General features: G+C 70.4%; 97 protein-coding genes, 4 tRNA genes and 1 pseudogene (2 of these 102 only partly in view). 27 read left to right on the plus strand and 75 right to left on the minus strand.

The features are described from left to right. Together BM127_RS10935 and BM127_RS10940 are read left to right on the plus strand one after the other, a co-directional pair. A protein-coding gene (locus tag BM127_RS10935; RefSeq protein WP_091198526.1) for a TlpA family protein disulfide reductase crosses the window boundary here: on the plus strand, positions 1-410 show its 3' portion. The gene continues 172 nt to the left of window position 1, outside the view; the window shows 410 of its 582 coding nt (coding positions 173-582); its start codon lies beyond the left edge, outside the window; it ends in the stop codon at positions 408-410. A gap of 4 nt (positions 411-414) precedes the next feature. Then, positions 415-1182 (plus strand): cytochrome c biogenesis CcdA family protein, encoded by a 768-nt coding sequence (locus tag BM127_RS10940; protein ID WP_091198528.1) that lies wholly within the window; start codon positions 415-417, stop codon positions 1180-1182. Between the two features lie 154 nt (positions 1183-1336). On the opposite strand, the gene BM127_RS10945 is transcribed toward BM127_RS10940, so the two are convergent. From BM127_RS10945 to BM127_RS11055, 23 genes are all read right to left on the minus strand, one after another. After that, positions 1337-5182 carry a DNA-directed RNA polymerase subunit beta' gene (locus BM127_RS10945; RefSeq protein ID WP_091198529.1) on the minus strand — a complete coding sequence of 1282 codons (3846 nt, stop codon included), beginning with the start codon at positions 5180-5182 and terminating at the stop codon, positions 1337-1339. An 86-nt stretch (positions 5183-5268) separates the two neighbouring features. Continuing rightward, positions 5269-8847: a DNA-directed RNA polymerase subunit beta gene (gene rpoB / locus BM127_RS10950; RefSeq protein ID WP_091198531.1), complete on the minus strand. Its 3579-nt coding sequence runs from the start codon at positions 8845-8847 to the stop codon at positions 5269-5271. Between the two features lie 240 nt (positions 8848-9087). Beyond that, positions 9088-9876, minus strand: a complete 789-nt coding sequence (locus BM127_RS10955; protein ID WP_091198534.1) for a J domain-containing protein — start codon at positions 9874-9876, stop codon at positions 9088-9090. Then, positions 9873-10547, minus strand: coding sequence for a hypothetical protein (locus BM127_RS10960; RefSeq protein WP_091198536.1), 675 nt, complete (start codon positions 10545-10547; stop codon positions 9873-9875). Before BM127_RS10960 ends, BM127_RS10955 begins: the two co-directional genes overlap by 4 nt. A 51-nt stretch (positions 10548-10598) precedes the next feature. Then, a complete protein-coding gene (locus BM127_RS10965; RefSeq protein WP_091198538.1) occupies positions 10599-11912 on the minus strand; it encodes an MCE family protein in 1314 nt (437 codons plus the stop codon). Then, positions 11909-13345 (minus strand): MCE family protein, encoded by a 1437-nt coding sequence (locus BM127_RS10970; RefSeq protein ID WP_091198540.1) that lies wholly within the window; start codon positions 13343-13345, stop codon positions 11909-11911. Before BM127_RS10970 ends, BM127_RS10965 begins: the two co-directional genes overlap by 4 nt. Further along, complete coding sequence (locus tag BM127_RS10975) at positions 13342-14499, minus strand: MCE family protein (RefSeq protein WP_091198542.1); 1158 nt, start codon at positions 14497-14499, stop codon at positions 13342-13344. Before BM127_RS10975 ends, BM127_RS10970 begins: the two co-directional genes overlap by 4 nt. 2 nt (positions 14500-14501) lie before the next feature. Continuing rightward, positions 14502-15464, minus strand: coding sequence for an MCE family protein (locus tag BM127_RS10980; protein WP_091198544.1), 963 nt, complete (start codon positions 15462-15464; stop codon positions 14502-14504). Between the two features lie 64 nt (positions 15465-15528). Next, complete coding sequence (locus BM127_RS10985) at positions 15529-16566, minus strand: MCE family protein (RefSeq protein WP_091198546.1); 1038 nt, start codon at positions 16564-16566, stop codon at positions 15529-15531. Next, positions 16563-17837, minus strand: a complete 1275-nt coding sequence (locus BM127_RS10990) for an MCE family protein (protein WP_091198548.1) — start codon at positions 17835-17837, stop codon at positions 16563-16565. Before BM127_RS10990 ends, BM127_RS10985 begins: the two co-directional genes overlap by 4 nt. 7 nt (positions 17838-17844) lie before the next feature. Continuing rightward, positions 17845-18669, minus strand: a complete 825-nt coding sequence (locus BM127_RS10995; RefSeq protein ID WP_091198749.1) for an MlaE family ABC transporter permease — start codon at positions 18667-18669, stop codon at positions 17845-17847. A gap of 8 nt (positions 18670-18677) precedes the next feature. Continuing rightward, positions 18678-19463 (minus strand): MlaE family ABC transporter permease, encoded by a 786-nt coding sequence (locus BM127_RS11000; RefSeq protein ID WP_175507375.1) that lies wholly within the window; start codon positions 19461-19463, stop codon positions 18678-18680. A 6-nt stretch (positions 19464-19469) separates the two neighbouring features. Continuing rightward, entirely contained in the window at positions 19470-20426 is a 957-nt protein-coding gene (locus tag BM127_RS11005; RefSeq protein WP_091198549.1) for an ABC transporter ATP-binding protein, read from the minus strand. Positions 20427-20575: 149 nt separating this feature from the next. Beyond that, entirely contained in the window at positions 20576-21556 is a 981-nt protein-coding gene (locus BM127_RS11010) for an electron transfer flavoprotein subunit alpha/FixB family protein (protein ID WP_091198552.1), read from the minus strand. Next, on the minus strand, positions 21553-22326 hold the full coding sequence (locus tag BM127_RS11015; protein WP_091198554.1) for an electron transfer flavoprotein subunit beta/FixA family protein: 774 nt from the start codon (positions 22324-22326) through the stop codon (positions 21553-21555). Before BM127_RS11015 ends, BM127_RS11010 begins: the two co-directional genes overlap by 4 nt. Continuing rightward, positions 22323-24863, minus strand: a complete 2541-nt coding sequence (locus tag BM127_RS11020; RefSeq protein ID WP_091198556.1) for a GcvT family protein — start codon at positions 24861-24863, stop codon at positions 22323-22325. The genes BM127_RS11015 and BM127_RS11020 overlap by 4 nt, the downstream gene beginning before the upstream one ends. A 157-nt stretch (positions 24864-25020) precedes the next feature. After that, the gene (locus BM127_RS11025; RefSeq protein ID WP_091198558.1) at positions 25021-26724 is read right to left on the minus strand and encodes a BCCT family transporter; all 1704 of its coding nucleotides are present in this window, start codon (positions 26722-26724) and stop codon (positions 25021-25023) included. 112 nt (positions 26725-26836) lie between these two features. Beyond that, the gene (locus tag BM127_RS11030; RefSeq protein WP_091198560.1) at positions 26837-27826 is read right to left on the minus strand and encodes an ABC transporter substrate-binding protein; all 990 of its coding nucleotides are present in this window, start codon (positions 27824-27826) and stop codon (positions 26837-26839) included. A gap of 39 nt (positions 27827-27865) precedes the next feature. Next, positions 27866-29914, minus strand: coding sequence for an ABC transporter permease (locus BM127_RS11035; RefSeq protein WP_231263189.1), 2049 nt, complete (start codon positions 29912-29914; stop codon positions 27866-27868). Continuing rightward, entirely contained in the window at positions 29911-30936 is a 1026-nt protein-coding gene (locus BM127_RS11040) for a quaternary amine ABC transporter ATP-binding protein (protein ID WP_091198562.1), read from the minus strand. The genes BM127_RS11035 and BM127_RS11040 overlap by 4 nt, the downstream gene beginning before the upstream one ends. Continuing rightward, positions 30933-32684, minus strand: coding sequence for a choline dehydrogenase (gene betA / locus BM127_RS11045; protein ID WP_091198564.1), 1752 nt, complete (start codon positions 32682-32684; stop codon positions 30933-30935). The genes BM127_RS11040 and betA overlap by 4 nt, the downstream gene beginning before the upstream one ends. Before the next feature lie 3 nt (positions 32685-32687). After that, positions 32688-34199, minus strand: a complete 1512-nt coding sequence (locus tag BM127_RS11050) for an aldehyde dehydrogenase family protein (RefSeq protein ID WP_091198566.1) — start codon at positions 34197-34199, stop codon at positions 32688-32690. A 138-nt stretch (positions 34200-34337) separates the two neighbouring features. Next, complete coding sequence (locus BM127_RS11055; RefSeq protein ID WP_091198567.1) at positions 34338-35153, minus strand: IclR family transcriptional regulator; 816 nt, start codon at positions 35151-35153, stop codon at positions 34338-34340. Between the two features lie 95 nt (positions 35154-35248). Here BM127_RS11055 and purU point away from each other — a divergent pair, with 95 nt between their 5' ends. Next, positions 35249-36115, plus strand: coding sequence for a formyltetrahydrofolate deformylase (gene purU, locus BM127_RS11060; RefSeq protein ID WP_091198569.1), 867 nt, complete (start codon positions 35249-35251; stop codon positions 36113-36115). Between the two features lie 77 nt (positions 36116-36192). Then, on the plus strand, positions 36193-37872 hold the full coding sequence (locus tag BM127_RS11065; protein WP_091198571.1) for a formate--tetrahydrofolate ligase: 1680 nt from the start codon (positions 36193-36195) through the stop codon (positions 37870-37872). A gap of 42 nt (positions 37873-37914) precedes the next feature. Here BM127_RS11065 and BM127_RS11070 read toward each other — a convergent pair whose 3' ends face one another. Further along, positions 37915-39486: a trimethylamine methyltransferase family protein gene (locus BM127_RS11070; RefSeq protein WP_332871329.1), complete on the minus strand. Its 1572-nt coding sequence runs from the start codon at positions 39484-39486 to the stop codon at positions 37915-37917. Positions 39487-39521: 35 nt separating this feature from the next. Here BM127_RS11070 and BM127_RS11075 point away from each other — a divergent pair, with 35 nt between their 5' ends. From BM127_RS11075 to BM127_RS11095, 5 genes are read left to right on the plus strand one after another with little or no spacing between them, the layout of a single operon-like run. Next, on the plus strand, positions 39522-40334 hold the full coding sequence (locus BM127_RS11075) for an IclR family transcriptional regulator (protein ID WP_091198573.1): 813 nt from the start codon (positions 39522-39524) through the stop codon (positions 40332-40334). Next, entirely contained in the window at positions 40331-40996 is a 666-nt protein-coding gene (locus tag BM127_RS11080; protein WP_091198575.1) for a corrinoid protein, read from the plus strand. The genes BM127_RS11075 and BM127_RS11080 overlap by 4 nt, the downstream gene beginning before the upstream one ends. After that, a complete protein-coding gene (locus BM127_RS11085) occupies positions 40996-41880 on the plus strand; it encodes a dihydropteroate synthase (RefSeq protein ID WP_091198577.1) in 885 nt (294 codons plus the stop codon). Before BM127_RS11080 ends, BM127_RS11085 begins: the two co-directional genes overlap by 1 nt. Then, a complete protein-coding gene (locus BM127_RS11090; RefSeq protein WP_198554245.1) occupies positions 41877-43883 on the plus strand; it encodes an ASKHA domain-containing protein in 2007 nt (668 codons plus the stop codon). Before BM127_RS11085 ends, BM127_RS11090 begins: the two co-directional genes overlap by 4 nt. Before the next feature lie 7 nt (positions 43884-43890). Beyond that, a complete protein-coding gene (locus BM127_RS11095; protein ID WP_198554246.1) occupies positions 43891-44472 on the plus strand; it encodes a DUF1638 domain-containing protein in 582 nt (193 codons plus the stop codon). Positions 44473-44518: 46 nt separating this feature from the next. On the opposite strand, the gene BM127_RS11100 is transcribed toward BM127_RS11095, so the two are convergent. The 3 genes from BM127_RS11100 to rplJ all read right to left on the minus strand — a co-directional run bounded on the left by BM127_RS11100 (position 44519) and on the right by rplJ (position 46643). After that, positions 44519-45367 (minus strand): methylenetetrahydrofolate reductase, encoded by an 849-nt coding sequence (locus BM127_RS11100; RefSeq protein ID WP_091198581.1) that lies wholly within the window; start codon positions 45365-45367, stop codon positions 44519-44521. A 145-nt stretch (positions 45368-45512) separates the two neighbouring features. Further along, a complete protein-coding gene (gene rplL, locus BM127_RS11105) occupies positions 45513-45899 on the minus strand; it encodes a 50S ribosomal protein L7/L12 (RefSeq protein ID WP_091198583.1) in 387 nt (128 codons plus the stop codon). A gap of 78 nt (positions 45900-45977) precedes the next feature. Beyond that, positions 45978-46643: a 50S ribosomal protein L10 gene (gene rplJ, locus BM127_RS11110; protein ID WP_091198586.1), complete on the minus strand. Its 666-nt coding sequence runs from the start codon at positions 46641-46643 to the stop codon at positions 45978-45980. A gap of 282 nt (positions 46644-46925) precedes the next feature. On the opposite strand from rplJ, the gene BM127_RS11115 reads away from it, so the two are divergent. Next, positions 46926-47915 (plus strand): DnaB-like helicase C-terminal domain-containing protein, encoded by a 990-nt coding sequence (locus tag BM127_RS11115; protein ID WP_157829544.1) that lies wholly within the window; start codon positions 46926-46928, stop codon positions 47913-47915. Positions 47916-47939: 24 nt separating this feature from the next. Here BM127_RS11115 and BM127_RS11120 read toward each other — a convergent pair whose 3' ends face one another. From BM127_RS11120 to BM127_RS11145, 6 genes are all read right to left on the minus strand, one after another. Beyond that, positions 47940-48818 (minus strand): SCO4651 family lipoprotein, encoded by an 879-nt coding sequence (locus BM127_RS11120; RefSeq protein WP_091198590.1) that lies wholly within the window; start codon positions 48816-48818, stop codon positions 47940-47942. Positions 48819-48978: 160 nt separating this feature from the next. Beyond that, positions 48979-49701: a 50S ribosomal protein L1 gene (gene rplA, locus BM127_RS11125; protein WP_091198592.1), complete on the minus strand. Its 723-nt coding sequence runs from the start codon at positions 49699-49701 to the stop codon at positions 48979-48981. A 63-nt stretch (positions 49702-49764) separates the two neighbouring features. Beyond that, complete coding sequence (rplK, locus tag BM127_RS11130; protein ID WP_091198593.1) at positions 49765-50193, minus strand: 50S ribosomal protein L11; 429 nt, start codon at positions 50191-50193, stop codon at positions 49765-49767. Between the two features lie 219 nt (positions 50194-50412). Beyond that, the gene (gene nusG / locus BM127_RS11135; protein WP_372476579.1) at positions 50413-51243 is read right to left on the minus strand and encodes a transcription termination/antitermination protein NusG; all 831 of its coding nucleotides are present in this window, start codon (positions 51241-51243) and stop codon (positions 50413-50415) included. Between the two features lie 99 nt (positions 51244-51342). Further along, positions 51343-51600 (minus strand): preprotein translocase subunit SecE, encoded by a 258-nt coding sequence (gene secE / locus BM127_RS11140; protein WP_091198597.1) that lies wholly within the window; start codon positions 51598-51600, stop codon positions 51343-51345. Between the two features lie 39 nt (positions 51601-51639). Further along, a tRNA-Trp gene (locus BM127_RS11145) sits at positions 51640-51712 on the minus strand. Between the two features lie 163 nt (positions 51713-51875). On the opposite strand from BM127_RS11145, the gene BM127_RS11150 reads away from it, so the two are divergent. After that, on the plus strand, positions 51876-52898 hold the full coding sequence (locus BM127_RS11150; protein ID WP_091198598.1) for an adenosine deaminase: 1023 nt from the start codon (positions 51876-51878) through the stop codon (positions 52896-52898). A 118-nt stretch (positions 52899-53016) separates the two neighbouring features. Here BM127_RS11150 and BM127_RS11155 read toward each other — a convergent pair whose 3' ends face one another. From BM127_RS11155 to BM127_RS11200, 10 genes are all read right to left on the minus strand, one after another. Continuing rightward, positions 53017-54066, minus strand: a complete 1050-nt coding sequence (locus BM127_RS11155; protein WP_091198601.1) for a UDP-N-acetylmuramate dehydrogenase — start codon at positions 54064-54066, stop codon at positions 53017-53019. Beyond that, a complete protein-coding gene (locus tag BM127_RS11160; RefSeq protein WP_091198603.1) occupies positions 54059-54463 on the minus strand; it encodes a MaoC/PaaZ C-terminal domain-containing protein in 405 nt (134 codons plus the stop codon). The genes BM127_RS11155 and BM127_RS11160 overlap by 8 nt, the downstream gene beginning before the upstream one ends. Next, positions 54460-54852: an FAS1-like dehydratase domain-containing protein gene (locus tag BM127_RS11165; RefSeq protein ID WP_091198605.1), complete on the minus strand. Its 393-nt coding sequence runs from the start codon at positions 54850-54852 to the stop codon at positions 54460-54462. The genes BM127_RS11160 and BM127_RS11165 overlap by 4 nt, the downstream gene beginning before the upstream one ends. A 123-nt stretch (positions 54853-54975) precedes the next feature. Continuing rightward, a complete protein-coding gene (rpmG, locus tag BM127_RS11170) occupies positions 54976-55146 on the minus strand; it encodes a 50S ribosomal protein L33 (RefSeq protein ID WP_056602159.1) in 171 nt (56 codons plus the stop codon). A gap of 50 nt (positions 55147-55196) precedes the next feature. Next, a tRNA-Met gene (locus BM127_RS11175) sits at positions 55197-55273 on the minus strand. 40 nt (positions 55274-55313) lie between these two features. Further along, positions 55314-55386, minus strand: a tRNA-Thr gene (locus tag BM127_RS11180). Between the two features lie 82 nt (positions 55387-55468). After that, complete coding sequence (locus BM127_RS11185; protein WP_091198608.1) at positions 55469-56875, minus strand: amidase; 1407 nt, start codon at positions 56873-56875, stop codon at positions 55469-55471. A gap of 111 nt (positions 56876-56986) precedes the next feature. After that, on the minus strand, positions 56987-57568 hold the full coding sequence (locus BM127_RS11190) for a DNA-3-methyladenine glycosylase I (RefSeq protein WP_091198610.1): 582 nt from the start codon (positions 57566-57568) through the stop codon (positions 56987-56989). A 3-nt stretch (positions 57569-57571) separates the two neighbouring features. Continuing rightward, complete coding sequence (locus tag BM127_RS11195; RefSeq protein WP_091198612.1) at positions 57572-58501, minus strand: pirin family protein; 930 nt, start codon at positions 58499-58501, stop codon at positions 57572-57574. Positions 58502-58579: 78 nt separating this feature from the next. Continuing rightward, positions 58580-60991 carry an FdhF/YdeP family oxidoreductase gene (locus BM127_RS11200; RefSeq protein ID WP_308249285.1) on the minus strand — a complete coding sequence of 804 codons (2412 nt, stop codon included), beginning with the start codon at positions 60989-60991 and terminating at the stop codon, positions 58580-58582. A 94-nt stretch (positions 60992-61085) separates the two neighbouring features. Here BM127_RS11200 and nemA point away from each other — a divergent pair, with 94 nt between their 5' ends. Genes nemA through BM127_RS11215 form a run of 3 tightly spaced genes read left to right on the plus strand, consistent with a single transcriptional unit; the run spans position 61086 to position 66029 of the window. Continuing rightward, positions 61086-62174, plus strand: coding sequence for an N-ethylmaleimide reductase (gene nemA / locus BM127_RS11205; protein ID WP_231263186.1), 1089 nt, complete (start codon positions 61086-61088; stop codon positions 62172-62174). 52 nt (positions 62175-62226) lie between these two features. Beyond that, positions 62227-64116 (plus strand): ABC transporter ATP-binding protein, encoded by a 1890-nt coding sequence (locus tag BM127_RS11210; RefSeq protein ID WP_091198618.1) that lies wholly within the window; start codon positions 62227-62229, stop codon positions 64114-64116. Then, positions 64113-66029: an ABC transporter ATP-binding protein gene (locus BM127_RS11215; protein ID WP_091198620.1), complete on the plus strand. Its 1917-nt coding sequence runs from the start codon at positions 64113-64115 to the stop codon at positions 66027-66029. The genes BM127_RS11210 and BM127_RS11215 overlap by 4 nt, the downstream gene beginning before the upstream one ends. 114 nt (positions 66030-66143) lie before the next feature. Here BM127_RS11215 and BM127_RS11220 read toward each other — a convergent pair whose 3' ends face one another. Further along, the gene (locus tag BM127_RS11220; RefSeq protein WP_091198622.1) at positions 66144-67355 is read right to left on the minus strand and encodes a homogentisate 1,2-dioxygenase; all 1212 of its coding nucleotides are present in this window, start codon (positions 67353-67355) and stop codon (positions 66144-66146) included. Between the two features lie 65 nt (positions 67356-67420). On the opposite strand from BM127_RS11220, the gene BM127_RS11225 reads away from it, so the two are divergent. Genes BM127_RS11225 through BM127_RS11235 form a run of 3 tightly spaced genes read left to right on the plus strand, consistent with a single transcriptional unit; the run spans position 67421 to position 70749 of the window. Then, complete coding sequence (locus BM127_RS11225) at positions 67421-68272, plus strand: hypothetical protein (protein WP_091198624.1); 852 nt, start codon at positions 67421-67423, stop codon at positions 68270-68272. Beyond that, positions 68269-69516 (plus strand): fumarylacetoacetase, encoded by a 1248-nt coding sequence (gene fahA, locus BM127_RS11230; RefSeq protein ID WP_091198626.1) that lies wholly within the window; start codon positions 68269-68271, stop codon positions 69514-69516. Before BM127_RS11225 ends, fahA begins: the two co-directional genes overlap by 4 nt. Before the next feature lie 51 nt (positions 69517-69567). Continuing rightward, positions 69568-70749, plus strand: a complete 1182-nt coding sequence (locus BM127_RS11235) for a glycosyltransferase (RefSeq protein WP_091198627.1) — start codon at positions 69568-69570, stop codon at positions 70747-70749. Here BM127_RS11235 and mptB read toward each other — a convergent pair. Then, positions 70734-72095: pseudogene (gene mptB / locus BM127_RS22810) on the minus strand (polyprenol phosphomannose-dependent alpha 1,6 mannosyltransferase MptB); the annotation flags it as partial. The gene BM127_RS11235 and the pseudogene mptB sit on opposite strands and share 16 nt — an antisense overlap. A 100-nt stretch (positions 72096-72195) precedes the next feature. On the opposite strand from mptB, the gene BM127_RS11255 reads away from it, so the two are divergent. Beyond that, complete coding sequence (locus tag BM127_RS11255) at positions 72196-73104, plus strand: phosphodiesterase (protein WP_091198759.1); 909 nt, start codon at positions 72196-72198, stop codon at positions 73102-73104. A gap of 22 nt (positions 73105-73126) precedes the next feature. Beyond that, on the plus strand, positions 73127-73807 hold the full coding sequence (locus tag BM127_RS11260; protein ID WP_091198634.1) for a histidine phosphatase family protein: 681 nt from the start codon (positions 73127-73129) through the stop codon (positions 73805-73807). Here the strand turns inward: BM127_RS11260 and BM127_RS11265 are convergent. From BM127_RS11265 to BM127_RS11285, 5 genes are all read right to left on the minus strand, one after another. Continuing rightward, positions 73804-75057, minus strand: a complete 1254-nt coding sequence (locus BM127_RS11265; protein WP_198554247.1) for an amidohydrolase — start codon at positions 75055-75057, stop codon at positions 73804-73806. The two genes, BM127_RS11260 and BM127_RS11265, sit on opposite strands and share 4 nt — an antisense overlap. Before the next feature lie 16 nt (positions 75058-75073). After that, complete coding sequence (locus BM127_RS11270; RefSeq protein ID WP_091198638.1) at positions 75074-76414, minus strand: MFS transporter; 1341 nt, start codon at positions 76412-76414, stop codon at positions 75074-75076. Further along, positions 76411-77364, minus strand: coding sequence for a carbohydrate kinase family protein (locus tag BM127_RS11275; RefSeq protein WP_091198639.1), 954 nt, complete (start codon positions 77362-77364; stop codon positions 76411-76413). Before BM127_RS11275 ends, BM127_RS11270 begins: the two co-directional genes overlap by 4 nt. A 20-nt stretch (positions 77365-77384) precedes the next feature. Next, positions 77385-78620, minus strand: coding sequence for an AGE family epimerase/isomerase (locus BM127_RS11280; protein WP_091198642.1), 1236 nt, complete (start codon positions 78618-78620; stop codon positions 77385-77387). A gap of 110 nt (positions 78621-78730) precedes the next feature. After that, positions 78731-78812 (minus strand) — tRNA-Tyr (locus BM127_RS11285). An 83-nt stretch (positions 78813-78895) separates the two neighbouring features. Here BM127_RS11285 and BM127_RS11290 point away from each other — a divergent pair. Continuing rightward, positions 78896-79387, plus strand: a complete 492-nt coding sequence (locus BM127_RS11290) for a YajQ family cyclic di-GMP-binding protein (protein WP_091198645.1) — start codon at positions 78896-78898, stop codon at positions 79385-79387. On the opposite strand, the gene BM127_RS11295 is transcribed toward BM127_RS11290, so the two are convergent. From BM127_RS11295 to BM127_RS11315, 5 genes are read right to left on the minus strand one after another with little or no spacing between them, the layout of a single operon-like run. Next, entirely contained in the window at positions 79371-80021 is a 651-nt protein-coding gene (locus tag BM127_RS11295) for a cobalamin B12-binding domain-containing protein (RefSeq protein ID WP_175507377.1), read from the minus strand. The genes BM127_RS11290 and BM127_RS11295 overlap by 17 nt on opposite strands. 58 nt (positions 80022-80079) lie before the next feature. Next, positions 80080-81057 carry a sulfate/molybdate ABC transporter ATP-binding protein gene (locus tag BM127_RS11300; protein ID WP_091198649.1) on the minus strand — a complete coding sequence of 326 codons (978 nt, stop codon included), beginning with the start codon at positions 81055-81057 and terminating at the stop codon, positions 80080-80082. Positions 81058-81070: 13 nt separating this feature from the next. Next, positions 81071-81943: a sulfate ABC transporter permease gene (locus BM127_RS11305; RefSeq protein ID WP_231263185.1), complete on the minus strand. Its 873-nt coding sequence runs from the start codon at positions 81941-81943 to the stop codon at positions 81071-81073. Next, positions 81936-82787, minus strand: a complete 852-nt coding sequence (cysT, locus tag BM127_RS11310) for a sulfate ABC transporter permease subunit CysT (RefSeq protein WP_091198651.1) — start codon at positions 82785-82787, stop codon at positions 81936-81938. Before cysT ends, BM127_RS11305 begins: the two co-directional genes overlap by 8 nt. Before the next feature lie 16 nt (positions 82788-82803). Further along, positions 82804-83841: a sulfate ABC transporter substrate-binding protein gene (locus BM127_RS11315; protein WP_091198654.1), complete on the minus strand. Its 1038-nt coding sequence runs from the start codon at positions 83839-83841 to the stop codon at positions 82804-82806. A 168-nt stretch (positions 83842-84009) separates the two neighbouring features. Between BM127_RS11315 and BM127_RS11320 the strand changes: the two genes are divergently transcribed. Both BM127_RS11320 and BM127_RS11325 read left to right on the plus strand, forming a co-directional pair. Next, positions 84010-85974 carry a 2-oxoacid:acceptor oxidoreductase subunit alpha gene (locus BM127_RS11320; protein ID WP_091198656.1) on the plus strand — a complete coding sequence of 655 codons (1965 nt, stop codon included), beginning with the start codon at positions 84010-84012 and terminating at the stop codon, positions 85972-85974. Next, positions 85967-87061, plus strand: a complete 1095-nt coding sequence (locus BM127_RS11325) for a 2-oxoacid:ferredoxin oxidoreductase subunit beta (protein ID WP_091198658.1) — start codon at positions 85967-85969, stop codon at positions 87059-87061. The genes BM127_RS11320 and BM127_RS11325 overlap by 8 nt, the downstream gene beginning before the upstream one ends. 21 nt (positions 87062-87082) lie before the next feature. Here the strand turns inward: BM127_RS11325 and BM127_RS11330 are convergent, their stop codons facing one another. After that, entirely contained in the window at positions 87083-87493 is a 411-nt protein-coding gene (locus tag BM127_RS11330) for a hypothetical protein (protein ID WP_091198660.1), read from the minus strand. 99 nt (positions 87494-87592) lie between these two features. On the opposite strand from BM127_RS11330, the gene rarD reads away from it, so the two are divergent. Further along, a complete protein-coding gene (rarD, locus tag BM127_RS11335) occupies positions 87593-88501 on the plus strand; it encodes an EamA family transporter RarD (RefSeq protein ID WP_091198662.1) in 909 nt (302 codons plus the stop codon). Between the two features lie 450 nt (positions 88502-88951). Further along, the gene (locus BM127_RS11340; protein WP_091198664.1) at positions 88952-90382 is read left to right on the plus strand and encodes an HNH endonuclease signature motif containing protein; all 1431 of its coding nucleotides are present in this window, start codon (positions 88952-88954) and stop codon (positions 90380-90382) included. A gap of 565 nt (positions 90383-90947) precedes the next feature. Here the strand turns inward: BM127_RS11340 and BM127_RS11350 are convergent. From BM127_RS11350 to BM127_RS11425, 16 genes are all read right to left on the minus strand, one after another. Beyond that, positions 90948-91946 carry a polyprenyl synthetase family protein gene (locus BM127_RS11350; protein ID WP_091198667.1) on the minus strand — a complete coding sequence of 333 codons (999 nt, stop codon included), beginning with the start codon at positions 91944-91946 and terminating at the stop codon, positions 90948-90950. After that, the gene (gene nuoN, locus BM127_RS11355; protein WP_091198669.1) at positions 91943-93535 is read right to left on the minus strand and encodes an NADH-quinone oxidoreductase subunit NuoN; all 1593 of its coding nucleotides are present in this window, start codon (positions 93533-93535) and stop codon (positions 91943-91945) included. Before nuoN ends, BM127_RS11350 begins: the two co-directional genes overlap by 4 nt. After that, positions 93532-95019 carry an NADH-quinone oxidoreductase subunit M gene (locus tag BM127_RS11360; protein WP_091198671.1) on the minus strand — a complete coding sequence of 496 codons (1488 nt, stop codon included), beginning with the start codon at positions 95017-95019 and terminating at the stop codon, positions 93532-93534. Before BM127_RS11360 ends, nuoN begins: the two co-directional genes overlap by 4 nt. Continuing rightward, entirely contained in the window at positions 95016-96911 is a 1896-nt protein-coding gene (nuoL, locus tag BM127_RS11365) for an NADH-quinone oxidoreductase subunit L (RefSeq protein ID WP_175507383.1), read from the minus strand. Before nuoL ends, BM127_RS11360 begins: the two co-directional genes overlap by 4 nt. Before the next feature lie 94 nt (positions 96912-97005). Beyond that, on the minus strand, positions 97006-97299 hold the full coding sequence (gene nuoK / locus BM127_RS11370) for an NADH-quinone oxidoreductase subunit NuoK (protein WP_091198673.1): 294 nt from the start codon (positions 97297-97299) through the stop codon (positions 97006-97008). Next, positions 97296-98129: an NADH-quinone oxidoreductase subunit J gene (locus BM127_RS11375; protein ID WP_091198674.1), complete on the minus strand. Its 834-nt coding sequence runs from the start codon at positions 98127-98129 to the stop codon at positions 97296-97298. The genes nuoK and BM127_RS11375 overlap by 4 nt, the downstream gene beginning before the upstream one ends. Positions 98130-98199: 70 nt before the next feature. After that, positions 98200-98760: an NADH-quinone oxidoreductase subunit NuoI gene (gene nuoI, locus BM127_RS11380; RefSeq protein ID WP_091198676.1), complete on the minus strand. Its 561-nt coding sequence runs from the start codon at positions 98758-98760 to the stop codon at positions 98200-98202. Then, the gene (gene nuoH, locus BM127_RS11385; protein WP_372476593.1) at positions 98753-100096 is read right to left on the minus strand and encodes an NADH-quinone oxidoreductase subunit NuoH; all 1344 of its coding nucleotides are present in this window, start codon (positions 100094-100096) and stop codon (positions 98753-98755) included. Before nuoH ends, nuoI begins: the two co-directional genes overlap by 8 nt. An 11-nt stretch (positions 100097-100107) precedes the next feature. Then, complete coding sequence (locus tag BM127_RS11390; RefSeq protein WP_091198680.1) at positions 100108-102546, minus strand: NADH-quinone oxidoreductase subunit G; 2439 nt, start codon at positions 102544-102546, stop codon at positions 100108-100110. Beyond that, complete coding sequence (gene nuoF / locus BM127_RS11395; protein WP_091198682.1) at positions 102543-103853, minus strand: NADH-quinone oxidoreductase subunit NuoF; 1311 nt, start codon at positions 103851-103853, stop codon at positions 102543-102545. The genes BM127_RS11390 and nuoF overlap by 4 nt, the downstream gene beginning before the upstream one ends. Then, positions 103850-104527 carry an NADH-quinone oxidoreductase subunit NuoE gene (gene nuoE / locus BM127_RS11400; protein ID WP_091198684.1) on the minus strand — a complete coding sequence of 226 codons (678 nt, stop codon included), beginning with the start codon at positions 104525-104527 and terminating at the stop codon, positions 103850-103852. Before nuoE ends, nuoF begins: the two co-directional genes overlap by 4 nt. Further along, the gene (locus BM127_RS11405; protein ID WP_091198686.1) at positions 104524-105876 is read right to left on the minus strand and encodes an NADH-quinone oxidoreductase subunit D; all 1353 of its coding nucleotides are present in this window, start codon (positions 105874-105876) and stop codon (positions 104524-104526) included. The genes nuoE and BM127_RS11405 overlap by 4 nt, the downstream gene beginning before the upstream one ends. A 70-nt stretch (positions 105877-105946) precedes the next feature. Next, on the minus strand, positions 105947-106765 hold the full coding sequence (locus BM127_RS11410; protein ID WP_091198689.1) for an NADH-quinone oxidoreductase subunit C: 819 nt from the start codon (positions 106763-106765) through the stop codon (positions 105947-105949). Then, positions 106762-107316 (minus strand): NuoB/complex I 20 kDa subunit family protein, encoded by a 555-nt coding sequence (locus tag BM127_RS11415; RefSeq protein ID WP_091198690.1) that lies wholly within the window; start codon positions 107314-107316, stop codon positions 106762-106764. Before BM127_RS11415 ends, BM127_RS11410 begins: the two co-directional genes overlap by 4 nt. Positions 107317-107326: 10 nt before the next feature. Next, positions 107327-107686 carry an NADH-quinone oxidoreductase subunit A gene (locus BM127_RS11420; RefSeq protein WP_091198692.1) on the minus strand — a complete coding sequence of 120 codons (360 nt, stop codon included), beginning with the start codon at positions 107684-107686 and terminating at the stop codon, positions 107327-107329. 188 nt (positions 107687-107874) lie between these two features. Continuing rightward, positions 107875-108564, minus strand: coding sequence for a demethylmenaquinone methyltransferase (locus BM127_RS11425; RefSeq protein ID WP_091198693.1), 690 nt, complete (start codon positions 108562-108564; stop codon positions 107875-107877). 103 nt (positions 108565-108667) lie between these two features. Here BM127_RS11425 and BM127_RS11430 point away from each other — a divergent pair, with 103 nt between their 5' ends. Further along, positions 108668-109675 carry a L,D-transpeptidase family protein gene (locus BM127_RS11430; RefSeq protein ID WP_231263183.1) on the plus strand — a complete coding sequence of 336 codons (1008 nt, stop codon included), beginning with the start codon at positions 108668-108670 and terminating at the stop codon, positions 109673-109675. An 11-nt stretch (positions 109676-109686) separates the two neighbouring features. Here BM127_RS11430 and BM127_RS11435 read toward each other — a convergent pair whose 3' ends face one another. After that, positions 109687-110868, minus strand: a complete 1182-nt coding sequence (locus BM127_RS11435) for an AMP-binding protein (RefSeq protein ID WP_091198698.1) — start codon at positions 110866-110868, stop codon at positions 109687-109689. A 119-nt stretch (positions 110869-110987) separates the two neighbouring features. On the opposite strand from BM127_RS11435, the gene BM127_RS11440 reads away from it, so the two are divergent. Continuing rightward, on the plus strand, positions 110988-112241 hold the full coding sequence (locus BM127_RS11440) for an isochorismate synthase (RefSeq protein WP_091198701.1): 1254 nt from the start codon (positions 110988-110990) through the stop codon (positions 112239-112241). Between the two features lies 1 nt (position 112242). Here the strand turns inward: BM127_RS11440 and BM127_RS11445 are convergent, their stop codons facing one another. After that, positions 112243-112878: an MBL fold metallo-hydrolase gene (locus BM127_RS11445; RefSeq protein ID WP_091198703.1), complete on the minus strand. Its 636-nt coding sequence runs from the start codon at positions 112876-112878 to the stop codon at positions 112243-112245. Positions 112879-113013: 135 nt separating this feature from the next. On the opposite strand from BM127_RS11445, the gene BM127_RS11450 reads away from it, so the two are divergent. Beyond that, positions 113014-114213, plus strand: a complete 1200-nt coding sequence (locus BM127_RS11450; protein ID WP_091198705.1) for a glycoside hydrolase family 16 protein — start codon at positions 113014-113016, stop codon at positions 114211-114213. A 43-nt stretch (positions 114214-114256) separates the two neighbouring features. Here the strand turns inward: BM127_RS11450 and menD are convergent, their stop codons facing one another. Further along, positions 114257-115343 carry the 3' portion of a 2-succinyl-5-enolpyruvyl-6-hydroxy-3-cyclohexene-1-carboxylic-acid synthase gene (gene menD / locus BM127_RS11455; RefSeq protein ID WP_091198707.1) on the minus strand. The gene runs 527 nt beyond the window's last position, so the window shows 1087 of its 1614 coding nt (coding positions 528-1614); the start codon falls outside the window, past its right edge; its stop codon occupies positions 114257-114259.

The raw sequence follows: 115343 nt of genomic DNA on the forward strand, positions 1-115343 counted from the left end.
CGGCGACGACGCCTGAGCTGCTCGACTTCACCGCCACCACCGTCACTGGTGACGCCTTCGACGGCGCCAGCCTCGCCGGACGTCCCACCGTCCTGTGGTTCTGGGCCCCGTGGTGTCCGACCTGTCGCGGCCAGATCCCGCAGGTCGAGGCGCTCGCCTCCGATCGCGGCGGCGACGTCAACGTGATCGGCGTGGGTTCTCTCGACAGTGCCGAGGCGATCGCCGGGTTCGCCGACGACGTCCCCGGTCTCACCCACCTCGAGGACGTCGACGGAGAGCTCTGGCGGAGGTTCGAGGTCACCGAGCAGTCGTCCTTCGTCGTGCTCGACGCCGACGGCACCGTGACCTTCGAGGCCGGCTACGGCGGCTCGGACGACCTCGACGCCGAGGTCGAGAGCCTGCTCGGCTGAGGCGATGGGCGACACCCTCGCACTGGCGGTCGGCGCCGGGATGCTGGCAGCCGTCAACCCGTGCGGCTTCGCGCTCCTCCCGGCCTACCTCTCCGTCCTGGTGCTGGGCGACGACTCCCCCGGCCCGGCCCGCGCCGTGGCACGGGCACTCGTCCTCACCGCCTGGATGACCGTGGGCTTCGTGGCCGTCTTCGGGGTGTTCGGGCTGGTGATCTCCCCGGTCGCCTCGGAGGTCCAGCAGTACCTCCCCTGGTTCACCACCGTCCTCGGCGCGCTCCTGGTCCTCGCGGGAGCCTGGCTGCTCGCCGGACGCGACCTCCCCCGGCTCCAGCTCACCCGCGGCGGCGGGAAGCCACTCACCCGTACGGCCCCGGCGATGGTGGGCTTCGGGATGTCCTACGCCGCCGCGAGCCTGACCTGCTCGATCGCGCCGTTCCTGGCGCTCGTGGTCGCCAGCTTCCGCAGCGGCTCGACCGGCGACGGGGTGGCCCTGTTCGTCGCCTACAGCGCCGGGATGGGCCTGCTGGTCGGCGTCGCCGCCGTGTCGGTCGCCCTCGCCCGCCGCGGCGTCGTCGCCGGGCTGAGGCGTACGGGCCGGTGGGTGCCCCGGCTCTCCGGGATCCTGCTCATGGTCGTGGGTGCCTACGTCGCCTGGTACGGCGCGTGGGAGCTGCGCGTCCTGGACGGGGGCGATCCGTCGGACCCGGTGATCGAGGCCGCCGCCCGGCTCCAGCGCACCCTCGCCGACTGGGTGGGTCGGATCACCCCGTAGACGCACCGAGCCCCGGCCTCCCTTGCGGGGGGCCGGGGCTCGGGTTTGCCAGGACCTCGAATCGGTTTCGAGACGCCTCACTCGTCCGGACTGCGTCCGACCGAGTCGCGGCTCCTCAACCTGGCTCGTCACACCAGAGCTGATCGCTGAGCGATCAGTTCTGGTACGAGCCAAAGTCGAAGTCGTCGAGCGCGACGGCCTGCGACGACGGACCGAAGTCGTAGTCGTAGGAGTCGTAGCCGGTGACCGAGTAGGCCGCGGCGCGGGCTTCCTCGGTGGGCTCCACCCGGATGTTGCGGTAGCGCTCCAGGCCGGTGCCGGCCGGGATGAGCTTGCCGATGATCACGTTCTCCTTCAGGCCACGGAGGCTGTCGGAGCGGCCGTTGATCGCGGCGTCGGTGAGGACTCGGGTGGTCTCCTGGAAGGAGGCCGCCGAGAGCCACGACTCGGTCGCGAGCGAGGCCTTGGTGATGCCCATGAGGACCGGGCGACCCGAGGCCGGCTTGCCGCCCTCGGAGACCACGCGACGGTTCTCCTCCTCGAACCGCACCCGGTCGACCAGGTCGGACGGGAGCAGGTTGGTGTCACCGGACTCGATGACCGTCACCCGACGCAGCATCTGGCGGATGATGATCTCGATGTGCTTGTCGTGGATCGACACACCCTGTGAGCGGTAGACCTCCTGGACCTGGTCCACGAGGTGCTCCTGGGCCTTGCGGACACCGAGGATGCGCAGCACGTCCTGCGGGTCGGGCGTACCGGAGGTGATGTGGTGACCCACCTCGATGTGGTCGCCGTCCTCGACGTTGAGGCGCGAGCGCTTCGAGACCGGGATCTCCTGCGGCTCGGCACCGTCGTCGGGGGTGACCACGACGACGCGAGCCTTGTCGCTCTCCTCGATCTTCACGCGACCGGCCGACTCCGAGATCGGCGTACGGCCCTTGGGCGAGCGGGCCTCGAAGAGCTCGACCACGCGGGGCAGACCCTGCGTGATGTCGTCCGCGGAGGCCGAACCACCCGTGTGGAACGTACGCATGGTCAGCTGCGTGCCGGGCTCACCGATGGACTGGGCGGCGATGATGCCGACCGCCTCACCGATGTCGACCAGCTGGCCGGTGGCCAGCGAGCGGCCGTAGCACTTGGCGCACGTGCCGGTGCGGGCGTCGCAGGTCAGGACCGAGCGGACCTTGACCTCGGTGACACCCGCGGCGACGAGCTCGCCGATCTTGACGTCGCCGAGGTCCTCCCCAGCACCGGCGAGGACCTCGCCGGTCTCCGGGTGGGTGATCTCGACGGCGGAGGCCCGGGCGTAGGCCGAGGTCTCCACGTGCTCGTCGTCGATGCGCTTGGGCAGGCCACGCTCGGTGCCACAGTCGTCCTCACGGATGATGACGTCCTGCGACACGTCCACCAGACGACGGGTGAGGTAACCCGAGTCGGCGGTGCGGAGCGCGGTGTCGGCCAGACCCTTGCGGGCACCGTGGGTCGAGATGAAGTACTCGAGCACCGAGAGGCCCTCGCGGAAGTTGGCCTTGATCGGGCGCGGGATGATCTCGCCCTTCGGGTTGGCCACCAGACCACGCATGGCCGCAACCTGACGGATCTGGTTCATGTTTCCGGAGGCACCCGAGTCGACCATCATGTAGATCGGGTTGGTGCGGTCGAAGTTGGCCTCCATCGCGCGGCCGACCTCGGCCGCAGCCTGGGTCCACAGCTCGATGAGCTCCTGACGACGCTCGTCGTCGGTCATCACACCGCGCTCGTAGTTCTTCTGGACCTTCTCGGCCTGGGCCTCGTAGCGTCCGAGGATCTCGACCTTGTTGGCCGGCGTGGTGACGTCGTCGATCGAGACCGTGACGCCGGAGAACGTGGCCCACTGGAAGCCGGCGTCCTTGAGGGCGTCGAGCGAGGCAGCGACCTGGACCTTGGTGTAGCGCTCGGCGAGGTCGTTGACGATCGCACCGAGGCGCTTCTTGCCGACCTCCTCGTTGACGAAGGGGTAGTCGGCGGGAAGCGTGTCGTTGAAGTGCACGCGGCCGAGCGTCGTCTCGAGCAGGATCGCGGTCCGCTCCTCCCAGTCGGCACCCAGCTCGAGGTCGAGCGGGGGGACGATGTCGGTGAGGCGGATCTTGATCTTGCTCTGCAGCCCGATCTCGCCACGGTCGTAGGCCATGATCGCCTCGGACGGGGTGGAGAAGATGCGGCCCTCGCCGACCTCGCCCTCACGGTCACCGGTCAGCCAGAACAGGCCGATGATCATGTCCTGCGACGGCATCGTCACCGGACGGCCGTCGGACGGCTTGAGGATGTTGTTGGTCGAGAGCATCAGGATGCGGGCCTCGGCCTGCGCCTCCGCGGACAGCGGGAGGTGGACAGCCATCTGGTCACCGTCGAAGTCGGCGTTGAACGCGCCGCAGACGAGCGGGTGGATCTGGATGGCCTTGCCCTCGATCAGCTGGGGCTCGAACGCCTGGATGCCGAGTCGGTGCAGGGTGGGCGCGCGGTTGAGCAGCACGGGGTGCTCGGTGATGACCTCTTCGAGGACGTCCCACACGACCGGGCGCGCACGCTCGACCATCCGCTTGGCGGACTTGATGTTCTGCGCGTGCGACAGGTCGACGAGGCGCTTCATCACGAACGGCTTGAACAGCTCGAGCGCCATCTGCTTGGGCAGACCGCACTGGTGCAGCTTGAGCTGCGGGCCCGACACGATGACCGAGCGACCCGAGTAGTCGACGCGCTTGCCGAGCAGGTTCTGGCGGAAACGCCCCTGCTTGCCCTTGAGCATGTCGGACAGCGACTTGAGCGGCCGGTTGCCCGGGCCCGTCACGGGGCGACCACGGCGACCGTTGTCGAAGAGGCTGTCGACGGCCTCCTGCAGCATCCGCTTCTCGTTGTTGACGATGATCTCGGGGGCGCCGAGGTCGAGCAGGCGCTTGAGGCGGTTGTTGCGGTTGATGACGCGACGGTAGAGGTCGTTCAGGTCGGAGGTGGCGAAACGGCCACCGTCGAGCTGGACCATCGGACGCAGGTCCGGCGGGATCACCGGGACGGCGTCGAGCACCATGCCGATCGGCTGGTTGCCGGTCTTGCGGAAGGCGTCGACGACCTTGAGGCGCTTGAGGGCGCGGACCTTGCGCTGGCCCTTGCCGTTCTCGATCGTGTCGCGCAGCGACTCGACCTCGGCCTCGGTGTCGAAGTCCTGGAGGCGCTTCTGGATCGCCGTGGCGCCCATGAAGCCCTCGAAGTACTTGCCGAACCAGTTCTTCATCTCGCGGTAGAGGAGCTCGTCGCCGAGCAGGTCCTGCACCTTGAGGTTCTTGAACGTGTCCCAGACCTCCTCCAGCCGCGCGATCTCGCGGTTGGCGCGGTCACGGAGCTGGTTCATCTCGCGGTCGGCACCGTCGCGCACCTTGCGCTTGGCGTCGGCCTTGGCCCCCTCGGCCTCGAGGGTGGCGAGGTCCTCCTCGAGCTTCTTGGCGCGGTCCTCCACGGAGGTGTCGCGACGCTTCTCGAGGCGCTCGCGCTCCAGGCCGACCTTGTTCTCGAGGGACTCGGAGTCGCGGTGACGCGCGTCCTCGTCGACCGAGGTGATCATGTAGGCGGCGAAGTAGATGACCTTCTCGAGGTCCTTCGGCGCCAGGTCGAGCAGGTAGCCCAGGCGCGACGGGACGCCCTTGAAGTACCAGATGTGGGTCACGGGGGCGGCGAGCTCGATGTGGCCCATCCGCTCGCGACGCACCTTGGAGCGGGTGACCTCGACGCCACAGCGCTCACAGATGATGCCCTTGAAGCGCACGCGCTTGTACTTGCCGCAGTAGCACTCCCAGTCCCGGGTGGGACCGAAGATCTTCTCGCAGAAGAGGCCGTCACGCTCGGGCTTCAGCGTGCGGTAGTTGATGGTCTCCGGCTTCTTGACCTCGCCGTGGCTCCATCCGCGGATCTCGTCCGCGGTGGCCAGGCCGATCTGAATCTGCTCGAAGAAGTTCACGTCCAGCAAGATGTGTTCCTTTGGTTGCTGTTCTAAGTCTGGTGGCTGTGGGACCGAGGGGCCCGGGCGGCGCGTGGCGCCGCCCGGGACTCACCTCAGACTTCTTCGACGCTGCTGGGCTCGCGCCGGGACAGGTCGATGCCGAGCTCCTCAGCCGCGCGGAAGACGTCTTCCTCGGCGTCCTTCAACGCGATCGCACTGCCGTCCTGCGACAGCACCTCGACGTTGAGGCAGAGGGACTGCATCTCCTTGACGAGCACCTTGAACGACTCGGGGATGCCCGAGTCGGGGATGTTCTCGCCCTTCACGATGGCCTCGTAGACCTTCACGCGGCCGGGCACGTCGTCGGACTTGATCGTGAGCAGCTCCTGGAGCGCGTAGGCAGCGCCGTACGCCTCCATCGCCCAGACCTCCATCTCGCCGAACCGCTGGCCACCGAACTGGGCCTTGCCGCCCAGGGGCTGCTGCGTGATCATCGAGTAGGGGCCGGTCGAGCGAGCGTGGATCTTGTCGTCGACGAGGTGGTGCAGCTTGAGGATGTACATGTAGCCCACGGCCACCGGCGCCGGGAACGGCTCACCGGAGCGACCGTCGAAGAGGGCGGCCTTGCCGTCCTCCTTGACCATCCGCTCACCGTCACGGTTGGGCAGGGTGGCACCCAGCAGACCCGTGATCTCGTCCTCGCGCGCACCGTCGAACACCGGGGTCGCGACCTTGGTGCCGGGCTCGCTCTTCTCGGCGTGGATGGAGATGAGGCGGTCCTTCCACTCCGACGAGCCCTTGTCGGCGTGCAGGTCGATGTCCCAGCCCTGCTTGGCGAGCCAACCCAGGTGGAGCTCGAGGATCTGGCCAATGTTCATCCGTCGCGGCACACCCAGCGGGTTGAGCACGACGTCGACGGGGGTGCCGTCCTCCATGAACGGCATGTCCTCGACGGGCAGGATCTTGGCGATGACGCCCTTGTTGCCGTGGCGTCCGGCGAGCTTGTCGCCGACCGAGATCTTGCGCTTCTGGGCGACGTAGACGCGGACCAGCTGGTTCACGCCGGGGGGAAGGTCGTCGCCGTCCTCGCGGTCGAAGACGCGCACGCCGATGACCGTGCCGGACTCACCGTGGGGCACCTTCATCGAGGTGTCGCGCACCTCGCGCGCCTTCTCACCGAAGATCGCGCGGAGCAGTCGCTCCTCCGGGGTGAGCTCGGTCTCGCCCTTGGGCGTCACCTTGCCGACGAGGATGTCACCGGTGGTGACCTCGGCGCCGATGCGGATGATGCCGCGCTCGTCGAGGTCGGCCAGGCCCTCCTCGGAGACGTTGGGGATGTCCCGCGTGATCTCCTCGGGGCCGAGCTTGGTGTCGCGGGCGTCGACCTCGTGCTCCTCGATGTGGATCGAGGTGAGGACGTCCTCCTGCACCAGGCGCTGGCTGAGGATGATCGCGTCCTCGTAGTTGTGACCCTGCCACGGCATGAAGGCGACGAGCAGGTTGGTGCCCAGCGCCATCTCCGCGTTGTCGGTGCACGGACCGTCGGCGATCGGCGTACCGACCTCGAGGCGGTCCCCGGCCTTCACCAGCGGGCGCTGGTTGATGCAGGTGCCCTGGTTGGAGCGCTTGAACTTGGCCAGCTTGTAGGTCTGGTAGGTGCCGTCGTCGTTCATCGTCTCGATGGCGTCGGCGGACACCTCCTTCACCACACCGGCGTTGTCGGCCACGACCACGTCGCCGGCGTCGACGGCGGCGCGGTACTCCATGCCGGTGCCGACGAGCGGGCTGTCGCTGACGACCAACGGCACGGCCTGGCGCTGCATGTTGGCGCCCATGAGCGCACGGTTGGCGTCGTCGTGCTCGAGGAACGGGATCAGGGCCGTCGCGACCGACACCATCTGGCGCGGCGAGACGTCCATGTAGTCGACCTCCTCGGCCAGGATCGCGTCGACCTCACCCTTCTGCTGGCGGACCAGGACGCGCTCCTCGACGAACTTCATCTTCGAGTCGAGCGGCGCGTTGGCCTGCGCGATGACGTAGCGGTCCTCGTCGTCGGCCGTCAGGTAGTCGATCTCGTCGGTGACGACACCCTTGACCACGCGACGGTAGGGGGTCTCGACGAAGCCGAACGGGTTGATCCGACCGTAGGAGGCGAGCGAGCCGATCAGGCCGATGTTGGGGCCTTCCGGGGTCTCGATCGGGCACATGCGGCCGTAGTGCGACGGGTGGACGTCACGGACCTCCATGCCGGCGCGGTCACGGGACAGACCACCGGGACCGAGCGCGGACAGGCGACGCTTGTGCGTCAGGCCCGCGATCGGGTTGGTCTGGTCCATGAACTGCGAGAGCTGCGAGGTGCCGAAGAACTCCTTCAGCGCAGCCACGACGGGACGGATGTTGATCAGGGACTGCGGCGTGATGGCCTCGACGTCCTGGGTCGTCATCCGCTCGCGGACCACGCGCTCCATGCGGGCCAGGCCCGTGCGGAGCTGGTTCTGGATGAGCTCGCCGACCGTGCGCATCCGGCGGTTGCCGAAGTGGTCGATGTCGTCGGACTGGACCTTGACGGGCGAGCCGTCGGGGCCCTCGACCACGTTGCCGGCGGCGTCGAGCAGGTCGGCCTCGGCCTGGACACCCGCCGCGTGCAGCTGCACGACGTAGCGGATGGCGGCGACGACGTCGTCGATCGTCAGCGTCTGCTGGTCGAAGGCCTCGTGCAGGCCGAGCTTCTTGTTGATCTTGTAGCGGCCGACCTTCGCGAGGTCGTAGCGCTTGCTGTTGAAGTAGTAGTTGTTCAGCAGCGTCTGCGCAGCCTCGGCCGTCGGCGGCTCGCCGGGACGGAGCTTGCGGTAGATGTCGAGCAGCGCGAGCCGGGTGACCTCGAGGTTGATCTGCTCGGCGGTCGGGGCCTCGCCCCGCGCCTTCTTCTGCAGCTCCTCGGCGACGACCTCGTAGCGGACGCTGTCCTTCTCGAGCGTCAGCATCATCGACTCGTACTGACCGAACTCCTCGCGGATCTGCTCGGTGGTCCAGCCGAGCGCCTTGAGCAGGACGGTGACGTTCTGCTTGCGCTTGCGGTCCAGACGCACGCCCACCAGGTCGCGCTTGTCGATCTCGAACTCCAGCCACGCGCCACGGCTCGGGATGAGCTTGGCGGTGAAGATGTCCTTGTCCGAGGTCTTGTCGGGAGAGGACTCGAAGTAGACGCCGGGCGAACGGACGAGCTGGGACACGACGACCCGCTCGGTGCCGTTGATGATGAAGGTGCCCTTCTTGGTCATCATGGGGAAGTCACCCATGAAGACCGTCTGGCCCTTGATCTCGCCGGTCTCGTGGTTCATGAACTCGGCCGAGACGTAGAGGGGCCGGGAGTAGGTGAAGTCCTTCTCCTTGCACTCCTCCTCGGTGTACTTCTCGTCGAGGAAGACGGGGTTGTCGAACGAGAGCATCATCGTCTCGGAGAAGTCCTCGATCGGGGAGATCTCCTCGAAGATCTCCTGCAGACCGGTCTTCTCGGAGACGTCTTCACCGTTGGCCCTGCGGGCAGCGACGGTGGCCTCCCACCGCTCGTTGCCGACCAGCCAGTCGAAGCTGTCGGTCTGGAGCGAGATGAGGGGGGGAACCTCGAGAGGTTCGGTGATCTTTGCGAAAGAGGTACGACGGTGGTTACCAGCGGAGCTGCGCGCGGCCAAGAGGTGTCCTCACGAATGAGCGAGTGATCGGCGCCAACCGACCACCACGACAGCCGTCCGGAGGGCGTCGGGCATCTGAGGGCAGGCGCGAGGAGACACGATAGCGCACTTCAGCACACGCCTCAAACGCGGGGTCAATTCCCGGAAGGGGAGTGCGCCACGCGTTGCGGATGATGATGAACGCCGAAGCGCTCCGGGTCAAGCAGGGCGCGCCGCGGGCACCCCTCGGGAGGGTCAGGGTCAGCCCTGGACGGGAGACGTGAGGAGGTCGTCGACCAGCCACTCGCCGTCGACGAGCTGCATCGAGAGGGTCACCTGGTCCTTGTAGACCACAGGCTCGGCGCTCAGCTTGTTGGTCGTGGGGCGGTCCACGAAGACCAGCACCTGCACCCGCTCATCGCTGGCGCGCACGATGCCGGAGGCGATGACGGAGGCGGTCACCCTGGTCCGGGTCTGCGGCGCGTTGTCCTGCAGCACCGTGAAGAGCTTGTCGTACTCCTCGCGGTAGCTGCCGGTCATCAGCGCCTGCGCGGCCCGCTGGTCCTCGTCGAGGTGCTCGTAGTCGTAGGACAGCACCGGTACGGCGGCGCGCTCGGCCGCCACCTGTGCGGCGCGGGCGGCGGAGTCGTTGCCGGCGTCGCCCCGGTCGGCGGCCGGCCACGTCCACAGGGTCGCCGCGACCAGGCCGGCAGCGACGATCGCCAGGCCGGCCAGCAACCACGACGGCGCCCCGGCTCGTTCGCCGGCCCCGGCCTCGCGACTGGCCTCGCTACGGGTCTCAGGACGGGCCTGACGGCCCTCCTCGACCAGCGGCGGCGGCGCGTCCTCGTCGACCTCCGGGTGCTCTGCGTCGTACGCCGTCCGCGCGGCGGGGTCGAGCAGCACCTTGGCGGCCCGGTTGAGCGCGTCGAAGCGGCGGTCGCCGGGCTCGAGGTCGGCGATCTGGCTCTTCCAGGCGTCGCGGACCTCCTCGGCCGAGGCGTCGCGCGAGACGGCGAGGAGGTCGTACCAGGTCGGGGTGTCGCTCACGGCGTGCTCCCCTCGGTGTCGCTGCCGGTGCCGGCCTCGTCGTCGGGGTTGCTCACGGGCGAGAAGTCATCGACGAGCCACTCGCCGTCGATCGTCACCAGGTCGACGGTGAAGCGGAACGGCAGCGGCTCCTGGTCGATCGTGCGAGCCCGGTCGCCCTTGCCCTGCTCGTAGCTGTCGGTGAAGGCGCCGGCCACGAGCACGCGGGCCGAGTCGTCGTCGATCGAGGACACCGCGGTCGCGAAGACGTCGGCGGTGCGGGTGATCGCACCCTGCGCGACGAGCTGCTCGGCGGTGGCGACCTCCTGGTCGAAGTCGGCGGCGAACTTGGGGGTGATCACCTCACGGACCTGCTCGCGGTAGGCCGGCATCTGCCCGGAGTCGTCGAGCATGTCCGGGCTGTAGGTGCCGAGCCGCTTCACGAACTGGTCGGTCAGGCTCATCACCTGCTCCCGCTCCTCGGGCAGCTCGAGGCCGCCGTCGGCGGTCGCCGGACCGGTCACGGACGTCCACACCAGCGCCGCGAGGCCGGCCAGCACGACCACGACCAGAGCTGCGGCCACCGTCGTACGCCGACGTGCGCGACGGTCGGGTGCGGGTGCGGGTGCGGGTGCGGCGTCACGGGCGGTCGGGGGTGCGTCGCGACGGACGGTGTCAGTGGGGGCGGACATGTGTTCCCTCCCTCGAGAACGGGTGCGGCCCCCTCCCGGGGCCTGTCTGGATCAACGAGGTGACGTCGGCGAGGTCACGCCGTCGGAGAGCAGCGGCTGGAGGTAGAGCCACTTCCACGTGTCGTCACCGAGGCTGCGCGGGGCCACCCTGCCGGTGCCCTCGAGGCGCCGGATCTCGGCGGGATCGGACGTGACCGTGCCGGTCTCCGGGTCGTAGGCGAAGTCGGCCGGCCCCCAGCCGGTCGCGGGTCGCGGCGCCTGGATGTTCTGGGCGCCGCGGGCGTTGGTCTCGGACGCCGGGGCCGTGCACGCAGCCTCCTCGTTCATCGGCCGGTTGCTGCCGTCGAGCGGCGAGCGGCGGTCGGTGCCCTCGTAGCCCTGGTGGCACACGGGCGGGTCCTGGGTGAGCACCATCCCGAAGTGGGCGTCGTACAGGCCCGTGCCGGGCGACGGTGACACGACCGTGAAGCCGCCCTCGACGACGTAGGGGTAGATCACCAGGAGCTGCTCGACACCGTCGAGGTGCTTGACCACGACCTCGCCGGTGGTGACGAGGTTGTTGATGAGCTCGCCCAGCTCGACCTCGTTGTCCTCCAGGAACACCCGCAGCTCGTTGGCCCCGAGCGACCCGTCCTCGATGAGGGTGCGCAGGTCCTGGTCGCGGTTGGCGACGGTCGTGGTGAACGAGGACAGGTCGCGGGCGAAGCGCCGGAAGGCGCGCTCGGAGTCGATCTGCCCGTTGAGCACGGTGTTGCTGTCGCGGATCAGGTCGACGGTGACCCCGAAGTTCTCGTCCGCCGCGGCGATGAAGGCGCTGCTGCTGTCGAGGATGGTCTGCAGGTCCTCGCCGGCGCCGCCGAAGGCCAGGCCGAACTCCGAGGTGACGGTGCGCAGGTCGTCCTGGTCGACGCTGCGGACGGTCTCGTCGAGGTGCGTCAGCAGGGTGTCGGTCTGGATCGGGGTCGTCGTACGGTCCCGCGCGATCTGCGACTCGTCCTCCAGGAACGGACCCTTGTCGCTCTGCGGCTGCAGCTCGACGTACTGCTCCCCCACCGCCGAGCGGTTGCCCACCAGGGCCAGGGCGTCGGACGGGATGTCGTCGAACTCGTTGTCGATGTCGAGGTGGATGTCCACGCCGTCCTGGGTCAGGACGAGCTCCTTTACCTGCCCCACGCGGACGCCGCGGTAGGACACCTCCGCGCCGGCGAAGGCACCGCCGGAGTCGGCGAAGTGCGCCACGACCGTGTAGCTCTGGTCGACGAACACCCGGTCCAGCCGGGCGTAGCGTGCGCCGACGAAGCTGACGCCGATCAGGGTGATGAGGGCGAAGACCAGCAGCTGCACCTTGGTCCGACGGGTGATCATCGCTCCACCATCCCGGGGACCAGGAGGCTCACGAGCGCCGGGTCGTAGAGGTCGGTGAGCTGCTGGACGGTGGGGCCCCGCGTCGGATCGGGGGGGGACCAGCCGGGAGCTGTCCGGAGCAGGCCGGGGATGGTGATGGTCGGCAGGGAGGGGATCGGGAGGGTCGGGAGGGTCGGGTCCGGCAGCGGCAGCGTGGGAGTCCCCGAGCCGCCGCAGAGGCCCGGCACCGGGAACTGCTTGCACACCACGCTGAGGACCGAGCCGGGCAGCCCGACGCAGTCGGTCGCGTCCCCGCGCCGGAGGCCCTCGAGACAGTCGTTGATCGCGTCGAGCGCGTCCTGGCACAGGCGGCTGGTGTCGGGCAACGGCCCGTCCTGGGGCAGCGCGCTGAGTGGGATGCAGGCCTCCGTCGGCAGTGTCGTCGGGATCGTCGTGGGGATGCCGGTGAGGTCGACGTCCAGCGTGATGGAGAGGTTGGTGTAGTCGCCCATGTGCAGGTTGCGCGCCACCTGCGGGTCGCGGCCGACCACCTCGTCCACGAACGGGTAGGTCAAGAAGACGTGGAAGGCGTTGGTGAAGTCGTCGCCGGAGGCGGCGAGCTGCGTGAGGACCGGGTCGAGCCGCTCGAGCGAGAGGATCGTGGCGTCCTTGGACCGGGCGATCACGTCGACCGCCACCGACGACAGCTGGTCCAGGGCCGCGAGCATCTCGACGAGGTCGTCGCGCTGGCGGTTGACCGAGTCGAGTGCGCTGGGCAGCTCCTCGAGGGCCTTGTCGATGGTGGGGAGCTGCTTCTCCGCCGCGATCGCGAGCCGGTTGAGGGACTCGATCGCGTCGACGATGTCCTCCTTGTTCTCGTCGAGCTGCCCGGTGAAGACCCGGAGCTGGCGCAGCACGGACCTTGCGGAGTCCTCACGGCCCTCCAGCGCCAGGTTGAGCTCCTGGGTGATGGTCTTGAGCTGCGCGACGCCACCGCCGTTGAGCAGCAGGCTCAGCGCACCGAGGACCTCCTCGACCTCGGGGTTGCGTCCGGCGCGCTCGATCGGGATCGTCTCGCCGTCCTCGAGCGGGTCGGCGATCGCGCCCTGCTCCGGGGCGCTCAGCTCGACGAACTTCTCACCGAGGAGGCTGGTCTGGCGCAGCTCGGCGACGGCGTTGCCGGGCAGCTCCACGTCGCGGCGCACCTCGAGGGTGACCAGGGCCTGGTAGCCCTCGAGGTCGATGGCGGTCACCTTGCCGACGCTGACGTCGTTGACCTTGACCGTGGACTGGGGGACGAGGTCGAGGACGTCGGCGAACTCCACCTTGATGGTCATCGGGTTCTCGCCGACGTCGGGACCGCCGGGCAGCGGGAGGGAGTAGACGCTCGCATCGCAGCCCGACAGCACCACCGCCACCACCGCCCCGAGCACGAGGGTCCTGATCCGCTTCATCGCTCCTCCTCCGCGTCTGGTTCGACGAGGCCACCGAGGGTGGGGTCGAACACGTCCTGGGCCGGCAGCACGGCCGCCCCGTCGAGCGCTCCGGCTCGCGGGCGGGCAAGGAGGTCGGTGATCGTGTTGCAGACCTGGCCCGACCGCTCGACCTGGCTGACGAAGCCGCACAGCAGGGCGGCGGGGTCGTACTGGATCTGGTTGACGGCCTCGCCCAGGTTGGCCCGGGTGTCGAGCGTCCCGGCCTGCGGGTTGTAGGTCAGCGCGAGGTTGTTGAGGGCGGCCGGCGCGGTGTGCAGGATCTCGTCGAGCGCGTCGCGCTGGCGGACGAGGACCTGGGAGACCCGGTTGAGGCCGGAGATGTTGCGGCTCAGCGAGTCCTTGTTGTCCTCCACGAAGCCCTTCACCTCGGTGAGCGCGACGGAGAGGTTCCTGGTGGCGGCGACCAGCTCCTGGCGCTCGCCGTCGAGCATCGTCGAGACGTCGGCCAGCGACTGGTTGAACTGGCGGACCGTCTGGTCGTTCTCGGCCAGCGTCTGCATGAAGCCCTCCAGGGCCCTGACGGAGCCGAACAGCTCCTCCTTGTTGTTGGACAAGGTGGCGCTGAGGCGGGAGAAGTCCTTGATGGTCTGGCGGAAGGTCGTGCCCTGGCCGCCGAAGTTGTCAGCAGTGACCGACAGCAGGTCGGACAGGGCGCCGGTCTTGTTGGCACCCCGTGGGCCGAGCGCGACGTTGAGCCGGTCGAGGCTGTCGTAGATCTGGTCCAGCTCGAGGGGCTCGGACGTCTCGTCGACGCCCAGCTCGGCGACGTCGCCCAGCACCTCGCCCTCCCCGGAGTAGGCCGGGGTCAGCTGGACGTAGCGGTCACCGACCAGTGACGGCGCGATGATCACGGCCTTGGCGCCGGCCGGCAGCCTGACCGTGTCGTCGTACGCCATGGTGACCGTGACGTCGGTGCCCGTGGGTTCGACGCGGGTCACGGTGCCGACCGCGACGCCGAGCACGCGTACGTCGCTGCCCTCGTAGACCGAGATGGCCCGCGGGAAGTGCGCGACGACCGTACGGGTGCTGTCCCCGCCGAAGACGCTGACGGCGGCCGCGACGACGAAGCCCAGCACGATGAGCGGGACGAGGAGACGCCTGATGAGGTCCATGGTCAGCCCACCTGCGGAACGGGGGGGAAGTTGGCGATCCACGTGTCGAACCACGGTCCGGTGCCCAGCGTGTTGGCGAAGACGCGGTAGAACGGCGCCATCAGCCGCAGGCTGCTGTCGAGGTTGTCCTCGTTCTTGTTGAGCACGGCGACGACGTTCTCCAGGTGGGCCAGGGCGGGCGCGAGGTCGTCGCGCGACTGACGGACCAGCGCGGTGAGCTCCCGGGACAGGGTGGTGGTCGAGACGAGCAGCTCGTGGACCGCCTCGCGCCGGGCGACCAGCGCCCGGAAGAGCACGTCGGCGTCCTCCATCAGCGCGATGATGTCCTCGTCGCGGGCGTCGAGGACCCGGGAGACGCGCTCGAGGTTGACCAGCAGGGAGTTGAGCTGCTCGTCCTTGGCCGCGACGTTGGCCGAGAGCCGGCTGAGGCCGCTGAGGGCGCCGCGGAACTCGTCGGGGGTGTTGCGGGTCAGGTCGGCCAGCGTGGTCAGCGACTCGGCGAGCTGGTCGGTGTCGATCTGGTCCGAGGTGGAGGCCAGGCCCTCGAACGCCTCGACCACGTCGAAGGGCGAGGAGGTCCGCTCGGCCGGGATGGTGGCGCCCTCGTCGAGCTGGCCGCCGCCGGCCGGCTCGAGCGCGAGGAACATGGAGCCGAGGATGGTCTTGACCTTGATCGCGGCGCGCGTGCCACCGCCGAAGTCGGCGGCGTCGTCGACCTTGAAGGTCACCCGCACCTGGTCGTCGTCGAGCTCGACCTCGTTGACCTTGCCGACGCGGACACCGGCGATGCGGACCTCGTCGTTGACCTTCAGCCCACCGGCCTCGGTGAACATGGCGTGGTAGGTGTCTCCCCCGCCGATGACCGGCAGGTCGTCGGCACGCAGTGCCGCGACCATCACGACGGCGAGGACGACGAGGCTGATGGCGCCGACCGTCACCGGGTTGCGTTCCCTGAACGGTTTCATGTCGGGGTCCCCTCGGCGTTGTTCGGAGGAGCGGAGCGGAGGAGAAGAACGGCGTGGGGTGACTTCATCCGAGATCACACCTGTCCGAGCCGGTGTCGTACGTGACCGGCAGCGACACTCCCCCGGGCAGGTTGACCCGGCCCTGGAACTCGCAGAGGTAGAAGTTGAAGAACGAGCCGTAGATCGCGGTGCGACCGATCTTGTCGAGCTTGATCGGCAGCACCTGCAGGGCCCGGTCGAGCTCGGCCTTGTTCTTGTCGATGTTGCCCGCGACCGTGCGCAGCTCCTTGATGTCCTTGACGAACGGCTCGCGGATGCCGTCGACGAGGGAGGCGGTCTCGACCGAGAGGGCGGAGACGTCCTCGAGGGAGCCGAGGATCGCGTTGCGGTCCTTCTTCAGGCCGCCGACGAGGGTGCGGAAGGACTGGATGAGCCGGGTGAGCTGCTCGTCGCGGTCGGCCACGTGGTCGAGCACGAGCGACAGGTTGTCGATCAGGTCGCCGATGACCTCGTCGCGGTCCGCCAGGGTCGAGGTGACCGACGCGGTGTGCGCGAGCAGGCCCTCGAGCGTGCCGCCCTCACCCTGGAACACCTGGATCAGCTCGTACGACAGCTGGTTGACGTCCTCCGGCGAGAGCGCCTGGAAGAGCGGCTTGAAGCCGTTGAAGAGCACCGTCAGGTCCAGCGCCGGCGTGGTCCGCGAGACCGGGATGGTGGCACCGGCGGGCAACCGCTGGGTGTCGCCGACCTCCTGGGTCAGGGAGATGTAGCGCTGCCCGACCAGGTTGCGGTAGCGGATCGCAGCGTTGGTGCCGCCGTTGACCGACGTCCCCTCGTCCACGGAGAAGGTGATCAGTGCGCGGTTGCGGTCGATGATCTCGACGTCCCCCACCGTGCCGACGCGGACCCCGGCCACGCGGATGTCGTCACCCTTGTTGACGCCCGTGGCGTCGGTGAACTCGGCCTGGTAGTCGCGCGACTCACCGAAGCCGATGTTGCCGATGGTCACCACGAGCACCGCGGTGGCCATCGCGGTCACCACGACGAAGACCAGGAGCTTGACCAGGTCGACCGACGTCTTCTTGTCCAGGATCGGGCTCATCGCAGCGACACCTCCGCCCCGCGGGCCATCGGTCCGACGAGCAGCACGCCGAGATCGGGTACGTCGTCCGCGCTGACGCCGAGCCCGGGAGCGAGGAGCGACTTGAGCAGCGCCGACTCCTCACGACCGCCGACGTAGCCGGCCGCGTCGCCGGACCATCCGGGCCCGACCCGGCTGGTGCCCTTGCCCGTGGGCTCGTCGACGCCGTCGACGAGGTCGGGCTGCTGGGTGAACGGATTGGCCTGCGACCACGGCGGGTCGGGCAGCTGGCCGCAGTAGGGGCCGCGCTTGTCGCCGTAGACCGGGGCGTCCGCCGCGGTGTAGCCGCGCGGCTGGTTGGGCAGCGTCTCCAGCACGATGTGCAGCGTGAAGCCGCGGAAGGCCTGGGCCTGGAGGTCGCCGGCACCCACGATGCCGCCGAGCAGGCACGGGTAGCCCGGTGCGTAGCGCGCGAAGACCTCGAGCTGCTCGGCAGCCAGGTCGCCGAGGCGCACCAGGTTGTCGCCGTTGTTGGTCGTGAACCGTTCGGCGACCGAGGCGAGCTTCGACACGTCGTTGAAGAGCGCCTTCAGCTTCTCCTCGCGGTCCTCCAGGGTCGTCGTCGTCGTGATCGTGTTGCGCAGGATCACCGCGACCTCGGGCAGCACGTCGGCGTAGGTGTCGGACACCTCCGCGGTCAGCCGCAGGTCCTCGATGAGGGCGGGGAGCTCCGGGTTGAACCGGGTGAGGTAGTCGTCCATCGTCTCGAGGGTCTCGCCGAGCTGCTCGCCGCGTCCCTCGAGCGCAGTGGCGACCGCGTTGAGCGTGGAGTTGAGGTCGGCGGGCCGGACGGCACGCAGCAGCGGGTAGAGGTCGCTGAGGACCTGCTCGACCTCGATCGAGAGGTTGGTCCGGGCGATCTCGTCGCCGTCCGCGATCGGCTGGGCCGACGAGCCGCCCTCGGGCACGATCAGCGACACGAACTTCTCGCCGAACAGGGTCTTGGGCAGGATCGACGCGGTGACGTCGCGCGGGACCTGGGTGGTCCGGTCCTGGTAGAGGCCGAGGGTGATGTCGGCGCCCTCCGCGGTGGGCTCGTAGTCGAGCACCTCGCCGACGATCACGCCCTTGATCTTGACGTCGGCCCGCATCGGGAGCTGGAGCCCGATCCTGGATGCGTGGACGACGACCTCGTCGTAGTCGGTGAACTTCTTGGTGAACACGCCGTAGGTGGCCCACACCGAGGCCATCATCAGTGCCAGGAAGAGCACGCCCAGGGTCTTGGTCCTCATCGCCGGCTCACCCCGCCAACCGCACGGTCGTGGAGGCGCCCCAGATGGCCATGGACAGGAGCAGGTCGAGCACGTTGATGGCGACGATGCTGGTGCGCACCGCGCGACCCACGGCGACACCCACGCCGGCAGGACCGCCGGACGCGTTGTAGCCGTGGTAGCAGTGGATGAGGATGACGGTGACGGCGAACACGAGGACCTTGCCGAACGACCACAGCACGTCGCCCGGCGGCAGGAACGCGTTGAAGTAGTGGTCGTAGGTGCCCGGCGACTGGCCGTAGATCTGCGTCACCACGAGCCGGCTGGCGAAGTACGACGACAGCAGCCCCACGACGTAGAGCGGGATGATCGCGATCAGGCCGCCGACGACCCGCGTGGCCACGAGGAACGGCATCGACGGGATGGCCATCACCTCGAGGGCGTCGACCTCCTCGGAGATCCGCATCGCGCCGAGCTGGGCGGTGAAGCCGCAGCCGACCGTGGCGGCCAGGGCGATGCCGGCGACGAGGGGGGCGATCTCGCGGGTGTTGAAGTAGGCCGAGACGAAGCCGGCGAACGCGGCCGTGCCGAGCTGGTTGAGGGCGGCGTAGCCGGACAGGCCCACCTGGGCACCGGTGAAGAACGTCATGCCGATGATGACGCCGACCGTGCCGCCGATGACGGCCAGCGCGCCGGTGCCGAGGGTGACCTCGGCCAGGATCCGCATGATCTCGCGGGGATAGCGGGTGACGGAGCGCGGGATCGCCCTGAGCACGCCGAGGTGGAAGGCGAGCTGCCCACCCAGGTCGTCGAGCGACGCGAGCGGCTTGGCGTAGATGTCCTTGAGGGCCATGTCCTCGCTCACCCGCCCTTCGGGGGGACGATCTGGAGGTAGACCAGGCTGAGCACGAAGTTGGCCACGAAGAGCAGCAGGAACGTGATGACGACCGACTCGTTGACGGCGTCACCGACGCCCTTGGGTCCACCGTTGGCGTTCATCCCCTTGTAGGACGCGACGATCGCGGCGATCAGGCCGAAGACCAGCGCCTTGAACAGGCCGATCCACAGGTCGGGCAGCTGCGCGAGCGCGGTGAAGCTGGCGAGGTAGGCGCCGGGGGTGCCGTCCTGGAGGATCACGTTGAAGACGTAGCCGCCGGTCACGCCGACGACGCTGACCATCCCGTTGAGGAAGAACGCGACGAGCATGCAGGCCAGCACGCGCGGCACCACGAGACGCTGGATCGGGTCGATGCCGAGCACCATCATCGCGTCGAGCTCTTCACGGATCTTGCGGGCGCCGAGGTCGGCCGCGATGGCCGAGCCGCCGGCACCGGCGATCAGCAGGGCGGTGCCGATGGGCGCTGCCTGCTGGATGACGGCGAGGACCGAGGCCGAGCCGGTGAAGGACTGCGCGCCGAACTGCTTGATCAGGCCGCCGACCTGCAGCGCGATGACGGCGCCGAACGGGATGGCGACCAGCGCGGTCGGCACGATGGTGACCGAGGCGATGAACCACGCCTGCTGGATGAACTCCCGCAGCTGGAAGGGCCGGCGGAAGAGCGCGCGGAGGACGTCGAGGGCGAAGGCGAACAGGTTGCCGGCGATCGCGACGGGCGCGAGGGCGCGCGAGGACATGGTGGAGGCCATGGGGCGTCAGGCTCCCGGCGCCAGGCCGGCGTTGCTGGTCTCGAACGATCCCGGGGGCGGCGTGACGCCGTGCTCGCGGCACCACTCGCCGGGCGGACGCTGGCTGCGGCGCGGGATGCCGTTGGAGGGCTCCTGCTGGAGCGGGATCGGCGGCAGCGGCGGCAGGTCCTGGTCGGCCTCCGCAGCGAGCTCGTCGGCGTCCTTCTCCTCCGACATGCCGATCGGCCCCACCCGCTGGGCGTTGAGGAACTGGCGCACGACCGGCTCCTCGGAGCTGAGCAGCATCTCGCGGGGACCGAACATGGCGAGGTGGCGGTGGTAGAGCAGGCCGATGTTGTCGGGGACGGTGCGCGCGGTGTTGACGTCGTGGGTGACGATCAGGAAGGTGGCGTCGATCTGCGCGTTGAGGTCGATGATGAGCTGGTTCAGGAAGGCCGTACGCACCGGGTCGAGGCCGGAGTCCGGCTCGTCGAAGAGCACGATCTCGGGGTCGAGCACCAGCGCCCGGGCCAGGCCCGCGCGCTTGCGCATGCCACCGGAGATCTCACCGGGCAGCTTGTCCTCGGCGCCGAGGAGGCCGACCAGGTCCATCTTCTCCATCACGATGGCGCGGACCTCGGACTCGGACTTCTTGGTGTGCTCGCGCAGCGGGAAGGCGACGTTGTCGTAGAGGTTCATCGAGCCGAACATCGCGCCGTCCTGGAACAGGACGCCGAAGAGCTTGCGGATCTCGTAGAGGTCGCGCTCGGAGCAGCTCGCGATGTCGGTGCCCTCGATGATGATCGAGCCCTTGTCGGGCTTGAGCAGGCCGATCAGGGTCTTGAGGAAGACCGACTTGCCGGTCCCGGAGGGCCCGAGCATCACGCAGATCTCGCCCGCCGGGATCGTCAGCGTGACGTCGCCCCAGATGAGCTGCTTGCCGAACGACTTCGAGAGGTCGTTGACCTTGATCTCGACACCCATCTACCCGGACCCCTCCCACCTCGGCGCTACTCCTGAGTAGACCAACGCGGGACTGCGCGGGAGGTTACGGCCCGAGGAGACGCTCGTCACCGAGGTCGGGGAGGTGCGGCATCGCGCCGCGGACGAGGGCCGTGGGGGCGGCTCGGGGCTCAGCCCCGGCGCCGACGGATCTCGGCATTGATCGCCGGCACGATCTCGTGCAGGTCGCCGATCACGGCGTGCGTCGCCTTGGTCACCATCGGGGCGTCGGGGTCGCTGTTGATGGCGAGGATCGTCTTGGCGGTGCTGCAGCCGGCCCAGTGCTGGATCGCCCCGCTGATGCCGCACGGGATGTAGAGGTCCGGCGAGATCCGGCTGCCGGTCTGGCCGACCTGCTCGTGGTGCGGTCGCCAGCCCAGCGACGTCACGACACGGGAGACCCCGAGGGGGGCGTCGAGGAGGTCCGCGAGCTCCAGGAGGTCGCCGAACCCGTCGGCCGAGCCGGCGCCACGACCCGCGCCGACGACGACCCTCGCGGACTTCAGGGTGCCGGACAGGTCGGGCTCGGGCTCCTCGCTCGAGACCACGCGCGCGACCAGGTCGGCGTCCGCGACGTCGGGGGTCTCCAGCACCACCTCGCCCGCGCCGGGGACGTCGGCCGGGGCTGCCTGCACCGCGTGCCCGGCGATCGTGAACAGGGCAGGTCGCTCGGACAGCCGCATCTCCTCGAGCGCCGCGCCGCTCACCACCTGGCGGGTCACGGTGAACGGGGACAGGCCTGCGAAGGAGATGGCGTTGGCCGCCATCGGCAGGCCGGTGCGCGCGGCGACGTGCGCGAGCACCTCGTTGCCGCGAGGTGTCCCGGCGGCGGTCACGACGACCGATCCGGCACGCTCGCGGACCTCGATCAGGCCGGCGGCCCAGGCGGCACCGGAGAAGGAGTCGTACGCCGCGCCCGTGAGCGCGTGCACGCGCCGGACACCGTACGACGCCAGCACGCCGACGAGTGCCTCACCGGGCGCACCGACGACGACCGCGTCGACCGGCACCCCTCCGCCTGCGGCCGAGAGGTCGCGGGCGAACGTGACTGCCTCGCGCGAGGTCTCGACGGCCTCGCCCTCGGGCGAGACCTCCACCAGGACCAGGATCATCGCGAGAGCACCCCCAGCCGCTCGAAGAGGTCGACCACCGCAGGTGCGGCTGCCGCCCCCTGGCCGAGGACCTCGACGTTGGAGCTCGACGGCGGCGGGAGGACCAGGCGCACCCGGGACGGGCCGACCGGCGAGCCGGTGGTCTGCCGCTCCTCGATCGGCACCTTCTTGGCCTTCATCCGACCCGGCACCGTCGGGTAGCGCGGCGCGACGCCCCCCTCGAGGATGGTCACGACGGCGGGCAGCGGCAGCCGGAAGGTCTCGTGGCCGTCCGGGCCGGAGCCGCTGGCCGTGACCTCGCCGTCCGACACCGACACCGAGCTGACCCCGTTGACGACCGGCCAGCCGAGCTCGTAGGCGAGGCGGATGCCGACCTGGAAGTCGCCGCTGTCGGCGGCGTCGTTGCCGAGCAGGACCAGCTCGTGGGGCGTGCCGGCGGCCTCGTGGTCGCGTACGACGGCCGCGAGCTCGCGCGCGACGTCGGCCGGGCCGAAGGTCGCGGACTCGGCGACGACATGGGTCGCGGCGGCGCAGCCGACGGCGAGGGCCGCGCGGAGCTGCTCGACCGCGTCGGCGTCGCCGAGCGTCACGACGGTGGCCGAGCCGCCGTCGGCTGCGGCGACCTGGACGGCCAGCTCGACGGCGCACTCCTCGTGGGCGCTCATGGTGAATCCGGCGAACCGGCCGTCGACGCCCTGGCCGTCCTCGGTGAGCACGACCTCGCTCGAGGAGTCGACCACGCGCTTCACGCAGACCAGGGGGTTGGTCATCGGATTCTTTCGTTCATGGGGTCGAGGAGCGGGGTGGCGTCGACCGAGCCGACTGTCACCGGGTAGAGCTCCTCCATGTAGGACACCGCGAGCTCGTTGCCGATGGTGGCCTGGTCGGGCGGCAGGTAGGCGAGCAGCACGTGCGTGCCCAGGGACGGCGCGGACCCCGCGCTCGTGACGTAGGGGTGGTGACCGTGGCCGTCGGTGAGCGTGCCGCCGTCGCGGGTCAGGATCGGTTCGCCCCCGAGCATGTAGCGCTTGGTCCCGGACGCCGACGTGTGGTCGTCGACCGTCAGGGTGCAGAGCACCGCCTGCGGAGCAGCATCACGCTGGGCGAGGTAGGCCTCCTTGCCCACGAAGTCAGCAGCCTTCACCTTCGGGCGCTGCATGCCGGCCTCGACGATGCTGCGCTCGCCGTCGAGCTCGGCGCCGTAGGCGCGGTAGCCCTTCTCGAGGCGACCCGTCGTCCCGTAGACGCCGATGCCGGCGGGCACCGCGCCGTGCGGGGCACCGGCGTCGAGCAGCGCCTCCCAGAGGTCGGCGGCCTGCGACATCGGGACGTAGAGCTCCCAGCCCAGCTCACCGACGTAGGAGATGCGCGACGCGAGCACGGTCAGCTCGCCGCCCGTGCTCGACGCCACGGTGATCTCGCGGCAGCTCAGGAACCCGAAGCCGGCGTCGGAGACGTCGTCCGCGGTCAGCGAGGACAGGATGTCGCGGGCGCGCGGGCCCCAGATGCCGATGGTCGAGGTGTCATCGGTGCGGTCGGTGAGGGTCGTCGACCCGCTCTCGGGGAGGTGGCCTGCGAACCAGGCGCGGTCGGCCATGCCGTGCGCGCCGCCGGTCACGACACGGAAGTGGTCGTCACCGAGCCGCATGACGGTCAGGTCCGAGCGGAAGCCGCCCTTGGCATCGAGGACCGGCGTGTAGATCACCTTGCCGACCGCTACGTCGCACTGCGCGACGCAGGTCCCCTGGACGACGTCGAGCGCCTCCGGGCCCTCGATGTCGAAGATGCAGAAGGCCGACAGGTCGATGACCGCTGCTGCCTCCCGCATCCTCAGGTGCTCGGCGTTGATGATCGGGCTCCACCACCGCGCGTCCCACTCGTGCTCGCGCGGCATCACGGCATCGCCGTAGTGCTCGAGCAGGGAGGCGTTGGACTCGTACCAGAACGGGCGCTCCCAGCCGGCGGTCTCGAAGAACACGGCGCCGAGCTTCTGCTGCGAGCCGTGCATCGGCGACAGCCGCTGGTCGCGGTCGGACTCGTACTGCTCACTGGGGTGGATGATCCCGTAGGTCTTGATGAACGACTCGGTCGTGCGCAGGCGCGTGTGCTCGCGGCGCTTCTGGTGGGTGTGGAAGCGCGCGATGTCGCTGTGGTGCACGTCGATCTCGGAGTGGCCGTGGGTCATCCACTCGGCGACCGCGCGACCGACGCCGGGGCCCTCCTTGATCCACACGGCCGAGGCCGTCCAGAGCCCGGCGACCTCGCTCTCGCCGAGGATCGGGTTGCCGTCGCAGGTCAGGGAGAGCAGTCCGTTGATGGCGTAGCGCATCTCCGCGCCCTCGGCGCCGAGCAGCTCGGGCATCAGCTCGTAGGCCTGCTCGAGCTGCGGGTCGAAGTCGTCCTCGGTGAAGGGCATCTCGGTCGGCGAGAGCTTGGCCTGGTCGATCGAGGGGATGTCCTCGGGCTCGTGGAGGATCGCGCGGTGGGCGTAGGACCCGACCTCCATGTCGGCACCGTGCTGGCGCTCGTAGCAGAAGGTGTCCATGTCGCGCACGATCGGGAAGGAGATCTCGCCGTCCGTCTCCGCCAGCTGCGGGCAGGGGCCGACGCTGATCATCTGGTGCACCGCGGGAGTCAGCGGGATGCCGATGCCGGCCATGTCGCCGAGCTTGGGGCTCCACACCCCGGCGGCGATCACGACCGTGCCCGCCTCGATGTCGCCGCCGGTCGTGCGCACCCGGGTGATGCGGCGGGTGCCGTGGGGGCCGTCCTCGGTGTCGAGGCCGGTGACCTCGACTGTCGGGACCACGGTCAGCTCGCCGGTCGCGAGCGCGCGCTCACGCATGATCGTGCCCGCGCGCAGCGAGTCGACGACGCCCACGCCCGGGGTCCAGAAGGCACCGATGAACTGGTCCTCCTCGATGAAGGGGACCTTCTCCTTGACGAAGGAGGGGCTGACCAGCTCGGCCTCGATCCCCCACGCACGGGCGCTGGACATCCGGCGTCGCAGCTCCTCCATCCGTTCTTCGGTCCGGGCGATCTCGAAGCCTCCGGACTGCGTAAAGACCCCCATCTCCTGGTACTGCGCGACCGAGTCCAGGGTGAGGTCGGTGATCTCGCGCGAGTGGTCGACGGTGAAGATGAAGTTGGACGCGTGCCCGGTGGACCCGCCCGGGTTGGGCAGGGCTCCCTTGTCGATCTGCACCACGTTCTTCCACCCGAGCCGGGTCAGGTGGTGCACCAGGCTGTTGCCGACGATGCCGGCTCCGATCACGACGACGTCGGCGGTCGCGGGGACCTCTGCCATGGCTAGCCTCCTGGGCCGGGCGGTGAGAACGGTGTGTTGCGTATCGCGCAACGCGTTGCGTCATGTGCGACGCGTCAAAATGTACGCCGCACCCCCCGACCGGTGTCAAGGCACACGGGGGTACGCCTGGGGGCGCCGCAAGGTCGACGGCCGGGGGTCAGGCCTGCTGCTCCCCGTCGGTGCTGCCGTTGACGTCCTCCGGCTCGGCACCGAGCGCCGCGAGCGCCACGGAGTGCTGCTCCACCGAGTCGTACTGCTGGGCGTGGAGCACGGCCCGGCGCACGCGCGGCGGAAGGGTCGACTCGTAGGGCTCGGCGCGCAGCGACTTCATCAGCGAGACGCACATCGCGCAGATCACGAGCATGAAGGGTCCGGCCACGATGATCACCAGGGTCTGGAGTGCTCCCAGACCGCCGGAGAACAGCAGCACCCCGGCGACGGCACCCTGGGCGACGCCCCAGAAGACGACGAGCCAGCGCATCGGCTCCTCCTTTCCGTGCTGGCTGAGCATGCCCATCACGATCGACGCCGAGTCGGCGCCGGTGATGAAGAAGATCGCCACCAGGAAGACCGCCAGGACGACGGTGATGCTCGAGAGCGGGTACTCCCGGAGCATCGCGAAGAGCGCACCCTCACTGCCTGCCGCGACCTCGTCTGTGAAGTCCCGGGCTCCGGAGAGCTGGAGGTCGAACGCCGAGCCGGCCATGATCGAGAACCACACGAACGACACGACGCTCGGCACCAGGATGACGTAGATGACGAACTGGCGGATCGTGCGGCCCTTGGAGATGCGCGCGATGAACATGCCGACGAAGGGCGTCCACGAGATCCACCACGCCCAGTAGAAGATCGTCCAGGTGCTGAGGAACTCGCTGCCACCGAACGCTCCGGTGCGGAACGCCATCGTGGGCAGGTGCGTGAGGTAGCCGCCGAGCGACTCGGTGAACGTGCTCAGGATGAACACCGTCGGCCCGACGACGAAGAGGAAGAACACCAGCAGCAGGGCAGCGACCGCATTGGCGTTGGACAGGATCTGGACGCCCTTCTCCACCCCGGTGACCGCGGACAGCACGAAGCACAGGGTCAGCACGACGATGACCCCCACCGTCAGCCACTTGGACTGGCCGCTGCCGAAGACGTCGTCGAGGCCGCCGGTGATCTGGAGTGCGCCCAGGCCCAGCGAGGTGGCCGAGCCGAACAGGGTGGCGAAGATGGCGATGATGTCGATCGCCTTGCCCGGGCCCTCCTTCGCGCGGCGGCCGAGCAGCGGGCCGAAGGCGCCGGAGACGAGGTTGCCGGCCCCCTTGCGGTAGGCGAAGTAGCCGATGGCCAGGCCGATCACGGCGTACATCGACCACGGGTGGAAGCCCCAGTGGAAGAAGGCGTACTCCATCGCCACCCGCGCACTGTCCGGCGTGGACGGATCGCCGCGACCGGGCGGGATGCTGCTCGGGTCGGTGGCGGTGAGGTAGGTCAGGGGCTCAGCGACTCCCCAGAACATCAGGCCGATGCCCATGCCCGTCGCGAACATCATCGACACCCACGAGAACGTGGAGAACTCGGGCTCGGAGTCGTCCGGGCCGAGCTTGATGTTGCCGTAGCGGGTCACGGCGAGGTAGGCCGAGAACAGCAGGAACATGGCGCTGACGAGGATGAACAGCCACCCGAACGACGTCGTCAGCCAGCCCAGCCACGTGCTGGTCCTCGTGGTCATGCTCTCGGAGTCCACGGCTCCCCAGGCGAGGAACGCCACCGCGAGGCCGGCGGAGACGCCGAAGGTCACCTTGTCGAGCGGGAAGCGACCCTCCCGGTCGTCGGACGGCGGGACGAGAGCCTCGCCCACGGGTTCCTTGATGGCCATGAGAGCTCCCGTCCTGGTGCGCCATGCGCAACCAATTGCGTGCCTTGCAACTCAGCGTGCTACTCCCCCGGATGGGTGTCAACCACATCCGGGGGCTGCACGGCCTACCCGGTCACTGCAGCCAGGCGTCGACCTTGTCCTGGTTCTCCTCGACCCACTTCGCCGCGGCGTCCTCGGGCGACATGCCCTCGTCGGCGATGTAGGCGGCGACGACGTTCTGGTCGTCGTTGGTCCAGGTGAAGTTCTGGACGAGGCCGACCGCTGTCGAGTCCGACGCGGCCCACTCCGTGCCGGCGATCTTCTTGAGCTCGGTCTCCGGGTAGTCGCAGGCGACCGTCTGCGGGTCGTCCTGGCAGCCCTCCTCGTAGGGCGGCAGCGCGACCCGCTGCATCGCCACCTCGGCGTTGAAGTACTGCGGCTCGTACCAGTAGCCGATGACCCACTCCTTGTTCTCCTCGGCCTTGCGGAACGCCTCGATGGAGGCGGCCTCGCTGCCGGAGAAGACGACCTTGAAGTCGAGGTCGAGGTTGCTCACGATGGCCTCGTCGAACTGGACGTACGACGGGTCGGCGCCGAGGAACTGGCCCTGTCCCCCGGACTCGCTGGTCGCGAACTCCGAGGCGTACTTGTTGAGGTTCTCGTACTCGAGGATGTCCGGGTGCTCCTCGGCGAGCCACGGCGGCACGAACCAGCCGATGATGCCCACGTTGCCCTGCGGCCCCATGTCCATCGCGGTGCCGTCGCCCTCACCCTCGAAGAACTTCTTCTCGAGGTCGGGGTGGCCCCAGTCCTCGATGACGACGTCGACCTCGCCGGTGCCGAAGCCCTGCCAGGAGACGTCCTCCTTGAGGTCCTTGTAGTTGACCGTGCAGCCGAGCTGGTCCTGGGCGACGGTGCCCACGACGTAGGCGCTGGCCTGGTAGCCCACCCACGGGTTGACCGCCATGTTCAGCTCACCGCACTCGCCACCGCCCTCGGCGGCCTGCTCCTCGTTGGCCTCGGTCTCGGCCTCGATGGATCCCCCGCCACAGGCGGAGAGCACCACGGTGGCGACGACGGCGAGTGCCCCCAGTCGGGCCCCGCGGTTTCTGGCAATCCTCATGATGCTTCTCCTCGTTCGCTCTGTTGAAAATTTCGACATCTACTTGGGCGGCCCGATGGGCAGCCGCACGTTGAAGGCCCGGCGGGGGCCGGGTCCGTCGTCGCGGCGTACGTCGGCGGCGGCGCGGGTGATCCGGTCGAGCATCACGCCGAGCAGCACGATGGTCAGGCCGGCAGCCGCACCCTTGCCCCACTCCTCGCTGCGCGAGATCCCGAGGACCACGTCGTAGCCGAGGGCACCGGCGCCGACCAGCCCGCCGATGACGACCATGGACAGGACGTAGAGAAGGCCCTGGTTGGTGGCGAGCACCAGCGATCCCTTGGCCATCGGCAGCTGGACCTTGGTGATCTCCTGCCACGTGGTCTGGCCGGTCGAGCGGCCGGCCTCGATCGTGGTCGGGGAGACCCCCTTGACGCCGTCGGCGACCAGCTTGATCGCTGCCGGGGCGGCGTAGACGACGCCGGCCACGATCGCGGTGAAGCGCGACGGGCCGAAGAGCGCGAGGACCGGGATCAGGTAGACGAACGGCGGGATCGTCTGGCCGGCGTCCAGCAGCGGGCGGATGCCCAGGTCGATCCGGCGGTCGCGTGCCATCCAGACACCGAGGACGAGGGCGAGCACCATGACCAGGACGGTGCCCACGAGGACCATGGTGAGGGTGAGCATCGCGTCGTGCCACAGGTCGAGGTACCAGACGCCCGCGAGGCAGATCGTGGTGGTCACGAACGCGCGGAGACCGCCGAAGACAAAGGCGAGCGCCAGGATGCCCAGGCCCGACACCCACCACGGCGACTCGGCCAGCAGGGACTGCATCGGGTTGAGGAAGCCATAGCTGATCGCGTCCTTGAACCCGCCGGCGAAGCCGCCGACGAGGTCGACGAAGCTGCTCATCGCGCTGTCGGCGGCGTCCGACACGGTCGCGCCGATGGTGTACTCGGGGAACTCAGCCAGGCTCAGCTCCAGGCGGGACAGGTAGACCGCGACGAGGGCGACGACGCCCGAGACGGCCAGGACGATGCGGCGCACCCGGAGGTTGCCCCCTCCCCCGCGCGCCACCTTCTCCGAGCGCTCGCTCGCTGCCGTGGTGGTCCGGTCGAGCATGACGGCCATCACGACGATCAGCACGCCGGGGACGAAGCTGCCGCCGAAGTCGTTGGCGACGAGGGCGTTGAGCACAGGCTTCCCCAGCCCGGGGCCGTTGATGTACGACGCGATGGTCGCCATCGACAGCGCGGCGAGCGTGGTCTGGTTGAGCCCGACGATGATCGTCTTGCGGGCCATCGGGATCTGCACCTTGAACAGTCGCTGCCCGTAGGTCTGGCCCGCCGAGTCCGTGGCCTCGATCGTGGTGGCCGGGACCTCGCGGATGCCGAAGCTCGCGATCCGCACCAGCGGCGGCACGGCGTAGATCAGGGTGGCGACGACGGCACCGCCGACCCCGATCCCGAAGAAGAGCACGACCGGCACCAGGTAGACGAAGGTCGGCATCGTCTGCATGAAGTCGAGGACGACGGTGATCACCCGGTTGGCGGTCGTGCTCGTCGCCGACAGCACGGCCAGTGGCATTCCGATGATGATGGTGATGCCGACGGCCATGCCGGTGACGATGAGGAGGTCGATCGACTCCTGCCAGTAGCCGAAGACGCCGAAGGACAGGAACGAGACCAGGATGAGCAGGGCGATGCGCCAGCTCGCGATGGCATAGCCGATCCAGGTGGCGATGGCGACGACGCCGAGCCATCCGATCTCCGGCACCGGTCGCGGCAGGTTGGGCCGCGCGAGCATCCGCTGCAGCCAGTCGAAGACGTCGCGCAGGACGGCGGAGATCGAGTTGGTGACCTGCATGACCGGGTTGGTGTCGCGGCTCGCGAGCAACCGGTTGTTGAAGTCGGTCAGCGTCTGGTGGAGCTCGGTGTGCTCCCGACCGGGCAGGGCGAGGGTGTTCTCACCCTTGGTGAAGGAGTAGACGACGATCCACACGGCGATGACGCCGAGCGCGGGGACCCAGCGGCTCATCCCCGACTCCTCGATCACCGGGGGCGGGGCCCCGGGCTCGACGGGACGCGGCGCGGTCGCGGTCGCACTCACGGCTCCTCCTCGGCCACGACGACGCGCATGATGTCCTCCTCGTCGACGACCCCGACCATGGTGTCGCCGTCCATCACCCGGATCGGGGCGTCGGAGGCGATCGCGGCCCGGGCCGCGTGCCGCACGATGGTGGTCACCGGAAGGGCCGGCCCGTCCATGGACTCCCCCGGCCGCGGCTCGCGCATCACCCACTTCAGCGTGAGCACGTGGGCCTTGGGCACCTCGGACACGAAGTCCTTGACGTAGTCGTCGGCAGGCTGGGCGACGACCTCGTCCGGGGTGCCGATCTGCACGATCGCGCCGTCGCGCAGGATCATGATCCGGTCGCCGAGCTTGAGCGCCTCGGCGAGGTCGTGGGTGATGAAGACCATCGTCTTGCCGAGCTCGCGGTGCAGGCGGATGACCTCGTTCTGCATGTCGCGCCGGATCAGCGGGTCGAGCGCGGAGAACGGCTCGTCGAAGAGCAGCATCTCGGGGTCCCCGGCGAGGGCCCGGGCCAGCCCGACGCGCTGCTGCATGCCTCCGGAGAGCTGGTCGGGGTAGGACATCTCGTAGCCCTGGAGTCCCACCAGGTCGACGATCTCGGCAGCCTTGGCGCGGCGCTCCTTCTTGGGGATGCCGCGCACCTCGAGGCCGTACGCGACGTTGTCGATGACCTGGCGGTGCGGCAGCAGCCCGAAGTGCTGGAAGACCATCGACACCTGCGTGCGACGTACGTCGCGCAGCTGGGCCGCCGAGGCGGAGGTGATGTCCACGCCGTTGAGGCTGATCGTGCCGCTGGTCGGCTCGATGAGCCGGGTCAGGAGCCGGACCAGGGTGGACTTGCCGGAGCCGGACAGGCCCATCACGACGAACACCTCGCCCGGGGCGACCTCGAAGGAGACGTCCTTGACGCCCACGACGTTGCCCGTCTTGGCCTTGAGGTCCGCGCGCGAGAGCGCCGCGTCGGGAGTGCCGATGATCTTGTCCGAGCGCGGACCGAAGATCTTCCAGAGACTGTCGACCGACAGGGCTGCCGTCATGGCTGCTCCTCCGCTTGGTGGTGGATGGGACGTACGACGTCGTTGCGACGGTCACCGGGAGGGTGGAGCGGGGAGTCGTCGCGGTGCCGGTAGTAGGGGACGTCCGCGGGTGCGAGCGGGGTGTGGCCCGCGACCAGGTCGGCAGCCTTCTCGGCCACCATCATCACCGGGGCGTAGATGTTGCCGTTGGTGACGTAGGGGAAGACCGACGCGTCGACCACCCGCAAACCCTCGGTGCCGTGGACGCGCATGCTGGCAGGGTCGACGACCGCCATGTCGTCGGTGCCCATCTTCGCCGTGCACGACGGGTGCAGGGCCGTCTCGGCGTCCTTGCGGACCCAGTCGAGGATCTCGTCGTCGGTCTCCACCGATCCGCCCGGCGACAGCTCGCCGCCGTTGAAGGGGGCGAACGCCGGTTGGTTGAGGATGCTGCGCGCCACCCGGACCGCCTCGACCCACTCGCGCTTGTCGTTGGCGGTGGAGAGGTAGTTGAAGAGCATCTTCGGCTTCTGGCGGGGATCGGTCGAGGCGATCCGCACCCAGCCGCGGGTGTCGGCGTACATGGGGCCGATGTGCACCTGGTAGCCGTGGGCGTACTTGTCCTGCCCCGCAGGGGGCGAGCCGTCGTAGCGCAGCGCGATGGGGAGGAAGTGGAACATCAGGTTGGGCCAGTCGACGTCCTCGTTGGACCGGCAGAAGCCGCCGCCCTCGAAGTGGTTGGACGCCGCGGTGCCCGTGCGCCTGAGCAGCCACTCGAGCCCGACCAGCGGGCGGTTGCGCCACTTCAGGCCCTCGACGATCGAGACCGGCTGCAGCGAGGCGTACTGGACGTAGACCTCGAGGTGGTCCTGCAGGTTCTCCCCCACGCCGGGGAGGTCGTGCACCATCTCCACACCCAGGGGCCGGAGGTGGTCGGGGTTGCCGATGCCCGAGAGCTGCAGCAGCTGCGGCGTGTTGATGGCCCCGCCGCACAGGACGACCTCACCCGCCTCGACGGACTCGTGCCGACGGCCGGCACGGAGGTAGTCGACGCCGACCGCGCGCCTGCCCTCGAAGCGCACCCTGGTCGCGTGGGCGAACGTCTCGACCGTGAGGTTCTTGCGGCCCATCACGGGGTGCAGGTAGGCCCGCGCGGCCGACATCCGTACGCCCCTGACGATGTTGCGGTCGAAGCGTCCGAAGCCCTCCTGGCGATAGCCGTTGACGTCGTCGGACAGCGGGTAGCCGGCCTGCTGGGCGGCCTCGAAGAAGGCGTTGAACAACGGGTTCCTGGCTGGGCTGCGCTCGAGCGTCAGTGGTCCCGCGCCTCCACGCCACTCGTCCGCGCCGATCTGCCCGTCGGGCAGGACCAGCGACTCCATCCGCTTGAAGTAGGGCAGGCAGTGGCGGTAGTCCCAGGTCTCCATGCCGGGGTCGGCAGCCCACCGCTCGTAGTCCATCGGGTTGCCGCGCTGGAAGATCATGCCGTTGATCGACGAGGAGCCACCGAGCACCTTGCCGCGGGCGTGGTAGATCCGGCGTCCCCCCATCGCGGGCTCGGGCTCGGACTCGTACTTCCAGTCGTAGAGCGGGTTCCCGATCGGGAAGGGCAGCGCGGCCGGGGCGTGGATCAGCGGGTCGAAGCGGTCCGTGCGTCCGGCCTCCAGCACGAGGACGGAGGTCGACGGGTCGGCGGACAGGCGGTTCGCGAGCGCGCAACCGGCCGAGCCTCCACCCACGATGACGACGTCGTACCGGTGCGCGGTCATCGTCTACTCCTCGCTGCCCGGTGAGGAGCTGGCCGGTGAGGAGCCGGCCGGTGTGAACCAGTGCTGCACCGCGGGCCGGATGTTGTGCCAGACGTGCTTGGTCTCGCGGTACTCCTCGAGCCCGGCGAGTCCCAGCTCGCGTCCGGTGCCCGACTGCTTGTAGCCGCCCCACTCCGCCTGGGGGACGTAGGGGTGGTAGTCGTTGATCCAGACCGTGCCCATCCGGAGCCGGCCCGCAACGCGCTGCGCCCGCCCGGCGTCCTGCGTCCAGACGGCGCCGGCCAGGCCGTAGATGCTGTCGTTGGCGATCGCGACCGCCTCGTCCTCGCCGCGGAACGTCTCCACCGTCAGGACCGGCCCGAACGACTCGTCCTGGGTGACCGACATCGAGGTGGTGCAGCCGTCGAGCACGGTCGGCAGGTAGTAGAAGCCGTCGGCCAGGGTCGGGTCGTCGGGCCGGGCTCCGCCGCAGCGCAGCACCGCGCCCTCGGCCAGCCCACGGGCGACGTACGCCTCGACCTTGTCGCGGTGGGCCCCGCTGGTCAGTGGTCCCGTCTCGGCATCGTCGTCGAAGGGCCCGCCCAGCCTGATCTGCCGGGCCCGCGCGACGAGCGCGTCGACGAAGTCGTCGTGGATGGTCTCCTCGACGAGGAGACGGGCTCCCGCGGAGCAGACCTGTCCGGAGTGCAGGAAGACGGCGGTGAGTGCGTAGTCGAGGGCGACCTCGAGGTCGGCGTCGGCGAACACGATGTTGGGGTTCTTCCCACCGAGCTCGAGGGCCACCTTCTTCACCGTGGCCGCGGCCGCTGCCGCGATCCGGCGCCCGGTCTCGAGGCCACCGGTGAACGAGACCATGTCGACGCGGGGGTCGGTCGACAGGGGCGCACCGGCGGTGGCTCCCGCGCCGAGGACGAGGTTGCCGACGCCTGCGGGCAGCCCGGCCTCCTCGAGCAGCCGCATCAGGTGGATGGCCGAGTGCGGTGTCAGCTCGCTCGGCTTGAGCACGAAGGTGTTGCCAGCGGCCAGGCAGGGCGCGACCTTCCACGACACCTGGAGCAGCGGGTAGTTCCACGGCGTGATGAGGCCGCAGACCCCGATCGGCTCGTGGACGATGCGGCTGACGATGTCGGCGCTGCCGGTGTCGACGATCCGCCCCGACTCCTCGGCGGCGATCCGGCCGTAGTGCCGGAAGACCGACACCACGTCGGCCACGTCGTACTGCCCCTCGACGAAGCGCTTGCCGGTGTCGAGCGACTCCATCCGGGCGATGGCGTCGGTGTCGCGCTCGAGCAGGTCGGCGAGCCGGAGGAGCAGGTCGCCCCGTTCGCGGCTCGACGTGCGCGGCCACGGACCGTCGTGGAACGCGCCGTACGCCGCGGCGACGGCCGCCTCGGTGTCCGCGGATCCGGCCTCGTCCACCTCGGCGACGAGGGTGCCGTCGGCCGGACAGCGGATCTCCCGGCGCTCACCCGACAGCGCGCTCACCCACGTTCCGTCGACATGGAGATCCGGCATGCGTGACCCACCCTCATGGTTTGGTTGTTGCGCATGTCGCAACCGGATGCTCCGAGCGCAACCAGCCAGACGTTCGAAGGATGCTGCGAGTCCACCTTCTCGTCAAGGCCAAAGGTGGGGTGGTCGAGACAGTGTGACCTAGCGGTGACCCCAGCCGAGGCGGTGCGAGACCTCCCGGGCGGCCCCGACCACGAGTCGCAGCACCTCGTCGAGCCGGTCCTCGGGCAACCGGAAGGACGGCCCGGACACGCTCATCGACGCCACCACGTCACCGTGGGCGTTGCGGATCGGTGCCGCGACGGCCGTGAGCCCGATCTCGAGCTCGTCGACCGCGACGGCATAGCCCTGCTCGCGCACCCGCGCCAGCTCCTCGCGGAACTCCGCACGACCGGTGATCGTGTGCGGCGTGTAGGTCGCGAGCTTGCCGAGCGCCGCGTCGAGCGCGGCCTCGTCCAGACCACTCAGCAGGACCTTGCCGTTGCTGGTCGCGTGCAGCGGGATGTGCTGGCCGACCCAGTTGTGGGGCTGGAGCGCAGAGGTGCCGGCCACCTGGTCGAGGTAGAGCGCCGAGCTCTCCGAGAGGACCGCGATGTTCACCGTCTCGCCGGTGTCGACGGCCAGCTGGCGTGCGATCGGCCGGGCCTCCTGCACGAGGTCGAGGCGAGCCGTGGTGGCTCCGGCGAGCCTTAGGATGCCCATCCCCAGGCGGTAGCGACCGCGGTCCGAGGTCTGCTCGACGAGGCGGTGCGCCTCCAGCGTGGCGACGAGCCGGAAGGCCGTGCTCTTGTGGACGCCGAGCTCGACGGCGAGCTCGGTGACTCCCGACTCGCCGGTGCGGGCCAGCACCTCCAGGATGCCCAGGGCGCGATCGACGGACTGGACGCCGGCCCCCATGACGGCGGAGCTCGGCGCCACCTTCTCGCCCTCGTCCTGCAGGTCGGCCACGTCCGCCATGGCCGGGATACTAGCGCAGGCGCTGTTGCGTATCGCAGACTGCGTTCCGTCGAGCGCAACACGCGGTCGCTGCCACACCACCGCCAAGGAGCACCATGCCCCCGGTCCCCGACGGAGCCGAGTACGTCCTCATCCTCTCGTGCCCCGACCGCCCCGGCATCGTCCACGCCGTGTCCGGGTTCCTCGTCGAGCAGGGCGCCAACATCGTGGAGAGCCAGCAGTTCGGCGACCGGCTCACGGAGCGGTTCTTCATGCGGATCGGCTTCGTCGCCGACGCGCCGGCCGGCGCCGACGGGATGCGCCAGGACTTCCGCGACGTGGCCGAGCGCTTCTCCATGTCGTACGAGCTGTGGGCGGCCGCAGCCCCCTACCGCACGCTCATCATGGTCTCCAAGCACCTCCACTGCCTCAACGACCTGCTGTTCCGGGCCAGCACCGGGGCGCTCCAGATCGAGATCCCTGCCGTCGTGTCCAACCACCCCGACGCCGGCGCCCTCGTCCGGTCGTACGGCCTGGAGTTCCACCACGTCCCCGTCACGCCCGAGACCAAGCCGGACGCCGAGCAGCGACTGCTGGACCTGGTCGAGGAGACCGGGTCCCACCTGGTCGTGCTGGCCCGCTACATGCAGGTGCTCTCGGACGACCTGTGCCGGCAGCTGTCGGGACGCGCGATCAACATCCACCACTCGTTCCTGCCGAGCTTCAAGGGGGCACGGCCCTACCACCAGGCCTTCGACCGCGGCGTCAAGCTCGTGGGCGCGACCGCGCACTACGTGACCGGCGACCTCGACGAGGGGCCGATCATCGAGCAGGACGTCCTGCGCGTCGACCACGGCTACGACCAGGACCAGCTCGTCTCCGCGGGCCGCGACGTGGAGGCGCAGGTGCTCTCGCGCGCCGTGCGCTGGCACGCACAGTCGCGGGTGCTGCTCAACGGCGACCGCACCGTCGTGTTCCGCTGACGTCACCGCCACACCCACACCCACACCCACAGGCACCATAGCCACAGCCACCGCCACAGCCACCCGAGGGAGCCGGAATGCAGTCCGACATCGAGATCGCCAACGCCGCCGTCCTGCGCCCGATCCGGGAGGTCGCCCAGGAGACGCTCGGGATCGCCGAGGAGCACCTGGTCCCCTATGGCCACCACAAGGCTAAGGTCGACATCGGCTACCTGACATCGCTGGCGGACCGACCGCTCGGCAAGCTCGTGCTGGTCACGGCCCTGTCCCCGACCCCGCCCGGCGAGGGCAAGACGACGACCACGGTCGGGCTCACGGACGCCCTGCACGCACTCGGCCACCGCACGGTGGCCTGCCTGCGCGAGCCGTCGATGGGACCGGTCTTCGGCATGAAGGGCGGGGCCGCCGGCGGCGGCTGGAGCCAGGTCGTGCCGATGACGGACATCAACCTGCACTTCACCGGCGACTTCGCCGCGATCGCGGCCGCCAACAACCTGCTCGCCGCCCTCATCGACAACCACGTCCACCACGGCAACGAGCTCGACATCGACGTCCGCAGCGTGACGTGGAAGCGCGTCGTGGACACCAACGACCGCGCCCTGCGCGAGGTCGTGGTGGCCATGGGAGGTCACGCCAACGGCTTCCCCCGCGAGGACGGCTTCGACATCGTCGTGGCCTCCGAGCTGATGGCGATCTTCTGCCTGACCGAGTCGTGGGGCGACCTCAAGAAGCGCATCGGCGACATCGTCATCGGCTACGACCGGTCGACGAAGCCGGTCACCGCGCGCGACCTCGGCGCCGACGGCGCCATGGCCGTCCTGCTCCGCGACGCACTGGCACCCAACCTGGTGCAGACCCTCGAGGGCGCACCGGCGTTCGTGCACGGCGGCCCCTTCGCCAACATCGCCCACGGCTGCAGCTCGGTGATGGCCACCCGCGCCGGACTGAGGTTGGCCGACCTCGTCGTCACCGAGGCCGGCTTCGGTGCCGACCTGGGTGCGGAGAAGTTCGTCGACATCAAGTGCCGCAAGTCCGGGCTCCGACCCGACATCGCCGTCGTGGTCGCCACGGTGCGAGCCCTCAAGTACCACGGGGGCGTCGCCCTTCCCGACCTCGGCACCGAGGACGTCGGCGCGGTCGAGGCGGGCATGGTGAACCTGCGTCGCCACCTCGCCAACGTGCGCGACGTCTACGGCATCCCCTGCGTCGTGGCGGTCAACCGCTTCCCCACCGACACCGACCGCGAGGTCGACCGCGTCGTCGAGCTCGTCGCCGAGGAGGGGGTGCAGGCCTACCCGGCGACGCACTTCGCCGACGGCAGCGCCGGCGCGACGGACCTCGCCGAGGGAGTCCTGGCGACCCTGGCGGAACCCTCCGCACGCGAGTTCTCGTTCACCTACGAGGACGACGTGTCCCTGACCGCGAAGGTCGAGGCGATCGCCACCCGGCTCTACGGCGCGGGGCTGGTGACGTGGGACGCCAAGGCGCGCCGACGCCTCGAGCGCATCGAGAGGGACGGCTACGCGGGGCTCCCGGTCTGCGTGGCCAAGACCCAGTACTCCTTCTCGACGGACCCCACGTCGCTCGGCGCCCCGTCCGGGCACGAGCTGCACGTCCGCGAGGTACGCCTCTCCGCGGGCGCCGGGTTCGTGGTCGTCGTGTGCGGCGACATGATGACCATGCCGGGCCTGCCCCGTGACCCGTCCGCGGCCCGCATCGACCTCGCCGACGACGGCACGATCCTCGGGCTCAGCTGACCCGGGGTCACCGTCGTACGCCGTCCGTCCTCCCGACGGGCCTCAGTCGCCGAGCTCCGTACGGCGCCGGATGACGTAGTCCTCGAGCTCCTCGCGGATCGCGTCGTCGATCGTCGGCTGCTCGTACTCGGCCAGCACCTTCTGGTAGGCCACCGTGGCACGGGCGTTGGCGTCGTTGCCACCGTTGCGCATCCACCGCTCGTAGTTCTCCGAGGAGGACAGCAGGGGACGGTAGAAGCAGGTGCGGAAGCGCTCCATGGTGTGCGCCGCGCCGAGGAAGTGCCCTCCGTGCCCGACCTCCTGGTGTGCGTCGAAGGCCATCGAGGCCTCGTCGATCTCGAGCGGGGTGAACTCGTGGCGCAGCATCTGGAGCAGCTCGATGTCGACGATGAACTTCTCGTAGCCGGCGACCAGGCCGCCCTCGAGCCAGCCGGCCGAGTGCATCACCCAGTTGGCACCGGCCAGGAAGGTGGGCATCAGCGTCATCAGGGCCTCGTAGCCGGCCTGCGCGTCGGCCACCTGCGAGGACGTCAGGCCGCCGCCGGTGCGGAAGGGGAGGCCGAAGTGACGGGCGATCTGTCCCGTGCAGAGCAGGCCCAGGCCCGACTCGGGGGTGCCGAAGGTCGGCGAGCCCGACTGCATGTCGATGTTGGACAGGAAGGACCCGAAGATGACCGGGGTGCCCGGTCGGATCAGCTGGGACAGCGCGATCCCCGACAGCGCCTCCACGATCTGCTGGACCAGGGCCGCGGGGATCGTCACCGGGGACATGGCGCCCATCAGGATGAAGGGCGTGAGCACGACCGGCTGGCCGGCGGCGGAGTACTCGAACTGCGCCTCCAGCATCCGGTCGTCCCAGCGCAGGGGCGAGTTGCAGTTGATCAGCGAGATCGTCGCCGGGGTCTCCTCGATGGCCTCGCGGGAGCCGAACAGGATCGCCGACATCGCGATGGTGTCCGCAGCGTTGACCCCCGAGACCACGTTGCCCATGTAGACCTTGTCGGTCAGGGTCTGGAGCGCGTAGGTCATGTCGAGGTGGCGGCTGTCGAGCGGGGTGTCGTTGGGCTCGCAGATGATGCCGCCCGCCGAGTCGAGCACCGCGAACGACTGCGCCAGCTTGGAGAAGTTGCGGAAGTCGTCCATCGTCGCGTCCCGGCGTACGTCACCCTGCCGCACGAACGGCGGACCGTAGACCGCGCCGAACGCCATCGCGTCGCCGCCGATGTGGATGTTGTGCTCGGGGTTGCGCGCCTGCACGTCGAACTCTCTCGGCGCCTTGGCCACCTGCTCGAGCACGAAGTCGGGGTCGAGGAAGACGGTGTTGCCCTCCACCCGCTGGCCGGCCTTGCGGAACAGCTCGAGGGCGCGCTCGTCCATGAACTCGACGCCGATCTCGGTCATCAGCCGTCGCCAGCCCTTGTCCAGCATGGCCATGGCGTCCTCGGACAGCACCTCGTAGCGCGGCATCGTGTTGCGGAACACGGGTCCTCCTGGGTCGTGACGGGGTCGGGCCGGGTCTGGCTGGGCGGCATCCGCGCGCCGGAGGCCTTGACCTCGGCTCACGACGGCTTCTAGCCTCATGATGTGGAACCACGGTTCCACATGATGGAACATTCGGGAACCCCTCCGGCACAAGCGAAGGAGCCGTCGTGAGCGACGCCGCCACCGGCACGCGTGCGCTGGACCGCGCCACGGACCTGGTCGCCACCGTCGTCCACGCCGACGAGCCGATGTCCTTCGCCGACCTCCAGGACGCGAGCGGCCTCGCCAAGTCCACGACGTCGCGCATGCTCACCGCGCTCGAGCGCTCCGGACTGCTGGAGCGCGACCCCGCCGGGTCCTACGTCGCCGGCCGGCTCTTCTGGCTCTACGCCGCCCGGCACGACCCGTGGCAGGAGCTCGTACGGCTCGCGCGGCCCGTCATGCAGCGCATCGGAGACGAGACCGGCGAGACGGTCCACCTCAGCGTCACCCGGGGTGACCGCGTCGTGCAGGTCGCCCAGGTCGACTCCACCTACCTGCTCGGCACCCGGGACTGGACCGACGTCGACGTGCCCGTGCACTGCTCGGCACTCGGGAAGGTCTTCCTCGCCTGGGACGCGCTCGACCTCCGCGACGTCGAGCTCGAACGCCCCACCACCGCCACCCTCGCCGACCGCTCCGCCCTGCGCCACGACGGCCGGCTGACCCGGGAGCGGGGCTGGGCGCAGACGGCCGACGAGCTCGAGATCGGCCTCAGCGGCGTCGCCGTACCCGTGTTCGGCGCCCGACGCGACGTGGTCGCCGCACTCGGGATCTCCGGGCCCACCGCACGGATGCAGGGCCGCCTCGACGAGCTCGGCCACCACCTGCTCGGCCAGGCCGCCTCCCTGTCCGCGCTGCTGGGGGCACCCGCCCACCGCCACGCTGCCGAAGCCCACCCTGTCCACCGATCCACCCGCACCGAGGAAGTGGTCGCATGACCCCCGAAGAGATCCTGAAAGGCCTCTACGACGAGACCCTGATCGGCAACGCGCCTCGTGTGCTCGAGCTGACCAACCAGGGCCTTGGCATCGACATGGAGCCGCAGACGCTGCTCTTCGATGCCCTCATCCCCTCCCTCGAGGAGGTCGGGGCCCGCTTCGAGCGCGGTGACTTCTTCGTCCCCGAGATGCTCATCGCGGGTCGGGCCATGGCCGGCGCGATGGAACGGCTGCGCCCGCTGCTGGCCGAGACGGGCGTGCAGACGATCGGCAAGTTCCTGATGGGCACCGTCAAGGGCGACGTCCACGACATCGGCAAGAACCTGGTCAACATCATGCTCGAGGGCGCCGGCTTCGAGGTGATCGACCTCGGCGTGCAGGTCGCTCCGGAGAAGTTCATCGAGGCGATCGACCTGCACCAGCCCGACATCGTGGGGTTCTCGGCCTTCCTCACCACGACGATGCCGATGTTCAAGGCCAACATGAACGCCCTCGAGAAGGCCGGCATGCGCAACGACGTGATCGTCATGGTCGGCGGCGCCCCCGTCACCCAGGAGTACGCCGACGCGGTCGGCGCCGACGGCTATGCGGCCGACGCGTCCCAGACCGTCAAGCGCGCCAAGGCGCTGCTCCACGAGAAGCGTTCGAAGGTCCCTGCCTGATGGCGGCCGAGCCCCTCCGGACCGTGCTCCGCTCGGCGACCCGCGAGCACGTCATCGGCCACGAGAACCGCTTCACCCTCATCGGGGAGCGGATCAACCCCACCGGCCGGCGCATCTTCCAGGAGCAGCTGCGCGCGGGCGACTTCTCCGCCATCGAACGCGACGTCAAGGCCCAGGTCGAGGGCGGCGCCGACGTCCTCGACATCAACATGGGCGTCCCCCTGACCGACGAGCCCGAGCTGCTGGCCAAGGCCGTGCAGATGGTCCAGGAGCTGTGCGACCTCCCGATCTGCATCGACTCCTCGGTCGTCGAGGCGCTGGAGGCGGGCCTCTCGGTCTACCAGGGCCGTGCGCTGGTCAACTCGATCACCGCCGAGGACGACCGCATGGCGGCGATCCTCCCGCTGGTCAAGAAGTACGACGCCGCGATCATCGCGCTCCCCAACGACCACGACGAGATCCCGATGGAGGCCGACAAGCGCGTCGACCTCACCGCCAAGATCATCCGCGTCGCGACCGAGGAGTACGGCATCGCCCAGGCCGACATCGTCATCGACCCGTTGGCCATGCCCATCGGCGCCGACGCGGGCACCACCCTGGTGACCTTCGAGGTGATGCGCCGCATCCGCGACGAGTTCGGGGTCAACATGACCTGTGGCGCCTCCAACGTCTCGTTCGGCATGCCCGGACGGCACACGCTCAACGGCACCTGGCTGCCGATGGCCATGACCTCCGGACTGACGAGCGCGATCATGGACGCCCGGACGCCGCAGGTCGTCGAGGCGGTCAAGGCCGCCGACCTGTTCCTGGGCCACGACGACTGGGGCTCGGCCTGGATCGCGGCCCACCGCGCCCGGCAGGCGGCGGCGGCGGCCGAGGCGTGACACCACCGCCCGAGCCGCCTGAAGGGCCCGAGGGGCCCGAGTTCTCGCTCGCGGACGTCGCTCGCGAGGGCCTGATCGAGCGGCCCGGCGCCGACCCCGCGCCGCACGACGGCACCGGCCGCGTCGACCTGACCTTCACGGTCCACAGCCTGGCCCCGGACGGCACCGCGGCCCCACCGACGCAGCGCGGGGTGCGGGTGCCGCCCGGCGTGACCGTCTTCGACGCCGCCTCGTGGAACGGCATCGCGATCGACTCCACCTGCGGCGGCCACGGCACCTGCCACAAGTGCCGGATCCAGGTCACGACCGCGACCGAGGTCGCGGTCACCCGCCACGACGTACGCACCTTCACCTCGGCGCAGCTCGCCGAGGGCTGGCGGCTGGGCTGCCTGGTCCACGCCACCCGCGACCTCGCCGTCGAGGTGCCGCCGCTGACGACCCGGCCGAAGGCCGCGACCGTCGGCATCGGGCGCCAGGTCATCCTGCGCCCCGCGCTGCAGAAGCGCTACGTCGAGCTCGCCGAGGCGACGCTCGCCGACCAGCGCACCGACCTCGTACGCCTCACCGACGCCATCGACGACCTCGAGCTCACCGCCGACCTCCACGTGCTGCGGCGCCTGTCCACGGTGCTGCGCGAGGCCGACTTCAAGGTCACCGCCGTCGTCATCGACGAGGCCCTGATCGACGTGGAGCCCGGCGACACCACGGCCGCGCGCTACGCGATCGCCTTCGACCTCGGCACGACGACCGTGGTCGGGACGCTGCTCGACGTGGGGACGGGCACCCCGATGGCCGTGGCCTCGATGCTCAACGCCCAGCAGCCGTTCGGTGGCGACGTGATCACCCGGATCAGCGCGACGATGATGGACAAGGACGCCCTCGGCCGACTGCAGCAGGCCGCGGCCAGCACCCTCTCGGCCCTGGCCGGCGAGGTGTGCCGCGAGGCGGGGGTCGACCCTACGCAGGTCTACGAGGTGGCGATCGCCGGCAACGCGACGATGACCGCGCTGGCCCTGGGCATCGACCCCGAGCCCCTGGGCGTGGCTCCCTTCGTGATGTCCGCCGCGCAGCCTCCCTCCGTGCTCGCCGCGGAGATCGGGCTGACCCTGCACCCGCGAGCCCGGGCCTTCTTCTTCCCCGCCCTCGGCGCCTATGTCGGCGGCGACATCGTCGCCGGGATGCTGGCCACCGGGATGGACCGCGACAAGCGCACCCGGCTCTTCATCGACGTCGGCACCAACTGCGAGATCGTCCTGAGCGACGGCGAGAAGATCCTGTCCACCGCAGCACCGGCGGGCCCGGCCTTCGAGGGTGGTGCGATCCGCTGCGGCATGCGCGCGGCCGACGGCGCGATCGAGGTGATCAAGGTCGACCCGCACGCGCAGGACGGCGACCCGGCCGTCACCCTCGGCGTCATCGGCGACGTCGAGCCCAAGGGCCTGTGCGGCTCCGGACTCGTCGATGCGGTCGCCGAGCTCGTCCGCGTCGGCCTGCTGGACCCCTCCGGACGCCTGGTCCCCGACGAGGACGCCAAGGACATCGCCCCGGCCCTCGCCGACCGGTTGACCAAGATCGGGGAGGAGCGGGTCTTCGTCCTGCACCGCCCCACGCCGGACGCCGATCCCGCGGAGTGCGTCTACCTCTCCCAGCGCGACGTGCGCGAGCTCCAGTTCGCCAAGGCCGCCATCTCGACCGGCTGGTCCCTGCTGCTCGAGGAGCTCGGGCTCGAGCACGGCGACGTGCAGCAGGTGCTGCTCGCGGGGTCCTTCGGGAGCTACCTCTCCCCCGCATCGGCGGTGCGCATCGGCCTGGTCCCCCAGCTCCCGGTGCTGCGGATCGTCGCGGCCGGCAACGTCGCGGGTGAGGGCGCCAAGATGGCACTGCTCTCCGTGCGCGAGCGGGCCGGTGCGCTGGCCCTGCTGGAGGAGGTGACCTATGTCGAGCTCTCGGACCGCCCCGACTTCAACGACGCCTTCGTCGACCAGCTCTCCTTCCGCCACTGAGGGGCGGGTGGCGCTGGTCGCGTGCGGCGCGATCGCCCAGCCGGCTGCCGCCGTCGTCGCCCGGCGCGGATGGCCCGTCGACGTGCATCCCCTGCCCCCGCTGCTGCACAACCACCCGGACCGGATCGCCGAGGCCGTCCGCACCCTGGCGGTGCGGCTCGCCGGGTCGTACGACCGGGTCGTGGTGGGCTACGCCGACTGCGGCACGTACGGCGCCCTCGACGCGGTGTGCGCCGACCTCGGCATCGACCGGTTGCCCGGCCTGCACTGCTACGACGTCTTCGCCGGACCGTCACGACTCGAGAAGTTCTTCGACGAGCAGCCCGGCACCTACCTGCTCACCGACTTCCTCGTCCGCTCCTTCGCGCGCACGGTCGTGCAGGAGATGGGGCTCGACCGCTACCCGGAGCTGCGTGACACCTACTTCGGCAACTACACGCGCGTGGTGTGGCTGGCCCAGGCGCCGGACGGCGAGCTGCGCTCGCTCGCGGAGGAGGCGGCCGCCCGCATCGGCCTGCCGCTGACCGTCGTCGACACCGGCGACCACGGCCTCGAGGCCGCCCTGGCCGACCTCGTCGTCGCAATCTAGGGACGCGCTCGTAGGCAGGACCGGGCACGGACCCACCAGAAGTGCCCTAGCTACCGCGCAGCCGCTGCAACAGGTCGGTGCGCCAGGCCTCGGTCTCGCTGATCTGGTTGAACGTGAAGACATGGAGCCCCTCGACCAGGGCACCTTCCTCCCCGAGCGCAGGCGCACACTTCTCCAGGAAGCTCTCGCCGGTGAAGCCACCGGGGGCGGCGAGGCGGGCGAAGAGGCCCTTGTTCTTGGCGAGGAACTTGGTGGACTCCCCCACCCCGATCCGCGTGGCCATGCCGAGCAGCTTGGTGCGCTCGACCGGCCCTGGGATGCCCAGCAGGAGCGGCATCGCGACCCCGCGCCTGCGCAGGCGGCCCACCCAGTCGCGCACGCCGGCCGGGTCGAACGTCAGGTTGCTGACGATGTGCGTGGCGTAGCGGCGCTTGTCCCACATCGACTGGACCGTCAGGTCGTCGTGGATCGTCGGATGTGACTCGGGGTAGCCGGTGATGCCCACGTGGGAGAACGGCGACCCCATCGCGGCCAGGTCCTCCAGCAGGGCGAGCGCGTCCGGGTAGTCGCCGGCCGGTTCGGCGTCGCCCCCGGGCACGAAGATGCTCGTGATGCCCTTGCCGACGAGCCGGTCGGTGATCTCACCGAGCTCCGCGCGTCCGGTCACCATCCGCGCCGCGACGTGCGGCACCACGCCGTAGCCGTGCCCGGCCAGCCGCTCGGCCAGGTCGAAGGTGGCCTCGAGCCCCTTGGAGGGCGAGGCGGTGACGGTGATCGTGCGGTCGCGGGGCAGGTGCTCCAGCACCTTGTCCTCGGTCGTCGCCGTCGGGAGCACCTCGTAGCGGGCGTTCTCGAGCAGGCGAACCATGGTCGCGGCGTGTCGTTTGTTGCGCATGAGGCAACTCATTTCGTGATGCGCATCCAGTCGGTCGAGCGTACTGGCTCAGGGCCCTCGGCGACAGCCCTGTGGGCGCCACGAAATAGCACGAGGGGCGGTCACCTCTCGGTGACCGCCCCTCGCAACAGCGACTAGCGGATCGTCACTTGACCGAGACGGTGGCGCCGGCAGCCTCGAGGGCGTCCTTCGCCTTCTCGGCCGCAGCCTTGTCGACCTTCTCGAGGATCGGCTTCGGGGCCGCCTCGACGAGGTCCTTGGCCTCCTTGAGACCGAGGGAGGTCAGGGCGCGGACCTCCTTGATGACGTTGATCTTCTTGTCACCAGCGGCCTCGAGGACGACGTCGAACTCGTCCTGCTCGGCAGCGGCCTCGGCACCGGCGGCCGGGGCGCCCGCGGCGGGGGCAGCGGCAACGGGGGCAGCGGCGGTGACGCCGAAGGTCTCCTCGAACTCCTTCACGAACTCGGAGAGCTCGATGAGGGTCATTTCCTTGAACGCGTCGAGCAGCTCGACGGTGGACAGCTTCGCCATGGTGGCGGTTCCTTCCGTATGTGGCGCGGGTGCGGGTGCGTCCCGCGCCGGGGTTTCAGGTGGTGTACGTCGGCCTGGTCAGGCGTCGGTGGACTCGGCGGCCGTGTCGGCTGCCTCGTCGGTCGCCTCGGGCTCGGCGGTCTCCTCCGAAGGGGAGACCTCCTCGACCGGGGCGTCCTCGGCAGCGGGAGCATCCGGCGTACCGGCACCACCTGCGAGGATCGAGGGGTCCTCCGTCGCCTTCGCCTCCAGGGCGCCGGCGAGCCGGGCGACCTGGGCGAGCGGGGCGTTGAGGAGGTAGACGGCCTGGGACAGCGAGGCGAGCATGCCGCCCGCGAGCTTGCCCAGCAGCACCTCACGCGACTCGAGATCGGCCAGCTTGGCGATCTCGGCAGCGTCCAGGGACTTGCCGTCCAGGACACCGCCCTTGATGACAAGAGCGGGGTTTGCCTTGGCAAAGTCACGCAGACCCTTGGCGGCCTCGACCACGTCTCCATTGATGAAGGCGATGGCAGTGGGGCCGGTCAACAGGTCGTCGAAGCCTTCGATTCCCACCTCGGTGGCAGCAATCTTGGCAAGCGTGTTCTTGACCACGGCGTAGTGGGCGTTCTCGCCGAGGGAGCGCCGCAGGTCCTGCAGCTGCTTCACGGTGAGACCGCGGTACTCGGTCAGCACAGCGCCGGCGGAATCGTTGAAGGAATCAACGATCTCCGCGACGGCGGCAGTCTTTTCTGGCCGCGCCATGGGTCTCCTTCCGGGGTTGACCACCGGCATCCGGGCCCACGAACGACGAACGCCCCGAGCACAGGCTCAGGGCGTATGCGGCACGAGCCGCTGCTCTTCACCTGCGCTGGCCGTTCGCTGCTGCGAACCTTCGATCACGTGCGAGGAGCGCGTGACAACCTGCGGTCTCTGGTTTCGAGGGGAACACTACGGGTCGGCTCGCGGACCAGACAAATCGGCGGCGACCGCCGCCATTCGTCGATTCGGCTCCCGCGGGCGCCCATCACTGGTTCGATGGTGGACGTGGATCAACAGCTCACGACCGTCGGGGCCTCGCTGGCCCGCAGCGACGAACGCATGCTCACAGGCCGCAACGCGGCCGGCCGCGTCTGGAAGACCGGATTCGGGGGTCTCGACCCCCTCATCGGCGGCGGCATGCGCGCCGGCTCGCTGATCCTGCTCGCCGGACCCCAGGGCCTCGGCAAGTCGACCTTCGCGCTCCAGGTCGCGCGCAACAACGCCGCGTCCGGACGACCGGTCCTCTACTTCTCCTACGAGCACGACGCCGAGGACATGACGCAGAAGCTCATCGCCATGGAGGCGGGCGAGCTCGACGACACCGACCAGGTGCGGATGAACAGCATCCGGTCGATCTTCGACGACCTGTGGGTCAGCTCGCTCGACCACCGGCTCGAGTCGGTGCCGTCCGGCGTCGAGGCGCTCGCCAAGGTGGCGCACTACTCCGAGATGCTCTTCGTGCACCGCTCGACCGGCACCCGCACCGACCTCGCCGCGATCCAGGCCGCCATCGAGGCGGTCCGCGAGCTGGCCGGCACCACGCCGCTGGTGATCGTGGACTACCTGCAGAAGGTGAAGTCGACCTACCGCGACGACGACGAGCGCTCGACCGAGGTCGTCGAGGGCCTCAAGGACCTCGCCATCGACATCAGCGCACCGGTGCTGGCCATCGCCGCCGCCGAGAAGGAGGCGCTGCGCACCGGCCGCCGGATGCGCGCCAACGACCTCCGCGGCTCCAGCGCGCTGGCCTACGAGGCCGACGTCGTGATGGTGCTCAACAACAAGTTCGACATCGTCGCGCGCCACCACCTGACGTACGACCTCAACAACGCCGAGCGGTTCCGCGACTTCGCGGTCCTGACCGTGGAGAAGAACCGCTTCGGGCGCGACGGCGTGGTCCTGCAGTTCCGCACCCGCTTCGACCAGGGCCGCTACGAGTCCGAGGGCACCGAGGTCAAGGAGCAGCTGATCGACGAGCGGGTCTTCCGCGAGTGACCTGGCCTGGTCCGCGGACTCCGCTCAGGCGCCGGGGAAGTTCTCGGTGACCTCGTCGGCCGGCGGGGCCTCGATCTCCACGTCGGTGCCGAAGTCGGAGTAGGTGCCCTCGGTCGTCGAGGACGTCGCGGCGCCTCCGCCCATCGCGGGCACCTCGATGGTCTGGGCGAACTTGCGCGGCAGGTTGTCCTCGTCGACCCACATCTCGGTCACCAGCTCCTCGGGCAGCATGTCCGCCATCGCCGCGGGGAACTGCATCGCGTCGAGGTACTGGGCCGGGTCCATGGTAATCCGGTAGTGGTGGGTGCTGACCCCGTCGACGTCCTCGGTGCCGATGAGCTCGAGCTTCTTGGGCGACTCCATCGCCTTGAACATGGCCTCGGGGTCGGTGGCCTTGCCGATCATCCCGAACAGCGAGTTCGGGTCGCTCAGGTCGATCTTGACCCACTTGTCGGCGGTGCCGAGGTCGGGCGACTTCATGTACATCGCCTGGCCGAGCAGGATCAGCTCCATCGCCTGTGCGCCCGAGCTGGACGCCTTCATCTCCATGCCGGCGTCGCTGAACCGCGCCTGGCCGGACGTCGTCTGGGACTGGCCGGCGGAGTCGGACACGGTCTCGAAGTTGAAGGTCCCGGCCTCGCGCATCGCGGCCATCACCGAGGGGTAGAAGTCGTCGACGGAGAGCTCGGCGAGCGAGGCCTCGGCCGTCGCCCCGGACTCGTCCTCGGCGGGTTCGTCCGTGCCCGCGTCGCTGGTCGAGTCGGCACCCTCGTCGCTCGCCGAGCTCGCCGAGCTCGCTGAGTCGCTGGAGGCCGAGTCGTCGCTGCAGGACGAGACACCCGCACCGAAGGCCAGCACGAGTGCGGCAGTGCCGAGGCGGCGAGCGAGGGGCGTGACGCGCATGGAGTCTCCTGGGACGACGAGTGCACGGGCAGGACGCCCGTGTGCTTCCGACCCGAATCGTTCCACACCCGCCCCAACGGCGGCGCCGACGGCCGGGTCCCGACATCAGCTCGGCCCGGCCACCCCACAGGGGTGACCAGGCCGATGCGGCTGCAAGAGCTCAGGCCTGGGCGGCCTCGTCCTCGGACGCGACGTTCTTGACGCGGTTGGGGTCGACCTGGATGCCAGGGCCCATCGTCGTCGAGACGGTGATCTTCTTGATGTAGCGGCCCTTGGAGCTGGCCGGCTTCAGACGCAGCACCTCGTCGAGCGCCGCGGCGTAGTTCTCCGCGAGCTGGACCTCGGAGAACGAGGCCTTGCCGATGATGAAGTGCAGGTTGGAGTGGCGGTCGACACGGAACTCGATCTTGCCGCCCTTGATGTCCGTGACGGCCTTGGCGACGTCGGGGGTCACCGTGCCGGTCTTCGGGTTCGGCATGAGCGAGCGCGGGCCGAGGACGCGACCGAGGCGACCGACCTTGCCCATCATGTCGGGAGTGGCGACGACGGCGTCGAAGTCGAGCCAGCCGCCGGCGACCTTCTCGATCAGCTCGTCGCTGCCGACGAACTCGGCGCCGGCCTCACGGGCGGCGTCGGCCTTGTCACCGGTGGCGAACACCAGGACGCGGGCGGTCTTGCCGGTGCCGTGCGGGAGGTTGACGGTGCCGCGGACCATCTGGTCGGCCTTGCGGGGGTCGACACCCAGGCGCATGACGACGTCGAGGGTCTCGTCGAACTTCTTCTTGGAGCCGCCCTTGGCGATCTTGATGGCGGCCAGCGGGGCGTAGAGCTCGTCCTGGTTGAACGTCTCTGCCGCCGCGCGGTAGGTCTTGCTGCGCTGCATTGTCTTCTCGTTTCTGTGGTGCGAAGGATGTGGTTAGCGAGCCAGCGCGGCTCTCCCACGGATTCAGTCGGTCGTGACGCCCATCGAGCGCGCAGTGCCCTCGACAATCTTCATGGCCGCGTCGATGTCGTTGGCGTTGAGGTCAGGCAGCTTGGTGGTCGCGATCTCGCGGACCTGGTCCTTGGTCAGCTTGCCGACCTTCTCCTTGTGCGGGACGCCGGAGCCCTTCGAGAGGCCGGCGGCCTTCTTGATCAGCTCGGCAGCCGGAGGAGTCTTGGTGATGAACTCGAACGAGCGGTCCTCGTAGATGGTGATCTCGACGGGGATCACGTTGCCGCGCATGGACTCGGTCTGGGCGTTGTAGGCCTTGCAGAAGTCCATGATGTTGACGCCGTGCGGGCCGAGCGCCGTACCCACCGGCGGAGCCGGGGTGGCCGAACCGGCCTGCAGCTGCACCTTGACCAGTGCGGCGATCTTCTTCTTGGGAGGCATAGCCTTCTTCTTTCTCTCTTGTGGTCACGACGAGGGCACTCGCCCTCTGCCACGGGTTGTCGCTAGTTCATTGTCGCCTTGACGCCGATCTCTTGTGAAATCGGGCCCTCACGGTTGTGTTTCGAGACGCGTCACACAGCCCTTCGCTGCGCTCAGGCCTGTGCCGACGCTCCTCAACCTCAAAAAGCCGGCTGACCGATCGGAGCAAGCTCCGCTCGCTCAGACTTTTTGAATCTGGCTGAAGCTGAGCTCGACCGGGGTCTCCCGGCCGAAGATCTCGACGAGCGCCTTGACGCGCTGCGACTCGGCGTTGATCTCGGTGATCGTGGCGTGCAGCGTGGCGAAGGGGCCGTCGACCACCATGACCGAGTCGGAGACGTCGAAGTCGGCGACCTCGACGGGCTTGCGCGGCGTGGTGGAGGCACCCTTCTCACCGGAAGCGGCGGACTCGGCCTCGGCGAGGGCCACGACGGCCGGCGCCAGCATGTCCTCGACCTCGCTCATGCTGAGCGGGACCGGCTGGTGGCTGTGGCCCACGAAGCCGGTGACGGACGGCGTGTGGCGCACGGCCGACCAGGACTCGTCGGTGAGGTCCATGCGGACCAGGACGTAGCCGGGGAGGACGGTGCGGGTGACCATCTTGCGCTGGCCGTTCTTGATCTCCGCGACCTCCTCGGTGGGGACCACGATCTCGTGGATGTAGTCCTCCATGTTGAGGGAGATGATGCGGTTCTCGAGGTTGTGCTTGACCCGCTTCTCCATGCCGGAGTAGGTGTGCACGACGAACCAGTCGCCCGGCTTGGCCCACAGCTCGCGGCGGAAGGCCTCGAGCGGGTCGTTCTCGTCGGGGGTCTCGTCGGCCGACTCCTCGGCGTCCGAGTCCTCGTCGGCCGACTCCTCTGCGTCCTCGTCCGAGTCGGCGACGGTCACGTCGTCGGTGGCGTCCTCGGTCACGTCCTCGACGGGCTCCGCGACGGCGTCCTCCGGGGTCGCCTCGTCGAGGGACTCGACCTGGTCGTCGACCTGGTCCACGTCATTGCTGTCCGACACGTCTCACTCCGTACGTCGTTGCTGGGGTCCGGTCTCGAGGACCGGGGCCGGGTTCACCCGGCGGGGGTCAGTGCGGCGGAGGCACTGCTCCGTCGTCGACTACTGGATGCTGCCGCCGCCGGTGAAGACCTCGAAGACCAGCTTTCCGAAAGCCAGGTCGAGCACCGTGACGATCGCCATCACTGCGATCACGAAGACCAGCACCACGAAGAAGTAGGTGATCAGCTGCTGCTGGGTGGGCCACACCACCTTGCGGAGCTCGGCCACCACCTGACGCAGGAACGTGACGGGGCTGGTGCGCCCACGGTCGTCGCCGCGCGAGTCGCGCCGGTCCTGAACCGCGTTGCCGTCGGCCACGTCATCCCACCTTCTCGTCGTTGCTGTGCAGTGTCCTCGCAGGGCACGAGGGACTTGAACCCCCAACCTTCGGTTTTGGAGACCGATGCTCTACCAGTTGAGCTAGTGCCCTCCGGCGACTCGTCCGCACGCGTCGGCCACGCACCACTGGGGGCATGGCGAAGCATGTGGCGAAACCACCAATCGAGAAGCATACGGGGATGACCCAGCGCCGTCGAACTGAGGCGGCCCACCGGCGGTCGGAGCCCGACGGGTCGGCCCCTACGATGCGTCGCATGGTGGGTGAGCGGCTTCGGGACGTGTCCGTGCTGCCCAAGGCGCACCTGCACCTCCACTTCACCGGCTCGATGCGCCACGGGACGCTGCTCGAGCTGGCCGAGCGGGACGGCATCGCGCTGCCGGACTCGCTGGTCGAGGACTGGCCGCCCCAGCTCAGCGCGGCCGACGAGAAGGGCTGGTTCCGCTTCCAGCGCCTCTACGACGTGGCGCGGTCGGTGCTGCGTACGCCGGACGACGTACGACGCCTGGTGCTGGAGGCGGCCGAGGACGACGTCCGAGACGGCGGTCGCTGGCTGGAGATCCAGGTGGACCCCAGCGGCTACGCGGCCCGTTTCGGCGGCATCACCGAGTTCACCGACCTCGTGCTCGACTGCGTCCGCGACGCCTCCGAACGCACCGGGCTCGGCATGGCGGTGGTGATCGCGGCCAACCGGACCCGCCACCCCCTCGACGCCCGCACGCTTGCCCGTCTCGCGGCCCAGTACGCCGGCCGGGGGGTCGTCGGTTTCGGGCTCTCCAACGACGAGCGGCGCGGTCGCACCGAGGACTTCGCGAGCGCCTTCCGCATCGCCGAGCGGGCCGACCTGCTCCTGGTCCCCCACGGCGGCGAGCTGCGTGGGCCCGACCACGTCCGCGAGTGCCTCGACGACCTCGGCGCGCAACGGCTCGGGCACGGCGTACGCAGCGCCGAGGACCCGGCGCTGCTGGACCGCATCGTCGCCGCGGGCGTGGCGCTCGAGGTCTGCCCGGTCTCCAACGTCTCGCTCGGCGTCTACTCCGACCTCACCTCGGTGCCGCTCCCCCAGCTCCTGGCCGCCGGCGCGACGGTGGCGCTCGGCGCGGACGACCCGCTGCTGTTCGGGTCCCGCCTGGCCGGCCAGTACGCCACGATGCGCGCCGCCCACGACCTCGACGACGCGACGCTGGCCCGGTTGGCGCAGATGTCGTTCGACGCGTCCCGGGCGCCGAGCCACGTGGTCGAGGCCGCGACCCGCGACATCGCCGCCTGGCTGGCCTGAGCCTCGGGTACCTGAGGACGTCCTGGTGGGTCGACAGGCCGTTCCACCCCCCATCTCGTCCCCAGCTATCCCGTGAGGGCGGGACCCCGTGAGGGCGGGACCCCGTGAGGGCGGTCGATCAGAGGGTGCAGCCGACCGTCACGGGCTCGTTGACCAGCCGGACGCCGAACTGATCCTCGACGCCGTCGCGGACCGCGCGGGCGAGGGTGAGGAGCTCCTCGGTGGTGGCGTCACCGCGGTTGGTGAGGGCCAGCGTGTGCTTGGTCGACAGGCTCACGCGGTCGCCGGCGTCGGGGCTGGTCCAGCCCTTGGCGAAGCCGGCGTGCTCGATCAGCCACGCGGCACTCGACTTCCACGTGCCGTCGGCCTGCTCCCAGCGCGGCGCGTCCTCGGGGAGCGCGGCGACCTGGTCGGGCGTGAGGAACGGGTTGGTGAAGAACGACCCGGCGCTCCAGGTGTCGTGGTCGGCGGGGTCGAGGACCATGCCCTTGCCCCGACGCAGGCCGAGGACGGCCGAGCGGACCTCGGCGATCGGCGCCCGCTCGCCCTCGGCCACGCCCAGGCTGCGGGCCAGCTCGGCGTAGCGCACGGGAGCACCGAGGACGCCCTGGCGGAGCTGGAAGGTGACGTCGAGGACGACGTGGCGTCCGGGGTCGGCCTTGAACCGACTGGCCCGGTAGCCGAACTGGCACTCGCTCGCGGCGAAGGTGCGTACGCCGTTGAGGTTGCGGTCCCACACCCGGACCCGGGCGATCGTCTGCGAGACGTCCTGGCCGTAGGCGCCGACGTTCTGGATCGGGGTCGCGCCGACCGACCCCGGGATCCCGGCGAGGGCCTCCACGCCGATCCAGCGGCGCTCGACGGCGTGGGCGACCAGGTCGTCCCACGCCTCCCCCGCAGCCACCGTCACGGTGGCGCCGGAGCACGACGGGTCGCCGGAGTCGTCGACGTCGGCCACGATGCCGCGGGTGGCGACCTCGACGACCCGACCGTCGAAGCCGGCGTCCGCGACGACCAGGTTGGAACCACCGCCGAGCACGAGCACCGGCGTGCCGGAGAGGTCGGCCTCGGACACGGCCGCGACCAGCTCGGCCTCGGTGGTGGCACGCACCCAGTCGCGGCCGGGGCCGCCGAGGCGCAGCGTGGTGTGGTCGCGCAGGTCAGGCACTGACGGTGGCCTCGCGCACGACGGCCCTGGGCATGCCGAGCACCTTCTTGCCGTCGCACGTGACCTCGAGCGCGAGCGTGACGAGGCCGTCGGCGACCGACTTCACGGTGCCGCCGACGACGACCTCCGCACCGCCGTCTGCGGGTACGACGACGGGGCTGGTGAACTTCGCTCCGAGGTCGACGACCTCGGCGGAGCCCGTCCACTCCGCGACGGCGGTGCCGACCAGGGCGAGGGTGTACATGCCGTGGGCGATCACGCCGGGGAGGCCGACGCTGAGGGCGACCTCCTCGTCCTGGTGGATCGGGTTGTGGTCGCCGCTCGCGTGGGCGTAGGCGACGAGGTCGGCGCGGGTGATCGTGAAGACCCGCTGCGCGAGGACGTCTCCGGGATTCATGCCGCACCTCCGTGCACGAGCGTGGCCTTGCCCGTGCAGACGACCGCGCCGGAGGCGTCGGTGATCTCGCTGCTCGTGGCGATGATGTCGGCGCCGCCGATCTGGCGCAGCCCGGTGACGGTCAGCGTGGCGCTGAGCTCGTCACCGACGGCGATCGGTCGGGCGTAGGCGAAGCGCTGCTCCCCGTGGACGATGCGGTGCAGGTCGATCGCCTCGGCGTCGAGGAAGGCCTGCATGGCGTCGAAGGCCAGCACGATCGGGAAGGTCGGTGGGACGTCCTCACCGGGGTGGGCGACGGCGGCCGCGAAGTCGCCGACCCGCTCGGCGGTGACGGTCAGGGGTGCCGGCGCGGGGAACTCGCGCCCCACCAGGGAGGGGTCGACGGGCATGTCACGACCCTAGCCGGGAGCGACGCAGTCGCGCACGGCGTGGGTCGGGAGGTCGAGCAGGCTCCGGGAAGCACAGCGACCCGTCCGAGGACTCGGACGGGTCGGATGCGGTGGAGAAGAGCGTCAGCGGGTCTCGCGGTGCGCGGTGTGAGCGCGGCAGCGCGGGCAGAACTTCTTCAGCTCGATCCGGTCGGGATCGTTGCGACGGTTCTTCTTGGTGATGTAGTTGCGCTCCTTGCACTCCGTGCACGCGAGCGTGATCTTGGGGCGAACGTCAGAGCTCTTGCTGGCCATGGGAATCCTTGGGTTGCGGGGTGGTGCGGTGTGAGGCTGGCTGGTCTTGGTGGTAGCGGGGGCGGGACTCGAACCCGCGACACCACGATTATGAGCCGTGTGCTCTAACCACCTGAGCTACCCCGCCGCGGAGGCCGGTTCGCCCCGGGGGGCGAGATCCGATCCAGAGCCCCTTTACGGAATCGAACCGTAGACCTTCTCCTTACCATGGAGACGCTCTGCCGACTGAGCTAAAGGGGCAACGACGGAGAACGATACACAGCGCCACGATGGATGAGAAATCGGCTCCTGAGGGCCTCCGAGCGGGCCCTCGCAAGGCCCCTCAGACCGCCTGGATCCGGGGCCATCCGACGGCTTCCTCGAGCTCGTAGGCCAGGCCCAGGAGGCGGGCCTCGCGGCCTGCACCGGCGCCCAGCATCATCCCCTGCGGCAGCCCCGAAGCAGTGGTTGCGAGGGGGAGCGAGACGGCCGGCTCACCGGTCGCGTTCTGCAGGGGCGTGAAGGCCACCCACTCCATCAACCGGCCCATGATCTCGTCGTAGTCCTGGTCGGGACACAGGTGCCCGACCAGGGGCGTCTCGGTGGCCAGCGTCGGCGTGAGGGTGACGTCGTACGACGCCCGGTGGCGGGCCGCGAGCCGCTGCGAGCTGCGGAGGACCGCGATCGAGAACGGCTGCTTGTGCAGGTTGCGGGCGGCGTGCCTGGCCAGCCCGAGGGTGAGGTTGTCGAGCTTGGTGGGGTCCCAGGTGTCGCCGAAGTCCTTGTGCCCGCGCCGGGAGATGGCCAGCGCGAGGATCGACCAGAAGCGCACGAAGTGGACGGGGAAGCTCGCCGGGACCGGGTTGTCGATCTCCTCGACCTGGTGGCCCAGCGACTCCAGCAGTGCGGCCGTCCTCAGTGTCAGCTCACGCACCTCCGGCGAGCTGTCGCGGCCGATGCCCTGGGTGACGACGGCGATCCGCAGGCGCGCCTTGCTGGGTCGCGTGACGTCGCCGACCGGAGCGAGCAGCGGGTTGCGCCAGACCTTCTCGGCCTCGCGGTAGAACGCGGCGGTGTCGCGCACGCTGCGGGTCAGCACGCCGTCGGAGACGATGCGCACCGGCATGTCGCGCATCATCTTGTCCTGCGCCAGCCTGCCGCGGGTGGGCTTGAGCCCGACCAGTCCGTTGACCGCGGCCGGGATCCGGATCGAGCCACCGCCGTCGTTGGCGTGGGCGATCGGCACCGCCCCGGCGGCGACCAGTGCCGCCGACCCGGCCGAGGAGGCGCCCGCGTAGTGGTCGGTGCTCCACGGGGACCGGACGGGCCCGAGGCGCAGGTGGTCGGCAGCGCCGGAGAAGCCGAACTCGGAGAGCTGCGTCTTGCCGAGCGGGATCAGGCCGGTGGCGAGGTACATCCGGGCGAAGTCGCCGTCGGCCTGCTGCGGTGCGCCGGTAAAGGCGTCGCTGCCGTGCTGGGTCGGCATGCCGGCCACGTCGACGTTGTCCTTGACGAAGGTCGGGACCCCCGCGAACCAGCCGCCGCGCGGGTGGCGCGCCTCGTCGCGGGCCCGGTCGTACGCGGCGTACGCCACGGCGCCGAGGGCGGCGTCGACCTGCTCGGTGCGGGCGATGGCGGCGTCGACGACCTCCGGGACCGACACCTCGCCGGCCGCGAGGGCCGCCACCAACCCGGTGGCGTCGAGGTCGGTCAGGGCATCGTCGCCGGTGAAGGCGTGCACGCGGGTCATGTCACGACCCTAGTGCGGCGCGAGGCACGAGCGCTGGGCGTGGGACGGGAGGTCGAGCGGCCCCGCGACCGAGCTCGCGAGGTCGCGACGGGTCATGCCGAGACCTGGAGGCTAGCCGGCGCAGCCCCGCCGGTGGCACCCCTCGAGGTGGTCGTCGACGAGGCCGATGGCCTCCATCAGGGCGTACATCGTGGTCGGCCCGACGTGGGCGAACCCGGCCTTCTTGAGGGCCTGGGAGAGCGCGAGCGACTCGGGCGAGGTCGTGGGCACGTCCGCGGTCGTCACCGGGGCCGGAGCGGGCTCGGGACGGAACGACCAGATGAACGCCTCGAGCCCGCCCTCGGCCCGGAGTGCGACGGTGGCCCGCGCGTTGGCGATCGCGGCGTCCACCTTGCGGCGGTTGCGGACGATGCCGGCGTCGGCCATCAGCCGCTCGACGTCGGAGTCGTCGTACGCCGCCACCGTGTCGGCGTCGAAGTCCGCGAACGCCGCGCGGAAGTGCGCGCGCTTGTTGAGGATCGTCAGCCAGGAGAGCCCGGACTGGAACGCCTCGAGGGTGAGCCGCTCGAGGTGGGCGGCCTCACCGGCGACGCGCATCCCCCACTCGGTGTCGTGGTAGGCGCGGTTGACCGGGTCACCTGCTCCCCAGGGACAGCGGGCCACGCCGTCGTCGCCCACCACTGCTGCAGCCACGCGTCAGTGCCTGAGCTTGAGTCGGACGTGGGGCATCTCCGGGGCAGGGATCGAGTCGAGGTCGATGTCCACCACGCCGAAGCGCCCGTCAACCCGGCGCCCGTCGTGCTCCGCTGTGCGCAGCTGCGACTGCCACTCCTCGCGGAAGCCGACGATCTCCTCGTGGGTGCGTCCGATGAAGTTCCACCACATGACGATCGCCTCGCCGAAGGGCGGGCCGCCGAGGACCAGGAGGCGGGACTCCTCGTGCGCCGTGATCGTCAGCGTCCCACGGCCGACCGGGGCGAAGGCGAGGTCGCTGGGCTTGAGCTCGGTGCCGTCGACGTCGATGACACCGACGTCCAGGAGCACCCCGTGCTCGAAGGACTCGTCGACCTCGATCTCCAGGGTGCGTCCGGTGGCGAGCATCAGCTCGACGCCGAGGAGCGGGGTGTGGGTGGCCACCGGCGAGCTCGCCCCGAGCAGGGAGCCGAGGAAGACGCGCGCCTCCCACCCGGGGCCGCGGACCGGCGCCGGCACGAAGTGCTCGAAGCCGGGGCCGGTGTCCCGGCTGTCCTCGGGCAGCGCGATCCAGAGCTGGGCGCCGTGGAGGACGGAGGTGTCGGAGGTGGAGACCTCGGAGTGGCTGATCCCCCGGCCCGCCGTCATCAGGTTGAGCTCGCCGGGGCGTACGACGGCGTGGTTGCCCGCCGAGTCGCGGTGCTCGATCTCGCCCTCGAAGAGCCAGCTGGCCGTCTGCAGCCCGGTGTGCGGGTGCGGCGCCACGACCATCCCGCCGGTCTGCTCGACCTCGTCCGGACCGTAGTGGTCGACGAAGCACCAGGCACCGATCAGGGAGCGGTGACGCTGCGGGAGCGTGCGTCGTACGCGCATGGCCCTGGGGCCACCCAGCGGGACCTCGCGCGAGGTGAGCACGTCGATGTGCGTGGTCATCGCTGCCCACGGTACCGGTCTGCGACCAACGCGTGCGGCCGCTCGCCCCAGAGCCCTACTTTGGTCGGACGGTGGCCCTCAGCTCAGGTGGTGCGGGTGGTCCTCACGGTGCGAGCCGGCCCCCTGGTCCGCGGAGCCGTGCGAGTCCCCCTCGCCCTGGCCCGCCTCCTGCGGACGGTCCAGGCGGACCACGACGGACTTGTAGACCGGCTGGTTGCTCTTCTCGGCGGTGGAGTCCAGCGGGACCAGCGCGTTGGCCTCGGGGTAGTAGGCCGCCACACACCCTCGCGGCTGGTCGTACGGGACGACGCGGAACGACCGGGCCATCCGCTCGACGCCGTCGTGCCACTCGCTGACCAGGTCGATGATGTCGCCCTCGGCGTAGCCGAGGTCGCGGATGTCCTCGGGGTTGACGAAGATCACGCGCCGACCGCCCTTGACGCCGCGGTAGCGGTCGTCGAGGCCGTAGATCGTGGTGTTGAACTGGTCGTGCGAGCGCATCGTCTGCAGCAGGAAGCGCCCGCGTGGCACGTCGAGCACGTCGAGCGGGGTCGAGGTGATGACCGCCTTGCCGCTCGGGGTCTCGAAGATCCGGTTGTCGCGGGGCGGGTGCGGCAGCACGAAGCCGCCGGGCTGGTCGACCTTCTCGTCGTAGGACGCACAGCCGGGGACGACCCGCGCGATGCGGCGGCGGATCTCGGTGTAGTCCTCCCGGAAGGCGGCCCACGGGACGGGCGACTCCTCACCGAGCGTCGCCAGGGCGAGCGAGCAGACGATGTCGACCTCCGAGCGCAGGTGCTCCGACGGCGGGTCGAGCGGGCCGCGCGAGGAGTGCACGGCCGACATCGAGTCCTCGACGGTCACCCGCTGCGCCCGACCGCCGGTGAGGTCCTTCTCGCTGCGGCCCAGCGCCGGCAGGATCAGCGCCTCGCCGCCGTGCACGACGTGCGAGCGGTTGAGCTTGGTGGAGACGTGGACGGTCAGGGCGGCGTTGCGCATCGCCGACTCGGTCGCCACGGTGTCGGGCGCGGCACCGACGAAGTTGCCGCCCATCCCGAAGAAGACCCGGATCTTGCCGTCACGCAGCGCCTGGATGGAGCCGACGGTGTCGAGGCCGTGCTCGCGGGGCGGCTCGAAGCCGAACTCGTCGCGGATGGCGTCGAGGAAGTGGTCGGGGACCCGCTCCCAGATCCCCATCGTCCGGTCGCCCTGGACGTTGGAGTGCCCGCGTACGGGGCACACGCCCGCCCCGGGCTTGCCGATGTTGCCCTGCAGCAGGGCGACGTTGACGATCTCCTTGATGGTGCCCACGGCGTTGTGGTGCTGGGTGATGCCCATCGCCCAGCAGGTGATCGTGGCCGGGGAGTCCGCGACCATCCGGGCCACCTCGGTGACCTGCTCGCGGGTGAGGCCGGTCGACGCCTCGACCTTGCCCCAGTCGAGGTCCGCCACGTGCGCGGCGTACTCGGTGAGCCCGGTCGTGTACTCAGCGAGGAAGTCGTGGTCGAGCGCGTCCCACTCGATGAGCAGCGCGCCGATCGCCTGGAAGAGGGCGAGGTCGCCGTTGAGGCGGATCGGCACGTGCAGGTCGGCCAGTGCGGTCCCGACGGCGAGCCCCTTGGCGTGCTGCGGGTTCTTGAAGCGGACCAGGCCCGCCTCCTGGAGCGGGTTGATCGAGATGATCTTCGCGCCGTTGCTCTTGGCCTCCTCCAGCGCGGAGAGCATCCGCGGGTGGTTGGTGCCGGGGTTCTGCCCGACGACGAGGAGCAGCTTGGCCTGGTGGATGTCCTCGAGGCTGACCGAGCCCTTGCCGATCCCGATCGTCTGGCCCAGCGCCGACCCGGAGGACTCGTGGCACATGTTGGAGCAGTCGGGGAGGTTGTTGGTCCCGAAGGCCCGTACGAAGAGCTGGTAGACGAACGCGGCCTCGTTGGAGGTCTTGCCCGAGGTGTAGAAGGTCGCCTGGTCGGGGTGGTCGAGGCGTTGGAGGTGCCCGGCGATGGTGCTGAAGGCGTCGTCCCACGAGATCGGCGTGTAGTGGGTGGCACCGGGTCGCAGCACCATCGGCTCGGTGATACGACCCTGCTTGCCCAGCCAGAACTCCGACCGCCCGGCGAGGTCCTCCACCGAGTGGCTCGCGAAGAACTCGCGGTCGAGCAGCTGGCGGGTCGCCTCCTCGGCGACGGCCTTGGCGCCGTTCTCGCAGAACTCGGCGGCGTGCCGGTGGCCGGGCGCCGGGTCCGGCCAGGCACAGCCCTGGCAGTCGAAGCCGTCGACCTGGTTGAGCCGGGTCAGCGTCGACGCGGTGCGGCGTACGCCCATCTGGCCGATCGCCCGGCGCATCGCGACGGCGACGGCCGTGGCACCTGCGGCCGCGTGGGACGTCGACTCGATCTCGACCTCGGTCTCGTCGATGTCGCGGGCGGGCACCTGACGGGACTCGTTGCGGAGTCGGGCCGGCATGTCTCGCAGCTGGGAGAGGAGCGTCACCCGGCCCATCCTGCCCCGCGGGTGGTGCGCAGCACACCGCCCCCAGGGGTCCCGTTCGAGGAATAGCCCACCGCTGGCGCCGGTTGGCCCCCTCGTGCCCTCACTCCTCGAACCCCTGGCCCTCGGTGCCGTCCGCACGGACAACCGAGTGCTGATGGCCCCGCTCACCCGGATGCGGGCCACCGTGCCGGGCGACGTGCCCAACGCGCTGATGGCTGAGTACTACGCCCAGCGGGCGAGTGCCGGGCTGATCGTCTCGGAGGGCACCCAGGTCAGCCCCGAGGGCAAGGGCTACATGGACACGCCCGGCATCCACAGCGACGAGCAGGTCGCCGGGTGGCGCACGGTCACGGACGCCGTGCACGAGGCGGGAGGCCTGATCGCCGCCCAGCTGTGGCACGTCGGCCGCGTCTCCCACGAGTCCTTCCATGACGGTGGGCTGCCGGTGTCGGCCAGTGCCCAGCCCTACCGCAACCGCACCACCGTGCGCGGCGAGGACGGCCGCCCGACGCGGGTGAGCTGCCCGACGCCGCGGGCGCTCGGGCTCGACGAGATCCCGCGACTCCTCGAGGACTTCCGCCGGGCCACCGTCAACGCCCGCGAGGCCGGCTTCGACCTCGTCGAGATCCACGGCGCCCACGGCTACCTGCTCCACCAGTTCCTCGCCGCCGACGCCAACCAGCGCACCGACGAGTACGGCGGTGGGCTGGCGGACCGGGCCCGCCTCATGCTCGAGGTGACCGACGCCGTCATCGGCGCCTGGTCGTCCGACCGCGTGGCCATCCGGATCTCCCCGATCGGCTCCTTCAACGGCACCGACGACCCGGAGGGGCGCGACGCCGGTCTCCACCTGGCCGGTGAGCTCGGCCGTCGCAACCTCGCCTTCCTGCACGTCTCCGAGCCCGACTGGGCCGGCGGCCCGGAGCTCGACGACGACTACCGGCTCGCGCTGCGTGCCGCCCACCCCGGCCCGATCGTCGGCGCCGGCAGCTACGACCGGGAGAAGGCTGACCGGCTGCTCGCAGCGGGTCTCATCGACGCCGCGGCGTTCGGTCGAGCGTTCATCGCCAACCCCGACCTGCCGCGCCGCCTGGCCGAGGGACTCCCCCTCAACCCGCAGCGGCCGGACTCGTTCTACGGCGGCGACGCCGAGGGCTACGTCGACTACCCGGCGTACGCCTGAGTCCTTTAATGCGTCGTGCCCGACGGGCACCCGCACCTAGGCTCGAGACGACATGCAGGACTTCCCACCCCGGATCGCGACGTTCTTCTCCGGCTCAGACGACGCACCCACCCCGGACCCCGACACCCGGTCGCCCGCGGCATTCCTGAGGTGGATGCTCCGCCAGCAGTGGCAGGTCATCGCATGGTCGACGCTGGCGTGCCTGCTGTGGTTGATGCCCCTCACCTTCGGTCCCTACATCTTCGGACGCGCCGTCGACGAGGGGATCCTGGCGGGCTCGCGCAGCGCCCTCCTGGGGTGGGCCGGTGTCATGCTCGCCGTGGTCCTGGTCGGCGGCGTCTTCGGCGTCGTCTTCCACACGCTGGTCGTGCGCAGCTGGCTGATCAGCCTCTACGGCACGACCCAGATGGTCACCCGCAAGATCGCGCAGATGGGCCACGTGCTCCCGCGCCGCTCCCCCACCGGCGAGATCCTCAGCGTCTCGTCGAGCGACTCCGACGAGTTCGGGGCCCTGACCGAGATCCTGGCGCGTTCGGTCGCCCAGCTCGTGTCCTACCTGACGGTCGCCGCCATCGTGCTGTCGATGTCGTGGCAGCTCGGCGTGGTCGTGCTCGTCGCCGCGCCGGTGCTCCTCGGGGCGGCGCTGCCCCTCCTGCGGCCGCTGCACCGGCGCCAGCAGGTCGAGCGCAGCCGCAACTCCGAGCTCACGTCCATGGCCACCGACATCGTGGCCGGGCTCCGCATCCTGCGAGGGATCGGCGGCGAGGAGACGTTCGGCCGCAACTACGCCGAGCAGTCCCAGCAGGCCCGCCGCGCAGGTGTCTCCTCGGGGATCTGGCAGGCCGCGGTCGAGGCCGTGGGCGTGCTGTTCTCCGGCGTCTTCCTCGTGACGCTGGTGTGGCTCGGGACGCGGCAGGTCGACGCCGGCGAGCTGAGCGTCGGCCAGCTGGTGAGCTTCCTGGGCTACGGCCTCTTCATGGTCGGCCCGATCCGCACCTTCTTCGAGCTCGCGCAGAAGTCCACCCGGGCGCTGGTGAGCGCCCGCAGGGCGATCGCCATCTTCGAGCAGCGGCCGCCGTGGCGTGAGCCCTCCGACCCGCAGCCGCTCGACGGCCGGCGGGAGATCGTCGACGAGCTCAGCGGCTTCACCGCCCACCCCGGACAGCTGACCGTCATCGTGAGCGCCGTGCCCGAGCAGAGCTCGGCCCTCGCGGACCGGCTGGGCCGCTACCTGCCGCCCGACACCGACCCGGTGGGCGAGGACGACGGCGACGGGCTCAAGGGCCGGGCCGCCCGACAGGCGCGCGCCGACCGCGAGCGCCGCCGCGCGCGCATCGCCGCCCGCGACGAGGCCGTCGCGACGCGGGAGTGGGGCGTACGCCTCGGCGACGTGGACCTGTCCGCGGCCCGCCTCGACGACGTGCGCAGCCAGGTGCTGGTCAGCGACACCGGCAGCAGCCTCTTCGCGGGAACGCTCCAGGACGCGATCGACCCGCACGGCCGGCTGACCCGCGAGCAGGCCGAGGCGGCGCTGCGCGTCGCCAACGCCGAGGACGTCTACGACGCCCTCCCGGAGGGCTGGCAGGGCCAGCTCGACGAGCGCGGCCGGGGCCTCTCCGGCGGCCAGCGCCAGCGGGTGGTGCTGGCGCGCGCGCTCGCCGCCGATGCACCGATCCTGGTGCTGGTCGAGCCGACCTCGGCCGTCGACGCCCACACCGAGGCCCGCATCGCCGAGCGGGTGACCGACCTCCGCCGAGGACGTACGACCGTGGTCTGCACCGTCTCCCCGCTGTGGCTGCACCACGCCGACCGGGTCGTGCTGCTCCGCGACGGCCTCGTCGCCGCCGAGGGCGAGCACGCCGCGCTGCTCGAGCACGACGCGGCCTACCGCGACGTCGTGCTCAGGGCGATGGACGACGTGGACGAGGAGGTCTCGTCGTGACCGACCTGTTGCAGACCTCCCCCGACACCTGGCGCGACCGCACCACCGATCCGCCGGTCGTCCCGCCGGAGCTGGTCCCGCCGACGGACGCCTCGCGCCGCGAGCGCGTGCACGCCTTCTGGCAGCGCCACGACGTACGCCGCCAGCGCGCCGAGGACGTCTACTCCGCCTCGCGCAACCCCGAGCGGGGCTGGCCGGTGGCGGGCAACCGCGAGGTGCTGGCCTTCTTCCGCGACCTGCTGTCGCGGCGACGCAAGGCGTTCGCGGTGCTCGTCGTGCTCAACGCGCTCGCCGCCGTGGCCGGGCTCGTGGTGCCGCGCCTGCTCGGCGAGCTGGTCAACACCACCGTGGACGGCACCGGGCGTCCGCTCGGCCAGCTCGCCCTCGTGATCATCGCGGTCGTGCTGGCGCAGGCCGGCTTCACCTTCCTCGCCCAGCGCACGTCGACGATCTTCGGCCAGGACCTGCTGTCGACCGCGCGCGAGTTCATCGTCCGCACGATCCTCCGCCTGCCCCTCGGTGCCGTCGAGAGCGCGAGCACCGGCGACCTCGTCACCCGCGTCACCCGCGACGTCGGCACGATGAGCCGATCGGTGCAGTACGGCGTGCCGATGGCGATCATCTCGCTGCTGACGGTGGTGCTCTCGATCGTCGCGATGCTGCTCAACTCGGTGGTCCTCGCGGTGCCGGCGCTCCTCACCTTCGCCACGTCGAGCTGGGCGGTGCGCACCTACCTGCGGCGCGCGCCCAAGGCGTACATCACCGAGGGCGCCACCTACTCGCGCATCAACACCACGCTCACCGAGACCGTCGAGGGCGCCCGCACCCTCGAGTCGCTCGGCCTCTCCGGTGTCCGGGTCCGCGCCGGCGACGCCGACATCGAGGTCTCGGCGCAGGCCGAGCGCTACACGATGTCGCTGCGCAACATCCTCTTCGCGGCCCTCAACTTCGCCTTCCAGACACCGCGCGTCATCACCCTGCTGGTCGGGGCGTACGCCTACTCGCAGGGCTGGGTCGACCTGGGCCAGATCACTGCGGCCGTGCTCTACGTCGAGGCGCTGGCCGACCCGCTCGACCGGCTGATCAGCGAGATCGACCGGCTGCAGGTCGGTGCCGCGTCCACGAGCCGGCTGCTCGGGATCGCCGAGGTCAGGCCGGACCGCACCCCCGGGGAGCGGCTGCCCGACGGCATCGAGCTGGTGGGCGAGGACCTCCGCTTCGCCTACCGCGAGGGCCACGACGTGCTGCACGGCGTCGACCTCCGCCTCGGAGCCGGGGAGCGGCTCGCCATCGTCGGCCCCAGCGGGTCGGGCAAGTCGACCCTCGGCCGGCTGCTGTCCGGCATCAACCGACCGCGTACGGGCTCCGCGAGCGTCGGCGGGGTCGAGCTGGTCGACCTGCCGCTGGAGGTGCTGCGCACCGAGGTCGCCCTCGTGACCCAGGAGCACCACGTCTTCATCGGCTCCGTGCGCGACAACATCGTGCTGGCCCGCGAGGGCTCCGACGATGACGCGGTCCGCGAGGCGCTCAGCGCGGTCGGCTCGCTGCTCTGGGTCGAGCGGCTGCCGCAGGGACTGGACACGATGATCGGCTCCGGCCGCTACGCCCTCACGCCCGCACAGGCCCAGCAGGTCGCGCTGGCCCGGCTGATCATCGCCGACCCCCACACCCTGGTCCTCGACGAGGCGACCTCGCTGATCGACCCGCGCACCGCCCGGACGCTCGAGGGGTCGATGAACAACCTCCTCGCAGGGCGCACCGTCGTGGCGATCGCGCACCGCCTCCACACCGCGCACGACGCCGACCGGATCGCCGTCGTCATCGACGGGCGGATCGTCGAGCTCGGCAGCCACCACGAGCTCGTCGAGCTCGACGGGGAGTACGCCGCGCTCTGGCGCGCCTGGACCTCCTGACGCGCGTCGCCCGGCCTACCCGTGCGGGCGGTGGTCCAGCCACATTCGAGACGTGCGGAGTGTGGCCCCGCCACCGCCGTCGGGCGGGTCCCCGCAACACTCCCGGCGACCTGGTCAGCTGTTGCTGAAGACCGCCGGCGAGTCCCCGCCGTCGGGGCCACGGCCGGCCCAGGTCCAGGCGTAGGCCGGGTCCTCCACCGCGAGACCGCCCTCGCCCAGCTCGAGGGGAGCGAAGGTGTCGACCATGACGGCGGACTCGTCGAAGTAGTCGGCACCGAGCGAGGCCTCGATCGCGCTCGGCTGCGGACCGTGGGCGTGGCCGCCCGGGTGCAGGCTGATCGAGCCGAGGTTGATGCCCGATCCCTTGCGCGCCTCGTAGTCGCCGCCGACGTAGAACATGACCTCGTCGGAGTCGACGTTGGAGTGGTAGTAGGGCACCGGGATGGCGAGGTCGTGGTAGTCGACCTTGCGCGGCAGGAAGTTGCAGATCACGAAGTTCCAGCCCTCGAAGACCTGGTGGACCGGCGGCGGCTGGTGGACCTTGCCGGTGATCGGCATGTAGTCCTCGATGTTGAACGTGTAGGGGTAGAGGCAGCCGTCCCAGCCGACCACGTCGAACGGGTGGGTGGCGTACGTCAGCCGGGTGCCGACGATGCCCGCACTGGTGCGGTGCTTGACCAGCACCTCGACGTCAGTGCCCTCGGCCTCGAACGTCGCGGTCGGACCGTGGAGGTCTCGCTCGCAGAACGGCGCGTGCTCGAGGAACTGGCCGAAGCGCGAGAGGTAGCGCTTGGGCGGGTGGATGTGGCTGTTGGCCTCGATCGCGTAGAGCCGCGACGGCTCGGCCGGCACCCAGCGGTGGTCGGTCGCGCGCGGGACCAGGACGTAGTCCCCGGCGCGGTAGGGGATGACGCCGAAGACGGTCTCGACGGTGCCGGTGCCGGACTCGACGTAGACGCACTCGTCACCGATGGCGTTGCGGTAGAGCGGACTCGGGTCGGTGCCGGTCACGACGTAGCCGATGCGGACGTCGTTGTTGCCGAGGACCAGGCGGCGCCCCTCGACCGGGCAGGGGCCGGTCCGGAGGTCGTGCAGCTTGAGGTGGCGCGGCTTGAGCGGGTGGTTGGGGGTGCGCGACTGGTCGGGCAGGTCCCAGACCTGGCTGTCGGTGATCGCGCTCGGCACCCCGCGGTGGTAGAGCAGCGAGGAGTCGGACGAGAACCCCTCCTCGCCCATCAGCTCCTCGCGGAACAGGTGGCCGTCGTCGTCGCGCAGCTGGGTGTGGCGCTGGCGGGGCAGTCGGCCGAGTGCTCGGTAGTGGGCCATCCGTCGCATCCAATCATCCGATTATCGGACGCAGGTGTCCGCTATCTGGTGGTTAGAGTAGCCCCGTGAGCGCTTCTCCTGCACCCGTCGATCTCGCCCCGTGGCCCGACCTGTGGCGCGGCCTCGTCGACGACGCCGCGATCTTCCCGCCCGGCGACGTCCCGGTCCACGACGCCACCGCGGCGTACTCGGCCCGTCGGGCGGAGCCGTACGCCGCACTGGTCGGCAGCTTCGTCCTGCGCGACACCGACCTCCCGCTGGTGCGCGGGTTCGGTGCGCCGCTCTCGGTCGTCGTCACCGGGGGCGCCGGCCAGCTGGCGGGTCCGCTCGGGGCCGCCGCGCGCCTCGGGCTGGAGGTGGCGGGCGTCGAGATCGCGGTGCGTGACCACGACGACCCGGTCGGCAACGTACGTCGCATCGACGCCGCCGCGCGCGCCGCGGACGTCGATGCGCCCGTCTTCATCGAGATCCCCGGCCCGGTCACCGCGGCCTGGTTGGCCGCCGCCGACGAGGTCGCCGCGCGCGGCCACCGGCTCAAGCTGCGCCTGGGCCACGTCGACCACGACCTCATTCCGGACGCGCCCACCGTGGCCGCCTGGATCGACGCGTCGCTCGACCGGGAGACGCCCTTCAAGGCCACCGCGGGGCTGCACCGCGCCGTGCGCCACGAGGCCGAGGGCGGTGGTGCGCACGGCTTCCTCAACGTCCTGGTCGCGACCCAGGTGCTGTGGGACGGCGGGTCGGTCGCGGACGCGACCGACGCCCTCGAGCAGCGCGACGGTGCCTCCCTGGCCGCGACCGACCTCCCGTCGGCGCGCCGGTGGTTCACCTCGTTCGGCTCCTGCTCGGTGACCGAACCCCTCGACGACCTGACGGCCCTCGGACTCCTGTCCGCGGGCGGAGCGGAGCACGCATGACCACGACCCCTCACCCGGCCGCCCCGACCTGGGTGCCCGGCGCCGCCGGCTCCGGCTTCGACGTCGACCACCTTCCCTTCGGTGTCTTCGCCCGCTCCGGCGAGCACCCGCGCGTCGCCGTGCGCATCGGCGACCAGGTGCTCGACCTGAGCATCGTGGCCGCCGCCGACATGGTCGACACGCACGCCCTCTTCGACCAGCCCACGCTCAACCCGTTCATGGCCGCCGGACCGACGGTGTGGGCCTCCACCCGCGCCTGGATCACCGGCCTGCTCACCGACCGGACCGAGCGCGACCTGGTGGAGCCGGCGTTGTCCCACGTCGACTCGGTGCGGATGCTGATGCCGTTCACGGTCGGCGACTACGTCGACTTCTACGCCTCCGAGCACCACGCCTCCAACGTCGGTCGGATGTTCCGCCCCGACTCCGAGCCGCTGCTGCCCAACTGGAAGAACCTCCCCGTCGGCTACCACGGCCGGTCGGGCACCGTCGTCGTCTCCGGGACCGACGTCGTACGGCCGTGCGGCCAGCGGGTTTCGACAGGCTCGACCGACGCCGCGGCACCTCGCCCGACCTACGGCCCGTCGGCCCGCCTCGACATCGAGGCCGAGCTCGGCTTCGTCGTGGGCGTGCCGTCGGCCATGGGCGAGCGTGTGTCCACGGCCGACTTCGCGCGGCACACCTTCGGCGTGGTGGGCCTCAACGACTGGTCGGCGCGCGACATCCAGGCCTGGGAGTACGTCCCCCTCGGCCCGTTCCTCGGCAAGTCCTTCGCCACCTCGATCAGCGCGTGGGTCACGCCGCTGGCCGCGCTCGACGCCGCGTGGACCGACCTGCCGGGCCAGGACGACCCGGAAGTGCTCGACTACCTGCGCGTCGACGGCCCGGCGGGCCTCGACATCGACGTCGAGGTGGTGCTCGAGGGCGAGGTGATCGCGCGACCGCCCTACCGCACCATGTACTGGTCCCCGGCCCAGATGCTGGCCCACACCACCGTCAACGGCGCGAGCGTCCGCACCGGCGACCTGTGGGGCTCCGGCACCGTCTCCGGGCCCGACCACGACCAGCGCGGCTCGCTGCTCGAGCTGAGCTGGGGTGGCAAGGAGCCGTTCACCCTCGCCGGGCGCGAGCGGACCTTCCTCGAGGACGGCGACGAGGTGACGCTGCGTTACTCCGCGCCGGGTGCCGGCGGCGGCCGGATCACCCTCGGCGAGGTCACCGGTCGGATCCTGCCGGCCCGCTGACGGCAACGCCGCGCTCGCCGTCCGTTCACCTGGCTGCGCGAGCCTGCGCGCATGCGCATCGCCCAGCTGGCCAACTTCGTCGGACCCGCCTCGGGCGGGATGCGTACGGCCCTCCGGGCCCTGGGCGAGGGCTACGTCGGCGCCGGCTGCCGGCGGCTGCTCGTCGTGCCCGGACCGGAGGACGCGAGGACCTCGACACCGCTGGGTGACGTCGTGCAGCTGCGTGCCCCCCGGGTCGGCGGCGGCTACCGGCTCATCGTCGAGCCGTGGCGGGTGACCGAGGTGCTCGAGCAGTGGCGGCCGACGTCGATCGAGCTCAGCGACAAGCTGACCCTGCTCCCGGTCGCCCGGTGGGCGCGCCGCAACGGCGTCGGCTCGGTCCTCCTCTCCCACGAGCGGCTCGACGACATGCTCGCCCTCCGCACCGGCCTGGACGCCACGTCCAAGGTCTCCGTCGGCCTGCTCAACCGGCTGCTGGTGCGCAGCGTCGACACCGTCGTGGTGACCTCGTCCTACGCGCAGGGCGAGTTCGCCGAGGTGGCCGCCGCGGCGGGCTGCCCCGTCGTACGCGTGCCCCTCGGGGTCGACCTCGCGACCTTCCGCCCGCACCACCGCGGGCCCGTCGAGGTGCTCCGGCTCGTCCACGCCGGCCGATTGTCCCGCGAGAAGAGCCCTCACCTCGCGGTGGCGACGGCCGTCGAGCTGCACCGTCGCGGCATCCCGCTCCGGCTGGACGTCTACGGCGTCGGCCCGCACCGCGACGAGCTCGTGGAGATCGCCGCCGACGCGCCGGTCCGGTTCCGTGGGTACGTCGACTCCCCCGCGCGCCTCAGTCGCGCGCTCGCACTCGCCGACGTGGCCCTCAGCGTGTGCCCGGGCGAGACCTTCGGCCTCGCCGTGCTGGAGGCGCTGGCGTCGGGGACGCCGGTCGTGACCGCGGACCGGGGCGGGGCGCGGGAGCTGGTGGACGAGACCTCGGGCGCCTGGGCGAACCCCGATCCGGTCTCCCTGGCGGACGCCGTCGTCGAGCTCGCAGGACGACCGGTGCCTGCCCGTCGGGGCGGCGCTCGCGCCCGGGCCGAGCGCTACCCGTGGTCGACGACGGTCGCGTCGATGCTCGAGGTCCACTCGTCGGTGGAGATGCCGGCCAGCCGCTCGCGGGCCCGTCGGGTGATCAGCAGCAGCACGGCGACGGCGGCGACGACCAGGGACCCGATCACGATCGCCAGGTAGGCGCCGTGCAGCGACGAGTCCATCGGCGCGACCAGTCCGCCCACCAGCGACACCGCGACGACGGCTCCCGACGCGCCGCGCCCGAGCCGCTGCACCGCGACGAACGGAACCACCCACAGGAAGTACCAGAGGTGGACCACCGGGCTGAGCGCGACGGCCGCGGCCATCACCAGCGCCAGCCCCCGCACCGCCTGTCCGGGATCGGCGGTCGGCAGCCGGAGCAGGATCCAGCCGGAGGCGGCGACGATGCCGACCTGCGCCACGAGCCGGACCAGGTCGAGGAACGTCCCGTCCGGGGTGCCGAGCCCGACGAGCTGCGCGACGAGGTCGAGCCACCCTCCGAGCAGCGTCGGCAGTGACAGGGGTGTGTTGACCGTGCCCGGCACCGCCAGGGCACCGAGCCACCCGATGCCGAGCCCCCACACCAGGCCCGGCAGCACGAGCGCCGCGACCGCCACGGCCGCCACCCGGGCGGCGTGACGCACCCGTACGGCAGCGCCGGCCGCGGCGGGCGCGGTAACGAGCACGATCGCGACGCAGACGAGGCCACCGGGAAGCTTCACACCGGCAGCCAGGCCGCCGAGGACGGCGCCGGCGACCCAGCCGTGCTCGCGCGCCACGACGAGGGCGGCCGCCATCAGTCCCGCCATCAGGAGGTCGTTGTGGAGACCGGCGACGCCGTTGGCGACCATCAGCGGTGAGGCCAGCACCAGGCAGGAGGCGAGCGCGGGGTTCGCGCCGCACCACCGGGCCAGCCGCGGCACCGCCCACGCCAGCAGGAGCAGGCCGACCAGGGCCATCACCCGGTGGGCGACCACCAGCAGCCAGGGGTCCGCGGTGAGGCCGGCGGCGAGGTCGCCGCCGATGAGCGGGACGGGCCCGTACGGCGCGGGCGTGGCCATCCAGCGCGGGTCGACGCCCTCGACGATCGGACCGGGGATCGAGCGAGGGCCGACCAGGCTCCACGGGCCGTAGTCGTAGGGCGAGATGCCCCGGTGCGCCAGCGTCCCCTGGGCGGCGTACGACCAGCCGTCACGGGAGAAGAGCGGCGGGGCCACCAGCAGGGGCAACGCCCAGGCGACGGTCGCGAGACGGACCCGCGCGAGCACCGCTGCCTGCTCGCGGGCGTCGGCGCGGGCGGCCGTCCGGCACAGGTGGAGCCAGGCCGAGGCCAGCATGCCCAGCCCGACGAGGACGACGACCAGGCCGAGCATCCGCCCCACCGGTGCGCCACGGAGGACCTGGAGCAGGTCGGACTCGGCGACGACCGCACTGGGCGGGATGGTCGCCACGACGAGACCGCCGAGCAGCACGAGCACACTGCCCGCCAGCCCCTTGGTCACCACGGAGCGGACGTTAGGTGGCCTTCCCGACCGCCGTCCGACCTGCCGGTGAACGCGAGGCCAACCCCTCCGTCCCCTCCCGCGAGGGTCCTAGGCTGTGGCCGTGAAGCAGCTCGGTCAGTACGCCGCCGCGCGGCACGCCGTCGCGCACCTGTCCGACCCGCACCTGATCGGTGGCGGCGGACTGCACTACGGCGTCATCGACAACGTCGCCCACCTCCGTCGGGCGATGGACCGGCTGGCCGCCGTACGTCCCGCTCCGCAGGCGCTGGTCTTCACCGGCGACCTCGCCGACCGGGCCGAGCCGGACGCCTACGCCGTGCTGCGCTCGATCGTCGAGCCGGCCGCCGCAGAGATGGGCGCGATCGTGGTCTGGACGATGGGCAACCACGACGAGCGTGGACCGTTCGCGAGAGGCCTCTTCGACTCCGACGACGACGGCTTCCAGGACCGGGTGCACCACATCGACGGGCTGCGGATCGTCGCGCTCGACACGAGCGTGCCCGGCTACCACCACGGCGACCTCCGTCCCGAGCAGCTGGCCTGGCTCGCCGAGGTGCTCAGCACTCCTGCGGAGCACGGCACCCTCCTGGCGATGCACCACCCGCCGCTCCCGCTGCCGATGATCCGGGCGGCCGAGCTCATCGAGCTGCACGACCAGCAGGCCCTCGCCGACGTCATCGCCGGCACGGACGTGCGCGGCATCCTGGCCGGTCACCTGCACCTCACGACCTGGTCGACCTTCGCCGGCGTGCCGGTGTCCGTGGCGTCCGCCAGCTGCTACACCACCGACCCGGCTCCCGTCGACCGGTTCGTCTCCGGAGTCGACGCCGGCCAGGCGTTCACCATGGTCCACGCCTACGACGACCGGCTGGTGCACACCCTCGTCCCGCTCGAGCGGGGCGTCGAGGTGAGCCACGTCGGCTCCGACATCGCCGAGGCCGTCGAGGCCGTGCCGATCGACCAGGCACGCGAGCTGGCCTCCTCCAAGACCTCCCAGTTCAACAACTGACCCCACCTCCAAGGACTCCTTCGTGCGACTGCTGCTGATGCGCCACGGCCAGACCCATGCCAACGTCTCGGGCGAGCTCGACACCGCCCACCCCGGTGTCGACCTGACCGACCTCGGGCGCGCCCAGGCCCTCGCAGCCAGCAAGGTGCTGGCCGACGAGCACCTCGACGCGATCTACGTCTCCAGCCGCGTGCGTACGCACCAGACGGCGGCGCCGACCGCTGAGCACCGGGGCCTCGAGCTGACCCACCTCGACGGGCTCGAGGAGATCTCGGCGGGCGACTTCGAGATGCGCAGCGACCACGACGCCGTCGCCGGCTACGTCGGCTCGGTGGCCACGTGGCTGGAGGGCGACCTGGCCCACCGCATGCCCGGCGCCGAGACCGGCGAGGAGTTCCTGGCCCGCTTCGACGCAGCGGTCCGAGCGATCGTCGACGCGGGCCACGACGCGGCCCTCGTGGTGAGCCACGGGGCCGCCTTGCGCACCTGGGTCTCGACGCGGATGGAGGCGCACCCGGACGCGCCACCCGCGACCCAGCCGCTGCACAACACCGCACTGATCGTGCTCGAGGGGGACTTCGAGGCCGGCTGGCGGATGGTGTCGTGGCAGGAGCACCCGGTCGGCGGGGAGCTCCTGGAGGACCCGAGCGCGGAGGACCCGACCGGCGACCTCGACCCGGACGGCGACGGCGAGATCGGTTAGACGGGACCCAGCCAGACCAGGGCTGCCGACACGAGTGCGCTGACACCGATGCCGAGAGTGGGCTGGATGACCGGTGCGTAGGCCGGCGAGTGGTTGGACGGCAGGGACGCCATCACGCGCTGCATCGCCGGCACGTCCGCGGCGCCGTCGAACGCGGCCGGATCGGCCCCGCCCAGCAGCCAGAAGACGCAGGGCGCGCCCGCGGCAGCGGCCAGCACACCGACGTCCTCGCTCCCGGTCACCGGCCCGGGATCGACCACGGCGGTCACCCCGACGGTTCCGGTCAGGGCTGCCCGCGTCCGTTCGACGGCGTCGGCGTCGTTGACGACCGCCGGCGCCGACTCGTAGGCCACGATCTCCGGTCCCACCGGTGCTCCGGCGGCCGCGGCCTCCGCCTCCACGATGCGTGTGATCGCGGCCAGCACCACGCCGCGGACGTGGGGGTCGTAGGTGCGCACGTTGACCAGCAGCTCGGCCTGCTCCGGGATGATGTTGGCCTTCGTGCCGGCTCGCGAGGCACCCACCGTGACGACCGCGGTGTCGGTGGCGGCGACCTCGCGCGAGACGATCGTCTGGAGTCGCATCACCGTGGACGCGGCCATGACGACGGGGTCGACGGTGGCCTCCGGACGAGAGCCGTGCCCTCCCGCCCCGGTCAGCGTCACCCGCAGGCTGTCCGTCGCCGCGAAGGCCGGTCCCGACGTCAGACCGAGCGCGCCGGCGGGGAGCGGCGCGACGTGCTGGCCCAGCACCACGTCGGGCCGCGGGACGAGGTCGTACAGCCGGTCGTCCACCATCGCCGCTGCTCCCCTCGCCACCTCCTCCGCGGGCTGGAACAGCACCACAAGCGTTCCCGTCCAGCCTGCGTCCGCGGCCAGGGTGGCGGCCGCACCCAGCAGGCAGGTGACGTGCACGTCGTGCCCGCACGCGTGCATGACCGCGACGTCGACGCCGTCGGGGTCGAGCGCCCGGGCCGTGCTGGCGTAGGGCAGGCCCGTCGCCTCCTCCACGGGCAGTCCGTCCATGTCCGCCCTCAGCAGGGCGACCGGTCCCTCGCCGCGCGCCAGGACGCCGACGACACCTGTGATGCCAATGCCTTCGTGGACCTCGAAGCCGCACTCACGCAGCCACGCGGCTGCGAGCCCGGCCGTCCGGCGCTCGGAGAACGACAGCTCCGGATGGGCGTGCAGGTCGCGGTAGACGTCCTCGAGACGGCTCATCAGGTCCGGATCCGCAGGCGGTGTCGTCATGGCTCACAGTAGGCCGTCAGACGCCCTCCGTGCCGATACCCGGATGGACGAAGGGATGGCCGGCCTTCATCTGCTCGACCGAACCCGGGTGGACGCGGGCGAGGTGGGCCAGCCCGCGACGGCGGTAGCGCAGGGTCTGGACGATGCCGAGGGCCCAGAAGACGTACTGCACCGCGAGCGCGAGCTTGAAGTCGTCCAACGTGTAGGCATCCATGCCGCCGGGGTTCGAGAGGTCGAGCACGATCCCGATCAACGCCATGGTGAGCAGCGAGGCGGTGAAGCCGCCGACGTTGATCAGGCCGTTGGCACGTCCGGTCTGGTGCGTCGGGGTGAAGGACCGGGCGAGGTCGAACGCGACCATCGCCGCGGGCCCGCCGCTGGCGGTGGCGAAGGCCATCACCACGACGAGCCAGTCCGGCGCGGCGCCCGGCCACAGCAGCACCGCGGTCCACGGCACCACCATCGCGATGACGACGCCGACCACGATCCACGAGCGGTAGTAGGGCAGCCGCGCCACCAGTCGGGCGAGGGCGAGCCCGCTCACCACGGCCCACGCCGTCATCGCCATCAGCAGCGTGCTCGCGCCGGTCGGGGTCCAGCCGAGCCCCTGGACCAGGAACGGATAGCCCCACAGCAGGGCGAACACCGTGGCGGAGAACTGCGACACGAAGTGGGACCACATGCCCAGCCGTGTGCCGGGGTTGCCCCAGACCGTGCGGACCGACCCCGCGAGCGCGCGGAGCTTGATCGCCACGACCTCGTCGCGGCGGTAGGGCGAGTCCTTGACGACGAGCACCACCGCGACCAGCAGGACCACCCCGAGGCTCGAGGTCAGTGCGAAGGCCTTCGTCCAGCCGAGCGTGTGCAGGAGGTAGGCCAGCGGGCCGGCCGCGGCGATCGCGCCGAGCTGGCCGGACAGGCCCGTCAGCTGGGTGACCATCGGCCCCTGCCGCACGAGGAACCACGCGGTCACGAGGCGGATCACGCTGACGAAGATCATCGCGTCGCCCGCACCCAGCACCGCGCGCGAGAGTACCGCGATGCCGAAGGAACCGGAGAAGGCGAACCCCAGCTGGCCGGCGGTCATCAGCACCAGGCCGCAGAGCAGCATCGCCCGCGAGCCGAAGCGGTCCAGCAGGACGCCGACCGGCACCTGCATGCCGGCGTACACGACGAGCTGGAGCACCGTGAACGCCGCCAGGCTGGTGGCGCTGATGTGGAAGCGGTCGGCGGCGATGATGCCCGCGACGCCGAGCGAGCTGCGGTGGAAGACAGCCAGGACGTAGACCGCGAGCGCCACCAGCCAGATCACCCACGCACGTCGCCTGCCGATGTCGTGGATCTGCTCGGCACTCACTCCGCGGGCGCTCCGGGCCCGCCGAGGGCGGCAGTGAGCTCGGCGCGGTCCGGCGGGTCCGCACCGGGGCGGGAGACGGTGACTGCGGCACCGATGGCAGCCGTGGTGACGACGTCGAGCAGGTCGCGGTCGGAGAGCGCCCGGAGCGCCTCGGCGCCTGCGGCGCCGCGGACGCCGAGGGAGAGGAGCGTGTCGATCAGCACGCCGCTGAACGTGTCGCCCGCGCCCACCGTGTCGGCCACGACGACGGGCACGCCCGGCACCTCCAGGGTCGTGCCGTCGGGGCGTACGGCGATCGCGCCGGCGCCGCCGCGGGTGACCACGACGAGCCCCGGGCCCATCGACGCCCAGCGGGTGGCCGTCGCGACGGGGTGGTGGTCCGGGTGGAGCCACTCGAGGTCCTCGTCGCTGACCTTGACCACGTCGGCGAGGGCCACCAGCGCCTCGACCCGGGCGACGGGGCCGGTGCGGTCCGGGGTGATGGAGGGACGGGCGTTGGGGTCGAGCGAGACGAGGGCGCGGCCACGGCGGGACCGGACGGCGTCGAGGACTGCGTCGGCACCCGGCTCGAGCACGGTGGCGATCGAGCCGACGTGGATCACGTCGCACTCCTCGTCCGGCACGGACGCGAGGTTCCAGTCGAGGTCGAAGACGTAGGACGCCGCCCCGGTCGCGTCCAGCGTGACCGCGGCGGTGGACGTCCGGCCGGAGGCGGTCGGCTGCGCCAGGACGGTGACGTCACTGGCCTCGAGCCAGGAGCGCACCACCGCGCCGCGCTCGTCGTCGCCCAGCAGGGTCACCAGGCGTACGTCGCGCCCGAGCCGGCCGAGCGTGATCGCGACGTTGGCGGGGCTGCCGCCGGGCAGGTCCTGGGGGTGCCCGTCCCGGTCCGGCACGACGTCGACGAGCGCCTCGCCGACGACGAGCACCTTCGGCTGTGCGTCCGTCATGGCCCCCATCATGCCGCTGCTCACGCGTCGGCCGACAGGGCCACCGCACGGGCGAGACCGGGGGCCAGCGGCAGTCGTGGCAGGAGCGTGGCCTGCACGGCGTGGTAGAGGTCGGGCTTGCCCGGCCACACCGACGCCTGCGGCTGGTTGGTGGGGTCGAGCTCGTGGTGCCACGAGCCCCGCTCGACGTCCTGCACGTGGTCGACCACGAAGCCCCACCACTCGGCGTACCTCTCCGCATAGACCTGCTCCCCCGTCCGCCGGTGCAGCGCCGCGGCGGCCGCGATGGCCTCCGCCACCACCCAGTGCATCCGCTCCCGCACCACGGGCGCGCCGTCCCAGTCGGTCGTGTAGACGAAGCCCGGCGCACCGTCGACGTCCCAGCCGTCGGCGACCGCCCGGTCGAAGAGGAGGCGCGAGGTGGCGAGCAGGCCGGCCGGGGCCCGTTCGCCCAGGGTGGCCTCGACGTGGAGCAGCAGGCGCGACCACTCGAGGCCGTGCCCGACGGTCGCGCCGAACGGCTTGAACGGGTCGTCGGGACGATCGCGGTTGAGGTCGAGGTCAGGCGTCCAGTCCGGGCCGAAGTGCTCCGGGAGCCGACCGTCGTAGGTCGCCGCCAGCCGGGTCGCGAGCTCGGCGACCCGGGCCGCCCTGTCGTGCCAGAGGGCCTCGCCGGTCGCATCCCCCACGGCGAGCATCGCCTCGACCGAGTGCATCGCCGCGTTGAGCCCGCGGTAGGGCGCAGCAGTGGTCCAGGAGCGGTCCCACTCGTCGACCACCCGGCTCGAGGAGTCGTCCCAGAAGTGCTGCTCGAACACGTGCATCGCCTCTCCCAGCAGCGCGTCCGCTCCGGGCAGCCGGGCCGTGACCGCGGTGGCGCCGGCCAGCATCACGAAGGCGTGGTCGTAGCACGACTTGGCCGTCCCGACGGGCGCCCCGGTCGCGTCGACGGCACTGAACCATCCCCCGTGGTCGTCGTCGTGCAGCGTGGTCCGCAGTCCGAAGAGGGCGGCCGTGGCGATCGGCGTACATCCCTCGACACCCAGCAGCGCACCGAGGCCGTGGACGTGCACCGTGCGGCTGGTGATCCACGTGTGCACCGGGCGGTCGAGGTCGGGGGCACCCGTCTCGTCGAGCCAGGCCGCGCCGCCGGCGGGGTGGATGATCCGGCGGCCGAACGCCAGGAGCCGGCGCAGCTCGGCGTCCAGCCAGTCGTCGCTGGGGCCGGCGGGCATCGGGGACGGGAGCGCACTCATCCCGGCAGTCACGCAGACCCGCGTCGCCGGGTCAAGGACGACCCACCCGCAACGACAAGACCCCCGCACACTGTGCGGGGGTCTTGCGACTGGACTCGAGATCCGTCCAGTGGCAGGTAGAGGATTCGAACCTCTGTAGGCGTTGCCGGCTGATTTACAGTCAGCTCCCTTTGGCCGCTCGGGCAACCTGCCGGGCCGTGCGGAACAATAGCAAGGCACGGACGTCACTACGAATCCCCGGGGCACCCGCAGGAGGCCCCCCAAGGAGGCACAGAATGGCTGACTCGAGCTTCGACATCGTGAGCAAGCTGGACCGCCAGGAGGTCGACAACGCCCTGAGCCAGGCGGCTCGCGAGATCGCCACCCGTTTCGACTTCAAGGGCACCGGCGCGACGATCGAGTGGAAGGGCGAGAAGGCGATCGAGATCACCGCGTCGGCCGACGACCGGGCCAGCGCCGTCCTCAGCGTCTTCCAGGACAAGCTCATCAAGCGCGACCAGAGCCTGAAGATCCTCGACACCTCCGAGCCGCGGCAGTCCGGCCAGGTCTCCAAGATCGACATCGCGCTCAAGGAGGGCATCACCTCCGAGGACGCCAAGAAGATCTCCAAGCTGATCCGCGACGAGGGCCCCAAGGGCGTCAAGGCGCAGGTGCAGGGCGAGGAGCTGCGCGTCTCGTCGAAGAAGCGCGACGACCTGCAGGCCGTGCAGCAGCTGGTGAAGTCGCAGGACTACGACTTCGCGGTGCAGTTCACCAACTACCGCTGAGCTCCATCAGCGCGCCGACGAGGAACACCACGGCGCGCACCGGGTCGGCGGGCAGCGCCGTCGCGCCGATCTCGGCCACGGTCTGCTCGTCCGCCCCGCGGCCGGCGACGTAGAGGGCGTGGTCCTGCGCCAGTCGGCGCAGCGTGGTGGCGCGGGCGGTGAAGGCCGTCGGCCGCACGGCCGCCAGCACCACGGCGTCCGCCCGGGCCGCACGGGCAGCCGAGGCGACGGCCGGGATCGGGGTGTCCGCGCCCAGGAAGAGCACCCGCACTCCTCGCTCGCGCAGCATCAGGGCCACGCACAGGAGCACCATGTCGTGGCGTTCGCCTGCGGGGCACGCGAGGAGCACGACGGGTGGGCGGGCCGCGGCGTCGTCGAGCACCTGCTGCGGCGGCACCGAGGACAGCGCCGTCAGCTTGCGCCGGAGCATGTCGCTCACGAAGTGCTCGTGCGCGACCGAGAGCGTGCCTGCCTCCCACCGGTCGCCGACCTCCGCCAGGAACGGCAGGACCACACCGGCGACCGCACCCGACAGGGGGATGTCCCACAGGAGCTTGGCGATCGCGAGCTCGGCCGCGTCGGTGTCGAAGGCCTCGACCGCCGCCCAGAGCTCCTCCTTCGTCGTGGTGTCCACGGGCGAACGGTAGTGCGTGGACCGCCCGGCCGGGACCTCTTCGAGGGTGGTCAGCGGCTCAGCCCGCGACAGCCATCCGCGGGACCATGGTCGCCCCGTCCGCAGGGGTGAGCCACACGGTGCTGCCCTCCTCCAGGCGCTGGGACCGGGCGTGCGTCCGGGTGGCCACCACGGACACCTCGTCACCGTCGACGGTGAGGACGGTGAGCCGCACCTCGAAGCCGATGCGGACCATGCGCGCGATGGTGCCCTCGACGGCGCCGGCCATCCGGGGCGCGGTCTCAAGCTCGATGTCGTGCGGACGCAGGGACGCACCGCCGAGGTGCGTGACCTCGCCGAGGAACGACATCACGAAGTCGTTGGCCGGCTCGTCGTAGAGCTGGTCGGGGGTGCCGACCTGCTCCACCCGGCCCTCGTTGACGACCACGATCTCGTCGGCGACCTCGAGGGCCTCCTCCTGGTCGTGGGTCACGAAGACGGTGGTGACGTGCACGTCGTCGTGCAGGCGCCGGAGCCAGTCGCGCAGCTCCTTGCGCACCTTGGCGTCGAGCGCGCCGAAGGGCTCGTCGAGCAGCAGCACCTTCGGCTCGACCGCCAACGCGCGGGCGAGGGCCATGCGCTGGCGCTGCCCGCCCGAGAGCTGGGAGGGCAGCCGGTGCGAGAACTGCGAGAGGTGCACGAGCTTGAGCAGCTCGTTGACCCTGTGCTCGATCTCGTCCTTGGGCCGCTTGCGGATCTCGAGGCCGAAGGCGACGTTCTTGGCGACGGTCATGTGCTTGAAGACCGCGTAGTGCTGGAAGACGAAGCCGACGTTGCGCTTCTGGGCCGGCAGGTTCGTGGCGTCGACGCCCTCGATGTTGACCGTGCCGCTGTCGCCCTTCTCGAGCCCGGCGATGATCCGCAGCAGGGTGGACTTGCCGCCACCGCTGGGACCGAGGAGGGCGGTGAGCTGGCCGGTCGGGATCGTCACGTCGACGTTGTCCAGCGCGACGAAGTCACCGAACTTCTTGTTCAGCCCTGACACTTCGATGCTCATGGGGTGTGGCCTTTCACGAGTGGTTCTTGGGACGGATGATCGCGACGATCACGATGCAGGCGACGGAGACCATCGCCAGGAGGAACGCGGTCGCGTAGGCGCCCTGCTGGTCGAAGTTGAGGTACTTCTCCTCGACGACGAGGGTGGCGGTGCGGGTCTGGCCGAGGACGTTGCCCGAGACGACCTTGACGGCGCCGAACTCACCGAGGGAGCGCGCGAGCGTCAGCACGACGCCGTAGACGATGCCCCACTTGATGGACGGCAGGGTGATGCGCCAGAAGCGTTGCATCGCGTTGGCGCCGAGGCTCTGGGCGGCCTGCTCCTGCTCGATGCCGATCTCCTCGAGCACCGGGACGATCTCGCGGATCATCAGCGGGAGGGCGACGAACGTCGTCGCCATGATGATGCCGGGCGTGGAGAAGATGACGTCGAAGCCCCACCCGGCGAGGGTCGGGCCCAGCCAGCCGTTGCGACCGCCGTAGACCAGCACGAGCGCGAGGCCGACGACGATCGGCGAGACGGACAGCGGGATGTCGAGCATCGCGTTGAGCACCCGCTTGCCGGGGAACTCCTGGCGCACCAGCAGCATCGAGATCCCGACGCCGAAGAGCGTGTTGATGACGACCGAGAAGACCGCGACGTACGCACTCAGCTGGAGGGCCACGACCGTGTCGGGATCCTGCAGGAGCGAGGAGATCGAGGCGAAGCCGTCGTCAAAGGTATGGGTGACGACCAGCGAGACCGGCCAGGCGACCAGGAAGAAGAGGTACGCCGTGGCGACGATCCTCAGGACGTAGGTCATCGGGGTCCTGCGCACCCGGGGCGGACGCCTGCGCGTCTCGACCGGAGCGGGCGGGGCGATGTCGTGGACCAGCGTCTCAGCCACGTGCAGCCACCCGCCTCTGGATCAGGTCGAGCAGCACGATCACCGTGAGCGAGATGGCCAGCAGCACGGTCGCGACCGCTGCGGCTGCGGCGACGTTGTCGTTCTCGATGCTGCTGAGGATCCGCACGGAGGTGACCTCGGTCTTGAAGGGGAGGTTGCCCGACAGCAGCACGAGCGAGCCGTACTCGCTGACGCCGCGGGCGAAGGACAGTGCCGCTCCGGCCGCGATGGCGGGCGCCAGGCTCGGGAGGATGATGCGCCGGAACGTGGTGAACCGGCTGGCACCCAGTGACGCGGCCGCCTCCTCCACGTCGAGCTCGAGCTCCTCCAGGACCGGCTGGACCATGCGGACCACGAACGGCAGGGTGACGAACAGGAAGGCGAGGAAGACGGCCGGCCTCTCGTTGGCGATGTCGATGCCCAGAGGACTGTCTGCGTTGCCGTAGAGGGAGAGCAGCACCAGGCCCGCGACGATGGTGGGCAGGGCGAACGGGATGTCGATCATCACCTCGAGGACCGACTTGCCCCAGAAGCGGTCCCGTACGAGGACCCACGCGATGAGCGGGCCCATGACGACGTTGACGACGGTCACGCCCGCGGCCGTGAAGACCGTGAGCTTGATCGCAGCCATGGTCTGCCCGTTGGTGATGGTCGCCCAGAAGGTCTCCCAGCCGCCGTCGATCGCGGTGACGACCACGGCTGCGAGAGGGATCAGGACCAGCGCGCTGAACCAGATCATGGCGATGCCGAGCCCGAGCCCGGACGAGCGCGTGAGGGTGGAGCGCGGGCCCGACCGGCGAGGAGTCCTCGCCGGTCGGACGCGTGCGATCTCGGTGGAGGTCATGAAGGGGTCGGCCAGCTCATTCGAGGGAGAGGCCGGCGCCGAGGATGGCCTCGAAGATCAGGCCGTTCTCCTCGTCGAAGAACTTCGTGGACACCTCGTCCCAGCCGCCGAAGTCGTTGTCCACGGTGAGCAGCGTCGGGACCTCGGGGAAGGGGTTGGACGGGTCCAGCGCCCCCTCGACGGTGCCGCCGTAGTCGACGTCGTCGCGGATCGGGCGGAAGCCGGTCAGGGCGAACTGGGTCTGGCCCTCGTCGGAGAGCACGAAGTCCAGCCAGGCCTGCGAGGGCTCGGACGCGTCCTCGAGGATGGCGCCGGCGTTCTCGATGAGCAGCGAGGTGTCGGGGAGGACGTACTCGAAGCCCTCGTCGTTCTGCGCGGCCAGGATGGCCTCGTTCTCGTAGGCCATGAGCACGTCGCCGGTGCCACCGAGGAACGCGGTGGTGGCGTCACGACCGCTGCTCGGCAGCGAGACGACGTTCTTGAAGAACTTGTTGACGTAGTCGGTGGCCTCCTCCTCGGTGCCACCGTCGCTGATGACCTGGCCGTAGGCGGCAAGGGCGTTCCAGCGGGCAGCGCCCGACGAAGCGGGGTTGGGGGTGACGATCTCGACACCCGGCTTGACCAGGTCGGCCCACGTCTTGATGTTCTTGGGGTTGCCGTCGCGGACACCGAACACGACGACCGAGTGCGACACGACGCCCTTGTTCTCGCCCTGGTCCCAGTCCTCGGCCACGAGGCCCTCGTCGACCAGGCGGGTCACGTCGGTCGGCACGGAGAAGTGGACGTAGTCGGCCTCGAGGCCGGCGGCGACCGCGCGGCTCTGGTCGCCCGAAGGACCGTAGGACGTCTGGAACGTCACGCCCTCGCCGTCGTCGGTCTTGGCGAACTCGGTCGCGATGTTCTTGTTGGCGGCCTCGGGGACGGCGAACCCGACGATGTTGATGGTGTTGTCCGCGTCGGCGTCACTGCTGCTGCCGCTGCCGGGAGCGCAGGCGGACAGGGCCAGGGCCCCGAGAAGGGCTGCCGCGAGGGCGGCACGTGAACGGATCTGCATGGGGGGTACTCGACTTTCTAGATCGGTGAGCAATGTCGAGAAAGATACATGACTTTATGGACCGAGATGACATTGTCCGCTTCTCGGCCGCGTGTCGTGGATCACGGGTGTCACGCACGTCACGTCCACGAGGTGGGGAGAGGCGTGTCCGCGCGGGTCCCGCGGCTAATGTGGGTCGTTGGGAGAGGACTCTCGACACACGAGGAAGCAGGGGCAGAGGTGACCCACACCGCCAAGCAGGTCAAGCAGCTCGACCGCGTCATCATCCGGTTCGCGGGGGACTCGGGCGACGGCATGCAGCTCACCGGTGACCGGTTCACCCAGGAGACCGCGGCCTTCGGCAACGACCTGGTCACGCTGCCCAACTTCCCCGCCGAGATCCGGGCCCCCCAGGGCACGCTGCCGGGCGTGTCGTCGTTCCAGGTGCACTTCGCCGACCACGACATCCTCACCGCGGGCGACGCCCCCGACGTGCTGGTGGCGATGAACCCCGCGGCGCTGCGTGCCAACCTCGGCGACCTGCCCAAGGGCGCGACGATCATCGTCGACACCCACGACTTCACTGCGCGCAACCTCACCAAGGCCGGCTACTCCGAGAACCCCCTCGACGGCGACACCCTCGCCGAGTACGCCCTGCACACCGTCGACCTCACCGGCATGACCGTCGAGGCCGTCAAGGAGTTCGGGCTCTCCCGCAAGGACGCCTCGCGCGCCAAGAACATGTTTGCGCTGGGTCTGCTGTCGTGGATGTACGGCCGGCCCACCGAGTCGACCCACGCGTTCCTCGCCAAGCGGTTCGCCAAGGTGCCCGACATCCGCGACGCCAACATCGCGGCGTTCAAGGCCGGCTGGAACTTCGGCGAGACGACCGAGACGTTCATCGTCCGCTACGAGATCAAGCCGGCGCCGATGGCGCCGGGCACCTACCGCAACATCACCGGCAACCTGGCGCTGTCCTACGGCCTCATCGCCGGTGGCGTGCAGTCGGGCCTGTCCGTCTTCCTCGGCTCGTACCCGATCACCCCCGCCTCCGACATCCTCCACGAGCTGTCGAAGCACAAGGGCTTCGGAGTGACCACCTTCCAGGCCGAGGACGAGATCGCCGGCGTCGGTGCGGCCATCGGCGCCTCGTTCGCCGGCCAGCTCGGGGTGACCTCCACCTCGGGCCCCGGAGTCGCACTGAAGTCCGAGGCCGTCGGCCTGGCCGTGATGACCGAGCTGCCGCTGATCGTGGTCGACGTCCAGCGCGGCGGCCCGTCCACCGGCCTCCCGACCAAGACCGAGCAGGCCGACCTGCTGCAGGCGATGTTCGGCCGCAACGGCGAGGCGCCCGTCCCGATCGTGGCGCCCCAGTCCCCCGGCGACTGCTTCGACGCGGCGGTCGAGGCGGTCCGGATCGCGATCACCTACCGCACCCCGGTGATGATCCTCTCCGACGGCTACCTCGCCAACGGCTCCGAGCCGTGGCGGATCCCGATCCTCGACGAGCTCCCGGCGATCGACCCCCACTTCGCCACCGAGAAGAACTACGGCTCGGGTGACGGCGCCGAGTTCTGGCCCTACCTGCGCGACGACGCCACGCTGGCGCGTCCGTGGGCGATCCCCGGCACCCCCGGCCTCGAGCACCGCATCGGTGGGCTGGAGAAGGGCGACGGGCACGGCAACATCTCCTACGACCCGGCCAACCACGACTTCATGGTCCGCACCCGCCAGGCCAAGGTCGACCGGATCGCCGACTCCCTGCCTCCGCTCGAGGTCGACGACCCGGACGGCGAGGCCAAGGTGCTCGTCCTCGGCTGGGGCTCGACGTACGGCCCCATCGGCGCCGGCGTACGCCGCGTGCGCAAGGCCGGCTACCGCGTGGCCCAGGCCCACCTGCGCCACCTCAACCCGTTCCCCAACGACCTCGGCGACATCCTCCGGCGCTACGACAAGGTGCTGGTCCCCGAGATGAACCTCGGCCAGCTCTCCCTGCTGCTGCGAGGCAAGTACCTCGTCGACGTCGTCGGCTACAACGAGGTCCGCGGCCTCCCGCTCAAGGCGGCGGTGCTCGCCGACGTGATCGGTGGGCTCGTGGCCGAGGCCGAGGGCATCGAGGTCGACCTGACCACCAAGGAGAGCAGCGATGACTGAGCTCGGCATCCCCGCCCTGCGGTCCGGCACCGAGGACGTGCCCACCACGGACCTCAAGCAGACCGGCAAGGACTTCACCTCCGACCAGGAGGTCCGCTGGTGCCCGGGCTGCGGCGACTACGCCGTGCTGAAGGCCGTGCAGTCGTTCCTGCCCGACCTCGGGCTGCGTCGCGAGAACATCGTGTTCGTCTCCGGCATCGGCTGCTCGTCGCGGTTCCCCTACTACCTCGACACCTACGGCATGCACTCGATCCACGGCCGGGCGCCGACGATCGCGACCGGCATCGCCACGGCCCGCGAGGACCTGTCGGTGTGGGTCGTCACCGGAGACGGCGACGCGCTGTCGATCGGCGGCAACCACCTCATCCACACGTTGCGCCGCAACGTGAACATGACGATCCTGCTGTTCAACAACCGGATCTACGGCCTCACCAAGGGGCAGTACTCCCCCACCTCGGAGACCGGCAAGGTCACCAAGTCGACGCCGATGGGCTCGCTCGACCACCCGTTCAACCCGGTGTCGCTGGCCCTCGGCGCCGAGGCGACCTTCGTCGCGCGCACCATCGACTCCGACCGCAAGCACCTCACCGGCGTGCTGGCCGCGGCCGCCGCGCACCGCGGCACGTCGCTGGTCGAGATCTACCAGAACTGCCCGATCTTCAACGACGGCGCGTTCGACGCGATCAAGAACCCCGACACCAAGGCGGACGCCCTCATCCCCCTCGTCCACGGCGAGCCGGTGACCTTCGGCGCCCGGGACGACGAGGGGCGCGGCGACAAGGCCCTCGTACGTGATGAGCAGACCGGTGGCGTGAAGATCGTCGCCACTGCCGACGTCGACGCCTCCGACATCGTCGTGCACGACGCCCACAACGACGACCCCACGATGGCGTTCGCGATCTCGCGACTCACGGACGCGGGCTACCTCAACACCTCGCCGATCGGCATCTTCCGGCAGGTCGAGCGATCGACCTACGACGACGCGGCGCGCGAGCAGGTCGCGGTGGCGAAGAACGGCGACGCCGCCGACCGCGCTGCCCGACTGACAGCGCTGATCGGCGGCGGCGACACGTGGACGGTGCTCTGAGCCCCACCCGGGACGGACGGGTCAGCGGAAGTAGAGCGTCCAGACCTTGCCCTTGGTGTTGCTGAAGCCGTTGGAGTGGTCGACCTTGGAGCGCCACTTCCACCGGCCGCGCTCGGGCGCGTAGATGCGGGTCTTGAAGACGCCGCTGTCGTTGGTCTTGACCTTCTTGACGGTCTTCCACTTGCAGGAGCCGCACTTCTTCTTGAGGATCTTCACCTTCTGGTTGGCGTAGGGCAGCAGCGTGCCGTCGACCTGCGGCTCGCTCACGGTGCCCTTGAGCTTGAAGGCGTTGTAGGAGACCTGGTTGTCCCCCGGGGGGTTCTCCTCGATGATGCGCTCGGGCAGGGCGCCGGCGCTCGCGCTGACGCTGAGCGCTCCGGATACGAGCAGGGCAGCAACGATGGCTGCCAGGACGGTGCGGAACATCCGCATGGTGATTCCCCCTCGAGAACGATGATCAGCTGACTGGTCACGGGACCCACGCCCGGGACGCCCCCATCGTAGGTGAAGGGGCGCCCCTACACTTCCGGAGTGCCAGATAGCCGCCGCGGACTGATCCTGGGGGCCACGGCCTACATCCTGTGGGGCACGTTCCCGCTCTACTGGACACTGCTCGAGCCGGGCGGAGCCGTCGAGATCCTCGCCCACCGCATCGTCTGGTCGCTGGTGACCATGGTCGTGATCCTCGTCCTGTGGCACCGCGGCCCCCAGCTGAGGGCCGTCCTGCGCGACCGGCGCACCACCCTCCTCCTCGCCGGCGCCGCGGTCGTCATCACGATCAACTGGGGCGGCTACATCTGGGGCGTCACCAACGGCCGCGTCGTCGAGACCTCGCTCGGCTACTTCATCAACCCCCTGGTCACGGTGCTGATGGGGGTGCTGGTCCTCGGCGAGCGGCTGCGGCAGCTCCAGTGGGTGGCGATGGGCATCGCCTTCGTCGCGGTGGTGGTGCTGACGATCGACTACGGCCGTCCGCCGTGGGTGGCGCTCGTCCTCGCCTTCTCCTTCGGCACCTACGGGCTGCTGAAGAAGCAGGCAAACGTGGGCGCAGTGGAGAGCATCACCTTCGAGACCCTCGTCCTGGCGCCGGTCGCGGCGGCGTACATCCTGTGGCTCATGGCGACGAGCCAGTCCAACTTCGCCTCCCACGGGATCGGGCACGCGCTGCTCTTCACCACCACCGGGATCATCACCGCGATCCCGCTGATGTTGTTCGGGGCGGCCGCGATCCGGGTGTCGATGGTCTCCCTGGGACTGCTGCAGTACCTCGCGCCCACCATCCAGTTCGCCCTCGGCATCCTGGTCTTCCACGAGGACATGCCTGCCAGCCGCTGGATCGGCTTCGGCCTGGTCTGGGTGGCGCTCGCGATCTTCACCGTCGAGGCGCTCAACCACCGGCGCCGGCAGCTGCAGCTGATCGCGCACGCCAGCGCGGTCTGATCGCGGCGGGGTCGCGCGGCCACGCCGCCGCCGGTTGAGCAGGTCGCGCAGCCAGCCAAGCCGCCGGTTGAGCAGGTCGCCCAGCGACCCGCCGCTGGTTGAGCAGGTCGCGCAGCGATGCCGCCGCTGGTTGAGCAGGTCGCGCAGCGACCGTGTCGAAACCAAGGTCCCCACCAGCGCTGGTTGAGCAGGTCGCCCAGCGACCCTCCGCTGGTTGAGCAGGTCGCGCAGTCCGGCCTTCCGCTGGTTGAGCAGGTCGCGCAGCCCAGCCTCCGCCCGTTGAGCAGGTCGCGCAGCGATGCCGCCGCTGGTTGAGCAGGTCGCGCAGCGACCGTGTCGAAACCAAGGAACCAAGTGTGATGTCTCCGGGGATCACCTGTTCGGAAACACTTATCCACACCAGTCTTCCCGCAGGCCTCAGTGTCGGTGGGTCCTGCTTGACTGGTACCCATGACCACCACCTCGGACCTCCGCTCCTCGACCAGCAGCCCGCTGGTCGAGGACCTGGACGCCTCCGGGATCCTCACCTCGATCCGCTCCCGCAAGGCGGCCGAGGATCAGGCCGCTGCCGACGTCCTCGCCCTCGCCGCCGCCTGGGCCGACCTGCACCCACCGGAGTCCCTCCACGGTGCCGCGTCCTTCACCACCACCGGCGGCCTCGGTCGTGAGCACGAGGAACCCATCGCCGGCCCCGGCTGCCCGCTCGTCGCGGAGTTCTGCATCGCCGAGCTCGGCACCGTCCTCGGGATCACCACCACCGCGGCGAAGAAGCTCATCGGCCACGCCCTCGAGCTCCGCCACCGCCTCCCCCGACTCTGGTCACAGGTCCACACCGGTGCCGTCCCCGCGTGGCGAGCACGCCTGGTCGCTGAGACCACCATCCACTGCTCTCCCGCCCTCACCCCCGAAGCGGCCGGGTGGATCGACACGCAGGTCGCCGCCGTCACCGGCAAGATCGGCCCCGCCCAGCTCGACCGCCTCCTCGCCGAAACCCTCAAACGCTTCGACCTCGCCACACCCGACCCGGCCGCGGACCCCGAGGACGGGTGGCAGCACGTCGACCCCCGCCACGCCACCATCGACACCGACGACGTCCACTACGCCGGCACCCTCCACCTCGAAGCAGACATCGACCTGGCCGACGGACTCGACCTCGACCGCGCCCTCACCCACGGAGCTGCGGTCCAGAAGGCCCTCGGCTCCGACCTGTCCTTGGATGCCCGACGGGCGAAGGCCCTCGGGGACCTCGCCCGCACCCAGACCGCGCTCGACCTGTTCTCCCAGGGCAAGACCGGATCCAAGGATTCTGACGGCCTACCCGTCGCGCGGGAGGTCGTCGTCCACGCCCACTTCGACGCCGAGTTCATGCCGGACGGACAGACCATGTTCGGGCTGACCGGTCGGCTCGAGAACGGTCAGCGCCTCGCGCTCCTCGACCAGCTCAAGAGTTGGTGCGGCGACTCGCGGACCAAGATCACCGTCAAGCCCGTCATCGACCTCACCAGAGAACTCTCCGCACCCGGCTACGCGATCCCTGACCGGATCCGCGAGCACGTGATTCTCCGCGACGGCACCTGTGTGTTCCCGTGGTGCACCCGACCCGCACGGGGCTGCGACATCGACCACATCGACGCTTACGACCATCAAGCTGACACCGAACACCGGCCGCAACCCGGGCCGACGAGCACCCAGAATCTGGCTGCATTGTGTCGCTTCCACCATCGGTTGAAGACGCACACGGCCTGGCGCTACGAGATGACCGCACCCGGGACCTTCGTCTGGACCAGCCCCCACAGCCACCGCTTCCGACGCGACCGAGACGGCAGCACCGCACTTGACCCACCAGATGCACTCGACGTTCCGCGACCCCGCCGACCATGACCCCGCCCCACACCCCGCCACCCACGGATGGCGGGGTCACAGGCACGCCAGGAACCACTCCTTCTCGATCGCGAGGCCGCCGGAGCGAACGCTCCTGCGTGGGCTCACGGGCATGGCTCAACCAAGCTCCCGCCTGGTCTGGTGCGCCCGGCTCGACGTCGGCGATGGTGCCGTCAGGGCATACACCGACCTCGATGCGGCCGCGGTTGGTGTTGAGCCCGCTGTAGGTCCCTGCGTCGATGTCGACGACCCTGACTGCCGGATCGACGTCGTGACGCGGAACAAGGCCACGGTAGGCGCGTCGGGGTCACTCAGCTCCACCTCCGTGTCCTCGATCTCCCCGAGGATCGAGCCGGCAGGCAGAGACTGGACCACGAAGCGGTGCCGCCCGCCCGACGTGGTGAAGCGGGCCGGCTGACGAACTGTCGGAACTCCCAGGGAGGTCGATGAAGGATGGTCGCAGTCCATCTCGAGGACCGGCTCCGGCGGGGCAACCACCACCACGACTCCTGCCACGGCGGCCGTGGTCGGCACGTGGCGCACCCTGCCGGCCATCAGCGATGAGTCAGGACGTGCGTGACGCCACGATGTCGGCGAAGGACTCCAGGGCCGTGCGGACCGGGCCCGGGTCGAGCGCCTCGAGCAGCTTCTTGGCCTGCGTGGCCTGCCCGAGGACGTAGTCGCGGGCCTGGTCCATCGCGGGGTGAGCGCGCAGGAGCGCCAGTGCTTCGGCGTGCTCGGCGTCGTCGGTCAGCGGGCGCCCCAGCAGCTCGAGGAGCCGGGCGTCGGCGGGGTCGGTGGAGGCCTGGGCCATGAGGACCGGGAGGGTCGGCACGCCCTCGCGCAGGTCGGTGCCGGGCGTCTTGCCCGAGGTGTCGGACTCGGAGGCGATGTCGAGGATGTCGTCGGAGAGCTGGAAGGACGAGCCGACGATCTCGCCGTAGGCGCGCAGTGCCTCGACGACCTCGGGGCGGGCGCCACCGAACATGCCGCCGTAGCGCGCCGACGTCGCGATCAGGGAGCCGGTCTTGCCGGCCACGACCTCGAGGTAGTGGGCGAGCGGGTCCTCCCCCGGCTCCGGCTTCACCGTCTCGAGGATCTGGCCCTCGACGAGGCGGGTGAACGTCTGGGCCTGGATCCGTACGGCGTCGGGGCCGAGGTCCGCGGTGAGCTCCGACGACCGGCCGAAGAGGAAGTCGCCGGTGAGGATGGCGACGTGGTTGTCCCAGCGGGCGTTGGCCGTGTCGGCCCCGCGACGCAGGGCGGCCTCGTCCATCACGTCGTCGTGGTAGAGCGACGCGACGTGCGTCAGCTCGACGACACAGGCCGCGGTGAGCACCTCGTCGGACTCCGGGTGCGGACCGGTCTCGGCGGCCAGCAGCACCAGCAGCGGCCGGAACCGCTTGCCGCCGGCCATCATGAGGTGCGTCGCGGCGCGGGTGACGTAGGGCGTACGGCCCTGGCAGTGCCCGGCGAGCAGCTCCTCGATGCGCGCCAACCGCTCGACCAGACGCAGCTCCAGTGCGGGGTCGACGACAGGCAGGGCGAGGGGCGAGTCGGTCACCTGATGAATTCTCCCGCAACCGCCGCCAGGTCGAGCACCGGGCCCGGCACGATGCCGAGCACGAGGGTCACGGCCGCACCGACGGCGATCGTCGTGGCGGTCAGCACCGACGGGTAGGCCACGCTCGGCCCGTCACCGACGGGCTCGTCGAAGTACATGACCTTGATGACCCGGATGTAGAGGAACGCGGCGATGATGCTGGCGATCACGGCGGCCACCACCACCGGCCAGGCCCCGGCGGCGAGCGCCACCGAGAAGACCGCGAGCTTGCCCACGAACCCGGACGTGAGGGGGATGCCCGCCATCGCCAGCAGGAAGAAGGCGAAGACCGCCGCCACGACGGGCGACTCCTTGCCCAGGCCGGCCCACCGGTCGATCGCGGTGGTCTCGCCACCGGCGTCGCGGACCAGGCTGACCACGGCGAACGCGCCGATCGTCGCGAAGCCGTACGTCGTGAGGTAGAACAGCACGGCCTGGAGCGAGGTGATCTCGCCGATGGCCAGCTGGTCGGAGGCCTGGAGGCCGAGGACGCCGGTGAGGATGAACCCCGTGTGCGCCACGGAGGAGTAGGCCAGCAGCCGCTTGATGTCGCTCTGGGTGATCGCGAGCGCCGCGCCGACGAACATCGACAGGATCGCGACGATCCAGAGCATCGGCTGCCACGACCAGCGGTCCGCGCCGAGGGCGACGTAGAACAGGCGCATGATCGCCCCGAAGGCGGCGACCTTGGTGCCGGCCGCCATGAAGGCGGTGACCGGGGTCGGGGCACCCTGGTAGACGTCGGGGGTCCACGCCTGGAAGGGCACGGCGCCGACCTTGAACAGCAGCCCAACGGACAGCAGGCCGGTGCCGATGAGCAGCAGGGCGGGGCTGCCGACGTCGTTGCGCACCGCCTCGTTGATGGCGGCGAAGTCCAGCGAGCCGGCGTAGCCGTAGAGCAGGGCCGCGCCGTAGAGGAAGAAGCCGGAGGAGAAGGCGCCGAGCAGGAAGTACTTGAGTGCGGCCTCCTGGCTCAGCAGGCGGCGACGACGCGCCAGCCCGCTCAAGAGGTAGAGCGGCAGGGAGAGGACCTCGAGGCCGACGAACATGGTCAGCAGGTCGTTGGCGGCCGGGAACAACATCATCCCGAAGACCGCGAACATCATCAGCGGGTAGACCTCGGTGTGCTCGCGGTTGGCCACGAGGGCCGCCGTCTCCGCGTCGGTGCCGGGGACTGCCGCCGCCTGGCCGGCGAAGGCCGAGACGCCGCCGTCGAGGTGGCGCTCCGCGAAGAGCAGCACGCCGCCGATGGCCAGGGCGAGCACGAGCCCCCAGATGAACAGGCTCGGACCGTCGACGGCGATCGTGCCGCCGACCGCGAGGATGCCGCGCGCGGCACCGTCCTCGTACGTCGTGACGTCCCGTGCGACCAGGACCACGCCGACGAGCGCGACCACGAGGCCCGTGAGGGCGAGCCCCACCTGGGCGACGTAGCGCAGGCGCCGCGGCGCGAAGGCCTCGACGACCACACCGAGGCAGGCCACACCGAAGACGACCAGGAGAGGCCAGAGCTCGAAGTAGTCGATGCTGGGCTTGACGAACTCGGTCACTGGGGACCCCCCTCCTGGCCGATGCCCACTCCCGTGAGGGTGTCGTGGACGACGGGATTGATGACGTCGAGCAGGGGCATCGGGTAGAACCCGAACAGCACGAGTGCGAGCAGCAGCGGCGCGAGGATGCCGACCTCACGCCGGTCGAGGTCGGCCACCGGGGCCGCCCCCTCGCGGCCGGGGCCGGTCATGGTGCGCTGGTACATCCAGAGGGCGTAGAACGCCGCCAGGACGATGGCGAGCACCGCGACCGAGCCGACCAGCCAGTGGTGGTCGAAGGCGGCCACGATGACCATCAGCTCGGAGACGAACGGCGACAGGCCCGGCAGGCCGCAGGCGGCGAGGCCAGCGACCAGGAAGAACCCGGCGAGCACAGGGGCGGTCTTCTCGACGCCGCCCATCTCGCGGATCGACGCCGTGCCGGTGCGCTGGATCAGGAACCCGGCCACCAGGAACATCAGGGCCGTGGCGATGCCGTGGTTGACCATGTAGAGGATCGCGCCCGTGCCGCCGGTCGGGCTGAACACGAAGATGCCCAGCACGATGAAGCCGAAGTGCGAGAGCGACGTGAGACCGATCAGGCGCAGGACGTCGTCCTGGCCGATCGCGACCAGCGCGCCGTAGATGATCGAGATGAGCGCGAGCACCACCACGACCGGGGTCGCCCACTGCGAGGCGTCGGGCAGGAGCCCGAGGCAGAACCGCAGCATGCCGAAGGTGCCGATCTTGTCGAGGATGCAGACCAGCAGCACCGAGGTGCCGGGGGTCGCCTTCTCGGTGGTGTCGGCCAGCCAGGTGTGGACCGGGAACATCGGCGCCTTGATCGCGAAGGCGATGAAGAAGCCGACGAAGAGCCAGCGCTGGGTGATCGGGTCGATGTCGATCGCGGCCAGGTCGGTGAGCAGGAAGCTCGGGTTGCCCTGGTTGGACGAGACGACGTAGAGGCCGATCACCGAGGCGAGCATGATCAGGCCGCCGGCGAGCTGGTAGATGAGGAACTTCGTCGCGGCGCGGCCGCGGCCCTCGCGGCCGAAGCCACCGATGAGGAAGTACGCCGGGATCAGCGTCGCCTCGAAGACGACGTAGAAGAGGAGCACGTCGGTCGCGGTGAAGACCGCCAGGGACATCGCCTCGAGCGCGAGGGTCCAGGCGAAGAACGCCTTGGCGCCACCGTTGCCCTCGGCCTCGGACTCGCGCCACCCGGCCAGCAGGACGATGGGCACGAGGACGACGGTCAGCAGGACCATCAGCAGGCCGAGTCCGTCGACGCCGAGCGCGTAGTGCACGCCCATGGCCTCGATCCACACGTGGGTCTCGGTGAGCTGCATGCCTCCGCCCACGTCGTACTGGGTCGCAGCGACGATGCCGGCGACCAGCGTCGCCCCGGCGAAGCCGAGGCCGACGACACGAGCGAGCGCGCCGGGCACGAAGGCCGTGACGACCGCGCCGACCAGCGGCAGCAGGATCAGGATTGTCAGGATCATCCGAGGTTCACCGCCAGAAGGACCAGGACCAGCAGCAGGGCGCCGGCGAAGAGGGACAGGGCGTAGGAGCGGACAAACCCGTTCTGGACGCGGCGCAGCGTGGTGGACAGGCCACCGACCGCAGCCGAGCCGCCCTCGACGGCACCGTCGACACCGACCCTGTCGAGCGTGGTCAGGCCACCCACCAGCGAGGCGCCGGGGCGCACCACGACCGCGTCGTTGATCGCGTCGCCGTAGAGGTCGGCCCGCGCGGCGCGCGTCGCGAACGACACGTCCTGCGGGGCCTCGCGCGGGATGTCGCGCCTGCCGACGAGGAACCAGGCCGCCGCGACGCCGATGGCGACGACGAGGGTGATGAGCAGGGTGATGACGATCGCCGGCAGCGGCGGCTCGTGGTGCTCGGCGTGACCGGTCACCGGCTCGAGCCAGGTGACGATCCAGTCGCCCGCGAGGAGCACGCCACCCAGCACCGACAGCGCGGCGAGCACCATCAGCGGGACGGTCATCACCTTCGGCGACTCGTGCGGGTGCACGTCCTTCGCCCAGCGCTTCTCACCGAAGAAGGTCATGAGCATCAGCCGCGTCATGTAGAAGCCGGTGACACCGGCGCCCAGCATGGCGAGCAGGCCGACCAGCAGGTTGTCCGCCAGCGCCGACTCGATGATCTTGTCCTTCGACCAGAACCCGGAGAAGCCGGGGAACCCGATGATCGCGAGGTAACCCATCGCAAAGGTCAGGAAGGTGACCGGCATCGCCTTGTTGAGGGCGCCGTAGTGACGCATGTTCACGTCGTCGTCCATGCCGTGCATGACCGAGCCGGCGCCGAGGAACATGTTGGCCTTGAAGAAGCCGTGCGTGAGCAGGTGGAAGATCGCGAACGGGTAGCCCACGGGGCCGAGTCCGGCGGCAAGCATCATGTAGCCGATCTGGCTCATCGTCGATCCGGCCAGCGCCTTCTTGATGTCGTCCTTGGCGCAGCCGAGGACCGCACCCCACAGGAGCGTGACCGTGGCCACGACCACGACCGCGGTCTGCGCGACCGGGGCGAGCTCGAAGACGAAGTTGGAGCGGACCACGAGGTAGACGCCGGCCGTGACCATGGTCGCCGCGTGGATCAGGGCCGACACCGGGGTCGGGCCCTCCATCGCGTCGAGCAGCCACGCCTGCAGCGGCACCTGGGCGGACTTGCCGCACGCACCGAGCAGCAGCAGGAGCCCGAGGGCGTTGAGGGTGCCCTGGTCGGCCTCGCCGGTCAGCTCGCTCACAGCGCCGAAGTCGGTGGTGCCGAAGGTGGCGAACATCAGCGCGATCGCCAGTGACAGGCCGATGTCACCGACGCGGTTGATGACGAACGCCTTCTTGGCGGCCGCAGCCGCGGAGGGCTTGTGCTGCCAGAACCCGATGAGCAGGTAGGACGCCAGGCCGACGCCCTCCCAGCCCAGGAAGAGCCCCACGAAGTCCGCCGAGAGGATCAGCGTGAGCATCGCGGCGACGAAGAGGTTGAGGTAGCCGAAGAACCGGCGGCGGCGCGGGTCGTGCTCCATGTAGCCGATGGCGTAGACGTGGATCAGCGAGCCGACCCCGGTGATCAGCAGCAGGAACAGCGCGGCCAGCTGGTCGTAGAGCAGGTCCATGCCGACGCTGAGCGAGCCGGTCTCGAACCAGGTCCACAGCTCCTGGCCGACCTGCCGCGACTCGGCGTCGCGGCCCAGCAGCGAGAGGAACAGCACGAGGCTGAGCACGAAGGAGGCGACCGCGGTCGCAGTGCCGAGGAGGTGGCCGTGCTTGTCGACGGTCGCCCTGAGGGACGCCGGGAGGAACGGCGCGACGCCGAGCAGCAGGACCGCACCGAGCAGCGGCAGCGCGATGACGAGCCACAGCAGGTCGAACACACCTCCGGCCCCGGTGTCGGGCGCGACCACGGGTATCTCGGTGCCTTCTGCGGCAAGCAGGACTGAGTGGGACAACAGGTTCACGGGTGCTCCCTCAGTACTTCAGCAGGCTGGCGTCGTCGACCGAGGCCGAGCGTCGGGTGCGGAAGATGGTCATGATGATCGCGAGCCCGATGACGACCTCGGCAGCTGCCACCACCATCACGAAGAAGGCGGTGATCTGGCCGTCGAGGTTGCCGTGCTGCTTGGCGAAGGCCACGAACGCGAGGTTGCTGGCGTTGAGCATCAGCTCGACGCACATGAACACCACGATGGCGTTGCGCCGGGTGAGGACACCGACGCAGCCGATCGTGAACAGGATCGCGGAGAGGACGACGTACTGGGTCACTTGTCCACGTCCTCTTCGGTGTTCGCAGGCGCGCCGGACCTGCCCGAGGCCCCGGGCATCGTGGTCGGGTCGCTGTGGCCGTCGAGCCCGCCGAGCTGGCGGCGTACGTCGTCGATGTCGTCGGCGAGCGCGGGGGCCGAGCGGACCGTGCCGCGGGCGGCGAGCACCCGGGAGACCGACGACTCGGCGGCCGTGCCGTCGGGCAGCAGGGCCGGGGTGTCGACCGCGTTGTGGCGGGCGTACACACCGGGCGAGGGCAGCGGGCCGAGGTGCTTGCCGTGGTCGGCGTAGTCGCGCATCCGCTGCGCGGCCATGCTGGCCTGCGTGGGCTTGGGCGTGAGCCGCTCGCGGTGTGCGAGCACCATCGCGCCCACCGCGGCCGTGATCAGCAGGGCGCTGGTGGCCTCGAAGGCGAAGACGTACTTGGAGAAGAGGATGTTGGCGATGGCCGGCACGTTGCCGCCGGCGTTGGCCTCGTCGAGGCCGACCACGGTGCCGAAGGCGACCTGGCTGATCCCGACCACCAGGACGGTGCCGAAGGCCAGCCCGACGACGATCGCCATGACCCGCTGGCCACGGATCGTCTCCACGACCGAGTCGGAGGCATCGACGCCGATGAGCATCATCACGAACAGGAAGAGCATGAGGATGGCGCCGGTGTAGACGATGATCTGGACCGCGAAGAGGAACGGCGCATCCATCACGGCGTAGAGGAACGCCAGGCTGATCATCACGACAGCCAGCAGCAGGGCCGCGTGCACGGCCTTGCGCACGAACAGGATACCCAGGGCACTGAGCACCATCAGCGGGGCGAGGATCCAGAAGGTCATGGTCGGGGTCCCCTCGGAGTTGTCGTGCGGAGGAGCGCAGCGCGGGAGGACGAGAACTTCGTGGGGTGGCTCATCGATTCGTACCCCTGTAGTAGTCACCTTCGTCGTCGCCCAGGCGCATGGGGTGCGGCGGCTGCTCCATGCCGGGCAGGAGCGGGGCGAGCAGGTCGGACTTCTCGTAGATCAGATCGGCGCGGTTGTTGTCGGCCAGCTCGTACTCGTTGGTCATCGTGAGCGCGCGGGTCGGGCACGCCTCGATGCACAGGCCGCAGAGGATGCAGCGCAGGTAGTTGATCTGGTAGACGCGGCCGTAGCGCTCGCCGGGGCTGAAGCGCCCGGACCCGTCGGGGTCGTCGGCGTTGGACGCGCCCTCGACGTAGATCGCGTCGGCCGGGCACGCCCACGCGCACAGCTCGCAGCCGATGCACTTCTCGAGCCCGTCGGGCCAGCGGTTCAGCTGGTGCCGGCCGTGGAACCGGGGCGCGGTGGGGAGCTTCTCCTCCGGGTACCGCTCGGTGACGACCTTCTTGAACATCGTCCGGAAGGTGACGCCGAACCCGGCGACCGGGTCCCAGAGGGACTCCTTGATGCCCTTGGAGCTCTCGCCCGAAGCCTGCGGGGACTCACTCATGGTTCTCCTCCGCTGAAGCGGTGACGGTGGTGCGGCGGGTGGCGAACGTCATCGGTGCGGCAGCACCGCGGACCGCGCCGCCGACGGGCATCGGCGGGACGGGGAACCCGCCGGCGAACGCGTCGTGCGGCTCGTCGTCGGCCCGGACGTCCTCGGCGTCGCCCTGGCCCTTGTCCTTGCCCTCGCCGACGAACATCAGCGCGACGGTCATGACGAGCAGGACGGCGATCGCAGCCACCAGGTAGGTGCGGTTGATGTTGCCCTCGAGGGAGATGACGCGGATGGTGGCGACGGCCACGATCCAGGCCAGCGAGACCGGGATCAGGACCTTCCAGCCCAGCGCCATGAACTGGTCGTAGCGCATGCGGGGCAGTGAGCCGCGCAGCCAGACGAACAGGAAGATGAAGATGAAGATCTTGCCGAAGAACCACAGCAGCGGCCAGTAGCCGCCGTTGGCGCCCTCCCACACGTTCTCGATGCCCCACGGAGCGGCCCAGCCGCCCAGGAACAGCGTGGTGGCGATGGCCGAGACGGTCGCGAGGTTGATGTACTCGGCCAGGAAGAACAGCGCGAACTTCAGGCTGGAGTACTCGGTGTGGAAGCCGCCGACCAGCTCGCCCTCGGCCTCGGGGAGGTCGAAGGGGGCGCGGTTGGTCTCACCGACCATCGAGATGACGTAGATGACGAACGACGGCATCAGGATCAGGCCGAACCACAGCTTGTCCTGGGCGTAGACGATCTCCGACGTCGACATCGACCCGGCGTAGAGGAAGACCGCCACCAGCGCCAGGCCCATCGCGACCTCGTAGGAGATCATCTGCGCGCTGGAGCGCAGGCCACCGAGCAGGGAGTACGTCGACCCGGAGGACCAGCCGCCCAGGACGATGCCGTAGATGCCGATGGATGCGATCGCGAGCATGAAGAGCACGGCGACCGGCATGTCGGTGAGCTGCAGCGGGGTCATCACGCCGAAGAAGTTGACCTCGGGGCCGAGCGGGATGACCGACCAGGTCACGAACGCAGGGACGACCGCGATCACGGGGGCCAGGACGAAGACGACCTTGTCGGCCGCCTTGGGGACGATGTCCTCCTTGAGCGCGAGCTTCACGCCGTCGGCCAGCGACTGCAACAGCCCGAACGGGCCGTGGCGGTTGGGGCCGACGCGGTGCTGCATGCGGGCCACGACCCGGCGCTCGAACCAGATGTTGAAGAGCGTCAGCAGCACCAGGATCAAGAAGATGAGGACGGCCTTGAGCACGATCACCCACCACGGGTCCTGGCCGAAGGCGGCCAGGTCGGGCTCGGGCAGGTCCGCCGCGAGCGGCAGGATGCTCATCACGGTGCCGTTCATCGAGAGGCTCCCATCACGGTGACCGGGCTGCCGGGTGAGGCGAGCTCGGCGAGGACGCCCCGACCGAAGGACCGGGCCGGGACCCAGACCACGTCGTCGGGAAGGTCGGCGACCACCACCGGCAACGTGATGCTGCCGCGGTCGCCGGCGACGGTCGCGAGCGCCTCGTCCCCAGGCTCGAGCATCCCGAACACGGACTCGTACGCCGCCTGGCTCAGGCGGGCGACCGGCGTGCGGGCGGTGGCGCGCAGGTGCACCTCACCGTCCTGCATGGAGCCGAGATCGATGAGCTGCTTCCAGGAGGCAAGCGTGAGGACGGTGCCCTTGGACCTGGGTGCCTTGGGCGGCTTCGGTGCCTTGCCCGCGTCGAGTGCCGGCCGGGCACCGTCCCACGGGCCGAGGGCCTGCATCTCGGCACGCACCTCGCTCACCGTGCGGAAGCCGAGCGGGCGGCCCATCTCGTCGGCGATGCCGGACAGGATGCGCAGGTCGGGCAGCGATGCGGGGTTGGTGAAGACGGCAGGGAACTCGCGGGCCCGTCCGTCCCACGTCACGAAGGTGCCGGACTTGTCCGCCACCGGTGCGACCGGCAGGACGACGTCGGCGACACGGGTCACGTCGGTCTCGCGCAGCTCCAGGCTGACCACGAAGCCGGCCGCGTCGAGGGCGGCGCGGAAGGCGGCGGGGTCGCTCGTGTCGTCGGGGTCGACGCCGCCGACCACGAGCCCACCGAGGTCGCCCTTGGCGAGCGCGGCGATGATCGCGTTGCCGTCGCGTCCGACCTTGCCGGGGAGCGAGTCGACCCCCCAGGCCGCGGCCACGTCGACGCGTGCGGAGGCTTCGGCGACCGGGCGACCGCCGGGCAGCAGGTTGGGCAGCGCTCCGGCCTCGACCGCACCGCGGTCACCGGCGCGACGGGGCACCCAGGCAAGGCGGGCGCCCGTGGTCCGGGCGAGCTCGAGGGCTGCGCTGAGGGCACCGTGCGTGGCGGACAGCCGCTCCCCCACGAGGATCACGGCGTCCTTGGTGACGCCGTGCTCGGCGTCCTTGAGCGACCCGATGGCGTCGACCTCGGCGCCGGGGGCGGTGGCGACGAGGCGGCCCTTCATCTTGGCCAGGCCCCGCGAGGTGAACGGCGCGACCGAGACGACCTGCGTGCGGCCGCGCTTGGCGGCCTTGCGCAGGCGCAGGAAGATCGTCGCAGCCTCGTCCTCGGGCTCGAGGCCGAGCAGCACCACGACGGGTGCGGCCTCGAGGTCGGCATAGGTCACGTCGCCGGACAGCGCGACGTGGGCGGCCAGGAAGCTGGCCTCCTCGGCGCTGTGCGGACGGGCCCGGAAGTCGACGTCGTTGGTGTCGAGCGCGACCCGGGCGAACTTGGCGTAGGCGTAGGCGTCCTCGGCCGTGAGGCGACCACCGGTGAGGACGGCACCGGCGCCGGCGGCGCGCAGGCCGCGGGCGGCGACGGCGAAGGCCTCGGGCCACGACGCGGGCCGCAGCTCGCCCCGTCCGCCGTCAGGCAGGGCCTCGCGGATCTGCGGGTAGGTGATCCGGTCCTCGACCTGGGCGTAGCGGAAGGCGAAGCGGTCCTTGTCGCTGATCCACTCCTCGTTGACCTCGGGGTCGTTGCCCGCGAGGCGGCGCATGACCTTGCCGCGACGGTGGTCGACACGGATCGCCGCGCCGCAGGCGTCGTGCTCAGCCACGCCGGGCGTCGAGACGAGGTCGAAGGGGCGCGAGCGGAAGCGGTAGTCGGCCGAGGTGAGCGCGCCCACCGGGCAGATCTGGATGGCGTTGCCGGAGAAGTAGCTCTCAAAGGGCTCGCGCTCGTAGATCGCGACCTGCTGCAGCGCGCCGCGCTCGGCGAGGGCGATGAACGGGTCGCCGGCGATCTGCTCGGAGAAGCGGGTGCAGCGCGCGCACAGCACGCAGCGCTCCCGGTCGAGCAGGACCTGGGCGGAGATGTTGATCGGCTTGGGGAAGGTGCGCTTGATGCCGCCGGACTGGGCGAAGCGGCTCTCGCCGCGACCATTGCTCATGGCCTGGTTCTGCAGGGGGCACTCGCCGCCCTTGTCGCACACCGGACAGTCGAGCGGGTGGTTGATCAGCAGGAACTCCATCACGCCCTGCTGGGCCTTGTCTGCCACCTCGCTGGTCGCCTGGGTGTTGACGACCATGCCCTCGGCGACCGGCAGCGTGCAGGAGGCCTGCGGCTTGGGGAAGCCGCGGCCGTTGCCGGCGTCGGGGATGTCGACGAGGCACTGGCGACAGGCACCGACCGGCTCGAGGAGCGGGTGGTCGCAGAACCGCGGGATCTGCACGCCGACCTGCTCGGCGGCCCGGATGACCAGCGTGTCCTTGGGCACGCTGACCTGGACGCCGTCGATGGTCAGCGTGACCGTGTCGACCTGCGTCTTCTCTGGGGTGGTCGTCATGCGTCGGCTCCAGCCGGTACGAAGGCGGTGGATGCGGCAGGGTCGAACGGGCAGCCGCCGTGGGTCAGGTGCGCGAGGTACTCGTCGCGGAAGTGCTGGATCGAGCTGGAGATCGGGCTCGTCGCACCGTCGCCCAGCGCGCAGAACGAGCGCCCCAGGATGTTGTCGCACTGGTCGAGCAGCAGGTCGAGGTCCTCCTCGGTCCCCTGCCCCTTCTCCAGGCGCGCCAGGGTCTGGGTCAGCCACCACGTGCCCTCACGGCACGGGGTGCACTTGCCGCAGGACTCGTGCTTGTAGAACTCGGTCCAGCGCAGCACCGCCCGGACCACGCAGGTGGTCTCGTCGAAGAGCTGCAGGGCACGGGTGCCCAGCATCGAGCCCGCCGCGCCGACCGACTCGAAGTCGAGGGGCACGTCGAGGTGCTCGGGCGTCAGCAGCGGGGTGCTGGAGCCACCGGGCGTCCAGAACTTCAGCTCGTGACCCTCACGCATGCCACCGGCCAGGTCGATCAGCTGACGCAGGGTGATGCCCAGCGGCGCTTCGTACTGGCCGGGGCGGGTGATGTGCCCCGACAGGCTGAAGATGCCGTGGCCCTGGGACTTCTCGGTGCCCATCGACGCGAACCAGGCAGCACCCTCGGTGAGGATGGCGGGGACCGAGGCGATCGACTCGACGTTGTTGATGACCGTCGGGCTGGCGTAGAGGCCCGCGACGGCCGGGAACGGCGGGCGCAGGCGGGGTTGGCCGCGACGACCCTCGAGTCCCTCGAGCAGCGCCGTCTCCTCGCCGCAGATGTAGGCGCCGGCGCCGGCGTGGACGATCAGGTCGAGGTCGTAGCCCGAGCCGTGGATGTTCTTGCCGAGGTGGCCGGCGAGGTAGGCCTCCTGGACCGCGCGCTGCAGGCGTCGTACGACGTGGAGGACCTCGCCGCGGACGTAGATGAACGCGGTGTTCGCCCGGATCGCGTAGGAGCTGACGATGACGCCCTCGACCAGCGTGTGCGGGGTCGCCATCATGAGCGGGATGTCCTTGCAGGTGCCCGGCTCCGACTCGTCGGCGTTGACGACGAGGTACTTGGGCCTGGGGTTGTCCTGGGGGATGAAGCCCCACTTCATGCCCGTGGGGAAGCCGGCGCCGCCACGCCCGCGCAGGCCGGAGTCCTTGACGGCGGTGATGACCGCGTCCGGTCCCATCGCGAAGGCCTTGTCGAGGGCGGCATAGCCACCGCGCTCCTCGTAGGCCGCCATGGTCCAGGCACGCTCGGCGTCCCAGTTGTCGGTGAGGACCGGGGTCAGTGTGTCGGTCATGCGTTCTCCCCCTTGCTCGACGCGGTGCCGGCGGTCCAGCCGTTGTCGCGGGCGATCTTGAGTCCGGCGAGCGAGGCGGGACCGGCGGTCGGGCCCTCGTCGGCGCGGTCGTCGGGGAAGCCGGCGAGCACGCGCTCGGCCTCGCGCCAGGTGCACAGCTGCGGACCGCGCGTCGAGTGGACCGGGTTGCCGGCGCGCAGGTCGTCGATCGCCTGGACGGCCGACTCGGGGGTCTGGTTGTCCATGAACTCCCAGTTGACCATCATCACCGGGGCGTAGTCGCAGGCCGCGTTGCACTCGATGTGCTCGAGGGTGATCTTGCCGTCCTCGCTGGTCTCGTCGTTGCCGACGTCGAGGTGCTCCTTGAGCCGCTCGAAGATCAGGTCGCCGCCCATGACCGCGCACAGCGTGTTGGTGCACACGCCGACGTGGTAGTCACCGACCGGCTTGCGCTTGTACATCGTGTAGAAGGTGGCGACACCGTTGACCTCGGCGGCGCTGATGCCGAGGACCTCGGCGCACGCCTCGATGCCCTCGGGGGTGACCCGGCCCTCCACCGACTGCACCAGGTGCAGCATCGGGAGCAGGCCGGAGCGGGCCTCGGGGTAGCGGGCCGCGATCTCGCGCAGCTCGCCCCAGGTCTTCTCGTCGAGGCCGTTCGTGGGGTGACTCATCGGTCGACTCCTCCCATCACGGGGTCGATGGAGGCGATCGCGACGATCACGTCGGCGACCATGCCGCCCTCGCTCATCACGCTCGTCGCCTGCAGGTTCGTGAACGACGGGTCACGGAAGTGCGCCCGGAAGGGGCGCGTACCGCCGTCGGAGACGACGTGGGCGCCCAGCTCGCCGCGCGGCGACTCGATCGGCACGTAGGCCTGGCCGGCCGGCACCCGGAAGCCCTCGGTGACCAGCTTGAAGTGGTGGATCAGCGCCTCCATGGACTCACCCATGATGTGGCGGATGTGGTCGAGGCTGTTGCCCATGCCGTCGCTGCCGATGGAGAGCTGGCTGGGCCACGCGATCTTCTTGTCGCCCACCATCACGGGGGCACCCTCGAGGCCGGCGAGGCGGTCGACGGCCTGCTCGACGATCTTGAGCGACTCCCACATCTCGTTGAGCCGGATCCGGAACCGACCGTAGGAGTCGCAGGTGTCCCAGGTCTGGACCTCGAAGTCGTAGTCCTCGTAGCCGCTGTAGGGCTGGGTCTTGCGCAGGTCCCAGGCATAACCGGTCGAGCGGAGCACCGGGCCGGTCATGCCGAGCGCGAGGCAGCCGGCCAGGTCGAGGTGGCCGACGCCGTCGAGGCGACCCTTGAAGATCGGGTTGGCGTTGCAGAGCGCGGCGTACTCGGGGAGGCGCTTCTTCATCAGCACGATGAAGTCGCGGATCTCGTCGAGGGCGCCGGGCGGGAGGTCCTGGGCGACACCGCCGGGACGGATGAACGCGTGGTTCATCCGCAGTCCCGTGATCAGCTCGAAGAGGTCGAGCACGAGCTCGCGCTCGCGGAAGCCGATCGTCATGACGGTCAGCGCGCCGATCTCCATGCCACCGGTGGCGATGCAGACCAGGTGCGAGGAGATGCGGTTGAGCTCCATCAGCAGGACGCGCATCACCTCCGCCTTCTCCGGGATGTCGTCCTCGATGTCGAGGAGCCGCTCGACGCCCAGCACGTAGGCCATCTCGTTGTAGAACGGGGAGAGGTAGTCCATCCGGGTGCAGAAGGTCGTGCCCTGCACCCAGGAGCGGTACTCCATGTTCTTCTCGATGCCGGTGTGGAGGTAGCCGATGCCGCAGCGGGCCTCGGTGACCGTCTCCCCCTCGAGCTCGAGGATGAGGCGGAGCACGCCGTGGGTCGACGGGTGCTGCGGACCCATGTTGACCACGACGCGCTCCTCGGCGGCGTCGCCGATGCTCTGCGTGATCGAGTCCCAGTCCTGACCCGTGACGGTGAAGACGCGGCCCTGGCTGGTGTCGCCGGGCGCGGCGTAGAAGTCCTGCTGCTGACTGGTGTCGGTGCTCATCAGTTGTAGCTCCTGCGCTGGGTCGGGCGGCGTCGGTGGAGCCCGCCCTTGTCGGCCGCGGAAGTGCTCATCAGTTGTAGCTCCTGCGCTGGTCGGGCGGAGGGATGCTGCCGCCCTTGTACTCCACGGGGATCCCGCCGAGCGGGTAGTCCTTGCGCTGCGGGTGCCCCGGCCAGTCGTCGGGCATGAGGACCCGGGTCAGAGCGGGATGACCGTCGAAGATCAGCCCGAACATGTCGAACGTCTCGCGCTCGTGCCAGTCGAGGGTGGGGTAGATGCTCACCAGGCTGGGGATGTGCGGATCGCTGTCCGGCGCGGTCACCTCGACCCGGATGCGCCGGTTGTGGGTCATCGAGGTGAGGTGGTAGACCGCGTGCAGCTCGCGGCCGGTGTCGTCGGGGTAGTGGACCCCGCTGACGCCCGAGCAGAGCTCGAAGCGCAGCGCCTCGTCGTCGCGCAGCATCTGCCCGACGAAGGGAAGGTCCTCGCGACGCACGTGGAAGGTGATCTCGCCGCGGTGCACCACGACGCTCTCGATGGCCGACATCAGGTCGGTGGCCTCGAGGCGCGCCTCGAGGGCGTCCGACACCTCGTCGAACCAGCCGCCGTAGGGCTTCTGCGAGGGTGCCGGGAACACCGTGGCACTGACGAGGCCGCCGTAGCCCGACGTGTCGCCGGTGCCGGAGGTGCCGAACATGCCGCGACGCTCACCCACGGAGCGGACCTCGCCGGTGGGGGCCGGGACGTTCTCCGGGGACTGGTCGGGGGCTGCCTGCTCGACGCCGCTGCCCGTGCCGGTCCTGTCCTTGGCCGCCTCGAGGTTGCGCTCCTCGGCGGGCCGCGCGCTCTCGTTGGCGTCGGTCTTGTCGTCGGTCTTGTCGTCGCTCACCGCAGCAGGCCCTTCATCTCCGAGGTGGGCAGCGCGCGCAGTGCGGCGGTCTCGAGCTCGGCGATCTCCGCCTGACGGTTGACGCCGAGCTTGGTGGCCTGGACCTGGTCGTGCAGCTTGAGGATCGCGTCGATCAGCATCTCCGGACGCGGCGGGCAGCCGGGGAGGTACATGTCGACGGGGACGACGTGGTCGACGCCCTGGACGACGGCGTAGTTGTTGAACATGCCTCCCGACGAGGCGCAGACGCCCATCGCCAGGACCCACTTGGGCTCCGGCATCTGGTCGTAGATCTGGCGCAGGACCGGGGCCATCTTCTGGCTGACGCGTCCCGCGACGATCATCAGGTCGGCCTGGCGCGGGCTGGCCCGGAAGACCTCCATGCCGAAGCGCGCGAGGTCGTACTTCGGGCCCCCGGTGGTCATCATCTCGATGGCACAGCAGGCGAGGCCGAACGTGGCGGGCCAGAACGACGCCTTGCGCATGTAGCCGGCGACGCCCTCGACCGTGGTCAGCAGGACGCCGCTCGGCAGCTTCTCTTCGAGTCCCATGGTGTTTCCCTCAGTCCCAGTCGAGGCCGCCGCGGCGCCACACGTATGCATAGGCCACGAAGACCGTGGCGATGAACAGGACCATCTCGATGAGCCCGAAGAGGCGCATCGCGTCGAAGTGCACGGCCCACGGGTAGAGGAAGATGATCTCGATGTCGAAGACGATGAAGAGCATCGCGGTGATGAAGTACTTCACCGGGATGCGGCCGCCGCCGATGGGCTGCGGCGTGGGCTCGATACCGCACTCGTAGGAGTCGAGCTTCGCCCGGTTGTAGCGCTTGGGCCCGGTGAAGGCGCTGATGGCGACGGAGAAGACCGCGAAGCCCGTCGCCAGGAGTGCCAGTGCGAGGACGGGGGTGTAGAGCTCCATCGCTTCCCTTCCGGTGAACGGCGCCCGGTGAGTGGAGAATGTGACCTTGTGAATGTCTTCACGAGTGGCGCGGGCCACAGTCTAGGACTCCGGTGCGGCGTGCGTCACGTCGGGGTCAGGGCCATTTCACCGGGTCTGACCTGCGCATTTAGGCCACGCGTACGTGCCCTAAATGGCGGCAGGAGGCGTCAGGCGGTGGCGCGGTGCAGGGCGACGATGCCGCCGGTCAGGTTGCGCCACTCGGGGTGCTGCCACCCGGCTTCGGTCATCATCGCGGCCAGCCCCGGCTGGTCGGGCCAGGCGCGGATCGACTCGGCGAGGTAGACGTAGGCGTCGGCGGCGCTCGCAGTGACCGACGCGATCCGTGGCAGCGCGCGCATGAAGCCGTCGAGGTAGACCGTCCGGAACGCCGCGTTGGTGGGTCGGCTGAACTCGCAGACCACGAGCCGGCCACCGGGGCGGGTCACCCGGAGCATCTCCTTCAGGCCGGCCACGGGGTCGACGAAGTTGCGCAGGCCGTAGCTGATCGTGACCGCGTCGAACGTGTCGTCGAGGAACGGCAGCCGGGTGCCGTCGCCGGCCACGAACGGCAGCCCCGGGCGGTCCTTCTTCCCCTGGCGCAGCATGCCGACCGAGAAGTCGCACGGGAAGGCGACGGCGCCGTGAGCACCGAACGGCTCGCTGGAGCAGCCGGTGCCGGCGGCGAGGTCGAGGACCAGGTCGCCACGGCGCGGAGCGACGGCGTCGACCATCGAGCGGCGCCAGCTGCGCTGGATGCCGGCCGTCATCAGGTCGTTGGTCAGGTCGTAGCGCTTGGCCACGGTGTCGAACATCCGACGTACGTCGGTCGGTTGCTTGTCCAGGTCAGCGCGGGCCACGCGGCGAGCGTAGGCGTCCGATCCACGGATGGCGCAACGCGGGGGTGTCGCACCGCGTCCTTACACTCGACGAGCCACACGCCTTTCCCGGGGGAGGAACCTCATGCCACGCCACACACCGCCTCGCGCTCTCGCGCTGCTCCTGGCGCTGCTCTGCACCGTGACCGGCCTCGCCGCTGTCGTCACCACCGCGTCGAGCGCCTCGGCCTCGTCGTCCGCGAGCGCCGGGTTCACCCCGATGCGACCCGGCGACACCGCCTGGCGGGTGCGCGTGCTGCAGAGCCGCCTCCACCAGCTCGACCTGCACTCCGAGGTCGTCACCAACCGCTTCGACGAGGAGACCCGCGCCGGGGTGGCCACCTTCCAGCGGCGTCGGGGCTGGACGGCGGACGGCGTCGTCGACGAGCGCACCTGGACCAAGATCGTGGCCCTCACCTCCGAGCCCACGACCGAGGCGCTCCACAACGTCTACACGCCCGGCCGCCCCCTCCTCGAGCGCGGCGACACCGGCATGTGGGTCCGTCAGGTGCAGGCACGGCTCACGCAGCTGCGCTGGTACGACGCCCCGGTGACGGGTCGGTTCACCGGCTCGACCGTCGAGGCGGTCGAGGGCTTCCAGGCCAAGCGCCGGATCCCGGTGACCGGCCAGGTCGACCGCCGCACGCTCACGCGGCTCAAGGAGATGACGCGCGTCCCCACCCGGGCCGAGCTCTTCAACATCGTGCCCAGCGGCCCGGCGCTCGACCCGCGGTGCACCACCGGGCGCGCGCTCTGCGTCGACAAGACGTCGCGGTCACTGCGCTGGGTGGTCGACGGCGTCGTGCTCCGGACCGTCGAGGTGCGCTTCGGCTCCGACGAGCTGCCGACCCGCGAGGGCGACTTCTCCGTCTTCCGCAAGTCGCGCGACCACGTCTCCAGCCTCTACGACACCCCGATGCCGTTCGCGATGTTCTTCTCGGGCGGGCAGGCGGTGCACTACTCCCCCGACTTCGCCGCCAACGGCTACAACGGCGCGTCCCACGGGTGCGTCAACGTCCGCGACCGGGCGGCTGTGGCATGGCTCTTCGACCAGGTGCGGATCGGCGACCGGGTGGTCGTCTACCGCTCCTGAGCGCCGAGGCCCTAGGAGCCGGCCAGGGAGAAGGCCGCATCCAGTCCGGCGCCCGCGCGACCCCGGCGAGGCAGCGACGCGTCGACGGCCAGCGAGGCCGCCGGCGCAGCGGGGACCGTGATCACCGCGTGCTCCTCCGCCAGGTCCAGGCGGACCGCCGGGTGGTGGGCGATGCGACCGATCCGGAAGTCCAGCGCCGTCGCGAGGGCGCTGACGGTGCGGTTGACGCGGGTGTCGAGGACGAGCACCCGGAGCCGGCCGCCCCACCAGGGCGCCAGGGCACTGACGTCGGCGGCGAGCTTGCGGGTCCGGCCCTTGATGCGGGCCTCGGCGACCTGGGCGGACGCGGACTCGAGGACCTCGCGCGGCGTCTCGTGCCAGGCCGCGCCGTCGATGCGGGCGACCTCGAGCAGGTCCTCCAGCACCTTGGCGGTGAGGTGGTCGAGGAGGACGTGGGTGGGCGAGACACGGGCGAGGGCGGCCTCGAGCTGGAACGGCCCCTCCACCCACGCCATCGTGCAGCCCGCGGTGAGGTGGGCGTCGCGCACGACTGTGGTGAACCTGTCGGTGGCCTCGCCCGTCAGCAGGACGACGTCGTCGGCGGTGAGGTCGGCGAGGGTGCCGGACGACTCGGGTCGGAAGAGCCAGGCCTCGGCCTTCTCGCGCGGCAGGCCGAGGACGGCGCTGGACGGTGCGCCGTCGCGGACGGAGTCGACCCACGACAGCACGTCGGGCTGGCGCTTGCGGCGCTCGAGACCCATCCCGCGCAGGCGCTCCCACGACCGGTCGTCGCACTCGAACAGCTGGGCGTCGTCCAGCCCGGCCCGGCGCAGCAACGCGAGTCGGCTCTCGTGGTCGACGATGACGAGCCGCACCTCGATGCGGTCGAGGAGGCGCCCCACCTCGGCAGGGTCCATCCGCTCGGGCAGCAGCAGTGGCACGGCACCGGCCACGCGGGTGGCGAGCTCGAGCTCGAGCTGGCGGATGCCGGTGGGGACGCGGATGACCACGACCTGACCGGGGTTGACCCCGGCCTCGATCATCCCGGCCGCGCCGTCGATGACGCGGCGGTAGAGCTCGTTCCAGGTCAGCGACGACCATTCCTGTCCGCGCCACTCGACCACGGCGGCCTCGAGGGCGCGGTCGCGGGCGTGGCGCTGCAGCCGCGCGAGCGGCGATTGCTGAACAGGCACTTGCGGCCCCCTCCGAAGGTGGTGTACCGACGCAACCTAGGCGAGCCGCCGCCCTCCTGTTCGCCGTTTGCCAGATCTCCCGTCAGCCGCCTGCGAACCCCGGCGTAGGCTCCTCCCTCGTGACGACCCCCGCGTCCGCACCCGCCGGCGGACCTTCAGCGCCTCTGGTCGTGCGCACCGTCCCGGTGGACCTGGCGGACCTCCCGCTGCTCGAGCTGCTGCCGGAGCAGGACCCCGTGAGCTGGCTGCGTCGGGGCGAGGGCGTCGTCGGCTGGGGCGTCGCTGCCCGCCTGGAGACCTCCGGTGCGACCCGCTTCAGCGATGCCGTGAAGTGGTGGTCGGAGACCGTGGCCCGGGCCACGGTCGACGACCAGGTCGGCGAGCCGGGCACCGGACTGGTGTGCTTCGGCGCCTTCGCCTTCGCCGACGAGCCCGGCGACTCGGTCCTCGTGGTCCCCCAGGTCATCGTGGGTCGCCGCGGCGACCGCACTTGGCTCACGACCGTGTCGGTCGAGGCTCCGCCGCTCACCCCGACCGGCACGCCACGCCCCCCGGTCGGCCTGAGCTTCTCCGACGGTGCGCGCAACGGCGAGGAGTGGATGACGGTCGTCGCGGAGGCAGTGCAGCGCATCGCGTCCGGCGCCCTGGAGAAGGTGGTCCTGGCCCGCGACCTGATCGTCACCACCGACGAGCCGCTGGACGTGCGGTGGCCGCTGCGCCGCCTCGCCGACCAGTACGAGATGTGCTGGACCTTCCACGTCGACGGCCTCTTCGGCGCCACGCCCGAGATGCTCGTACGCCGCGAGCGCGGCCTGGTGACCTCCCGGGTGCTGGCCGGCACCATCCGGCGTACGGGGGACGACGACCGCGACCTGGCGCTGGCCGCCACCCTCGCCCGCTCGTCGAAGGACCTCGAGGAGCACGAGTACGCCGTGCGCTCGGTCGCCGACGCCCTCGAGCCGCACTGCTCCTCGATGAACGTCCCCGAGGCACCGTTCGTGCTCCACCTCCCCAACGTCATGCACCTGGCGACCGACGTGAACGGTGTGGTCCACGACGTCGCGACGTCGCTCGAGCTCGCCGAGTCGCTGCACCCCTCCGCTGCCGTCGGTGGCACCCCCACCCCGGCCGCGGTCGCGCTGATCGCCGAGATCGAGGGCATGCCGCGTGACCGCTACGCCGGTCCGGTCGGGTGGATGGACGCCTCCGGCGACGGCGAGTGGGGCATCGCCCTGCGCTCGGCGATGGTCACCGGGAGCGGCGTACGCCTCTTCGCCGGCTGCGGCATCGTGGCGAGCTCCGACCCCGAGGCCGAGCTGGCCGAGTCGCAGGCGAAGTTCGTGCCGGTGCGCGACGCGCTCGAGGCCGGCTGACCTACAGGTCCTGGCCCGGCTCCCGCCGCTCGAAGGCCTGGCCGTCGGGCAGCAGGTTGGCCATGTGGGTGGCGACCATGTCGAGGCCGATGTCGCTGTAGACGCGGTCGTGGATCGCCAGCGACGTCGGGGCTCCCACCGCGCGGACGAAGTCGACGGCCTCCGAGACCTTCAGCCACGGAGCACTCACCGGCGCCAGCAGGACGTCGACCGCGCGTCCGGGCGGGGTCAGTGCGTCGCCGGGGTGGTAGACGCTGGTGCCGCCGGCCACCAGGACGTAGCCGGAGTTGTCGAAGCGGTCGTAGTCGGGGTGGATCACGGCGTGCTTCTCCCCGACCACCTCGATGGCGGCGCCGGCGACGTCGAGACGGTCGCCCGGGCGTACGACGGTGACGCGCTCTGCCACCTCGGGCGCCTGCTCGCGCAGCAGCCGCTCCACGGCAGCGATCGTCCAGATCGGCACGTCGGTGCCCCGCAGGTGGTCGGCATGGACGTGGTCGGCGTGCTCGTGGGTGATGAGCACGGCGTCCGCACCGGCCAGTGCCTCCGGGTCGGTGAACACACCGGGATCGAGCACCACGACGCCACCGTCGGTCTCGATCCGCACGCAGGCATGGCCGAACTTCGTGATCCGCATGCCGCCAGACTAGGACGAGGCAATCCGCGTGATGAATGTGTGACGCGTGGGGTGCGAGGTTAGGGTGGTGGCGCCTCTGATGGGTGGAGTGCCCTGGGGGAATTGCCAATCGCACCCGACACGAAGAGAGTTCACATGTCTGCACGCCGCGTGCTCGCAGGCAGCGTCGCCGCGCTGCTCCTGCCCGCGTCCCTGCTCCTGACCACCGAGGCCGGCTCGGCCACCGACTCCGCGGCACGTGCCGCGTCGACGCCGGTGGCCAAGAAGGCCGGTCAGAAGATCTCGCTGGAGGTGCTGCCCCAGATCGTCCAGCAGGGCAAGCGCACCGCCAGCGCGAGCTCGGCCAAGGCCGGAGTGACCGCCACCATCAAGCCGGTCAAGGTGGGCCGCAAGGTCGTCCTCGAGCAGCTCAACGGGTCCTCGTGGAAGAAGGTGGGCACCGCCAAGCAGCAGAAGAACGGTCGCGCCTACTTCTCCGCGCAGATCTCCAAGAGCGGCCAGCCGCTCACCTACCGCGCCACCGCCGCGAAGTTCAAGGGCCTCAAGGCGATCAAGAGCAAGACCGATGACACCGCCCGGTGGCTGACCCCGACCTTCTCCGACGAGTTCGGCGGCAGCGTCCTCAGCCCGATGTGGAAGATGCGCGGCCAGGACTACGAGCCCACCAGCAAGCGCGCGTGCTCCAAGGGTGACCCGTCCGCCGTCAAGGTCACCGGTGGCGCCCTGCGCCTCAGCGTGATCAAGGACCGTTCGCGCTCCGACAAGTGCAAGGCGTCGTCGCGCAAGCAGACCAAGAAGATCTCCTACCGCCTCAACGGCCACGTCGGCACGGCCGGCCTGTTCGACTTCAAGTACGGCGTTGCCGCCGCGCGCATCAAGATGCAGAAGATGCAGGGCCAGCACGCCAGCTTCTGGATGCAGCCGGTCGGCGAGAACCAGCCGGGCAGCGACGGCCACGAGATCGACATCATCGAGTACTTCGGTGACAAGCACCCGCAGGGTGGCCTGACGAGCTTCATCCACTGGTACAAGGGTCAGCGCCTCATCAAGACCGGCTCGTGGATCAAGAACTCCGAGTCGTTCCTGAAGAACAAGAAGGACGGCTGGTCGAAGAACTACCACGTGTTCTCGGTCCAGTGGACTCCTAAGGTGATCATCTTCCGCATCGACGGCAAGGAGACCTGGCGCACGTCGGCCCGCGTCTCAAAGGCCCAGCAGTACCTGATCCTCAGCCTGCTCGCCTCGGACTACGAGGCGCTCGAGCTGCCGGACAAGAAGCTGCCGCAGCACATGTACGTCGACTGGGTGCGCGTGTGGGAGACCCCGGTCTCCTGATCGCACCTGCGTGACCTGAACCACCGATCCGCGCGTTGGCCCCCTAGGGGGTCAGCGCGCGGATCTTTGCGTCCAGCGCCCGGCGGTCGTCGCGACGTACGCGCGCCTCGACCACCTCGATGCCGCCGTTGGGCGAGGCCAGGGCGTGCTCGAGCTCGGGCAGGCTGGTGACGGCGAGGTGCGGGACGCGCATCGCTGCACAGAGGCTCGCGACGTCGACCCCGTGCGGGGTGCCGAAGAGGGTGTCGAACCGGTCGGCGTAGGCCGGGTCACCCTGCTCGAGGGTGGCGAAGATCGAGCCGCCGTCGTCGTTGACCACGACGATCGTCAGGTCGGGTCGCGCCTCGCGCGGGCCGAGGACCAGTCCGGTGGTGTCGTGCACGAAGGTCACGTCGCCCATCAGCGCCAGCGCCCGCGTGGACCGGGGCCGGCCCAGGGCGGCGCCGATCGCCGAGCTGGTGGTGCCGTCGATGCCGGCCAGGCCGCGGTTGGCGATGACCTTGCGACGTCCGCCGACCTCGTAGGGGGCGACCATCAGGTCGAGGTCGCGGATCGGGTTGGAGGCGCCGACGAACAGCAGTCCGCCGGGCGGCAGCGCTCGGCTGACCGCGCCTGCCACCTCGTGGGGCGTGAGGTCGGGCTCGGCGGCGAGGAGCCGGTCGAGCTGGCGAGCGACCGAGCGGTCGGCCGCGCGCCACTCCTCGAGCCACGCAGCGTCGTCCGAGCCGTCGACGCGGACGGCCTCGTGCTCGCTCGCGATCGCGTGGGGACGGCCGGGCCACATCCCTCGGGCGCGCACCGAGACGACCTCGACGTCGTCGCGCGCGAGCAGCCGGGACACGGGCCGGGACAGGGTCGGGTGGCCGAGGACGACGGCGCGCTCGATCCGCTCGCCGATCTCGGTCCCGAGCAGGAGCCGGTAGGTGCGGATGACGGCGTCACCGGTGCGACAACCGCTGCTGGGCTCGGCGAGGAGGGGCCAACCGGCAGCCTCGGCGAGCTGGCGGGCGGGCGGTCCTGCGTCGTCGCCGGCGACCACGACGGTGCGGGGGCCGAGGTCCAGGGTCGTGGCCTCCGGAGCCGTGGACGTCGCGTGGACCGCCCACGGCGGGACCTCGCCCCCGTCCCAC

Origin of the sequence: Nocardioides alpinus (assembly GCF_900112035.1) — a bacterium.
Taxonomy (GTDB): domain Bacteria; phylum Actinomycetota; class Actinomycetes; order Propionibacteriales; family Nocardioidaceae; genus Nocardioides; species Nocardioides alpinus.

Coding starts and splice junctions, on each gene's coding strand:
- BM127_RS11070 (WP_332871329.1), bottom strand. CDS start 39,486: ATGTTCCATCATGTGGAACCGTGGTTCCACATCATGAGGCTAGAAGCC.
- BM127_RS10960 (WP_091198536.1), bottom strand. CDS start 10,547: ATGTCCGCCCCCACTGACACCGTCCGTCGCGACGCACCCCCGACCGCC.
- BM127_RS11120 (WP_091198590.1), bottom strand. CDS start 48,818: ATGCGCGTCACGCCCCTCGCTCGCCGCCTCGGCACTGCCGCACTCGTG.
- BM127_RS11265 (WP_198554247.1), bottom strand. CDS start 75,057: ATGACGACACCGCCTGCGGATCCGGACCTGATGAGCCGTCTCGAGGAC.
- BM127_RS11415 (WP_091198690.1), bottom strand. CDS start 107,316: ATGGGACTCGAAGAGAAGCTGCCGAGCGGCGTCCTGCTGACCACGGTC.
- BM127_RS11340 (WP_091198664.1), top strand. CDS start 88,952: ATGACCACCACCTCGGACCTCCGCTCCTCGACCAGCAGCCCGCTGGTC.
- BM127_RS11445 (WP_091198703.1), bottom strand. CDS start 112,878: ATGCGGATCACGAAGTTCGGCCATGCCTGCGTGCGGATCGAGACCGAC.
- BM127_RS11055 (WP_091198567.1), bottom strand. CDS start 35,153: ATGGCGGACGTGGCCGACCTGCAGGACGAGGGCGAGAAGGTGGCGCCG.
- BM127_RS10970 (WP_091198540.1), bottom strand. CDS start 13,345: ATGAAGCGGATCAGGACCCTCGTGCTCGGGGCGGTGGTGGCGGTGGTG.
- BM127_RS10985 (WP_091198546.1), bottom strand. CDS start 16,566: ATGAGCCCGATCCTGGACAAGAAGACGTCGGTCGACCTGGTCAAGCTC.
- nuoE (WP_091198684.1), bottom strand. CDS start 104,527: ATGAGTCACCCCACGAACGGCCTCGACGAGAAGACCTGGGGCGAGCTG.
- BM127_RS11015 (WP_091198554.1), bottom strand. CDS start 22,326: ATGACCAACCCCCTGGTCTGCGTGAAGCGCGTGGTCGACTCCTCGAGC.
- BM127_RS11360 (WP_091198671.1), bottom strand. CDS start 95,019: ATGATCCTGACAATCCTGATCCTGCTGCCGCTGGTCGGCGCGGTCGTC.
- BM127_RS11050 (WP_091198566.1), bottom strand. CDS start 34,199: ATGCCGGATCTCCATGTCGACGGAACGTGGGTGAGCGCGCTGTCGGGT.
- BM127_RS10980 (WP_091198544.1), bottom strand. CDS start 15,464: ATGAAACCGTTCAGGGAACGCAACCCGGTGACGGTCGGCGCCATCAGC.
- nuoH (WP_372476593.1), bottom strand. CDS start 100,096: ATGAGCATCCTGCCGCTCGCGGCGGACCTGCCCGAGCCCGACCTGGCC.
- BM127_RS11030 (WP_091198560.1), bottom strand. CDS start 27,826: ATGAGGATTGCCAGAAACCGCGGGGCCCGACTGGGGGCACTCGCCGTC.
- BM127_RS11165 (WP_091198605.1), bottom strand. CDS start 54,852: ATGCCCGTCGACCCCTCCCTGGTGGGGCGCGAGTTCCCCGCGCCGGCA.
- fahA (WP_091198626.1), top strand. CDS start 68,269: ATGACCACGACCCCTCACCCGGCCGCCCCGACCTGGGTGCCCGGCGCC.
- BM127_RS11320 (WP_091198656.1), top strand. CDS start 84,010: ATGTGGGTCGTTGGGAGAGGACTCTCGACACACGAGGAAGCAGGGGCA.
- BM127_RS11150 (WP_091198598.1), top strand. CDS start 51,876: ATGGTGGGTGAGCGGCTTCGGGACGTGTCCGTGCTGCCCAAGGCGCAC.
- BM127_RS11235 (WP_091198627.1), top strand. CDS start 69,568: ATGCGCATCGCCCAGCTGGCCAACTTCGTCGGACCCGCCTCGGGCGGG.
- BM127_RS11195 (WP_091198612.1), bottom strand. CDS start 58,501: ATGACCACGCACATCGACGTGCTCACCTCGCGCGAGGTCCCGCTGGGT.
- BM127_RS11315 (WP_091198654.1), bottom strand. CDS start 83,841: ATGCAGATCCGTTCACGTGCCGCCCTCGCGGCAGCCCTTCTCGGGGCC.
- BM127_RS11080 (WP_091198575.1), top strand. CDS start 40,331: ATGACCCCCGAAGAGATCCTGAAAGGCCTCTACGACGAGACCCTGATC.
- BM127_RS11280 (WP_091198642.1), bottom strand. CDS start 78,620: ATGAGTGCGCTCCCGTCCCCGATGCCCGCCGGCCCCAGCGACGACTGG.
- BM127_RS11025 (WP_091198558.1), bottom strand. CDS start 26,724: ATGGCCATCAAGGAACCCGTGGGCGAGGCTCTCGTCCCGCCGTCCGAC.
- BM127_RS11375 (WP_091198674.1), bottom strand. CDS start 98,129: ATGACCTTCTGGATCCTCGCCCCGCTGATGGTGCTCAGTGCCCTGGGT.
- BM127_RS10940 (WP_091198528.1), top strand. CDS start 415: ATGGGCGACACCCTCGCACTGGCGGTCGGCGCCGGGATGCTGGCAGCC.
- BM127_RS11420 (WP_091198692.1), bottom strand. CDS start 107,686: ATGGAGCTCTACACCCCCGTCCTCGCACTGGCACTCCTGGCGACGGGC.
- BM127_RS11160 (WP_091198603.1), bottom strand. CDS start 54,463: ATGAATCCCGGAGACGTCCTCGCGCAGCGGGTCTTCACGATCACCCGC.
- BM127_RS10975 (WP_091198542.1), bottom strand. CDS start 14,499: ATGGACCTCATCAGGCGTCTCCTCGTCCCGCTCATCGTGCTGGGCTTC.
- BM127_RS11430 (WP_231263183.1), top strand. CDS start 108,668: ATGCCACGCCACACACCGCCTCGCGCTCTCGCGCTGCTCCTGGCGCTG.
- BM127_RS11330 (WP_091198660.1), bottom strand. CDS start 87,493: ATGCGGATGTTCCGCACCGTCCTGGCAGCCATCGTTGCTGCCCTGCTC.
- BM127_RS11390 (WP_091198680.1), bottom strand. CDS start 102,546: ATGACGACCACCCCAGAGAAGACGCAGGTCGACACGGTCACGCTGACC.
- BM127_RS11100 (WP_091198581.1), bottom strand. CDS start 45,367: ATGCGCAACAAACGACACGCCGCGACCATGGTTCGCCTGCTCGAGAAC.
- BM127_RS11040 (WP_091198562.1), bottom strand. CDS start 30,936: ATGACGGCAGCCCTGTCGGTCGACAGTCTCTGGAAGATCTTCGGTCCG.
- BM127_RS11210 (WP_091198618.1), top strand. CDS start 62,227: ATGCAGGACTTCCCACCCCGGATCGCGACGTTCTTCTCCGGCTCAGAC.
- rplK (WP_091198593.1), bottom strand. CDS start 50,193: ATGCCTCCCAAGAAGAAGATCGCCGCACTGGTCAAGGTGCAGCTGCAG.
- cysT (WP_091198651.1), bottom strand. CDS start 82,787: ATGACCTCCACCGAGATCGCACGCGTCCGACCGGCGAGGACTCCTCGC.
- nuoI (WP_091198676.1), bottom strand. CDS start 98,760: ATGAGTGAGTCCCCGCAGGCTTCGGGCGAGAGCTCCAAGGGCATCAAG.
- BM127_RS11020 (WP_091198556.1), bottom strand. CDS start 24,863: ATGGCAGAGGTCCCCGCGACCGCCGACGTCGTCGTGATCGGAGCCGGC.
- BM127_RS11290 (WP_091198645.1), top strand. CDS start 78,896: ATGGCTGACTCGAGCTTCGACATCGTGAGCAAGCTGGACCGCCAGGAG.
- BM127_RS11000 (WP_175507375.1), bottom strand. CDS start 19,463: ATGGCCTCCACCATGTCCTCGCGCGCCCTCGCGCCCGTCGCGATCGCC.
- BM127_RS11005 (WP_091198549.1), bottom strand. CDS start 20,426: ATGGGTGTCGAGATCAAGGTCAACGACCTCTCGAAGTCGTTCGGCAAG.
- betA (WP_091198564.1), bottom strand. CDS start 32,684: ATGACCGCGCACCGGTACGACGTCGTCATCGTGGGTGGAGGCTCGGCC.
- rpmG (WP_056602159.1), bottom strand. CDS start 55,146: ATGGCCAGCAAGAGCTCTGACGTTCGCCCCAAGATCACGCTCGCGTGC.
- BM127_RS10995 (WP_091198749.1), bottom strand. CDS start 18,669: ATGGCCCTCAAGGACATCTACGCCAAGCCGCTCGCGTCGCTCGACGAC.
- BM127_RS11275 (WP_091198639.1), bottom strand. CDS start 77,364: ATGACGGACGCACAGCCGAAGGTGCTCGTCGTCGGCGAGGCGCTCGTC.
- BM127_RS11010 (WP_091198552.1), bottom strand. CDS start 21,556: ATGATCCTGGTCCTGGTGGAGGTCTCGCCCGAGGGCGAGGCCGTCGAG.
- BM127_RS11325 (WP_091198658.1), top strand. CDS start 85,967: ATGACTGAGCTCGGCATCCCCGCCCTGCGGTCCGGCACCGAGGACGTG.
- nuoF (WP_091198682.1), bottom strand. CDS start 103,853: ATGACCGACACACTGACCCCGGTCCTCACCGACAACTGGGACGCCGAG.
- BM127_RS11405 (WP_091198686.1), bottom strand. CDS start 105,876: ATGAGCACCGACACCAGTCAGCAGCAGGACTTCTACGCCGCGCCCGGC.
- BM127_RS10965 (WP_091198538.1), bottom strand. CDS start 11,912: ATGATCACCCGTCGGACCAAGGTGCAGCTGCTGGTCTTCGCCCTCATC.
- BM127_RS11065 (WP_091198571.1), top strand. CDS start 36,193: ATGCAGTCCGACATCGAGATCGCCAACGCCGCCGTCCTGCGCCCGATC.
- BM127_RS11450 (WP_091198705.1), top strand. CDS start 113,014: ATGTCTGCACGCCGCGTGCTCGCAGGCAGCGTCGCCGCGCTGCTCCTG.
- rplL (WP_091198583.1), bottom strand. CDS start 45,899: ATGGCGAAGCTGTCCACCGTCGAGCTGCTCGACGCGTTCAAGGAAATG.
- purU (WP_091198569.1), top strand. CDS start 35,249: ATGCCCCCGGTCCCCGACGGAGCCGAGTACGTCCTCATCCTCTCGTGC.
- BM127_RS11085 (WP_091198577.1), top strand. CDS start 40,996: ATGGCGGCCGAGCCCCTCCGGACCGTGCTCCGCTCGGCGACCCGCGAG.
- BM127_RS11300 (WP_091198649.1), bottom strand. CDS start 81,057: ATGAGCATCGAAGTGTCAGGGCTGAACAAGAAGTTCGGTGACTTCGTC.
- BM127_RS10990 (WP_091198548.1), bottom strand. CDS start 17,837: ATGAGGACCAAGACCCTGGGCGTGCTCTTCCTGGCACTGATGATGGCC.
- rplJ (WP_091198586.1), bottom strand. CDS start 46,643: ATGGCGCGGCCAGAAAAGACTGCCGCCGTCGCGGAGATCGTTGATTCC.
- BM127_RS11185 (WP_091198608.1), bottom strand. CDS start 56,875: ATGACCCGCGTGCACGCCTTCACCGGCGACGATGCCCTGACCGACCTC.
- BM127_RS11220 (WP_091198622.1), bottom strand. CDS start 67,355: ATGGCCCACTACCGAGCACTCGGCCGACTGCCCCGCCAGCGCCACACC.
- rplA (WP_091198592.1), bottom strand. CDS start 49,701: ATGCAGCGCAGCAAGACCTACCGCGCGGCGGCAGAGACGTTCAACCAG.